Consider the following 111,157-nt stretch of genomic DNA (forward strand, 5'->3'; position numbering starts at 1 on the left):
GTTGGCGCCAATATGCGGCGTCATCACTACATTCTTCAGGCCCGCCAGCGGGTTCTCCGTCGGCGGCTCGACCGGGAAGCAGTCGAGGCCGGCACCGATGAGGGCGCCGCTCGTCAGTGCCTCGGCAAGAGCCTCATGGTCGATCAGGCCGCCGCGGGCCGTGTTGATCAGCATGGCGCCGCGCTTCATCAAAGCGAGGCGGCGGGCGTCGAACAGGTTGCGGTTCTCGGTGGTCAGCGGGATATGCAGGCTGACGATGTCGCTGACGCCCAGCAGGGTGTCGAGATCTTCGACAATTTCGACATTGTCGAGCTTGCCGCGGAAATAGGGGTCGTAGCCGCGGACGGTCATCCGCAGCGGGCGGACGAGATCGATCAGCGCAGAACCGATGCTGCCGAGCCCGACGACGCCGATAGATTTGCCGGAAAGCTCGCTGCCGAAGCTGGATGCCTTGTCCCAATGGCCGCCGCGCATGCGGGCATCAAGCCACGCGCTTTGCCGGGCCACCGCGAACATCAGCCCGAAGGCGTGTTCGGCGACGGACTGCGCATTGGCGCCATGGGTAATCAGGACGGGAATGCGATGGCGCGTCGCGGAGGCAAGGTCGATGGTATCGACGCCGATGCCATGCTTGACGATGACCTTGAGCGAGGGCGCGGCGCCGATCACCTCCTCGGTGACGTGAGCGGCGCGGACGATGATCGCGTCCGCCTGTTCGGAGGCCGCCAACGCGGCAATCTCGGACGGAGGCGTGTAGGGCGCGACGGTCAGGAGGCGGGCGCCCCGGCGCTCTGCGGCTTCCATGGCCGGCCGCGCCAGCGCCGCACCCGTCACAATGATCGTGGCAGACATGTCTCTCCTCCGGCCTCGCATCCGATGGCGGGAGGGTGCAGTGCGCCGGCCGCTGAGCGGCAGGCAAAGCCTCTCTTCCCTCCGGCATCGGGCACTTGCTGCGCCTCTTCGCCGGACGGCCCTTCACCGACCGTCCCATTGGCAACGATCTAACACCGGGGGGCGGGGAAGTAAAGCAAAACGAAACAGCGTTTCAAATTTTTCGTCTTATTCTCCGGCTCCACCCAGCGCATGTGTCAGGACCTCAGCGGACCTCTTCAGCGTCGGAGCGATCTTGGCGGCGCTTTCACTGGTCAGGCGCGACGCAGGCCCCGTGAGCGCGAGAGCGCCAAGCAGTCTGCCGCCTGCGCCGAACACCGGCATGGAGATGGACGCAACATGCGGATCGGTGACACCACTGGAATAGATGGGCGTTTCAACTGCACGGTCTTCCGGGCTGCTCTTGGGATCGAAACGGCGCAGGACCTGTGCGATGGAGGAGGCATCCATCGGCCGCAGATCGCCCGGCCGCACATGCATCCGCAAAGGCGAGGGCGAATCGACACGGAACAGGCACAGACGCTGGTCGCCGCGCCGGATGTAAAAAGAGGCGGTCTCGCCGAAGGTGGCCGCCAGGGCTTCCAGCTCCGGCATCACCTGGGCCTCGAGCGCAAAGGACTGGAGGTAGACGGAGCCCAGCCGCGCGATCTCGGTGCCGAGCCGGTAGCGGCCATCGGGGAGACGCTCCATCAGCCCGAAGCGCTCCAGCGAGATGCAGAGCCGCATGATGGTGCTCTTCACGAGCTGCGTCCGCTGCGCCAGTTCGCTCAGCTCCAGCGCATCATCACCGCGGCGAAAGGCGGTGAGAACCGTCAGCAGCCTGTCTGCCGACGCGACGCCCTCCAGCTTCGGTCGCGCCTTCGCTTTCCTCTCAACCATCGTCTCTCACCTCCGCGACGCCGCATCCCGTCGCGGCCGTCCTTAGTCTTGATGAGAGAACATCGCCATTCCCGCAACATCAAGCTTGGCACGTAGGATTGAGCCCGTCTGCGATTCCGTGATGAAAAGATCGCGTCCCTCCGGCCCACCGAAGGCCAGGTTGGTGGTCGAAATGCCGGCGCAGGATCGAATGCGCAGGAGCGGCTCAGCCGTTCGCGACAGGCGCCAGACCGAGCCGAAGCCCGTATGGGCGATCATCAGCCCGCCCTCCGCATCAAGCGCCAGCCCGTCCGGCCCGCCCAGCCCGCCATGGAGCTGCGCGAACACGCCAACCTTGGTGGTCAGGCCGGTATCGTTGAGCGGCACGCGCCAGATCTGCTGGGCGCGCGTCACCGCGATCAGCAAATGCGTCATGCCGGGGTCGATGACGATGCCGTTGGGGCTCGAGATGGTGTCGAGAAGGCGCGTCAACCGGCCCTCAGGCGTCAGCCGATAGACCCGGCCGGTGGCATCATGCAGCCCGGTCTGGCCCTGATCGGTGAAATAGAGGTCGCCATTGGCCGCGAAAACGAGATCGTTGACGCCCTTGAAACCCTCCGACGCCGCCGTCTCGAGGAAAGGCGTCACGGTGCCGCTCTGCGGATCGAGCAGCAGGATTCCGCGCTTATAGTCGGTAATGAAGATCCGGCCGTCGCGATGAATCTTCAGCCCGTTGGGCCAGCCGTCATATTCGGCCACCAGCTCCCACGCGCCATCGGCGGAGATCCGGAAGATGCGGCCGAACGGGATGTCGGTGACATAGAGCCGGCCTTGCCGGTCAAAGCTCGGTCCTTCGAGAAAGGAATCGATGCTGAGGCCGCCGCGATTGGCGGCGGCCCAGGCCGTGGCGCGCGGCTTGCGGAAGCGCTCCGGCAACCGCGTGAAGACTTCGGTGGCAACATCGCGGGGCGGCGCGAAAAACATCAGGCGATCTCCACCAAGGAGGGGCTCAGCCGATAGGTCTCGATGGCACTGCGGTGGAACAGCCAGGCCCGCTCGTCGGCGCTGAACCCGGCCACGATCCGCTTGAACCCATTCCAGAGAACGTCATAGCCGACCATGCCCTTGTCGACCGGGAAATTGCTCTCGAACAGGCAGCGCTGCGGACCGAACAGGTCGATGCAGCGCAGGACAATCGGCGCCCACGCCGCCGCCAACTCGTGCGAAGACGGCGGCAGGGGCGCCTCGTGGAAGTCAAACCCGCCGACCCGCATGGCCAGCCCGCCGAGCTTGACCCGCACATTGGGCCGCTGCGCGAGTTCCGCCATGCCGGCCGACCAGGCCGCGAAAACCTCGTCGCGACGCGCGCGATAGGGCCCCGCGCCGAGCGGACCACCGCAGTGATCGAGGATGATAAGGGTCTGCGGACAGGCATCGGCCAGCGCCGCGACCTCGTCCAGCTGCGTGTGGTAGGCCCAGACATCCAGCGACAGGCCATGCTGGGCGAGCCGCCTTGCGCCTGCGGCGAAGCCGGCATCGCGCAGAATGCCGGGCTCTGGCGGCACCGGGTTCGACGTGATGGCGGGGTCAGGGTGCCAGGCCGTCTGGTTGCGGATGCCACGCAGGCGGCCGCCGCCCACCGCGACCATGGCGTCAAGGACGGCTTCGAGCCGCGCGCCGCGCCGCAGATCGGCGGAGCCGACAATGGCCGCACAGGCCCGCGCGCGTCCGTAGACGCCGCTCGCCGATTGCGCGGCAACGCCATTTGCGAACTCGACCTCGCCGATCGGCTTCAGCTCGTCCGGGCCATCCGCCCGATACATCGAGCGGCTCTGGACGAACACCGTCGCGCGGACATCGTGACCGCTGGTGATGTCGGCGCGCAATTCGTCGAAGAGATAACGCTGTCCGCCGGGCCGGTCCCACAGGTGATGGTGCGCATCGATGATCGGCAAGCCCGGGTCGAGCGGCTCTTCCCGGCGCAGGGCCAGCCAGTCAGCCCGCACCGGCGCATGGGTCGGTCCGGCCATTTGCGCTACGCCTCGATTTCGCAGCCCAGCTTCGCCAGAGCGGCATCCACCCAGCGGCGATCATTGGTTCCGGCTTCAATCGCGGCCATCTGCTTGGTTTCCGCGGCGTGCTTGGCAAAGGCGCCAGCATAGATCGTCTCGGCGTCGTCGTACGGCACGCACACCAGCCCGTCGTCGTCGCCGATCACGAGATCGCCCGGTGTAATCACCATGCCCTCAATGGCGATCTGGACATTGATCTCGCCGGGACCGTCCTTGTAGGGGCCGCGATGGCTGACGCCGGCTGCGAAGACCGGGAAGTCATGGTCCCGGATCCAGGCGCTGTCGCGCACCGCGCCGTAGATCACGATGCCGGCGATCCCGCGCTTAATGGCATGCGAGAGCATCATTTCACCGATCAGCGCGTTGGTCAGATCGCCGCCGGCATCGACGACCACGACGTCACCGGGGGCGGCAATGTCGAGAGCCTTGTGGACCATGAGGTTGTCGCCGGGACGGGACTTCACCGTGACGGCCGGGCCGGCGAGCGTGCCGCCTTTGTGCAGGGGCCGCAGCCGCGCCCCACCTGCGGTCATGCGCATCATGGAGTCGCTGATGTTGGCCACCGGAAGCGCCCTGAAGCGCTCCACCAGTTCGGCCGCGACCTGCCGCCGCCGCTTGAGAACACGAAATCCGATCATCCTAGGCTCCCTTCCCACACGCCCATCGCCTGCTTCCGAGACGGTTGACAGACCATAATGCTGTGCCATTCTATTTCGCAACACCGTTTCAAAAATAATGATTGGGGAAAACATGCAAGCTCTTTTTTCACGCCGGGCAGTGCTTGCCGGCGCGGCGTCCGCCACCATCACCACCCTTGCGAAGGGCCGCGCCCGCGCGGCGGAGGCCGCGACGGTGACGATGGCGATCCAGTACGGCTACGCCTATTTGCCCGTGACCATCGCCGAAAAGCTCGGCCTCTTCGCCAAGCAGGGCGCAGCCGCGGGACTGCCCAACCTCACCGTCAAGATCCAGAAGATCAGCGGCGCGCCGGCCATCAATGATGCTCTAATCAGCGGCACGATCGATATTGGCGCCTATGGCCTGCCCGGCATGCTGATCGCAGCCGAAAAGACGCGCGGTTCCATCGATATCCGAGGTCTTGCAGCGCTCGTGGCCGGCGACAACGGCCTTTATACCAACAAGCCCGAGATCAAGACGCTCGCTGACTTCACGCCGAACGACAAGATCGCGGTGACCTCGACAACCGGCCAGCAAGGGCTTCTGGTGCGGATGGCTGCGGCCAAAGCCTTCGGCGAGGCGCAGTCCCGCCGGCTCGACACCAACATGGTTCAGCTGCCGCATCCGGATGCAACATCGGCGCTGATCTCTGGCGGGACGATCAGCGCTTATGCCGCGCCACATCCCTACAGCGACATTGTCGAGAAGAGCCCGAACGTCAGAAGACTTTTCTTCTTCTCGGACTATCTGGGCGAGCGGGTGACGAGCGGCTTGCTCGCCTCCAAGCGCTCCTTCGTCGAAGCCAATCCGACGGCCGCCAAGGCCATCGTCGCGGCCATCGCCGAAGCGGGCGTCTACATCAAGGCCAACCCGCGTGCGGCAGCCCAGACGTTCCTCGAGTCCGAGAAATCCTCGCTTGATCTCGACGAGACCGAAGCGATGCTGAAGAGCGTCTCGGAGGAATGGGGCGTCCAGCCCAAGGGGGTGATGAGCTTCGGCACCTTCATGGCCAAGGCCGGGCTGCTGAAGGCGCCGCCGGCGAAATGGCAGGACAGTTTCTTCGCCCCGGTCGCGGCGGGCGCGGGCTCTTAGGCTGAATCGTCTGGGGGCCAAGGCGGGCCGCCCTTCGCTGGACTAACCGTCCCGCCCCGCTATAAGCAGCTCATGGCGATAACTTTGACAAAAAGCGCGTTCCTCGAGGCGGCCATCGACATTCTGGCGCAAGAAGGCGCGTCCGGGCTGAACATTGTTGCGCTTTGCGCCCATCTCAATGTCACGCGGGGCTCTTTTTACCATCACTTCGAGTCGCTGAAGGATTTCCAGACCCAATTCATCGCGTATTGGGAGACTGTGATTGCTGATGCCCGCGTCCGCCGCGCGGGGGAGCCGCAATCCTTTGTCGACCGGAGCGCCGTCGCCATTGAGATCGTGGAAAGCATGGATTTTAGGGTCGAGAAAGCGCTGCGCGTCTGGGCGGCATCCGACCCTGACGTGGCTGCCATGCTGGACAGGACCGACCGGAGCGTCCAACGCATGGTCGAGCGCTCCCTGGTTGCCGCCGGTGCGACCAAGGAGACAGCCAAGCGATACGGCGAAATGGCCAAGCTCCTGTCGATAGGCCTCATCGTCCTGCCCCGTCCTCCAAGCAAAAATACAATCCGTTCCGTCTTTAAGGAATTGGAGTGGGCGGCCCAGAAGCGACTGGAAGAAAGCTAGTCTCGGCCCGCCCACAGGCGTTCGCCCGGGGCGGACCGTCTTCGGCTCAAATGGCCTGGTCAGGGCGCGGCGAAGTCCACCGGCTTGCTTTGATCGTGTGAGTCGTACGTGGCGCGGGGAACGCCATTCTTCACCGCCAGTCGGGTGGTCGCTTTCATCGTTTCGTTGAGGAAGGGATCGCCAGCCATGCCCTTTTGCCGCATGCGCGCGTCCCGGCCGGGCCGCTTATCCTCGCGATTGGCCTTGCGCATGGTGCGGCGTGCAGAGGCGACGAAAGCGCGCTCCAACACATTGAGCAGCAGGCGGTTGCTGCACCGGGACTGGACCGCCCGATAGCCCACGGGATCGCGGCCGATATTGACGAAGAAGCCAAGGGTGAGCGGAAAGCCGATCCAGCGATTGACCCGATCCGTCGCCGCCGAGCCCGTATCGGTCATGGATTCATGGACGAAATCGAGCAGGGCCTCGGCCACTTCATCGCCCCAGCGGCTGGCCTTGCCGTAGGTGGCAAGCGTGTAGTCGAACTGCTGGATGGCCTCCATGCCGTTCCGGGGCAGGATATATTCGCTCACCCCGAAGCGGAACGCGGTATAGGCCCAGTACATGTTCACGTCATCAAGGTCCGCCGCCGAAATCTTGCGGCCGAAACTGGCGTCGATCAGCAGATTGACCACGCCATAGGCCGGCACGCCCAGCGCCATGTCGGTGGCCGAGATGGGGTCGCCATGCTCGGCATAATGGGCCGGTCCCCATTTGCGCCGGAGCGCGGCGCGCACCTGCGCATGCATGATGCGCACGCGGGCCGTGGTGGCGAAGGTCTCTGAAAAGCGGGCGAGGCCGTCGGGCAGCGGCACCTTCTGGAAGAAGGCGAGGGTCTCCAGCTGGCGCCGATAGGGCGTATATTTGAACCGCCCGGAAGCACCCACGGCCGCGCCCACCGCCGCGCCGAACGCGGTCATGATGGTGTTGACCAGAAGTCCCCCGGTCTTGCCGATGGGCGTGCAATCGATCATGCGCAGCCGACCGCGCTCATACATGTCCGCATCGAACCAGTCGGGGATGCGCTCCATCTCCCGGAAGAAATTCACCAGCGCCTGGGGCGGCGCCTCCACCGCCTCGATGCCCTGGGCAATGGCCGTCTCCACCATCTGGCGCAGCTTCGCCGCGCCGATCTCGCGGGTGAGCGCCACCAGGGCATCCACCGTCTCGTCGCCCTGCCACAGATGGTCGTCCAGCTTGCGGGTGAGCAGGGTCTTCCGGGGCACCTCCTGCACGTCGATCCAGTCGGAGAAGAGGCGCTTCCGCATCTCGAACCATTCGCTCGACGGCACGGCGCGCGCAGGTGGCGCACGCAGCGTCATGCCGGGGCGATAATAATAATCATTGGGGTGATTTTCCCCGGCGAAGGTCTCTGCAGCAGGCATATGGTTCATATTCTATTCCTCCCCGCTCATATCTGCCGTGCGCTGGCATAGATGGACTTGATCTCGAAGTAATTCTCGAGCGCCTCGGGGCCGAATTCACGGCCAATTCCGCTTTGCTTCATGCCACCGAAGGGCGCGCCAAGATCCGCATCGTAATAATTGACGCCGATGGTGCCGGTGCGAATGGCGCGGGCGATCTCCAGGCCGCGGTCCTCATCTTCTGTCCAAACGGAACCGGCGAGGCCATAGGGGCTGTCATTGGCGAGGCGGACGGCCTCATCCGCCGTGTCGAAGGGCATGACGGCGATGACCGGCCCGAACACCTCGTCCTGGGCGAGCGGGCTTTTGTTGTCCACGTCGGCAAAGATGGTGGGCTGCACGAACCAGCCGGCGCCCAGCTCGGGCAGCCTGTTGCCGCCGGCCACCAGGCGGGACGTGGTCCGCGCCCCTTCGATGAAGCCCATCACGCGCTCAAGATGCTGCCGGCTGGCCATGGGGCCGCACTGCACATCCTCTTCGAGCGGGTTGCCAACCCGCATGCCGCGGGCATAGGCGGCCAGCGCGTCCACCACCTCGCCATACCGGCTGCGATGGACGAGCACGCGCGACTGGGTGGTGCAGGTCTGGCTGTTGTTCTGGAAGGTGGAGGAAGGCAGCCCGTCCACAAAGCGCTGCACGCTGCCGTCTTCCAGGAAGATGGAGGCCGACTTGCCGCCCAGCTCCAGGCTGCAGCGCTTAACCTGGCGGCCGCATTCGGCGCCGATGGCGCGGCCGGCGGCGGTCGAGCCGGTGAAGGCGATCTTGTCCACCAGGGGGTGCTTCACCAGGGCAAAGCTCGCCTCCCGGTCTGCCAAGACCACATTGAGGACGCCGTCCGGCAGACCTGCTTCGGCGGCGGCGTCCGCCAGCAGGTAGCAGTCGAGGGCCGTGTCGGGGGAAGGCTTCAGCACCACCGTGCACCCCGCCGCGAGCGCGGGCGCAACCTTCGCCATGCCGAGCGCAAGCGGATAGTTCCAGGGCACGATCGCCCCCACCACCCCCACCGGCTCCCGCCGCACGATGGTCGCCCCCCGCGCCGAGGCGCGCGGACGCTCCAGGGCGCAGGCCTCGATCAGGCCGGCATACATGTCCAGGATGGCGGAAGGAGCGACGCCGTTATAGCCCCGCGACAAGGTGATGGGCATGCCGTTCTCGCGGCTCACCAGCACGCTCGCCTCCTCGCACCGGGCGGCGAAGGCGCGGGCCATGCGGCGCATGGCGTCGGCACGCTCGGCGGGCGTGGTGCGGCCCCAGGGACCATCGAGAGCGGCGCGGGCGGCACGCACAGCGCGGTCCATATCCACCTCATCGCCGAGGGCAGCGAGGGCAAATGGCTCGGCGGTGGCCGCCTCCACCACCGCGCAGCGGTCCCCGCCATGGGGTGTCACCCAGGCGCCGCCGATGAAGAATTCGAGCCGGTCCTTGACCGGACGCATATTGGATCTTTGGACGAGCGGGATCGTCATTCCGGCGTCTCCTCTATTTTGATTTTTTCACAGCGGGTCTTTACACGATCCGCCATACAGTTATGTATTTTATGAGATACACGCGTGTATGCTCGTGTCAAGAGACCCCTGCAATCGGTGCCGCCTCGGCCCCCGCCGTTCGCCAACCCGATCATGGGAGGTCAGTTGACAACGTAACGAGCAGGCCCAATCATACTCGCAAGTAAGCTGTATCCAACGAGGTACATACGCTCATTCGCCGCCGTCTCATCGGCGACGAAAAGTACAAAAATGGGTGGGGAAACAAATGAATAGGAACGTTTTGCGCGCGACCGGCCGCGGCCGCGAGCGCCGCTTGCCGCCGCCGCGCCCGCTGGTCGGATGCCGCGATGGGAGGGGAACAGAGGGCCTTGAGCGGCGCGCCGAAAGCACGGCCACGCTCCCGGGATGCGCCCCCCGTGCACACGCCGCGGCGCCCGTCCCGCGCCCGGGGGAGTGCCATCTCAGATACTGATATCTATCAGTATATCTCCATGACCGATCGCTCCTTCGGCCATTCTTGAGCATAACGCTCAAGACGATCTGCCGACCTTTGGCCGCATCCTTCACGCACCGCGCGATCGCGGAGGCGACCGCCTCTGGCGTGCCCGACCGCTCTGTGGGGAGACGGTCGGGTCGCCTGGGGCGCCGCTGACGCGCGGTGCCGCCATGGCCCGCCGCTGTCCAGCGACCAGCTCGCGTGCCCGGGATGGGCCGGAAAGTCCGATACGCCGGCACCATGGCCTGTCGACGCGCATCCCGCGCGCGGACAGGCCGTGCCCCACGCCTCCCCGATCCCTGCCGTCCTTCGCCGCACGCCCGGGCGCGAGCAGGCCAGGACGTCGCGCCAACAGGACGTCGCGCCAACAGGACGTCGCGCGAAGCCGACACCGGCCCGCGCGCACCCCGCACACGCCAAGACTCTTCAAGCTACAACAGGGGGAAACGATGAAAAATGCTGCTCGCGCTCTGATGCTGGCATCGGTGTCCGTTTTTGTGGGCGCCACCCAGGCCCACGCCATCGATTCAGCGCCCGGCGACTATACGTGGCTCGGCGTCGACCGGAACGCCCTCGCCTTCTACACGCAATATTCCAGTGCCGGATCGCTGACATTGGGCACGGTTGGGGCGGTGCCCAATTCCCGCGTGGATGCCCTGCTCGAAGTCATTCGCGGCGCGCGGTCTTTTGAGATTGCCGACCAGAAGTTCGCCGCCCAGTTCTACTTGTCCTTCGGCGGCTTCACCTCAGCCACCATTGGCGGCATCGACCAGCGCAAGACGGATGGCTTGGGCGATCTCACAGGCGGGCTGACCTGGTATGCTTTGGCGTCAAGAGAGCCGACGGGCACGACGCTGGGTTTGAGCGTGTTCGTCACTGCCCCGACGGGCAGTTTCGACATCGCCAATGTGAGCCTCGGCAGCGGCGCGTGGACGGTGACGCCCCAGATCGGCCTCATCCAGGGATTGGGGAATGGCTTCTTCATGGATGTCATCGCCGATGTCAGCGCCTCGCCGGACTTCACCGCGAACGGGGTCAATGTCTCCCGTTCCACCTCCGGCCAGTTCCAGGCCTATCTGCGCTACAAGCCCACCCTCGCCTCGTCCGTGTCGTTCGGATACTCAGGCACATTCGGCGGCAATTACTATATGAACGGCGCTTATACCGGACAAAAATTCCGAGACGACCAGTTGCGCGTGTTCGCGGCCACCTTCGTCTCCGAGCAGATCCAACTCCAGGGCATGCTCGCAACCAGTATCAATACGGATGACGGCTTCCAGAATTCCATCATCGCCCAGTTGCGGGTTCTGGCCCTGTTTTGATCCTGCCCCTGTCTTGATGCTGGCACTGTCTTGATCCTGGCCCCGCACACAATGCCAGAGAGCGGCCGGGTCGCTTCAGAGGCGCATGGAGCCACTGAAGCGATCCAACCTTTTGTTGTGGCGCTTTTCCTTCACGCGAACCGGTTCCCGCTTCGCGCAGAAATGCTCCAGATCAGCCCGGCTGGTCCAGGCCAAAGGCCGGATGGTGGACCAGTTCGCCCGACGGCAGGTCGCCCGCGAACGGCACCGCCTGCACCACGTCGGGCGGACAGCCGGGTACATGCAGGCCGGGGAAGGCCCGGAAGCCGAACCGCCCATAATAGGCCGGGTCGCCCACCAGCGCGGCGCCCCGGCAGGTGGCCCGCAAACGCACGAGGGCCTCGGCCATCAGAGCCGAGCCGATGCCCTGGCGATGCCGCACGGGCACGACCGCCAGCGGGCCGATCAGGCCCCACCCGCCCTGCGATCCGATCCGCGCCGCCGAGGCGGCGAGATGGCCGACCACCGTGCCGTCATCCTCGGCCACCAGCGACAGGGCCAATGCGCCCTCCGCCCGCAACCGCTCCACGATGCCCGCCTCCGTGCCGGTGGATTGGGGAAGCAGCCGCAGCGCTTCCGTCACCAGCCGGCTGATGGCCGGGATGTCCCCGGGCCTCTCGTCGCGGATCAGCATGGGCCGCTCCCTTGGTTGTCCAGCTGCGCCCGGACACAGGCAAGGCCGCGCCTCGAGATGCGATACGGGGAGCCGGAGCGGGATTCGATCAGGCGCTTGCGTCGCAGGCGCTGGAAGATGGCGAGGTCGAACTCCGCCAGCCTCGCCCCCTCGCGCGTGAGGCACACGGCGGACGTGACCTTGGGGCCATCGTCGCGCCTGTGCAGAATATGGCCGCCAAGGGCCAGCACGTGCAGCGCACGTTGCTCGTTTCGGGAAATGTTCATGAAAGTTCCGTGTGACAGACGTGAAACATCGCTCGGGCGGACATGCCCCCGGCGGTTCTGAATTCACGCGGCTCCCTGCGATCAGGGAGCCCTTGTCACACAAGCTCTGACATGCCCGACACATAGGACAAGCGAACGCCGTTGTCACCACGCGGCGTACCTTGCGGCAGCCGCATGGCCGAGGGACACGCCGCTCTCCCTCACTTGGGTTGCGAGCGCCAGGCGCCCAGCAGCATGTCCAGGAATTGCTGGGCGGCGGGGGCGAGGCTCCCGGTGCGGCGGCGAACGATGCCGATGGTACGGGAGACTTCCGGATCGCGGATGGGCTTGGTCACGATGAGGGGATGCTCGCCCTGCGGGGTGGCGAGGCGCGGCAGGACGGAGACACCGAGGCCCGCCTCCACCAGGCCCAGTGACGTGGTGAGGTGCGTCACCTCATAGGACCAGGAGAGCTGCACCTTCGCCTTCACCAGCGCCGCGTCCAGAAGGATGCGGTTGCCGCTGGCGCGGCTCACCGCGATCAGCGCGTGGCCCTCCAGGTCGCTCCAGGCGAGCTGATCGCGCGCCGCCAGGGGATGGTCGCGCCGGCAGGCCAGCACGAAGGGATCTTCCAGCAGGGGCTCGAACGACAAATCGGGGTCTGACGCGCCCATCAAATTGATGCCGAACTCCACCTCCCCCCGCGCCACGCAGGCCAGCCCCTCGCTGGCGGGCACGTCGAGGATGCGAAAGCGGATGTTGGGATACTCGGTGTTGAAACGGGCGATGACCGCCGGCAGGAAGTAGAAGGTGGCGGTGGGGATGCAGGCCAGCGAGATCTGCCCCACCCGCCGCCGGCCCACCTCGCGCATGGCGAAGAGGGAGGTGTCGAACTCCTCCAGCATGCGCCGCACCAGCGGCAGCAATTCCCGCCCCACCGGGGTGAGCGCCACCCGCCGTGTGGTGCGCTCCAGCAGCGCCGCGCCGATGGCCGCTTCCAGGCGCTGGATGCGCCGGCTCAGCGCCGATTGGGAGATGTTGAGGGCCTCCGCCGCCCGGTGAAAGCCCCCCAGGTCCACCACCGCCGCGAAGGCGCGCAGATCGAGGGCTTCGTAATTGATGTTCATAGCGCATCATTCATCGTGATAATTGCATTTCACATGAAAGCGGCGGCAAGACAAGGTGCGCCCACGTCAAGAACGTGGTGTCGCCGTGAACGACCTCTCCCGCAACCCCCTGATGACATTCGAGAAGGTGCCCTGCGTGCTGATGCGCGGCGGCACCTCTCGCGGCCCCTTCTTCCTGGAGCGGGACCTGCCGCGCGAGCGGGCGGCGCTGTCCCACTTCCTGCTGGCGGCCATGGGCTCGCCGCACAATTTGCAGGTGGACGGCATCGGCGGCGGCAATCCGCTGACCAGCAAGGTGGCCATTGTCGGCGCCTCCAGCCAGCCCGGCGCCGACGTGGACTATCTCTTCGCCCAGGTCTCCATCGACCGCGCCTTCGTGGATTTCAGCCCCAATTGCGGCAACATGCTCTCCGCCGTCGGCCCCTTCGCCATCGAGGCGGGGCTGGTGGAGGCGCGGGATGGGGAAACCACCGTCCGCATCTTCAACCGCAACACCGGCGTGCTGGTGGAAGCGGTGGTGCAGACCCCCGGCGGGGTGGTGGATTATGCCGGGCACACCAGCATTGACGGCGTCGCCGGCTCAGCCGCGCCCATCCGCCTGATCTTCCGCGACGCCATGGGCAGCAAGACCGGCGCGCTGCTGCCCACCGGCCGGGTGCGGGAAGAGATCGACGGCATCGCGGCCTCGCTGGTGGATTATGCCGTCCCCATGGTGCTCATCGGCGCGGCCTCGCTCGGCCTTTCCGGCACCGAGACGCCCGACGCGCTCGAGGCCGATGCCGATCTGCTGGCGCGGCTGGAAGCCATCCGCCGGGAGGCGGGGCGGCGCATGGGGCTCGGCGACGTGTCGCAGATCGTGGTGCCGAAGCTGGCACTCGTCTCCGCTCCCCGCGCGGGTGGCACCCTCACCTCGCGCTATTTCGCCAATTCCCGCCGCTGCCATCGCGGGCATGCGGTCACCGGCGCGCTCTGCATCGCCGCCGCGAGCCTCCTGGAGGGCAGCATCGCCGCGGATGTCGCGATGCCCGACGCCGCGCGGCCGGACCGCTTCGCCCTGGAACATCCCGGCGGGCGCACCGAGGTGGGCCTTGAGCGCGACGCCGCCGGACGGCTCTGCGCCGCCAGCCTCGTGCGCACCGCCCGCCGGCTCTTCGAGGGCAACGTGATCGTGCCCTTGCCCGCTTTCGCCGCTTGACCGACAAATGTCTGGAGGAAACGCCAATGAACAATAATCGCCGCCCCCTCGACCTGCCGCTCACCCGGCGCACCTTGTGCCGTGGCCTCCTTGGTGCGGCCGCCGCCGCGCTGGTGACCGCTCCCCGGTTCGCCCAAGCGGCGGATGCCGCCTATCCCACCCGCCCCATCCGCCTGCTGGTGCCCTATGCCGCCGGCGGCGGCACGGACGGCATCGCCCGCATCGTGGCGCAAGGCGTCTCGGAACGCCTCAAGCAGGCGGTGGTGGTGGACAATAATGGCGCGGCGGGGGGCAACGTGGCCACCCAGCAGGTGGCCAATGCGGAGCCGGATGGCTACACCATCCTGATGGCCAACCAGGGCCCCATGGTGGTCAATCCGCACCTGTTCCGAAACGTGAAGATCGACCCGCTGAAGGCGTTCGCGCCAATCACGCTGATCACGGCCGCCCCGCTTCTGGTGGTGGTGCCCAAGTCCTCGCCGTTCAACACCATCCAGGACCTGGTGGATTACGGGCAGAAGTTCCCGGACAAGCTCACCTATGGCTCGGCCGGCAACGGCTCCGCCAGCCATCTGGCCGCCGTGCTGCTGGCGCAGGTGACCAATATGCAGGCCGTGCATGTGCCCTATAAGGGCGCCGGCCCCGCCCTCAACGATCTGCTGGGCGCCCGCCTCGACTTCATGGCCACCACCGTGCCCTCCGTGCTGGGCCTGGCGCAGCGCGGCGACGTGAAGGTGCTGGCGGTGACCTCCCGCGACCGGATCTCCAAGTTCCCGGATGTGCCGTCCGTCGCCGAAAGCGGCTGGCCTGCCTACGAATCCACCGCCTGGTATGGCTTCGTCGCGCCCAAGGGCACCCCGCAGGCCGTCGTCGACACGCTGCGCGCGGCCACCATTGACACCATCATGAGCGGCGTGGTGCGCGAGCGCCTGGAGAATGAAGGCGCCAAGCCCATCGGCGACACGCCAGCGGAGTTCCTGGACATGATGAAGGGCGAATCCAGCCGCTGGGCCGCCGTCATCAAGAAGGCGAACATCGCCATCGACTGAGGGGGGAGCGGGCCTGCGTCTCACACCGGCGCGGGCAGCCCTTCCATCACCGTCTTGAAGGCCGCGATCGCCCGTTCGATGGCGGCATCGTCAATGTGGCGGTGGGTGACACAGCGCAGGCGCTGGCGGCCCCAGGGCCGGGCGAGCAGGCCCGCCGCCTCCAGAAGGTCCACCCAGGCGCCGCTGTCGCGGCCGGTGCGGGAGACATCCACCTGCACGATGTTGGTTTGCGGCAGCGTGGCGGCTAGCGGCAGGCCGAGGCCGTTCACGCCCTCGGCGAAGCGCCGGGCGCGGCGGTGATCCTCGGCGAGGCGCGGCCCCATGGTGCGCACCCCTTCCAGGCCCGCCGCCGCCATGATGCCCACCTGGCGCTGAGCGCCGCCCAGCATGCGCCGCAACGTCCGCCCCTTCTCGATGGTCGCCTTGGGGCCGGCGAGCACGGCGCCCACCGGCGCGCTCAGGCCCTTGGACAGGCAGAGCGAAACCGTGTCGCTTGAGCGCGCCACCTCGGCGGGCGTGACGCCCAGATAGACCGCCGCATTGAACAGCCGCGCGCCATCGATATGCACCCGCGCCCCGCGCCGGTGCGCCATCTCCTGCACCCGCGCCATATGGTCGAGCGGCAGCACGGCGCCGCCCGCATTGTTGTGGGAGGTCTCCATCCCCACGAGCGCGGTCTTCAGCCGATGGCCGGTGGGGTTCAGCACGTCTTCGAGCACGTCGAGATCCATGGCCCCGGCAGTGCCCGGCACGGGCAGATAGAACAGGCCGGTGAAGGTGCCCGAGCCCCGCTCGGAATTGTAGATGTGGGCGTTCGCCTCCAGCACCACCTGCTCGCCGCGCTGGGACTGGGCGAGGATGGCGATGAGGTTGGCCATGGTGCAGCTCGGCACGAACAGGCCGGCTTCCTTGCCCAGCACCTGCGCCGTCTCCGCCTCCAGCTCGCGCGCGGTGGGATCGCCATCGAGCCCGTCATCGCCGATCACCGCGCTCGCCATGCGCTCATACATGGCAGGGGTTGGCCGGGTGACGGTGTCGCTTCGCAGATCAACCGCCGTCAGAGCGTCGGGGGTGGGGGTCGGGGTGGGAGTGGCCGTGGTCGCGGTGGTGCCTTGGACCGGCATCTTTGGCCCCTATTGCTTCAGGATCTTGGAGAGGAACAGGCGGGTGCGCGCGTGGCGGGCCTCCACTTGGTCGAAGAATTCGGCCTTGGGGCAGTCCTCCAGGATGCGGCCCGCATCCATGAAGATCACCCGGTCGGCCACATGCTTGGCGAAGCCCATTTCGTGGGTGACCACCATCATGGTCATGCCCTCGCGGGCGAGATCGGTCATCACGTCCAGCACCTCGGTGACCATTTCCGGGTCGAGGGCGGAGGTGGGCTCGTCGAACAGCATGGCGGAGGGGTCCATGCACAAGGCGCGGGCGATGGCGACGCGCTGCTGCTGCCCCCCTGAGAGGGTGCCGGGAAACGCCTCGGCATGGCCGGCGAGGCCCACCCGCTCCAGCAGGCTGAGGCCGCGCGCCCGCGCCTCCGCCCGGCTGCGCTTCAGGACCTGGGTCTGGGCGAGGCAGAGATTGTCGATGACGCTGAGATGGGGAAACAGCTCGAAATGCTGGAACACCATGCCCGTGGTGGCGCGCAGGCGCGGCAGATTGGTGCGCCGGTCGCCCACCGAGACGCCATTGACGAGGATCTCGCCCTCCTGGAAATCCTCCAGCGCGTTCACCGTCTTGATGAGGGTGGACTTGCCCGAGCCGGACGGCCCGCACACCACCACCACCTCGCCCTTGGCCACATGGGTGGTGCACTGGTTCAGCACCTGCATGGTGCCGTACCATTTGCTCACATTGCGGATGTCGATCATCGGGGCGGTCTGGGAGGGAGCGGTCATCGGGCCAGTTTCCAGCGCGCTTCCAGGCGCTTCACGAGGCGGGAGGCGCCAAAGCAGAGGACGAGGTAGACGAGGGCCACGAACACGTACAATTCCGTGAGCCGGCCATCCCGGGCGCCCACTTTCGACGCCGCGCCGAGAAAGTCCGTCAACGCCACCACATAGACGAGCGAGGTGTCCTGGAAGAGGACGATGAGGCGCGTGAGTAGAGAGGGCGTCATGTTCCGCAGGGCCTGCGGCAACACCACCTTCAGGAAGGTCTGCCGCCGGTTGAGCCCCAGCGCGAGGCCCGCCGCCACCTGCCCCCGCCGAATGGACTGGATGCCGCTGCGGATGATCTCGCAGAAATAGGCCGCCTCGAACAAGGTGAAGCTGACGAGCGCCGAGCGGAAGGCCCCCACCTGGATGGGACGGGGCGAGCCCACGATCCAGGCGCCGATATAGGGCACCAGGAAGTAGAACCAGAAGATGATGAGCACCAGCGGCACGGACCGCATGAGGTTCACATAGACCCCCGCCGGCACCGAGAGCACCCGCCAGGGGGAGAGCCGCAGCACCGCCAGGACGATGCCGAGCGCAAGTCCCATGAGGCCGGCGAGGAAAGTCAGCGCCAGCGTGAGGCCAAGCCCGTCGAAGATGAGATAGGGCAGCGCATTGAGGATGGCGGAAAAATCGAAGGCGCCGGTCATGAGGCCCCTCCCTTGCCGGCGCTTCCCGCCCCGATGAGGCCGGGCACGGCGAGCCGGCGCTCCAGAGCGCGCATGGCCAGCACGAGGGTGCCGTTGATGAGGAGATAGCCGAGCGTCGCCGCGCTGAACGCCTCGAAGATGTGGAAGGAGAATTCCTGCATGGCCCGCGCCTGGCCGGTCAGTTCCAGCAGGCCGATGGTCATGGCCACCGAGGAATATTTCACGATGCCCATGAATTCGGAGGTGAGCGGCGGGATCATGATGCGGAAGGCCTCGGGCAGCACCACCCGCCGATAGGCCTGGGCGGGCGTCAGCCCCAAGGCGAGGGCCGCCTGATACTGGCCCTTGGGCAGCGACTGGATGCCCGAGCGCATCTGCTCGCCGATGCGGGCGGTGGCGTAAAAAATGAGGCACAGGAGCGCGGGCACGAACGCATTCCAGGGCGCCGGCATGCCTTTGATGGCCCGGCCGAGCCCCGACGGCACCACCTCCGGCAGCACGAAATACCAGAGGAACATCTGCACCAGCAGCGGGATGTTGCGGAAGACCTCCACATAGACCGTGCCGATGGCGTTGAGCGCCGGCGACCGGGCGGTGCGCAGGACGCCGATCAGCGCCCCCAGCACCAGGGCGCAGACCGCCGTTGTGCCAGACAGGCCCAGCGTCCAGAGGGCGCCGAGGCCGAGATTATAGAGATAGCTGTGAACGCCGTCCGACGAGGTGTCGAGGAAGACGCTCCAGCTCCAGTCATATTTCATGGGCCGGTTCCGCCGAAGGCCGTGGCCGCGCAGACGCGGCCGGGCTCACTGATAGTCGGCCGGATCGCCGGAATCGGTGGGGTTGGCCAGCGCCTTCTTCAGGGCGGGGCTCATGGGATATTTCAGGTTGATGCCGCGCGGCGGAATGGGCGCGTTGAAATACTTGTCATAGAGCGCGGCCACCGTGCCGTCCTTGATGAGCTTGAGGACGGCGGCGTCCACCAGCGCCTTGAACTGCGGATCGTCCTTGGGCTCCATGATGCCGTAGGGCGCGATTTCCAGGCTCTTGGTGCCGATGATGAAGGCGCTGGGATCCTTGGACGAGGCCACCTGGCCATAGGCGAGGCCATCATCATTGGCGGTGCCGGCGGCGCGTCCCGTCTCCACCATCAGGAAGGCCTCGGCGGTGTCCTTGGCCCCGGCGACCGTAATGCCCAGATTGCCCTTGGCATTGATCTGGGAAATGACCTTGAAGGTCTGCCCGCCCGCCTGGGCGGCGATGGTCTTGCCGCGGAAGGAAGCGGGATCGTTCACATCCACGCCGCCATCCTTGCGGGCCATCAGCACCACCTGCGCCACAAAGGTGGTGGGCGCGAAGGCCACCAGCTTGTGGCGCTCCACATTGTTGGTGGTGTTGCCGCACTCCAGGTCGATGGTGCCGTTGGCGAGCAGCGGAATGCGCGTGGCCGACGTGGTGGGGTTGTAGCGGATGTCGAGCTTGGGCAGGCCGAGCGCCGCCTTGATCTCGCCGGCGATCTTCTCGCAGATCTCCACCGTGTAGCCGACCGGCTTCTGGTTGCCGTCCAGATAGGCGAAGGGCACCGAGGTCTCGGGATGGCCGAGGGTGATGGAGCCGGTCTGGCGGATGGTGTCCACGCGGCTCTGGGCCTGCGCCGCGCCGGCGGCCAGCGTGAACGACAAGGCGACGGCGATCCCGCAAAGAGCTTTCATCATGTTCCCCACTGGGCGAGTTGGCCATGCCGCTCGCTCTTTCAGCAGGAGGACTATGGCAAGCCGGCTTCATGATGCATAATTCTAAATATGGGGGCTCTCATACGGATCTGATATGGCACAGCGGCGCATGGGGTTGCAGCACATCGAGGCCTTCCGGGCGGTGGTGCAGACCGGCTCCATGACGGAAGCGGCGCGCCGCCTCAACACCTCCCAGCCCCAGATCAGCCGCCTCATCGCGCAATTGGAGCAGATCACCAAATTCGCCCTGTTCGACCGCTCCGGCAGCCGCGTCTTTCCCACCAATGAGGGCACGCGCTTCTTCCAGGAGGTGGAGAAGGCGTTTACGGGCTTGAGTTCCCTGGAAGCCGCCGCCCACGGCATCCGCTCCTTCCGGGCCGACCGTCTGCGAGTCACCGCCATGCCGCGCCTCGCCGCCGGGCTTCTGACCCGCATCGCCGCGCGCTTCATGGTGGATTATCCGGAGGTGATGGTCTCCATCCGCTCGGGCACCGCCAATACGGTGCATGAATGGATCAGTTCGGGCCTGTGCGACATGGGGCTCGCCATGCTCTACCAGGAGACCCATGGGGTGGAGGTGGAGCCGCTTTACACCGGCCAGTGCGTGGCCGTGCTGCCCAAGGGCCACCCGCTGACCGCGCGCGAAAGCCTGACCCCGGAGGATTTCGCCGGCCAGGCCTTCATCGCCTCGCCGGGCGGGGGACAATTGGCGGAACGCATCGACCAGGTGTTCACGGCGGCGGGGGTGCGGCGGCGCATCGTGGCGGAGACGGATCTCGGCGCCTCCGTCTGCACCCTGGTGGGGGCGGGGCTGGGGGTGAGCCTCGTCAATCCGCTGGCCGCCCATGAGGAGCGGGCGGCGGCGGGGCTGGAGATCCGCCCCTTCACGCCGGACATCCCGACCACGGTGGCGCTGATCTTCCCGCCTTATGTGGCCCGCACCCGGCTGGTGGCGGAGTTCAGTGCCTATGCCCGCCGTCAGGTGCAGGCGGAGCTGGCGGCCATGGGAAATGAGCCACCAGCTCCCTTGTGACAGTCAGCGCCCCTTCCACACGGGGGCGCGCTTTTCCGCGAAGGCGGCGGGGCCTTCCACTGCGTCTTCCGAGGCCAGCATGGCCTTCATGGCGGGATAGTCCCATTCCTCGGTCAGCGCCTGCGCCAACGGCGTATCGAGGCCGCGCAAAGCCGCCTCCTTTGTGGCGCGCACGGACATGGGGCTGGCGGAAAGGATCTCCGCGGCCCAGCGCCGGGCGGCCTCCAATATGTCGCCTTCCACCACCTGCGTCACGAAGCCCAGTTCATAGCCCTCCTGCGCCGCCACCCGGCGGCCGGTGAGCATCATGCCCATGGCGCGCTTCAACCCGATCTCGCGCGGCAGCCGCTGGATGCCGCCGGCCAGCGCCGCAAGGCCCACCTTGGGCTCCGGGAGGGCGAAGACGGACTTTTGCGTCGCCAGGATGATGTCGCACGCCAGCGCCAGCTCGAAGCCACCACCCATGGTCACCCCGTCCACGGCGGCAATGAGCGGCTTATTGAGGTCGAACCGCGCGGTGAGCCCGCCAAAGCCCGAAGGCGGGGTGACGAGCCCGCCGCCGGACGCCTGCTGCTTCAGGTCATGGCCGGCGCAGAAGGCCTTGCCGCCCGCGCCGGTGAGGATGGCGACCCACTGGCTGTCATCCGCCGCGAAGGCGTCGAAGGCCTCGGCCAGTTCCTCATGGGCCTGCGCATTCAGCGCATTATAGGCCTGCGGCCGGTTGATGGTGACGAGGGTGAGCGCGCCCTCGCGCGCGACAGTGATGTATTGGAATGTCACGCTGCCTGCTCCCGCACGCCGGTCCGCACCAGGCCGGCCAGCCGGCTATGGATGATGGCTTCCGCTTCCGCAACGATGCGGCCCACCAGCTCCGCGCAGGTGGGGATGTCGTGAATGAGCCCCTGCACCTGCCCCGCCCAGACGAGCCCGGCATCCAGGTCGCCCGTCTCCAGCGCCACGCGCCCCTTGGCGCCGGACACCAGCGGGCGGATGTCCTCGAAGGTGGCGTCGGGCTTCAGGGACCGCGCCACCACCTCGTCGGACACGGACGTCTTGGCCACCCGCCCCGTATTGTGGAAGCGGCGGAAGATGAGATTGGTGGCCCGCTCGTCATTGGCAACCAACAGCTCTTTCACCTTGTCATGGATGGGCGCTTCCACGGTGGCGCAGAAGCGCGTGCCCATATTTATGCCCTCCGCGCCCAGTGCCAGGGCAGCGACCAGGCCCCGCCCATCGGCAAAGCCGCCGCTGGCAAGCATGGGGATGGTCACCTTGTCCGCCGCTGCCGGAATGAGGATGAGACCGGGAATGTCATCCTCGCCCGGATGGCCGGCGCATTCGAAGCCGTCGATGGAGACCATGTCCACGCCCATGCGCTCGGCCGAGAGGGCATGGCGGACGGCGGTGCATTTGTGGATGACCAGGATGCCGTGGGACTTGAACTCCTCCACATGCTCCTGCGGCTTGTGGCCAGCGGTCTCCACGATCTTGATGCCGCTCTCGATGATGGCGCGGCGATATTCCGCATAAGGCGGCGGGGAGACGGACGGCAGGATGGTGAGGTTCACGCCGAAGGGCTTGTCGGTCATGGCCCGGCAGCGGTCGATCTCGCGGCGCAGATCGTCCGGGGTGGGCTGGGTTAAGGCGGTGAGGATGCCGAGGCCGCCCGCATTGGAGACGGCGGCGGCCAATTCCGCCCGCCCCACCCACATCATGCCGCCCTGCATGACCGGATGGCGCACGCCGGTCAGCTCCGTGAAGCGTGTCTTCAGAGCCATCACAGCGCCTCCACGATGGTGACATTGGCGATGCCGCCGCCTTCGCACATGGTCTGCAAGCCATAGCGCTTGCCGCGCGCTTTCAGCGCCTGGACGAGGGTGGCCAGCAGCTTGGTGCCGGAGGCGCCCAAGGGGTGGCCGAGCGCGATGGCGCCGCCATTCACGTTGAGCTTGTCCGGATCGGCGCCGAGCGCCTGCATCCAGGCGAGCGGGATGGGCGCGAAGGCCTCGTTCACCTCATAGAGGTCGATGTCATCAAGGGTCATCCCCGCCTTGGCCAGCGCCTTGCGGGTGGCGGCGATGGGCTCCTCCAGCATGATGACGGGATCGCCGGCGGTCACCGCCAGGGTCACGATGCGGGCGAGCGGAGTGAGGTTGTGGGCCTTCAAGGCCCGCTCGCTCACCACCAAGGCGGCGGAGGCGCCGTCGCACATCTGGCTGGCATTGGCGGCGGAGAGGACGCCGTCCTCCTTCAGCAGCTTGACCGAGCCGATGCCCTCCAGCGTCGCATCATAGCGGATGCCTTCGTCGGTGGTGTGGAGGCCGCCCTCTACGGCGAGCGGCACGATCTCGTTCACGAAGGCGCCGGCCTGCGTCGCCTGCGCCGCGCGGCGGTGGCTTTCCAGGGCGAAACGGTCCAGCGTCTCACGGTCGAAGCCATATTTGCGGGCGATCATCTCGGCGCCCTCGAACTGGCTGAAGCTCGACACCCCATAGCGGGCGCGGATCTTTTCCGAGAGCGGTCCGGTGCCCACCCCGGCCTTCTCGAACAGAGAGACGGAGGCGAACATAGGCACGCGGGTCATGCTCTCGGCACCCGCCGCGATCACCACGTCCTGGGTGCCGGACATGACCGCCTGGGCGGCGAACTGCACCGCCTGCTGGGAACTGCCGCACTGGCGGTCAATGGTCACCGCCGGCACACTCTCCGGCAAAGAGGAGGCGAGCACCACGTTGCGGCCGAAGGCGAAGGACTGCTCGCCGCCTTGGGTGACGCAGCCGACGATCACGTCCTCCACCGCATCCGGCGCAATGCCGGTGCGCGCCACCAGCGCGTCGAGCACGGCGCCGCCCATGTCGGCGGGATGCCAGCCGGCGAGCTTGCCGTTGCGCCGCCCCCCGGCGGTGCGGACGGCGTCCACGATATAGGCCTCGGCCATCTCAGCGTTCCTTCCCCGAAAAGTGTGGTTTGCGCCGCTCCAGAAACGCGGCGACGCCTTCCTTGCAATCGGCCGAGCCGCCGGCGGCGGCGATGGCGCGCGCCTCCCGTTCCAGCTGGGCCTCCAGCCCCGTGCCATAGCTGTCCGCCAGGAGCGCCCGGGCGGCGCCCACCGCTCCGGTGGCCGCCCCCGCCAGCGCCTCGGCCTGGGCCTGGACGGCCGCATCCAGCTCGGCATCCTCCACCATGCGGGTGACAAGGCCGATGCGCTCGGCCTCCTCCGCGCCGATGCGGCGGCCGGTGAGGATGATCTCCTGCGCCTTCCTGAGCCCCACGAGGCGCGGCAGCAGAAAGGACATGCCGCCATCGGGCGTCAGCCCCACCGCGCCATAGGCCGCCGAGAAATGGGCCGAGCGGGCGGCCAGCACCACGTCACCGGAGATGGCGAGGCTGAGGCCGGCGCCGGCGGCCGGGCCGTTCACCTTGACCAGCAAGGGCTTTTCCATCCGCATGAGGCGGGAGACCGCCATGTGCAGGGTGCCGGCCAGCAGGCTCAGATAACCGGAAATCCCCTCCCCCGCCGCCGAAAAGCCGGCAAGGTCGCCGCCGCCGCAGAACAGCTTGCCGGTGCCCGTGAGCACCACGCAGCGGATGGCCGGATCCTGGTCACACTGAATGGCCGCGTCCAGCAGAGCCCGCGCGAGCGGCAGGTCGATGGTGTTACCGGCGGCCGGCCGGTTGAGCGTCATGGTGGCCACCGCCCCCTCGAGCGTGACGAGCAGCGGCGGGGTCATCGGCAGGCCTCCAGGGCGTCATGAGCCAGCGCCGCCAGCACTGTGAAGCTCTCCGCCCGCTCCCGCGCATGGGGCGAGGAAGCGGTGCCGCGCAGGGCCCGGCCCTTGATGCCGTGGAAGATGGCGGCCATGCGGAAGAGGTTGAAGGCGAGGTAGAAATCCCAGTTGGGGATGCCGTCCCGCCCGGTGGCCCGGCAATAGGCGGCGACATAGTCCGCCTCGGGTGGAATGTTCAGCGCGGCCAGATCCGCCCCCGCGAGCCCCGCCACGATGTTGGGCGGCATGCGGTACATGAGGGCGTGATAGGCAAAGTCCGCCAGCGGATGGCCCAGCGTCGACAATTCCCAGTCCAGCACCGCCAGAACGCGCGGCTCGGTGGGGTGGAAGATCATGTTGTCGCAGCGGAAATCGCCATGGACGATGGTCGTCTCGTCGCCGGGCGGAATGAGCCCCGGCAAGGCCTCCACCAGCGCGTCCATGCGCGGGTCGCGCCCGGCCAGCTCGTCCGCCAGATATTGCCGCGACCAACGGGTGATCTGGCGGGCGAAATAATTGCCGGGCTTGCCATAATCGGCGAGGCCCACCGCACCCGGATCAAGGCGGTGAAGGGCGGCGATGGTCTCGTTCATGGCCTGGAAATAGAGCGGGCGGTCCGCGTGGGGCACGTCCGGGAAGGTGGCATCCCAGAAGATGCGCCCCTCCACCAGGTCCATCACATAGAAGTCCGAGCCGATCACGTCGGGATCGGTGCACAGGCCATGGATGCGGGCGACGGGAAAGCCCACCGCGCCCAGCGCCGTCTGCACCCGTGCCTCGCGGTCCACCGCATGGGCGCCGGGCAGCACCTCGCCCGGTGGCTTGCGACGGAGCACGTAAGAGTGCTCGGGCGTGTCCAGCCGATAAGTGGGGTTGGACTGGCCGCCCTTGAACTGGGAGACGCGCAGAGGGCCGGCATAGCCCTCCACCGTCTCGGCCATCCAGGCGGCGAGCCGCGCCTCGTCGAAGCGCAAGCCGGCGCGCACTTCGGACGTGCCGGCATTGGCCGCCTCGCCCAGGGCAGCCGAAGCAGCGGCGGGAGCGGACAGGCTCATGAATGGGCCTCTTCGGGCTGGGTCTTCTTCCAGTCGCGGCGGATCTTCTTGGCCAGCGACCATTTGTGCACCTCGGTGGGGCCGTCATAGATGCGGAAGGCCCGCACCTCGCGGAACACCTGCTCCACGATGGTGTCGGAGGTGACCCCCGTGCCACCCATCACCTGCACGCAGCGGTCGGCCACGCGCATGAGCGCCTCGCTCACCGCCACCTTGGCCATGGAGCTTTCATTGATGGCCTGCGAGCCGGTGTCGAGCACGTCGGCGCACCAGTCGATCATCAGTTCGGCCTGCTTCAGGTCGATGAGGTTCTCCGCCAGCATGAAGCCGACGCCCTCATGGTCGATGAGCACCTTGCCGAAGGCCTTGCGGCGATTGGCATAGTCGGTGGCGATCTCATGCGCCCGGGTGCAGGCGCCGAGCCAGCGCATGCAATGGGTGAGGCGGGCGGGGGCGAGGCGCACCTGGGCATAGGTGAAGCCCTCGCCCGACTGGCCGAGCATCTGGTCCGCCGGCACCCGCAGGCCCTCAATGGTCAACACCGCATGGCCCCCGGGCATGGAACTGTCGATGGTGTTGGGGATGCGGTCGATGCGGATGGCGGGGTCCGGCAGGTCCACCAGGAACATGCAGGCGCCATCTTCCGACTTCGCCATGACAATGCCGATGGCCGCCCCCGGCGCGCCGGTGGCGAAGGCCTTGCGGCCGTCGATGATCCAGTGATTGCCGTCCTGGCGGCAGGTGGTGATCATCATGGAGGGGTCGGAGCCCGCCCCCTGCTCGCTGGCCGGCTCGGTCATGAAGAAGGCCGAGCGGGCGGTGCCCGCCACCAGGGGGGCGAGGAAGCGCTCCTTCAGCGCCGGGCTGCCCACCTTGCCGAGCAGATACATGTTGCCCTCGTCGGGCGCCGCCGTGTTGCAGGCGAGCGGGCCCAACGGCGAGAGGCCGGAGCGGCGCAGCACCTGCGCCGTCTGGCGGTGGCTGAGATGCCGGCCGTCGGGCAGGATGTGGGGGGTGAGCACCCCCGCCGCCCGCGCCTTCTCGCGCATCTCGGCGATCAGTTCGTCGGTGGGGCAATCGTGATGATCGCGGCGCGGGTCCTTCTCATAGGGCACCACGATGTCGCGCACGAAGCGCTCCACGCGATCGGCGATGGCATTGGCCTCTTCGGCGGAAATGGTGCTCATTTGGGGGCCATCCGGATGGCGCCGTCCAGGCGAATGACCTCGCCGTTCAGCATGGGAATGGTGACGATGCTCTCTACCAGGCGGGCATATTCGTCGGGGTCGCCGAGGCGGCTGGGGAACGGCACCTGGGCGCCCAGCGAGGCCTGCGCCTCCGGCGGCAGCACGGAGAGCATGGGCGTCATGAAGATGCCCGGCGCGATGGTGGCCACCCGAATGCCGTAGCGGGCAAATTCGCGCGCCAGCGGCAAGGTCATGCCCACGATGCCGTTCTTGGAGGCCGAATAGGCGGCCTGGCCGATCTGGCCATCGAAGGCCGCCACCGAGGCGGTGTTGATGATGACGCCCCGTTCCTCGCCCACCGGCTCTGCCGTGTGCAGGCGGCCGGCGAACTGGGCGAGCACGTTGAAGGTGCCGATGAGATTGATGTCGATGATCTTTTTGAACTCAGCCAGCGGAAGGACCTTGCCGTGGCGGTCGATGACCTTGGCGGGCGGGCCGATGCCGGCGCAATTGACCAGGATCCGCGCCTTGCCAATGAGGCCCTCGGCCTGGTCGAGGGCGGCGGAGACGCCTGCCTCGTCGGTCACGTCCACCACCACGGAATGACCGCCAATGGCCTTGGCATGGGCGGCGGCCAGCTCCTCGTTGCGGTCGAAGATGACCACCTTCGCCCCACCCGCCGCCAGCCGCGCGGCCGTTGCCCCGCCGAGGCCCGATGCGCCACCCGTGACGATGGCCCCCATGTCTTTCACCAGCATGTGCGCTCCCGCTCCCGGCCCGACGGCTTGAGCCGTCCGGACCACCCCAGTTCCGGCCGCGCGCCGGTGGCGCGGCGGCCCTTCATTTCTACCTAATTGGATATTATTTACTGATGGGTATATTGAAGTCGAGCAGGTATGATGTCAACTAGGCATCAGGGCTGAAGAGAGGAACGAAACGTGGGTGACCTGGCGACCCCATTCCGGACATCCGCGCAGCGGCAGCGGGACCGCGAGGAGAAGCGGTTCGCGGTGATGCGGGCGGCGACGCGCCTGTTCAACGAGCGCGGCTTCCATGCCACCTCGCTGGATGACGTGGCCGCTGTTCTGGGTGTGACCAAGCCCACCATCTACCACTATCTCGGCAACAAGGATCAGGTGCTGCTGGAGTGCGTGAAGTTCGGCCTCGACCAGGTGTTGGAGGCCGCCGAGCGCTCGCGGGCCGCATCCGGTAACGGGCTGGCCCGGCTCCAGGCGTTCCTGCGCCGCTATGCCGAGATCAACATGGACGATTTCGGCCGCTGCGTGATCCGCACCGGCGACGAGGTGCTCTCCCCCGAGAGCGCCAAGACCTTCCGGGAACTGAAGGGGCAGATCGACCTTGCCATGCGCGCCTTGGTGGCGGAGGGCATCGCCGACGGCTCCATCGCGCCGGGCGACCCGCGCCTCATCGCCTTCACGCTGGCGGGCGCCCTCAACTGGCCGGCGCGCTGGTTCAACCCCAAGGGGCCGAAGACCAGCGCCGAGGTGGCCGCCGAAATGATGGACATCCTCACCCGCGGCATCGCCGGAAACGGCGCGGCGGCCGCCGCCCCGCAGCCCATGGCACGCCTGGAGGAAAGCCCGATCCCGGCGCCGCCGGAGACGGGCAAGCCGGCGCGGAAGCCCCGGGCTGGCGCCAAGGCGAAGGCCGAAGCACTCGCGGCGGCCCCGCAAGAGCGCGGGGAGAACGCCCCCGCCAAGCCCCCTCGCAGGCGCACCAAGGGGGCCTGAACGGCCCGCCTGCGCTCACCGCCGCGCGAAGGCCGCGGCCTCCTCGCGCAGGCGCGCCTTCAGCACCTTGCCATTGGGATTGCGCGGCAGGCCGTCCTCCATCAGCACGATGCGATCGGGCACCTTGTAGTCGGACAGGCAGCGGGCACAGTGGCGGCGCAGATCCTCCTCGGCGGCCTGTCCGCCCACCACGAAGGCCGCCACCCGCTCGCCCAGCACCGGGTCGGGAAAGCCCACGACGGCGGCTTCCGTGATGCCCGGGAAGTCGATCAGCACGCTCTCCACCTCGGCCGAATAGACCTTGTAGCCGGCGCGGTTGATCATGTCCTTCTTGCGGTCGAAGACCTTCAGATAGCCGTCCGCATCCATGGAGCCCACATCGCCCGAGCGCCAATAGCCCCCGGTGAAGGCGGTGGCATTGGCTTCCGGGTTCTTCCAATAGCCGGGCACCACGGAGGCGCCCGCAATCCACAATTCGCCCGCCATTCCGGGGGGCACTTCGCGCCCGTCCTCGTCCATCACCCGCAAATCGATGCAGGGCATGAGCTTGCCCACGCAATCGAGCCGTTCGATGGGCGCATCGCGCGGCAGGATGGCGACCGGGGAGGAAGTCTCGGTGGCGCCATAGACGTTGAACAGATCGAGGCGCGGGCACTTCTCCTTCAGCCGCCGCGCATTGGGCTCCGGCATGGGCGCGCCGCCGAAGGCGCCGATGCGCCAGGAGGAAAGGTCGAAGCGGTCGAACTCCGGATCAAGCAGGCACAGATTGTACATGGCGGGCACCATGACCACCGCGCTCATGCGCTCGCGCTCCGCCACCTCCAGGAAGGCGCGAGCCTTGAACTGCGCCATCAGGATGAGCCCGGCCCCGAAGGCGAGCGCCGTCTGCATCACGCCGATCAGCCCGGTCATGTGGGAGCAGGGCACCGCCAGCACCATGCGGTCGGTGCCGGCGATGCCCACCGCATGGCGGTAATGCAGGCAGGAATGGACGACGCCCAGATTGGTGAGCACCGCCCCCTTGGGCCGCCCCGTGGTGCCGGAGGTGTAGAGGATGCAGAAGGGGTCTTCCTCCTCCACATCGGGGCCAGCCTCGCGGGGGGGCGCCGCGAACAGCGCGTCATAGGGCACGCTACCCTCATGCGGGCCGCCCACAGCGACGCGAAAGGCAAGCTCGGGCGTCTCGGCGGCATCCGGCAATTCGCCGGCGTGGGCCACATCGAACAGCAGCGCCATGGCCCCGCTCTGGGTCACCGCATAGGCGATTTCGGGACGCCGCTGGCGGATGTCGAGGGGCACATGGACGGCGCCAAGCCGGGCGCAGGCGAGCGAGACCTCCACCACCTCGGCCCGGTTGCCGATCAGCGTCGCCACCCGCTCGCCCTTGCGCACGCCGCGCGCCACCAACCCGTCGGCGAGCCGCTCGGCGCGGGCATCCAGCTCGCCATAGGTGGAGCGGCGATCGCCATCCACCAGCGCCAGAGCGTCCGGCGCTTCGGCCACGCGGGCGCGGAAAAAGGCATGCACATTGCGCGGCCGGTCCACAAAAGCCGGCACCACGCGCCCAAAATGCACTTCGCGGCGGATCATCCGCTCCTCCCCATTTTTCTTGTGGCGCCCGTCACGGCACCAGCACCACCTTGCCCACGGTGCGCCGTTCCCCCAAGGCCTTCAGCGCGGCGGGCGCCTCGGCGAGGGGGAAGGCGTCGCGCACCAGGGGACGGATGGCGCCGGCCCGGCGCAGCTCGAACAGTTCCGCATAGATGTGCGGCACCTTTTCGGGATGGTGCCGCCGATATTCGCCCCAATAGACACCGAGCGCCGCCGCATTCTTCAGGAGCAGGCGGTTGGCGGGAAGCTCCGTGACCGTGCCGCCGGCAAAGCCGACGATGACGAGGCGTCCGCCCCAGGCAAGGCACCGCAGGCTCTCCAGCGCCACGGCGCCGCCCACCGGGTCCACCACCACGTCGACGCCCCGTCCGCCTGTCAGCTCCCGCACGCGCGCGGTGAGCGGCTCGGCGGCATAGTCGATCACCTCATGGGCGCCCAACTCCAGGCAAAGCGCGCCCTTGTCCGGCCCGCCGGCGGTGGCGATGACGCGGGCGCCCGCATGGCGCGCCAATTGGATGGCGGCGGAGCCGACGCCCCCCGCCCCCGCATGGACGAGCACGGTCTCCCCCGCCTTCAGACCGGCCCGGTCATGCAGGGCCACATGCGCGGTGGGATAGACCACCGGCAGCGCCACCGCCTCGGTCAAGGGGAAGTCGGGCGGCACCAATTCCGCACCCACCGGGCCAACCTTGGCATAATCGGCAAAGGCGCCGTGATCCACCAGGGCGCAGATGCGATCGCCCTCCTGGAAGCGGCAGCCTTCGCCCCGCGCCACCACCGTGCCGGCGAGCTCGATGCCGGGCGTGAAAGGCAGCGACGGCTTCACCTGGTAGCGGCCGCGGATCATGAGCGTGTCGAGGAAATTCACCCCCGCCGCCTCCACCCGCACCACGCATTCGCCGGGGCCGGCCTGCGGTAGGGGGAGGTCCTCCAGCGCCATGGTGCCGTCGGCGCTCAAGGCGCGCACCAGCCAGCCGCGCATGGGCGTGTCCTTCGTCTTCGTCATTCCCACGGGTCTTTCACTGGCTCCTGCGGCGCCAGCGCAAGCCCGGCGCCGCAGGAGATCCGTCCGAAAAAATCATCCATGCCCGGCCCGAGGGGTGAGAGGCCGGGCATGGATGAAGGCGCACGTCAGCCGGCGGTCACTTGCCCGCAGCCACAAGGGGGCATTCGCTGCGCGACAGGGGCCGGAAGGCCTCGGCCGCCGGGATCGTGCGGAGGATCTTCATATAGTCCCACGGGCCCTTGGATTCCGCCGGGGACTTCACCTGGGCCAGATACATGTCGTGGATCATGCGGCCATCGGGGCGGATGGAGGCGTTGCGGGCGAACATGTCCTTCACCGGCATTTCGCGCATCTTGGCGGCCACCACCTCGCCCTCGGTGGAATTGGCCGCCTTGACCGCTTTCAGATAATGCAGGGCGGCGGAATAAAGGCCGGCCTGGAGCGAGGTGGGCTTGCGGCCGCCCATGCGCTTCGACCAGCGCTCCGCCCAGGCGCGGGTCTCGTCATCCATGTCCCAATAGAAGGCGGTGGTCATCAGCAGGCCCTTGGCCCGCTCGAGGCCGAGCGCATGGATGTCGGTGATGAAAAACACCATGGCGGCGAGGCGCTGCTTGCCGGTGCCGATGCCGAACTCATTGGCCTGCTTGATGGAATTGATGGTGTCGACGCCGCCATTGGCGAGCGCGATCACCTGCGCGCCCGAGGACTGGGCCTGCAGCAGGAAGGAGGAGAAATCGGGCGTGTTGAGGGGCGCACGGGCGTTGCCCAGCACCTTGCCGCCATTGGCGTCGATCACCTCGGTGGCGTCGGCCTCCAGCGACTTGCCGAAGCCATAGTCGGCGGTGACGAAATACCAGGTCTTGCCGCCTTCCGCGACCACCGAGCGGGCGGTGCCGTTGGCCATGGCGTAGGAATCATAGACCCAGTGGAAGGAGGTGGGCGAGCAGGCCTTGTTGGTGAAGACGGTGGAGCCGGCACCCGTGTTCAGCAGCACTTTCTTGCGGTCGCGGGTGATCTCCTGCACCGCCAGGGCGATGGCGGTGTTGGGCACCTCGGCGATGACGTCCACATTCTCCTCGTCCACCCAGCGGCGGGCGACCGCCGCGCCCACGTCCGCCTTGTTCTGACCGTCGGCGATCACGAGGTTGATGGGCTTGCCATCGATGGTGCCGCCGAAATCCTCAATGGCCATCTTAATGGCTTCCACCGAGCCGGGGCCGGTGAGGTCGGCATAGACGCCGCTCATGTCGGTGAGCAGGCCGAACTTCACGCCCCGCGCCGGGATCTCGGCGGCGGCGGACGTCGCGGCCAGGGCAAGCGCACCGGCGGCCAGCATGTTCCAAGGCTTCAAACGGCTCACATCGTCCTCCCCATTATGCCCACGAGCCCGACGTGCTCCCGTCCGGCGTGTGGCCCGGACGGCGCGGAGCAATGGGCTCCGCATCGTATGCCCGTGAGTAATTTAATTTATTCCTCGAACTAAAATATACTCGCGAGTAAATTCCTGTCAAGGCGATGCCCCGGCCTGGGTACTCGGCGGAACCACGCCGCCGCCTTCGTCCACGCCCGGAAGCCCCCCTCCCCCGCGACGCCAGACGCGCACGCCAGAGCACGCGGCCCCCGCGGTTCGCGCGCTTCGCATTGACGAGGCCAAAAAAATGCAATATCGATATTTTTGAGAGCGAGACGGCCGGGGAGGCACAGGTGCTGGGAGCGGGACGGGACATGCAGCAGGTGATGCGGCCGGGCGAGGAAGCTCCACGCAGCGTGACCTCCGCCGTCTTCCTGCAATTGCGCTCGGAAGTGCTCACCGGCGCGCTAAAGGGGGGGCAGCCCCTGCGCGCGGCGGCCATTGCCAGCCGGCTGCGGGTGAGTCTGACCGCCGTGCGCGAGGCGCTGGTGCGCCTGCTCTCGGACAATTTCGTCACCTCGGTGGATCAGAAGGGCTTTCGCGTCTCGCCCGTCAGCGTCGAGGATCTCGTTGACGTGACGCAGACCCGCATCCTGGTGGAGGGCACCGCGCTCCGCCAGTCCATGGAAAACGGTGGGCCGGACTGGCGCGCGCGGGTGATCGCCTCGCACGCGCGCCTCTCCGCCCTCCCCGTGCGCCGGCCGGACAAGCCCGACGAGACCAACGAGGCCTGGGCGGAGGAGCATGAACGCTTCCATCTTACGCTTCTGGACGCCTGCGGCTCGCCCTGGCTCATGCGCTTCCGCAGCACCCTCTATGCCCATTCCGAACGCTATCGCCGGCTGTCCGTGCAGGCGCAGGGGCTCTCGTCCGTGCGCAGCGTGGCGCAGGAGCATGATGGGATCGTCGAGGCGGTCCTCACCGGCGATGCCGATGCGGCCGTGGAGGCTCTCTCCCAGCATTATCGCCGCACCATGGAGATCGCGCGCGCGGCGCTGTGACCGACCGCCGGGACGCCCGCGTTCCGGCGCCCCGCTTTCAAGACCTCGGACCACGTGAAGGTCCTCGCGCCCGTCCCGCATCCCCTGCGGGCGATCGCCCCCGCTCGCCCGGCCGCTCCGCGGCCGACACCCGATCACGAACCAAGAACAATGGGACAGGAAACGCCATGAAAAACAGAAGCATGACCCTCGACGCGCCGCCGCGCTCCCGGTTCGCCCGCCTGGCCGGCCTGTTGCGGGCCCATGCCGCCAAGGCGGTGCTGGCGAGCCTCGCCGTCGCCAGCCTGGCCAGCGCCCCGCGCGTTGAGGCGCAGGAGGCCTTTCCGTCTCGTCCGCTGAAGATCGTGGTGGGCTTTGCCCCCGGCGGCAGTTCCGACACGGTGGCGCGCCTGGTGGCCGAGCGGCTTTCCGCCCGGCTCGGCAAGCCCGTGGTGGTGGAGAACAAGCCCGGCGCCGGCGGCTATCTGGCCACCAGCCAGGTGCTGCGCCAGCCCGCCGATGGCTACACCTTGCTCCTGCTTGCCAGCGCCCATTCGGTGACCGCCGCCATGCGGGTGAGCATGCCCTTCGACCCGGTGGAGGATCTGGATTGGCTGACCACCGCCGCCACCTACGGCATGGTCTTCGGCGTGCGGCCGGATTCGCCCTATGCGAGCCTGGTGGAGATCATCGCCGCCGCCAAGGCCAAGCCGAAGACGCTGACCTACTACTCGGTGGGCGAAGGCACGGCCCATCATCTGCTCGGCGAATGGCTGAGCGCGGCCACGGGCGCCGAATTCGTCCATGTGCCCTATCGCGGCAGCTCGGCGGCCTTGCCCGACTTCCTCGGCGGGCGCGTGGACATGATGATCGACACCATGACCTTCGCTTTGCCGCAGATGCAGGCCGGCGCCGTGCGCCCCCTCGCGGTCACGTCCAAGAAGGTGCCGCCGGAAATGGCCAAGGTGCCCTATACGGGCGACATCGTCCCCGGGCTTTCCTATGAATCCTGGCTCGGCCTTGCCATGCGCAAGGGCGCCCCGGCAGATGTGGTGACCAAGCTGCGCACCGAGATCACCGCCATCGTGCTCTCCGACAGCTTCGCCCAGGAACTGGCCAAGTTCGGCGCCAACGCCACCGCCAGCACCGGCGAGGAATTCGCCGCCCGCATCCGCCAGGAAATCGCCGACTTCAACAAGGTCATCGATGCCCGCGGCATCCAGCGGCAGCAGCAATAAGGCTGGCCGCTCCCCTTTCACCACCCCTCAGATAGGTTCCCCATGAAGCTCGTTTCCTTCAAGGCCGGCGATGCCGCCGGCTTCGGTGTCGTCAAGGGCGATGCCATCGTCGATCTGACCGCCCATTTCCGCGCCCGCGGCATCACCGGCCTGCGCACGCTGATCGCCGCCGACGCCCTCGACGAGGCCCGCGCCCTGGCGGACACGACCGCGCCCTCGCTGAAGCTGGCCGACGTCACGCTGCTGCCCGTGATCCCCGATCCCGGCAAGATCATCTGCATCGGCCTGAACTATCGCGACCACGTGGCCGAAACGGGCCGCACGGTGACGGAAAACCCGGCCCTCTTCTCGCGCTATCCCGAAAGCCAGGTGGGCCATCTCCAGCCCATCGTGAAGCCGCTGGAGTCCGACCATTTCGACTATGAGGGCGAGCTGGCGCTGGTGATCGGCCGGGGCGGACGGCGCATCAAGGAAGAAGACGCCCTTGCCGCCATCGCCGGCTATTCCTGCTACAATGAAGGCAGCATCCGCGACTTCCAGCGCCACACCTCGCAATTCCTGGCCGGCAAGACCTTCGCGAACACCGGCGCCTTCGGCCCCTGGCTGGTGACCACCGACGAGATCCCCGATCCCAGCCGCCTGACGCTGGAAACCCGGCTCAACGGGCAGGTGGTGCAGCATTCCACCACGGACCTGCTGATTACCGACATCCCCGCCCTGATCCGCTATTGCTCCACCGTCCTGACTTTGGAGCCCGGCGACGTGATCGTCACCGGCACCCCCGGCGGCGTCGGCGCCAAGCGCACCCCGCCGCTCTGGATGAAGCCCGGCGACATGGTGGAAGTGGAGATCTCCGGCATCGGCATCCTGCGCAACCCGGTGATCGACGAAGCGGCGTGACCGTCATGGTTGTCCTCCTCCCCCCGCGCGGGGGGAGGAGGACCACTCTCACGCCGCCGGAGCGAGCTTCTTCTCGGCGATGGCCACCCAGAGGGCGGCGCCCACGGGCAAGGCATCGTCGTTGAAGATATAATTGGGCGAGTGGAGGCCGGCCTTGCCGCCCTGCCCCACCCAGATATAGGCCCCCGGCCGCTCCTGGAGCATGAAGGCGAAGTCCTCGGCGCCCATGCTCGGCTCGATGGTCTCGTCCAGCGTCAGCACGGGCGAGAAATCGCGCACCACATCCTGCACGAAGCGGGCTTCCTGCGGGTCGTTGATGGTGGCGGGATAGCGGCGCTGATAATCGATGGTGGCAGTGCAGCCCATGGCCTGCGCCACGCCCGATACGATGGCCTTCAGCCGCGTCTCGATCAGGTCGCCCACCGCCGGCGCGAACCAGCGCACGGTGCCGGTCATGCGGCAGGAGCCGGGAATGACGTTCCAGGCATCGCCGCCATGGACGGTGGTCACCGACACCACGGCCGAGGCCATGGGCGAGACGTTGCGCGATGCAATGGTCTGGAGCGCCGTGCCGATCTGGAACATGCAGGCAATGGGGTCCGCGCCCTGGTGGGGCATGGCGCCATGGGCGCCGCGCCCGGTCACCGTGATGTCGAAAATGCCGAAGGCGGCCATCATCGGCCCGGTGGTGAGCCCCGCGCGGCCGAGCGGCAGGTCCGGCCAATTGTGCATGCCGAACACGCTGTCGACGGGGAAGCGCTCAAACAGCCCGTCCTCGATCATGCGCCGCGCGCCGCCTTCATTTTCCTCCGCCGGCTGGAAGATGAAGCGCACCGTGCCGTCGATGCGCCCGCTCTTGGTCAGGTGGCGGGCGGCGGCCAGGAGCATGGCCATGTGGCCGTCATGGCCGCAGGCATGCATGCGGCCGGGATGCTGCGACGCATAATCAAGCCCCGTGGCCTCGGTGATGGCGAGGGCATCCATGTCCGCCCGAAGCCCGATGACGCGATCCGACGAGCCGCGCTTCAGGGTGGCCACGACCCCGGTGCCGCCGAGCCCGGTCTCCACCTCCAGCCCGAAGGATCTCAGCTTGTCCGCCACGAAGGCGGAGGTCTGGTGCTCGTCATAGGCAAGCTCCGGGATGCGGTGGAGCGCGCGGCGCCAGGCGACGGCGTCGGCGATCTCTTCATTGGTCAGGCGGGGATTCATGATGTCTTCCGGTGTCTCGTGGCGGGGGTGCGCTCAGCCGGCGGGCTTCATGCGATAACGGAAATCGCAGTGGCTGGCGCCCTTCATCAGGGTCTGGGTGCGGGTCAATTCCATGGCCGGGTTATAGCCGGTGCAGAATTCCCCGTCGCGGTTGCAGGACAGGAGATGGCCGATCTCGCCCAGCCCCATGTCGCGATACATTTCTGAATAGCGGCAGCGGGTGACGTCGAAGTCCAGCCGCTCGGGATCGGCATGGCGCACCGTGATGGACAGGGCGTCATTGGCCGTCCAGTTGGGCAGGATGGCGGCGAAGTCTTCCAGCGTCGGGTCACGCCCCAGCTCGGCGCGGAACCGCGCGCCCTGCTGCACGGCGGAACGGGAGACGGCGGCGTCCAAGGTGGCGCGCGCCACCTCCACGCCTTGGCTTTCCACCAGCACGTCGTAGACATGCTTCAAGATTTCCGCCTCGATCCGCCGCCGCTCGATGATCGGGAGCGGGGCGGGATTGGCGGCAGGCTTTGCGTCTTGCTCGGACATGGTCTCGTCCTTTCAAATGGCGTGGGCGTGGCCGCCCAGATAGGCCTCGACGATGCGCGGGTCATCGGCCAGCGTCGCTGCCTCGCCCTCGATGAGGATGCGGCCGCTGTCGAGCACCGCCGCGCGATCGGCGATGCGCAGGGCCGCCTTGGCATTCTGCTCGACGATGAGGATGGACAGGCCCTCCTGGCGGATCTGCGACACCAGATCGAAGATGCCCTTCACGAATTTGGGGGCAAGGCCGAGGGAGGGCTCGTCCAGCAGCAGGATGGAGGGCTTGGCCATCAGCGCGCGGGCGATGCACAGCATCTGCTGCTCGCCGCCCGAGAGCGAGCCCGCCACCTGGCTCATGCGCTCGCCGAGCTTGGGGAAGAGGGCGAGCACCCGGTCCAGTTCGGCAAGGCCATGCCGGCCGCCGCCGATGACGAGGTTTTCCTTCACGCTCATGGGCGAGAAGATCTGCCGCCCCTCGGGCGCCTGCAACAGGCCGCGGGCGACGATCTCATTGCTCTTGAGGCTGGTGATGTCCTCGCCCTTGAAGCGGATGGTGCCGGATTTCGCCCGATAGATGCCCGAGATGGTGCGCATCAAGGTGGTCTTGCCCACCCCGTTGGAGCCGAGCACGGCGACGATGCCGCGCTCGGGAACGGTGAGGTCCACCCCGTGCAGGATTTCCTGCACGCCCATGGCGACGGTGAGATTGCGGATTTCGAGTAGGCTCATGGCTCCGCTCCCTTTAGTCGTCCACGCCCAGATAGGCTTCCAGCACCACCGGGTCGGCCCGCACCACGGCCGGCTCCGCATCGGCGATCTTGCGGCCGGAGGCCAGCACCACCACCCGCGAACAGATGCCCATGACGAGGTTCATGTCGTGCTCCACCAGCATGATGGCCATGCCGGTGCCGTTCAGCGTCTTGATGAAGCGGGCCAACTCCGCCGTCTCGGAATCGTTGAGGCCGGCGGCGGGCTCGTCCAGGATCAGGAGGTCCGGCTTCATGGCCAGCGCGCGGGCGATCTCCAGATATTTGCGCTTGCCGTAGGAGAGGTTGGCGGCCAGCTCCTGCGCCTGGTCGGTGAGGCCGACGCGCTCCAGCGCCTCCCAGGTGCGCGCCGAGATGGCATCCGCCCGCTTGGCGCCGCCCAGCACCGCGCCGAGCGCCGACTGGCCCATGGCCCCGACCGCCCCCACCGACACATTGTCGAACACCGACATGTTCGGGAACACGCGCAGGTTCTGGAACGTGCGCGACATGCCGCGCGCCGCGATCCTGTAGGGCTTCAGCCCCGAGACGGTCTCGCCCTTGAAGCGCACCGTGCCGGAGGAGAGCGGCGTGAAGCCGGAGATGAGGTTGAAGAGCGTGGTCTTGCCGGCCCCGTTGGGGCCGATGACGCCCACCAGCTCGCCGTCCTCCACGCGGGTGGTCACATCGTCCACCGCCACCAGGCCGCCGAAGCGGCGGGTGACGTGCTCGATCTCGATCAGGCTCATTGCCAGCCCACCTCGCTCTTGGAGGGCGCCCCGCGCCATTTCAGCCCGAAGCCCCGCCGCACCACGGAGAGGGCGGAGACTTCGCCGAACAGGCCCTTGGGCATGAACAGGATGGAGAAGAACATGACGAGGCCCACCATCACGTTGCGCAGGTCGCCGAGGCCCCGCAGCAATTCGGGCAGCAGGATCAGCAGCACCGCCCCGATGATGGCCCCCGGCAGCGAGCCAAGCCCGCCCACCACGATCATGGCCAGGATCAGGATGGAGGTGGAAAAGCCAAAATCATTGGGCGAGACATAGCCCGTCGTATAGGCCCACAGCGCCCCGGCAATGCCGGCGAAGAAGGCCGAGATGGTGAACACCTCGATCTTCAGCTTGACGGTGTTCACTCCCATGGCATCGGCGCACTGGTCGTCCTCGCGCAGCGAGCGCAGGGCGTTGCCGTAATAAGAATGGCTCAGCCGGTGCAGCACGAAGATGGAGATCGACACCAGCACCGCCACCAGGAAATAGACCGCCAGCGGAGCTTTGAGCGGAAAGCCGAACAAATTGATGCCGGAGAACAGCATTACGCCATTGGGGCCCTTGGTCACCGCCACCCAGTTGAGCAGGACGGTGTTAATCATCTGCCCGATGGCCAGCGTCGCCACCGCGAAATAGATGGAGACGAGGCGCATGGTGGGCAGCGCCACCACGAAGGCGAAGGCCGCCGCCACCAGGCCCGCCGCCGGCAGGCCCCAGATGAAGCCGATCTTCCAATCGGTGCCGAGCAGCGCCGCCACATAGGCGCCGATGCCGTAGAAGGCGGCATGGCCCAGGTGCAGGAGGCCGGCGGCGCCCGTCACAAGATGCAGCGAGGCGGCGAGCAGGGCGAAGATGAGGACGAGGTTCGCCACCTGGAAGAAATAGCCCTTGCCCGCAAAGGCGAGGACGGCCGGCACCAGGGCGAAGACGAGGAGAAGGACGAGGATCTTGCCGATCCAGCCTTTGCGCATGAGATCAGACACGTTCCCTCCCGGCTCCGAAGAGGCCCTGCGGAAAGAAGATGAGGGTGATGATCAGGAAGCCATAGGCGACCATGTCGGCCCAGTTGGACGAGATGAAGGTGGTGGCCAGCCCCTCGGACAGGCCGAGCAGCAGCGCGCAAACCACCGCGCCGGGGATCGACGAGAGACCGCCCATCACCATGGCGACGAAGGCCTTGATGCCGGGGATGAAGCCCATGGCCGGGAAGATGGCGCCGTAATAGAGCCCCACCAGGATGCCCGCCCCCGCCCCCATCATGGAGCCGAGCGCGAAGGTGGTGATGATGGTGCGGTCGGTGTCGATGCCCACATATTTGGCCCCCAGCGGATTGGCCGAGACCGCCCGGATGGCAAGCCCCGCCCGGGTGCGGGTGAGCATGAATTGCAGGCCCGCCAGCATGATCGCCGCCACCGCGAAGATGATGACATCGCCAGTGACAATGGTGATGGGGCCGATCTCGATGGGGGTGTTGATGAGATACTCGAACGGCACCGTCTGCATCTGCGAGCCGAAGGCATATTCCAGCCCCTCGCGGGCGACGATGGAGATGGCCAGCGACGACATGAGGGTGGATTCCCGCATGGCGCGGGATTTCAGCGAGGCTTCGTCCGAGAAGCGCCGGAACGGCTTGAAGGCGATGCGCTCCAGCCCCACCCCCATGGCCGCGCCCACCGCCAGCACCACGAACAGCACCACCAGGAAGGGCGGCGCGAAGGCGGTGATGAAGATGAGGCCGACGAAGGCACCGAGCGTATAGACCTCGCCATGGGCGAAGTTCACCACATTGAGCACGCCGAAGATCAGCGTAAAGCCGATGGCCATCAAGGCGTAGATGACGCCCTGTGACAGGCCGATGGCCAGTTGTTGCAGATAATACGGGTCGATCACGGAGGGCCCTTTCCGTCGGGTCGCGGACCGCCGGCGCGCGCGGGGGCAGGCCCCGGTTCACCGGATGAAGGATGGCGGTGGCGCAGCGCGCGGACGGGGGCTCTCCCCGCGTCCCGTCTCATCTGCGAACGGATATGCGAACGTTGGGTCCGCGCACGGGCGCGGGATGCGGGCGGGAGGGCGCGGACGCCCTCCCGCCAAGCACTCACTCGTCGACGGGGGTGAAGACGCCGTTGACCACGCGCACCTTCATAAGCTGCTTCACCGGCTCACGGTCGGGGCCGAAGGTGGTGGTGCCGGTCACGCCCGGGAAGTCCTTGGTGGCGGCCAGCGCGTCGCGCACCTTGGCGCGGGTGACGTTGGGATAGGACTTGGCCACCGCGTCCAGCATGATGTTGACCGCGTCAAAGGCCTGGGCCGGGAACTGGCCGGGCTCGGCGCCGCGCACCTTCACCCATTCGGCCACGAAGTCCTTCACCTCGGGCTTGGGGCTGTTGGGCAGGAAGTTGGTGGTGAGCGACAGGCCTTCCGCATCGGCGCCGGCCAGCTCGATCACCTTCTGGTTATGGGCGGCGGAGGTGGAATAAACGGGGATGTTGATGCCGAGCTGCTTCATCTGCTTGAGGAAATTGGCGGCATCCTCATAGAAGAAGGCGGTGTAGATGGCATCGGGCTTGGCGCGCTGGATCTTGGTCAGCAGCGCGCGGAAATCCGGCAGGCCGCGATTGAAGAATTCGGTGAGCACCACCTTGCCGCCGCCGGCCTCGAAGGCATCGCCGAAATACTTGACCGCCGTCTGGCCCCAGTCGGTCTGTTCGCCCACCAGCGCCACCTTCTTGATGCCCTTCTTGAGCATCCAGGCGGCATTATAGGGGCCTTCACCCGCCTGGGTGGTGATGTTGCGGAACTGCCATTCGGAGATCTTGGCATAATCGGGGTGGGAGGCCGACTGGGAGAGCTGGGGCATGCCCGCCTCCTTATAGACCTGCGCCGAGGCCATGGAGACGCCGGAGGTAAAATCGCCCAGCACGCCCACGATGGCCGGATCGTCCACGAACTTGCGGGCGATGGCGACGCCTTCCTTGGCGTCCGAGCGGCTGTCCTCGAACACGATCTCCACCTTCACCGGGATGCGGCCGGAGGCGTTGAAGCGGGCGAGGGCGATCTCGGCGGCGGTCTTGAAGTCCTGGCCGTACTGGGCGGTGTTGCCGGTCAGGGGCAGCTGGTAACCGATCTTGATGGCATCGGCGGCGAAAGCCGGCACCGACAGGGCGCCGGCGGCGACGGTGGCCAAGGCAAGGCCGACAAAGGCGCGGCGATTGGGGGAACGGGTCATGGCTGTCATGCTCACGTCTCAGGAAGGGTGATGGGTTCTTTTTAGTCTATTGTTTGTGCGCGTCGAAACAGTGGGCAGGCGGATTTCAGGCGGCCTCCCCCGGTTCCACGATCAGGCGGCAGCAGCCGTCCTCGCCCGGATGCCAGGTTTCGCCCTTGAAGACGAAGCCGGCGGCGCTGAACAGCCCGCCATCAATGGCCCCGCCCGCCTTGCACAAAAGCTCCAGGTCCGCGTCGGACCGCCCCATGGCGGCCCAGGCCTCCTTCAGGGGGCAGCGGTGGAACTTGATCTCCAGCCGCTCCGCGTCGCACTGGCGCACCTCGGGCTGGAAGAGAATGTCGCCGGCGGGAATGCCGCCGAGGAAGCGGTCCTTCAGGCCCGGCAGATCAGCGGGGCCGAGATCGGCGAAGCGGGCGCCCATGGTGGCACCCATGCGGCGGGTGGCCTCGCTGGAGAGTTCCACCGCCCGCTCGGTGCCGAACGCCTCGCGCAGCACGTCGAACATGTTGGCATAGGCGGCGGCGCGCATGTTGAACGCGCCCTGGAGCCATTCGATGGGCACCATGCGGCCGCTGGGCGAGCTCTCGGTCATGACCTGTTCCTTCTCTGAATGGTTCGTGCTGTCTCAGGAGGGCTCGACGGCATCCTTGTGCCGATACCAGGCGAGCATGGTGGGGGCGACGAGCTTGGCCACCCCGTGGAAGGGATAGGGCCGCACGGGGGTCAGCGGCACCGGCAGGTCCGCTGCCGCCTTGCCTTCCATGGCATCGGCGAAGACCGGCCCCAGCGCGGTGGAAAGGGCGACGCCCCGCCCGTTGCAGGCGACCCAGGCCCACAGGCCGTCATCCACCCGGTGGAAGCGGGGCATGCGGTCATCGGTCATGCCGATGCGGCCGTTCCAGACGAAATCGAACGTGGGCACGCCCATCTGCGGGAAGATGCCGGCGAGGCGCGCGCCGATCAGCCGCTTCAGGCGCTCCGCCCCGTTGAAGGGCACGATGAGCGCGCCGCCGGAAACGAGGCGGCCGCGGGCATCCCAGCGGAAGAAGCGCAAATCCCCATGGGTGTCGGAGAGCGCCTGCCGGCCGGGCAGGACCTGCTGCCGCACCGTCTCCGGCTGGGGCGCGGTGGCCATCTGCCAGGACAGGACCGGCACCAGCGAATGGGCAAGGCGCGGGGCAAGACCGGGCGCGAACCAGTCCGTATAGCCATTGGCCGCCATCATCACCTGGTCGGCGAAGACCCGGCCCCTGGGCGTCGAGACCAGCCAGCCGGCGGGGGTGCGCTCAACCGAGCGGACCGGGCTGTTCTCATAAAGGGATGCCCCCGCCGCCACCGCCGCGCCGGCCAGCGCCCGGGCATAAGCGAGCGGATTGATGTGGCCGCCGGAGCGGTTGAGCATGCCGCCATACCAAGCGCGAGAGCCGGTGAGCGCCGCGGTCTCATCGGCGCTCAAGAGGCTCACCGGTGCCCCGCGCCGGGCCCAGGCCTCCACCCGCGCGGCGGAGAGCTTCACGCGACCGGGGGAATGGGCGGGCTGGAACCAGCCGGTCTGTTCGGCCTCGCATTTCAGGTCGAGCCGGCGCACCAATTTGAACAGGTTCGCCGCGCTGTCCGACACCAATTGGGCAAAGCGCTCGCCCACCGCGCCGAAACGCTCCGCCATCACGTCCGGCTCGGCGCCGGTCATGGTGGGGATGACCTGGCCGTTGTTGCGCCCCGAGGCGCCCCAGCCGGCCCGCGCCGCCTCCACCACCACCACCTTGTGCCCGCGCTCGGCCAAGGCCAGCGCGGTGGACAGGCCCGTGAACCCCGCCCCCACCACGGCCATGTCGGCCCGGATCTCACCCTCCAGCGCGGGCGCGGCGGGCCGGTCGGAGGTCACCGACGCCCAGAGGGAGGGAGGAAAAGGCACGGGCTTTGTCATGGGGCAAGATCCGGTCTGCAGCGGCGATCAGGCCGCGACGGTTTCCACCTGGAGCGAGCCGTCGAAGAAGTCGACCGCCGCCCGGGCATGGAGCTTGGTGGAATCGAACACCGGCAGCGGGCTGTCCTTGTGGTCGATCAACAGACCGATCTCGGTGCAGCCCAGAATGACGCAGTCCGCGCCCTGCTCGGCCGCCTTGCGGATCACGTCCACATAGAAGGCGCGGGAGCTGTCCTTGATGACGCCCTGGCACAGCTCGTCGAAGATGATGTCGTGCACGCCGGTGCGGTCGTCTGCCTGGGGCACCAGCATGTCGATGCCGAAGCGGGCCTTCATGCGGTCGCGGTAGAAGTCCTGCTCCATGGTGTAGCGAGTGGCCAGCAGCAGCGGCTTCTTCATGCCCGCGTCCACCAAGGCATGTCCCACCACATCCACGATGTGGAGGAGCGGCACCGGCACGGCGCGCGCCACCTGGTCGGCCACCAGGTGCATGGTGTTGGTGCAGATGAGGATGCAGCCGGCGCCGGCGCGCACCAGGCCGTTGGCGGTATCTGCCAGCGCCTGCTCGGCCAGATCCCACCGGCCGGCTTTCTGCATGGCGACGATCTCGTCGAAATTCACCGAGTGGAGGAGGATGTCGGCGGAGGCGAGACCGCCCCGGCGATCCCGCACCAATTCGTTGATTTCCTTATAATAAACGGCCGTGCTTTCCCAGCTCATGCCGCCGATCAGTCCGATTGTCCGGGACACTGGACATCTCCCTCACATCAATGTCACGCAAACGTTATCCCGGTCGGCGCGGAGGAAGTGCGCGTCTTTCGGCCTGAAATCACCCGTATGTGCAATTTGATTGCAGATTTCCTTGCCTGTATCGAAAATTTTTGCGCATCTGCGCGCTGAGGAGCAAATGAGGCGCGCATGCTGGATATTCGGGACAAACGGATTCTGGAGACCCTGCAGGAGGACGCCACGCTTCCGGTGGCCGATCTCGCGGACAAGGTGGGGCTGTCCACCTCCGCCTGCTGGCGGCGCATCAAGGCGCTGGAGGAGGATGGGCTCATCAGCCGGCGGGTGGCGCTGGTGGACCGGCGCAAGACCAATGTGGCGATGACGGTGTTCGTGGGCGTGCGCACGTCCCGCCATTCCATGGCCTGGCTCGATGCGTTCCGAAAGGTCATCCAGGGCATCCCGGAGATCGTGGAGGCCTACCGCCTCACCGGGGACATGGACTATCTGCTGCGCCTGGTGGTGCCCAGCGTCGAGGTCTATGACGCGGTCTATAAGAAGATGATCAGCGAAGTGGACTTCACCGACGTGACGTCCTTCATCTCCATGGAGGAGCTGAAATACACCACCGCCGTCCCGCTGCGCTATGCCTGAGCGGAACGGCGGGGGGATTGGCGTCAAGACCTATGCGGACACCTTGGCATAGGTCTCGATTTCCACCTTCTGCCAGGGCCGCAGCATGGACGTGACCTGCACCAATGTGCTCGCCGGGCGAATGGCGTCGAAGCGCTCCAAATGGGCGCGGGCGACGCCGTCCGCATCCGCCATGTCGCGCACAAAGACCACCGTGCGCACCACGTCCTCAAGGCGTCCGCCCGCTTCGGCGAGCGCCTTCTCGACAATGGTCAGGATGGCCCGGGTCTGGGTCTCGGCGTCACTTTCCTCATGCCCCACGGGGGCGCAGGTGCCGGAGACATGGATGTCGTCGCCCACCCGCACCGCGCGGGAATAGCCGAACACGCCCTCATAGGCCCCGCCGGAGGAAATATTACGCCGGACGGGGGAAATGCTTTGGCTCATCTTCACATCCTCTAGAAATTATAGGTGTCCCGCAGCCGGTACCAGGTCTCAACCACAGGCACCGCGCGCTTGGCGACGGGGTGGACAGGAAAGGCGGGAAAGGCGAGGTCGTCGAAGGCGGTGCGCCCCTCCGGCGCGCCGAGCAACTGCAGGGCCACCTTGTGGCCGAAATAGGTGGCGCGGGAGACGCCGGTGCCGCAATAGCCAAGCGCGTAATGCACCCCCTGCCGCGTGCGGCCGAGGTGAGGCACCTCGTCATAGGTATAGCCGATGCGCCCGTCCCACCCATGGGTTACCGGCACGTCGGAGAGCTCCGGAAAGGTCTCCAGGAGATCACGGGCCAGATGGGCATAGGCGGCCGGGGAGCGGTCGGAGGCAAGGCGCCCCACCCGTCCGCCCCACACGATCCGCCGCTCTCCCGGCGCCGCGCGAAAATAGGAAAAGACGCGGTTGGTGTTGCCATAGACGCGGCCCGTCGGCATCAGCGGGCCGAACAGAGCGGGCGCAATCTCGCCCGTCGCGATCAGCCCCGATTCCACCGGCACGATGCGCCGCTTCAGCTCCGGCAGCATGCCGTCCGTATAGCCGTTGGTGGCCACGATCACCGCCCGGCAGCGCACGGCGCCCCGTGGCGTTGCAAGGCTGAAGCCGTCCGGTTCCGCGCGGAGGCCCGTCACCCCCGCCCCGCCGATCACGGCCCCTCCGGCGGCAAGGATCCGCGCCATCAGCCCCGCATGATAGCGGCCGGGATGGAGGCTGGCATCGGCCGGCAGAACCGAGCCGCCATGGAACAGGTCGGAGCCGATCTCGCGGTGCTGTTCGGCGCGCGGCACCATGAAGCTTTCCACGCCCGCGAACGCGAAGAGATCCTCCATGTCGCGGGCCATGGCCTCGTAATGGGCGGGGCGAATGGCGCCGCGAAAGCGGCCGCAGCGGGCAAAGTCGCAGGCGATCTGCTCCCGCTCCACCAGGTCCGCGATGTAATCGAGCATGGCCACGCCCTCGCGCAGCATGGCCCGGGCCTTCTCGGCCCCGCGCAGGGCGATGAGATGCTGCACGCGGAATTTCTGGTTGCCGCTGCCGATCTGCCCGCCATTGCGGGTGGAAGCGCCAAAGCCCGGCACCTCCCGCTCCAGCACCAAGGGCACGCGCCCGTTCCGCACCAGGGTCAGGGCGGCGGACAGGCCGGTGAAGCCGGAGCCGATGACGACCACGTCGGCCACCTCAGGCAAGGGCGTTGCGTCCAGCTCCGGCCGGGGCGCGGCCTCCCACCAATAGGGCCGGTAGGCAAGGCGCGCCCCCTCCGGCACCTGGCCGCGCGACAGCTCCCCCACGGTCGGATGACGCCCCGTCCCGCTCATGCCCTTCGATCCCCTCGTACACCGGGGCAGAAATCCGCCGGCACAATCTTCATACAAATATGTTGCATCACATGCAAGTTCGTTGTAGCCGATAAGAGCGCGGCATCGGCCGGTGCCGGCGCGCCACGGCTCGCAAGCGGGCCGCAAAAGCACTGCATCTACAAAGACTTAAGACCTTCCAAACAGGGAATGACGGCTCATGACCGAGCAATGGAGCTTTGCGCCCGATGCCCTCGCCACGCCGGCGGGGCTGGACCTTGAGGCGGCGCGCGCCTTCCTCGCCACGCACAAGGTGCGCTACGTGCTCGCCCAGTTCGTGGACATCTATGGCACCGCCAAGAGCAAGGCGGTCCCGGTGGATCATCTGGACGAACTGGTGGCCGAGGGGGTCGGTTTCGCCGGCGGCGGCGTCAACGGCCTGCGCCTCGCCCCGCACGAGGCCGAATATATCGTGCGCGGCGACCTGGAGACGCTGAAGCTCCTGCCCTGGTCGCCCGGCTATGCGCGCATGATGGGCACCGGCCTCGTGGGCGGGCGCGTGCATCCCATCGACACCCGCAATATGCTCAAAGCGCAGGTGGCGCGGCTCGCCGAGCGGGGCTGGACGCTGAACACCGGCATCGAGCCGGAATTCTCCCTGCTGGAGCGCACCCTGGATGGCTCGGTGCGCCCCTTCGACGGCACCGACACCTTGCCCAAGCCCGCCTATGACTATCGCGGCCTCTCCCGCGCCCGGGTGTTCTTGGAGCGGGTGACGGACAGCCTGAAGGCGCTGGGCATCGACGTCTATCAGATCGACCATGAGGACGCGAACGGCCAGTACGAGATCAATTTCCGCTATGCCGACGCCCTGACCTCGGCGGACAACGTCACGCTGTTCAAGATGGCGGCGGCGGAAGTGGCGCACGAATTGGGCGCCCTCTGCTCATTCATGCCCAAGCCGAAAAGCTCGTTCACCGGCAATGGCATGCACATCCATTGCTCGCTGGCGGACGCCTCGGGGCGCAACATCTTCCATGAGGCGGGCGATGCCAATGGGCTGGGGCTCTCGCCCCTCGCCTATGCCTTCACCGCCGGCATCCTGCGCCATGCCAAGGCGCTGACCGCGCTACTGGCGCCCTCGGTGAATTCCTACAAGCGCCTGGTGGTGGGGCGCACAGCCTCCGGCACCACCTGGGCGCCGGTCTTCATTGCCTATGGCGACAACAACCGCACCGCCATGGTGCGCGCGCCCTATGGGCGCATCGAGATCCGGGTGGGGGATTCCGGCATGAACCCCTATCTGGCGCAGGCCGCCCTGATCGCCGCCGGCCTCGACGGGGTGGACCGGGCGCTTGATCCCGGCGCGCCGCATAATGTGAATTTCTACGCCCTCAGCCCCGCCGAGGTGCGCGCCCGCGGCATCGAGACCTTGCCCCGCACGCTGTGCGAAGCGGTGGAGGAGCTGGAGGCCAGCGACCTCTTCCGCACCGCCCTCGGCGCCGACTTCATCGACGAATTCGTGGGCCTGAAGCGCGAGGAATGGGCCGAATACCACCGGCACGTCTCCGACTGGGAGACGCAGCACTACCTCACCTTCTTCTGATCTTTCTTGCTCTCACTCCAGCAACAGGAACCATTCCATGTGTGGAATAGCTGGTCTGTTCATCAAGGACCCCACCCTTGAACCTGACCTTGGGCGCCTCTTGGCGCGGATGACCTCCACCTTGCGCGGGCGCGGGCCGGATTCGGCGGGCTTTGCCATCTATGGCGATGCCACGCCGGGCCTCGTGAAGCTCACCTTCGCCGCCCCCGAGGGCTCGGAGCCGGAAGCCCTCGCCGCCCGCCTCCTGTCCGCCCTCGGGGTGGGCGGCATCGCCGCGATCCGACACAGCCATGCGGTGGTGACGCTGCCCGCCGACGACGTCGCCCGCGCCGAGGCCTGGCTGGCCGAGCATGCGCCGGAGGCCAGCATCATGAGCACCGGCAGCCGGCTGGAAATCTACAAGGATGTGGGCGACCCGGACGATGTGGCCGCCGCCTTCGCCATCGCCGGAATGGCTGGCAGCCACGGCATTTCCCACACCCGCATGGCCACCGAATCCGCCGTGACCACCAACGGCGCCCACCCCTTCTCCACCGGCGCCGACCAGTGCCTCGTCCATAACGGCTCCATCTCCAACCATGCCTCCCTGCGCCGCACCCTGCGCCAGGACGGCATCCGCATCCGCACCGAGAACGACAGCGAAGTGGCGGCTGGCTATCTCACCCGCAAGATGCGCGACGGGGAGAGCCTGGACGAGGCGCTCACCTCCAGCCTGAAGGATCTGGACGGCTTCTTCACCTTCGTGGTGGGCACGGAAAGCGGCTTCTCGGTGCTGCGCGATCCCATCGCCTGCAAGCCGGCGGTGATGGCCGAGACCGAGCGCTATGTGGCCTTCGCCTCCGAGTTCAAGAGCCTCACCGTCCTGCCGGACATCGCCAGCGCCCGGGTGTGGGAGCCCAAGCCCGCGACCGTCTATTTCTGGGAGCATTCCTGACATGCCCGTGGTCGATCTTGCCAAAACCTCCCTCCGGGAGCTGAACATGGCCCTGCAACAGCTCGGCCCCACCACCAATGAGACCGACTGGACGGTGCTCAATCCCTCCGGCGAGCACGCCATCGCGGCGGGGGTGGATGCGCCCGTCACCATCACCATCGCCGGCCCCGTGGGCTATTATTGCGGCGGCATGAACAAGCAGGCCACCCTGGTGGTGGAAGGCAGCGCCGGCCAGGGGGTCGGCGAGAACATGATGAGCGGCCTCATCCATGTGAAGGGCGACGCCAGCCAGTCGGCGGGCGCCACCGGACGCGGCGGCCTGCTGATCGTGGAGGGCAACGCCTCCGCCCGCTGCGGCATCTCCATGAAGGGCATCGACATCGTGGTGAAGGGCGGCATCGGCCACCTCTCCGCCTTCATGGGCCAGAGCGGACGCCTCGTGGTGTTCGGGGAGGCCGGCGAGGCGCTGGGCGACAGCCTTTATGAGGCCCGCCTCTATGTGCGCGGCCCCGTGGCGGGCCTCGGCGCGGACTGCATCGAGAAGGAGATGCGAGACGAGCACCGGCAGGAATTGTTCGAGCTCATCAAGGCATCCGGCGAGGCCGGCACCGTGGATGTGAGCGAGTTCCGCCGCTACGGCTCCGCCCGCAAGCTCTATAATTTCAACATCGACAATGTGGAGGCCTACTGATGACCGATAAAGACTGGCTTCCCACCACACCGCGCAAGTCCGCAACCTTCGACGACTATGCGCTGTCCGAAATCCGCCGTGCGGCGGCCACGGGCATCTATGACATTCGCGGCGGCGGCAGCAAGCGCCGGCTGCCCAATTTCGATGACCTGCTGCTGCTCGGCGCGTCCATGACGCGCTATCCGCTGGAGGGCTATCGGGAGAAATGCGGCACCGAGGTCACGCTCGGCACCCGCTTCGCCAAAAAGCCGCTGCAGCTGGCCATCCCCATCACCATTGCCGGCATGAGCTTCGGTTCGCTCTCGGCGCAGGCCAAGGAAGCGCTGGGGCGCGGGGCGAGCCTTGCCGGCACCTCCACCACCACCGGCGACGGCGGCATGACGCCGGAGGAACGCGGGCAGTCCAAGCATCTGGTCTACCAGTATCTGCCCTCGCGCTATGGCATGAACCCCGACGACCTGCGGCGGGCCGATGCCATCGAGATCGTCATCGGCCAGGGCGCCAAGCCGGGCGGCGGCGGCATGCTGCTGGGGCAGAAGATCTCCGACCGGGTGGCGGAGATGCGCAACCTGCCCAAGGGCATCGACCAGCGCTCCGCCTGCCGGCATCCCGACTGGACCGGCGCCGACGACCTGGAGATCAAGATCCACGAATTGCGGGAGATCACCAATTGGGAAAAGCCCATCTATCTGAAGGTGGGCGCCAGCCGGCCCTATTATGACACGGCGCTGGCGGTGAAGTCGGGCGCCGACGTGGTGGTGCTGGACGGCATGCAGGGCGGCACGGCGGCCACGCAGGAGGTCTTCATCGAGCATGTGGGCATTCCCCTGCTCTCGGCCATCCGCCCCGCCGTGCAGGCGCTGCAGGATCTGGGCATGCATCGCAAGGTGCAGCTCATCGTCTCCGGCGGCATCCGCAATGGCGCCGACGTGGCGAAAGCCCTGGCGCTGGGCGCCGATGCGGTGGCCATCGGCTCGGCGGCGCTGGCGGCGCTGGGCGACAATGATCCCCAGTTTGAAGCCGAATATGAGAAGCTCGGCACCACCGCGGGGGCCTATGACGACTGGCACGAGGGCAAGGACCCCGCCGGCATCACCACCCAGACGCCGGAGCTGGCGGCTCGCCTCGATCCGGTGAAAGCGGGGCGGCGCCTCGCCAATTACCTGAAGGTGATGACATTGGAAGCCCAGACCCTGGCGCGCGCCTGCGGCAAGAGCCACCTGCACAATCTGGAGCCGGAGGACCTGGTCGCCCTCACCATCGAGGCCGCCGCCATGGCCCGCGTGCCGCTCGCCGGCACGGAGTGGATCCCCGGCCAGCGGTTCTGAGACGGGATCGCGCGGCGCGAACCGGGCGCCGCGCGATCACCCTATGGGCTCACTCATTATAGATGATGATGGAGAGGAACTTGGCCCGCTCGTCCAGAAGCCGCTCGGGGCCGTGCACCACATTGCCGGAGAAGGTGAAGGCGTCCCCGGGCTCCAGGATATAGGTGCGCTCGCCGAAGCGATATTCCATCCGGCCCTGCAGCATATAGATGAACTCGGTGCCGGGATGGGAAAAGCGGGGCCAGGACAGGCTCTTCTTGTCCATCTCGATGAAGAAGGGCTCGAAGATCTTGCGCGGCCCCCGGTCGTAGGAGAGCAGCTTGTAGGTGTGGCCGTGCTTGGTGCCCACCCGCACCACTTCCATCTGGTCGGCCCGCTTGATGAGCTGGGCCATGCCGTTCTGCTGGTCGGTCTCCTGGAACAGGTCGGCCATGCCGATGCCCAGCGCCTCGCACACCCGCTCCAGGGAATCCAGGCTCGCGGCCGCCGCGCCATTCTCGATGCGGCTCAACATGGCGCTGGAAATGCCGGCCCCGGCGCTGACTTCCGCCAGCGTCAGATTGGCGGAGGCGCGGCGGTTGCGCAGCACGTTGCCGATGCGCTTTTCCAGCGGCACGCGGGCGGCGGACTGTTCGGAGGGGCCGAGCGCCTGCTCGGCGGATCTGGCGCGGGCGGACGGGGTGCGGGCAGGCGCGTTCGCCTTGGCGGCGGGTTTCGTCGCCTCGGCCGCCGGCGCGGCCGGGACCTTCTCCGTCGATCCGGCCTTCGCGGATGCGCGCGCGGGCGTCTTCGCCTTCATGGCCATCGCCAAACCCCCAGGGCCGTTGCGTCAGGTGAAAAAGCATAGCCGCGCCACGGCCCCTTTGTAAGACCTTCCGTTCAGGAAAGTGCTTGCAGGCGCTGAACTTGCCTGTTGTCAGGCTGCAAAAATTGTGCATCAGATGCATTAAAATTAATTGCACATAATGCAAACGCTCAAGGCTCGCACGAAGCCGAACCTTCAGAACGGGGAACTGACATGACACTGGTGTCCAATGCCGAGCGGAGCGGCCACGCCTCCGCCGCGGACGAAGCGGGCCTGCATCGGGCCATCGATTGGAAAGGGGCGTTCTGGATCGCCAGTGGCGTTCCGGCCCTGGTGCTCATCTCCATCGGCGGCATGGGCGCCACCGCCGGCAAGCTCGCCTTCCTGGTCTGGGCGCTCTCCGTGGTGATGGGCTATTTCCAGGCCTATAGCTATGCCGAGATCGCCGGCCTGTTCGCCAACAAGTCCGGCGGCGCGGCGGTTTACGGGGCGGCGGCGTGGCTGCGCTATTCCAAGCTCACGGCGCCGCTCTCCGTCTGGTGCAACTGGTATGCCTGGTCGCCGGTGCTCTCGCTCGGCTGCGCCGTGGCGGCGGGCTATATCCTCAACGCCATCGCGCCGCTGCCGGTCTTCACGCCCGATTCGCCGGAAGTGGTCGCCTGGCTGAAGGCGGCGACCCATGCGGCGGCCATCGACGGCAAGAGCGCCGAGGAGGCCGCCAAGGTCGCCATCGCCGCCCTCACCGAGGCCGGCACGCCGGCGCTGCGGTCCTTCAAGCTGGTGAGCTTCTCCCTGTTCGGCCTCGCCAATATCGAGATCGGCGCCACCTTCTTCATCGGCGCGGCGCTCATGCTGGTGGCCTTTGCCATCCAGCACCGCGGCATTCTGGGCACGGCGCGGGTGCAGATGTGGATCGGCCTCCTGGTGGTGGTGCCCATGCTGATCGTCGGCGTGGTGCCCTTCCTCAACGGCTCGGTCCACTCAGCCAATTTCTCGCCCCTGCTGCCGCCGGCCGGCAGCTGGAGCAATGGCGGCTGGACGCAATTCTTCGGCGCGCTGTTCATCGCCGGCTGGTCCACCTACGCCTTCGAGACGGCGGTCTGCTACACCCGGGAATTCAAGAATCCCGGCAGCGACACCAAGAAATCCATCCTCTCCGCCGGCCTCTTGTGCGTGGTGCTCTACACATTGGTGGCGGCCACCTTCCAGGGCTATCTCGGCCTTGACGGCATGACCGCGCCCGACATCGTGGACGGCACCGGCGTTGCCGCCGCCATGGGCAATATGGTGGGCTCCGGCTCCCCCATCATCACCCACTTGCTGGAAATGATGATGATCCTGGCGCTGATCCTGGCCATCATGATGGCCATGGCCGGCTCCTCCCGCACCCTCTACCAGGGCGGCGTCGACGGCTGGCTGCCCAAGTTCCTCGCCCACACCAATGAGCACGGCGCTCCCACGCGGGCCATGTGGACCGACCTCGTGTTCAACCTGGGCCTGCTCACCTTCGCGGCCTCGGACGCGACCGCCTATTACCTCATCCTGTCCATCTCCAACGTGGGCTACATGCTGTTCATCTTCCTGAACCTGCAGGCCACCTGGATCCACCGCATCGACAGCCCGGACATTCCCCGCCCCTACCGCGCCCCCAACTGGCTGGTGGCGTTCAATGCCGCGCTCGGCTTCTTCAACCTCCTGCTCATGGGGGCCGGCGCCAAGGTGTGGGGCAACCCCAATGCGCTCTGGTACGGTCTCATCTTCGCCCTGCTCATCATCCCGGTCTTTCTCTACCGGCATTATGTGCAGGACAAGGGCCGCTTCCCCGACCACATGCTGGTGGACCTGGACCTGAAGGGCCAGGATCTGGGCGCCCGGCGGGCGGGCCTGCTGCCCTACCTCACCTTGGCGGCGGGGGCGGTGGTGGTGCTGTTCGGACACTTCTACTTCCAGCTTCCCACCTGAAGCCCCACAGGCCCGAGCGCTCCCGCGCCCATCGCGCGGGGGCGCTTCATCGACTATAAGAAAAATATCCCAGATTATATTCCCAATCACGCGCATCCCTGCTAAGGTATTCCCACCTGACACCAAGGAGGGGCGCGTCCGGAGCGACCTGACGGGTGGTGTTGGGGGCGGGTGTCCGACGGGACGGGGAATAACTGCGCTCCGAACCGTTAGCAGAGGAGGCTGAAGGTCCAGGCGCACCGATCCGGCAATGGTTCGGCCGGTGCTGATGGGAGAACCTGTCGCCCACGCGGCGCGGGACCGAGGCCATAAATCCCCGCGCGGGAGCGGACGGAGCCCGGCTCCGACGTCAACCCAACTTTACCCCTGGCGCGCCGCCGCGCGCCGGCCGCTCCCGCCTCCCTCGACCTCGCCTTTGGCGGGGATGTTGGTGCTGGGGGCGTCAGAGGGGCGCGCAGGGTGTTGGCGTTGTGTCTTCCCCCTCCCCAACCCTCCCCCGCTTTGCGGGAGAGGGGGCCGGTTCTGCCGGGGTAGAGGTCGGGATGACAGACGCAGAGCCAAAGCAGGGCCACCGCCCCGACTGGGCGCACCAAAGTCCCCTCTCCCGCAAGGCGGGGGAGGGAGAGGGAGGGGGCGGCGCGTGGGGTGTGGAAACCTGGGGCCAACCGTTGGCCACCAAATGCGCCATATGATACCGCCGTCCCGCAAACCCTTGGGCGAGAAGCCCGACTTGGTGCGCCGCACCCGCGCAAAACGCCGGAAAATCCGCGCGACCCCTTGCCATTGCGCCATTTGTCCACTACGTAACCGCCGTCCGGGACAGCACCCTTCATGGCGTGGGCCGTACCGGCGGGCAGGAAGCGCGGGATACGTGCTTCCATCGACGGAGGATGCCCGCCCTGGCCGACGTGCGGTTCATGGCCCGACGCCACATCCATATGCATCGTTCCGCACGGCCTCAGCGCCGGCCCATCGGTCCGTCCGGTGGCGGCCCGGGTGTCGACCGGGCCACCCGTGGGGAACGGGCGTCCATTCCAAAGACGCCGGCGCCAAGACAGTTCGGAGACTAGATGTCCTTCGTAGAAACCACGCGTGAAGACTTTGCCAGCCTGCTCGACGAGAGCTTCGGCCGCGCCGATGTGAATGAAGGCGCCGTCGTCAAGGGTATCGTTGTCGCCATCGAGAAAGATCTGGCGATCATCGATATCGGCCTGAAGACCGAGGGCCGCGTTGCCCTGCGCGAATTTGCCGGCCCCGGCCGCGAGAGCGCCATCAAGGTGGGCGATGAGGTCGAGGTCTACCTCGAGCGCGTCGAGAACGCCATGGGCGAAGCCGTCCTCTCGCGCGACAAGGCGCGCCGCGAGGAGAGCTGGGTCAAGCTCGAGAAGGCGTTCAATGCCGGCGAGAAGGTCACCGGCGTGATCTTCAACCAGGTCAAGGGCGGCTTCACCGTCGATCTCGACGGCGCCGTGGCCTTCCTGCCCCGTTCGCAGGTGGACATCCGTCCGATCCGCGACGTCGGCCCGCTGATGCACAATCAGCAGCCCTTCCAGATCCTCAAGATGGATCGTCGCCGCGGCAACATCGTCGTGTCGCGCCGCACCGTTCTCGAGGAAACCCGCGCCGAGCAGCGTCACGAGCTGGTCCAGAACCTCGAAGAGGGTCAGGCCATCGAGGGCGTGGTGAAGAACATCACCGATTACGGCGCGTTCGTGGACCTCGGCGGCATTGACGGCCTGCTGCACGTCACCGACATCGCCTGGCGCCGCGTGAACCACCCCACCGAAGTGCTGAACATCGGCCAGACGGTGAAGGTGAAGATCATCAAGATCAATCACGAGACCCACCGCATCTCGCTCGGCATGAAGCAGCTCCTGGGCGATCCCTGGGAAGGCATCGAGGCCAAGTATCCGGTCAATGCCCGCTTCAAGGGCCGCGTCACCAACATCACCGACTACGGCGCGTTCGTGGAACTGGAGCCGGGCATCGAAGGCCTGATCCACGTTTCCGAAATGTCGTGGACCAAGAAGAACGTCCACCCCGGCAAGATCGTCTCCACCTCGCAGGAAGTGGAAGTCCAGGTGCTCGAGGTGGATCCCGCCAAGCGCCGCATCTCGCTGGGCCTCAAGCAGACCCTGCAGAATCCGTGGGAAGCCTTCGCTGAGAAGTATGCCCCCGGCGCGGTGGTCGAGGGCGAGGTCAAGAACAAGACCGAGTTCGGCCTGTTCCTGGGCCTCGACGGCGACGTGGACGGCATGGTCCACCTGTCCGACCTGGACTGGAACCGTCCCGGCGAGCAGGTGATCGACGAGTTCCGCAAGGGCGACGTCATCAAGGCCGTAGTCCTCGACGTGGATGTCGAGAAGGAGCGCATCTCGCTCGGCATCAAGCAGCTGGCCGGCGATCCCTTCGCCGATGCCGGCGACGTCAAGAAGGGCGCCATCGTCACCTGCGAAGTCACCGACGTGAAGGACGGCGGCATCGAGGTGAAGCTCACCGGCACCGACCTCAGCGCCTTCATCAAGCGTTCCGAGCTCGCCCGCGATCGCAACGACCAGCGCCCCGAGCGCTTCTCGGTCGGCGAGAAGCTGGACGCCCGCGTCACCCTGTTCGACCGCAAGGCGCGCAAGGTGCAGGTGTCCGTCAAGGCGCTCGAGATCGCCGAGGAGAAGGAAGCCGTGGCGCAGTACGGCTCGCAGGATTCCGGCGCTTCGCTGGGCGACATCCTGGGTGCCGCGCTCAAGCAGCGCGCCGAAGGCAAGGAGTGAGATCTTCGCCGGCGGCCTGCCGCCGGCGTTGCTCAACCAACGGAAAGGCCGGCCTCGCGCCGGCCTTTCTCGTTTCCGGCGCCCGGCGCAACCCGACCTTACACCGGACACCATTGCCAAAGCGCGGCGCGTGACGTTTAAGTGCAGCGGCTGCGGGGAAGCGGAAGAGGCAACAGGATGTCGCTGGACATCGACCAGATCGTCGATCGCCGCCGGCTCAGGCAGAAGCTCACCTTCTGGCGTGTGTTCGCCGTGCTGTCGCTGGTGGTGGCGCTGGGGGCGGGCGGCTATTTCGCCTTCGGGCGCGCCTCCCTGGATTCAACGCCCCATGTGGCGCGCATCGTCATCGGCGGCCTCATCCGCAATGACCGCGACCGGGTGGAGATGATCGAGCGCATCGCCCGCTCCAATGCCTCGGCCGTCATCCTGTCCATCGACAGCCCCGGCGGCACGGTCACCGGCTCCGAGCAGCTTTACAACGCCCTGCGGCGCCTGGCCGAGAAGAAGCCGACCGTGGCGGTGGTGGAAGGCATGGCCGCCTCGGGCGCCTATATCGCCGCCATGGGTGCCGACCACATCGTCGCCCGCCGCAATGCCATTGTGGGCTCGGTGGGGGTGATCTTCCAGTTTCCCAATGTCACCGAGCTGCTGAAATCGGTGGGAGTGACGGTGGAGGACATCAAGTCCTCGCCGCTCAAGGCCTCCCCCAACATGTATGAGCCCACCAGCCCCGAGGCGCGCGCCGCCATCAATTCGCTGGTGCTGGACAGCTATGCCTGGTTCAAGGGCCTCGTCTCCGAGCGCCGCAAGCTCACCGACGCCAAGCTCGCAACCGTCACCGACGGACGCGTCTTCACCGGCCACCAGGGCCTGGAGCTTCAACTGGTGGACGAACTGGGCGACGAGCGCACCGCGCGGCAATGGCTGGCGCGGGAGAAGGGCGTTCCCGAGCGCCTGCGCACGCGCACCTGGAGCACCAAGTCGGTGGGCGACGAATTCGGCTGGCTGTCCGCCGGCACCAGCCGCGTTCTGGAGGGGCTGGGCCTCGCCGGGCTCGGCCGCGTGATGTCGCAGGTGGCCGAAGGGGCCCTGGAACGGGCTCAGCTTGACGGGCTCCTGGCCCTCTGGCACCCTCAGTCCGGCTTCTAAACCCCTTGCGGTCGCGGCTGGAAACTCGCATTTTCTTTCACGGATACGGGACGCAACCTGGACCGAAGCCGGACAAGACGTTGACGCCCCAGCTCCTTTGACCTCGAGGGATTTTAGCGCCGCCATGATCAAGTCTGAGCTCGTCCAGAAGATCGCCGAGGCCAATCCGCACCTGTACCAGAGGGACGTGGAGAATATCGTCAACGCCATCCTGGAGCAGATCGTCTCCGCTTTGGCGCGCGGCGACCGGGTGGAATTGCGCGGCTTCGGCGCCTTCTCCGTGAAGCAGCGGGAGGCCCGCACGGGCCGCAACCCGCGCACCGGCAAGCAGGTGGACGTCTCCGAGAAGGCGGTTCCCTATTTCAAGACCGGCAAGGAGATGCGCGAGCGTCTCAATCTGGGCAAGTGAAGCACGGCCCCAGGACGGCCACAGCCGTCTCCTAGGGTTCGGGCAGGCATCCATTCCGGCAAGCGAGTGACCGTGCGGCGCATACTCTCCCTGGTGATCGGCATTCCCCTGTGTGTTCTGGTGGTGGCGCTCGCCGTCGCCAATAGGCGCCTGGTGACGCTTTCGCTCGACCCCTTCAGCGCCGATGCGCCGGCCATGGCCGTCAATCTGCCGCTGTTCGTCATCATTTTCGGCGCCCTCATCGTGGGCGTGATCCTGGGCGGCTGCGTGGCCTGGCTCGGCCAGGGCCAGGCGCGGCGCGATGCCCGCCGCGCCCGCAAGGTGGCGCCCGAGCCGAAGGCCGGCCCGGCCTTGCCCGCCCCCGTGCGCCGCGCCTGATCGGGCCGCCACGGGTCACGGGCGGAAAGAGGTTTGAGCTGGGCCTTTGCTGCGCGCAGACGGCCCGCTCCCGCGCGCCCCCGACGGGCCAGATCGCAACGGCAAGCCCGCAACGGCCAGCCCGCACGCGCCTAACCGCGCTTGCCCGGCTGGACGTGCCGCGCCCCTTCGCCCGTGACCGCGGGAGGCCGGCCGCAATCCCGCCGGCCGGACGCGGGACAGGGGGATGCTTTCGCGCTATGATCTGCGCTCATTTCCGCCCTCCCGGTGCCCTCGGATGATCCGCACCCCCGTCCGTCCCGCCTTCCGCACCCGGCTGTGGCGTGTGCTGCGGGCGATGCTGGACCGGGTGCTGGTTGTGGTGCTTACGCTCTCCTTCGCCGCGGCGCTCTCGGTGCCCACCCGGGCCATGGGACCCGAATGCGCGGACGCGCCCGTCGCGCCCACAGCCTTCCCCATCGCCACGGCGCATGAGGCGACCGGCGCGACGCATGCCCATCATCACGGATCGGGACATCCCGATGGTCCGCCTGGCGACCATGGGGCATCGGGCGATCCGGCCGGGGCGTCATCGCACGGGGCGGAACAGGCCTCCGCCCTCCAAGGGGCCCCCCAACGGGCGACGCCGCCGGCCGACGCCCGTCATCCCTGCTGCCTTGCCTCCTGCCCGGCCTGCCTGCCGGCCGTGACCGCCGCCCCTCGTCTCGCCGCGCCGACCGGGACACGACAGGTGCGGCTGTTCCACACCCCCCTTCTGCCCGATGGCCTGCCGCCGGGCGAAGCCCTCGATCCGCCCCGCAGCGCCACGGCCTGAACGGCGCCCCGCGCCTTTCGCCGGACGCCCGCGCGCGTCCCCTGCCCTCCCGCGCCTGCCCCTCCTGCTGTCCATCCTCCCATTCTGGGAGACGGGAGGGGGCGGGGTGCGACCGATCGAGATTCCCATGAACCGCAGAGACTTTCTCACCCACTGCGCCACCGGCGCCGCCGCGCTCGTCGCATCCGGGCGCGCCGGGGCGCAGGATCAGGCGTCACCGCCGACCCGCCCGCTCGCCATCACATCCCGCACGCTGGAGGTGAACCGGCGCTCCGCCACCGTGTTCGGGCTGGCCCAGCCGAATGGCACGCCCGGCCTCACCCTCACGGCGGGGGACCGGTTCGACGTGGCGCTGGCCAGCCATATCGACGCGCCCACCCTGATTCACTGGCACGGCCTGACCCCGCCCTGGGCGCAGGACGGCGTGCCCGGAAATCCGGCCGCCCCGCTCTCGCCCGGAGAGACGCGCGCCTATGACTTCCCCGCCGGCCCCGGCGGCACCCATTGGATGCACGCCCACACCCTGCAGGAGCAGAACCTGCTGGCCGCCCCGCTCATTGTGCGTAGCCGAGAGGATGCCGGCCGTGACGCGCAGGAGGTGGTGATCCTGCTGCACGACTTCTCCTTCACCCCGGCGGAGGAATTGCTCGCCCGCCTGCGGGGAGGGGTCGGCGGCATGGATCATGGCGCAGGCGGAATGAGTCCAGGCGCCATGGCCGGGGGCATGATGGGACATGCCGGCATGAATCAAGGGGGCATGAATCACGGCGGCATGAACCATGACACCATGGGCCACGGCGCCGGTGGCGCCATGGATCTCAACGACATCGCCTTTGACGCCTATCTCGCCAATGACCGCACCCTGGATGACCCCGAGGTGGTGACCGTGGAAAAGGGCGGGCGGGTGCGCCTGCGCATCATCAATGGCGCCTCCGCCACAGCCTTCCAGCTGTCCACGGGCGAATTGGAGGGCGACCTCATCGCGGTGGACGGCCAGCCGGTGCAGCCGGTGAAAGGCCGGACCTTTCCGCTGAGCATGGGCCAGCGCCTGGACATTCGCCTGGCCGTGCCGGCCGAAGGGGGCGCCTGGCCCATCCTGGCCTTGCGGGAAGGCGAGGTGGAGCGCACCGGCATCATCCTGGCGACGCCGGGCGCCGCCGTCCGCAAGCTGGCGACGACGGGCGCGCAGAAGGCTGATGTGGTCGACCTCGCCCTGGAGCAGACCCTGCGCCCGCTGGCGCCCCTGCCCCGCCGGCGCGTGGACCGGAGCTATCCGGTGACGCTCACCGGCAGCATGGCCGGCTATAGCTGGGCCATCAGCGGCCCGCAGGCGCTCACCGTGCGGCGGGGCGAGCGGGTGGAGATCGCCATGGCGAACATGTCCATGATGTCCCATCCCATGCACCTGCATGGCCACCGCTTCCAGGTGGTGGAGATCAACGGCCGCGCGGTGAATGGCGCAGTGCGGGACACGGTGGTGGTGCCGCCCATGGCGCGGGTAAAGATCGCCTTCGACGCGGACAATCCCGGCCACTGGCCCTTCCACTGCCACCACCTCTACCACATGGAGGCTGGCATGATGGCCTTCGTGGCCTATGAGGGGGTCGGGTAGGCCGTGCAGCGGGTGCGGGCGGGGTCATCCCGCCCGCGTCTCAATGGCCGGCGGGACCGCGCGGCAGCTGGAGGCGGGCCCGCTCCTCATCCATGCGCTCGATGATGAGCTTGGCGACGAGGGTCAGGAGCGCCACCATGGCCAGGACGGTGGCGGCCGCGAAGGCGCCCACCACCTGGCTGTCCTGGTAGAGCAGTTCCACCTGGAGCGGCAAGGTCGAGGTCTTGCCCCGGATGTTGCCGGAGACCACCGAGACGGCGCCGAACTCGCCCATGACGCGGGCATTGCAGAGCGCAGCGCCATAAAGCAGCGCGAAGCGCACATTGGGCAGCGTGACGGTGCGCAGGATGCGCCAGCCGGAGGCGCCCAAGGTCACCGCCGCCTCTTCCTCCTCGCGGCCCTGCGCCATCATCAGCGGCACGATCTCGCGGGCGACGAAGGGGGCGGTGACGAACAGGCTCGCCAGGATGATGCCGGGAATGGCGAACATGATCTTGATGTCATGGGCTTCCAGGAACGGCCCAAGCAGGCCCTGCGCACCATAGACGAAGAGATAGGCGACGCCCGCCACGATGGGCGAGATGGAGAAGGGCAGCTCGATGAGGGCCAGCAGCAGCCCGCGCCCGGGAAAGGAGAACTTGGTCACCGCCCAGGCGGCGGCGATGCCGAAGGCCACGTTCACGGGCACGCAAATGAGCGCGGTGAACAGGGTCAGGCCCATGGCGTGGAGCGTGTCGGGGCGGGCAAGGCTCTCCAGATAGGCCGCCGTGCCGCGCTTGAACGCCTCCGAGAAGATGGAGGCGAGCGGCGCCAGCAGCACCACCACCGTCACCAGCAGCACGAGGCCGATCAGCACCCGCCGCGTGCGCCGGCCATCGCCCACCCGCTGGCGGTTGGAAGAGGAGGAGGCGGCGTTCGACATGCTCAGTCCTCCCGGATGGCCCGGCGCTGATGCCAGGTCTGGATGAGGTTGACGCACACCAGCATCACGAAGGCGAGCCCCAGCATGGTGGCCGCAATGGCCGCCGCGGCGGGATAGTCATATTCCTCGATGCGGATGAAGGTGAGCAGCGCCACGATCTCGGTGCGGAACGGCTGGTTGCCGGCGATGAACACCACCGCCCCGAACTCGCCCAGCGAGCGGGCGAAGGCCAGCGAGCAGCCGGCCAGGAAGGCCGGGAAGATGGCGGGCAGGATCACGGTGCGGAACACGCGCCATTCGGAGGCGCCAAGCGTGGTGGCCGCCTCCTCCACGTCGGGGGCGAGGTCCTCCAGCACCGGCTGCACCGTGCGCACCACGAAGGGAATGGAGGTGAAGGCCATGGCGCAGACAATGCCCGCCGGCGCATAGGCCACCTGGAGGCCGAGATCCATGAGCGGGGCGCCGAACCAGCCGTTCTTCGCAAACAGAGCGGTCAAGGCGAGGCCGGCCACCGCCGTGGGCAAAGCGAAGGGCACGTCCACCAAGGTGTCGAGCAATCGCTTGCCGGGAAACTCGTATCGCACCAGCACCCAGGCCAGCATCAGGCCATAGACCGCATTGAAGGCGGTGGCGGCGAGCGCCGCGCCGATGGTCACCTGGAAGGAGGCGAGCGTGCGGGGGGAGAGGATGATGGCGATGTAGCGCTCGAGCCCCACATCCGCTGCCTTCAGCAGCAGGGCGGAAATGGGCAGCAGCACGATGAGCGCCAGATAGGTGAGCGTGATGCCCAGCGAAAGGCGGAAGCCCGGAATGACGCTGAACATGGACCGACCCCGGGGCTTGCGGCCGAACGCGCGTGCGGCGGACCGCCGGACAGAAGGGCCCTTATGGCGGGCGCGATGGCGCTTGTCGAGCCGGCGCTTATCGCGCGGGCGCGGCGCCGGCCTTGCGCCGGCGCGGCCGATCAGTAGCCGGGCAGGTCGAACCGGCCGGGCAGCGGGTAGCGGCCGGGCACGAACCCACCGTCCACCGCGCCATAGGTGGGATAGAACCAGCCGGACGGAAGGGCATAATCCAGGTAGGACTTGGAGCCCGGCTTCACCACGGTGCCGGCATCCAGCGGCGAGCGCTTGGAGATGTCCACCGACGTGCGGGTGCGCTTCTTGGTGGTGGTGGTGCTGGTGGTTGGCTTGGCCGGCGTCGCGGCAGCGGCCGGCGCGGCGGCGGGAGCGGTGGCCGAGGGTGTCGTGGTCGTCGAGGTGGACTGGGCTTCAGCCATGCCCACCCCCGCGAACATCAACGCGGCGGCGATGGTGAGAAGCGGCGCGACACGCATTGAACCCTCCAGCCCGGACATGGCCGCGCCGAATCCCATCGGTCGCAGCCCAATCTCCAATCTAAGCGAGGAAGTCCGCCCGGTCGAGGTCGGTTCCTGCCCGTGCCGGCCCCGCACCGCGCGCTGGGCGCGGGCCGGCCGGACGGACCTCTCTTATAGGGCATTGAAGCGCAACGCATTAATGATGATGGTCAAATCCGCCCGGCGGGCCGGCTGGGGCGCGAAAGTCCGGCCCACGTGACCGCGGGGCAACACCCGCCTTCACGCCTCGGCGGCACCTTGCCAGCGACCCCTGCGTCAGGAGCGGCGCTGCGGCGCGGGAAATGCGCGTTGCATGGAACGCCCGATGGGCATAGAAACGCGCGTTTCCGGCCAAGGGGCCGGCAAGCCTGAAGGGACGTCATGGGCTACAAGGTCGCAGTAGCCGGCGCCACGGGAAACGTGGGCCGGGAGATCCTCTCGATCCTCGCCGAGCGGGGCTTTCCCGCCGATGAGGTGGTCGCACTCGCGTCGCGCCGTTCGATGGGCGTCGAGGTCTCCTATGGTGACAAAACCCTGAAGGTGAAGGACCTCGCCACCTACGACTTCTCCGACACCGACATCTGCCTGATGTCGGCGGGCGGAGCCGTGTCGAAGGAGTTCTCGCCGAAGATCGGCGCGGCCGGGTGCGTGGTCATCGACAATTCCTCTCAGTGGCGCACGGACCCGGACGTTCCCCTGATCGTCCCGGAAGTGAATGCCGACGCCATCGTGGGCTTCAAGAAGAAGAACATCATCGCCAATCCCAACTGCTCGACGGCGCAGCTGGTGGTGGCGCTGAAGCCGCTGCATGACGCGGCGACCATCACGCGGGTGGTGGTGTCCACCTATCAGTCCGTCTCCGGCGCGGGCAAGGACGCCATGGACGAGCTGTTCACCCAGACCCGCGCGGTGTTCGTCTCCGATCCGGTGGAGCCGAAGAAGTTCCCGAAGCGCATCGCCTTCAACCTGATCCCCCAGATCGACGTGTTCATGGAGGACGGGTACACGAAGGAAGAGTGGAAGATGGTGGTCGAGACCAAGAAGATCCTCGACCCCAAGATCAAGCTCACCGCCACCTGCGTGCGGGTGCCGGTGTTCATCTCCCACTCTGAATCCGTGAACGTGGAGTTCGAGAAGCCCCTGTCGGCGGACGAGGCGCGCAAGATCCTGCGCGAGGCGCCCGGCATCCTGGTCATCGACACCCGCGAAAGCGGCGGCTACGCCACGCCCCACGAGGCGGCCGGCGAGGACGCCACCTATATCTCGCGCCTGCGCGATGACCCGACCGTGGACAACGGCATCGCCTTCTGGTGCGTGTCGGACAATCTGCGCAAGGGCGCGGCGCTGAACGCGGTGCAGATCGCGGAAGTGCTGGTGAACCGCAAGCTCATCACCTCCCGCCGAAAGGCGGCGTGAGAAAGGCTTGATCCAAGCTGGAACGGCGCCCTCGCGGGCGCCGTTTTCGTTTGGGCTTTAGAGCGCGATCCGATCAGATTGAACCAATCTGATCGGTGAATCGCCCTCTAACTTATTGATAGAGAATGCGTGATCCGATCAGCCTGCGGTGCAGGCTGATCGGCGCAGGCTTTAGCGCGCCATCTGCATGGAGCCGGTCTCCCGCGCCCGCACATGCCAGGAAAGTGCCTCCTCCAGCACATGGGGCGTATGGCCACCGCGGGCGAGCGCGCGGGCATAATAGTCTTCCAGCGCATCGCGATAGAGCGGATGCACGCAATTAGCCAGGATCACCCGGGCGCGTTCGCGGGGTGCCAGTTCCCGCAGGTCCGCCAGGCCCACCTCGGTCACCACGATGTCCACGTCATGCTCGGTATGGTCCACATGGGACACCATGGGCACCACGGAGGACAGCGCCCCGCCCTTGGCGATGGACTTGGTGACGAACACGGACAGATAGCCGTTGCGGGCGAAATCGCCCGAGCCGCCAATGCCGTTCATCATGTGGGTGCCGCCCACATGGGTGGAGTTGATGTTGCCGTAAATGTCGAATTCCAGCGCCGTATTGATGCCGATGATGCCCAGGCGCCGGATGATCTCCGGATGGTTGGAAATTTCCTGCGGCCGCAGGATGAGGCGCGGCTTGTAGCGGGTGATCTGCGGCATCACCGCATCATGCTTGGCCTTGGACAAGGTGATGGAGGAGCCGGAGGCGAAATTCAGTTTGCCGGCGTCGAACAGGTCGAAGGTGGAATCCTGGAGCACCTCCGAATACATGGTCAGGTCGTAAAACGGGCTTTCGATGAAGCCGTGCATCACCGCATTGGCGATGGTGCCGATGCCCGCCTGGAGCGGCTGAAGGCGGTGGGTGAGGCGCCCGCGCTTCACCTCATTGTCCAGGAAGTCCATGAGATGGCCGGCAATGGCGGCGGTCTCCGGGTCCGGCGGCAGGACGGTGGAGGCCGAATCCAGCTTGGCCGTGACCACGATGGCCGCGATCTTCTCCGGCGGGATCGGAATGAAGGGCAGGCCCACGCGGCTCTCGGGAGCGACCACCGGGATCGGCTCGCGGAACGGCCGTCGGGTGGGAATATAGATGTCGTGCAGCCCCTCCAGCTCCACCGGCTGGGTGAGGTTGATCTCCACGATCACCTTTTCGGCCAGGATGGCGAAGGTGGCGGAATTGCCCACCGAGGTGGTGGGGATGATGCCGCCCTGGGCGGTGATGGCCACCGCCTCCACCACCGCCACGTCGATGGGGCCGAGCTGGTGGGTGCGCAAATGCTCCACGGTCTCGGACAGATGCTGGTCGATGAACATCACCTCGCCAGCATTGATGGCCTTGCGCAGATAGCTGTCCGACTGGAACGGGATGCGGCGGGCGAGCACGTGGGCCTCGGCCAATTGCTTGTCCAGGTCGTTGCCCAGAGAGGCGCCGGTGACGAGTGTGATCTTGAAGGGCTCGCGTTTCGCCCGCTCCGCCAGGGCCAGCGGCACGGCCTTGGCCTCGCCCGCGCGGGTAAAGCCGCTCATGCCCACGATCATGCCGTCCTTGATGTGGGATGCGGCCTCCTCGGCGCTCACCACCTTGTCCTGGAGCGAGGCGAGGCGGATACGGTCGTGCGGCATGAAGCGGGGTCCTTCGTGGAAGAGCGCGCGGAAGCAAGGCATAAGCGCACGGCGGCGCCCAGCCTGGAATTCTCCTTAGGTCGGACGGGCCAGGGGCCGGCGCCTTCCGGGCACGACCGGTGGTCGCGCGGCAAAAGGCTTGTGCATCAAGCCCTCGCGGGCCTTCGGCCGGACAAACGCTCGTGATGAGGTGGGCAGTTCTGCGCAAAGCCGGGTCGTGCTATGCGAGCGGCGCAACAGGGCGGGAGGGGCGGATTTGCCCAGGACGGCGGGAGTTAACCGGCGGGGGGCGCTCGGGATCATGGCAGGCGCCCTGCTGAGCCCGCTTCCCGGAGCGGGCGCACAGGCCGCCGAGGCCGTCTTTGCCTGCCCGTTGGGAAAGGTGGAGGTCATCGCCCATCGCGGCTTCGCGCAGATGGCGCCGGAGAACACGCTCGCCGCCTTCTCCCAGGCCCTCGACCTTGGCTATCATTCCCTCGAATTCGACCTGCGGCTGACCAAGGACGGCGTGCCCGTGGTGCTGCACGACGCCACGCTGGACCGGACCACCGATGGCACCGGCCCCCTGGCCGATCTGGATCTGGCCGACATCACCGGGCTCAATGCGGCCGCCCGCCATTCGGAATGGCCGCCCCAGCGCGTCCCTTTGTTCGAGCAGGTGGTGGCGCTGGGCAAGTCCCGCGCGGCGCGCCTTTATGCCGAGATCAAGGCGCCGGCGACCCAGGCCGGCATCACCGAGATGGTGCGGGTGGTGCGGGACGCCGGTAGCGAGGATCACACCTGCTTCTGCTCGTTCGAGCTGGATGCTCTGCGCGCCGTGCGGGCGGAAAGCCAGACCGTGGCGCTGGGGCTGATCGGCTCCGACATCTCGCAACTGGCCGCCTTCGCGGAACTCTCCGGCAACCGCACCATGATGCTGCGCCGTCGCCTGCTGCTGGAAAACGAAGGCTGGGTGGAAACCTGTCGCGCCGCGGGGGTGGATGTCTCCGCCTGGCTCGTGGCCTCCCAGAGCCAGATCCGCGCCCTGGCGCGCGCCGACGTCTATCGCGTCACCTGCGACCGCCCCATCGTGGCGCCGGATCACGCCTGCTGAAGCCAAGCGACACTCAGGCGCGGATCGCCACCGGCAGGCCCTTGGCATCGAGCTCCGGCGGATCGGGATAGGACAGCGCGACCCCCGTGCCGATGCGCCAGGCGGTCCAGGCACAGGCGGCAGCGTCCACCAGGTCGTCCCAGCCCATGCGGAGGCGCTTGGCCGTCTCGCGGGTCAGGTCGGCGACAGGAAAGCCCGCCTCGGCCAGGCAGATGAGCCGGAAGGCGAGACCCTCCGCGCTGACCTGCCCCTTCACCTTCTTCGCCACCGGCACAGCCTCCCCCCGCATGGTGCGGAAGCTCACCTCGGGATGGCATTCCCACAAACGGGGCACGAGGTCCGGCCGGCGCTGGAGCAGAAGGTCGACCTCGCGGATCTTGGGGAAGATGTGGAAGCATTGCTTGGAGATGGACCGGGGCGGCTCCGAGGTCGCCCGCGCCACCGTGCAGGCATGGCGATAGCGCTCCGTCTCCGGGATCGTCTCGTCCATGCCGGCCTCCACCGCCGCCCGCGAGGGAACGGAGAAGACGGAGGACTGGCGCTGCCCCAGGAGCGGGCGCACCGCCCGCTCGGCGGCGCGCCCGCCGGGAAAGGCGCGCTCCGGCAGGCCGATGGGCATGTCCACGGCGGCAAAGCCCTCCGGCCCCAGATGCGCCATGGCCGCCTCCACCGTCGGCAGGCGCTGGATCTCAAGGCCCTGCGCCCCGTCCCAGTAAAGACACGCCCAGCCGCCCGGACAGCCATCCATCCCCAGGACCCGCATCATCCCCCTCCCGCCCGACCAACGGCCCGCTTCCCTCTTGCGTCGCATCGCTTTAGCTTTGCACCGCAACAGCCTCTGGGGAGAGCCCACATGACCATCCGCCCGCGCCGCAGCGTCCTTTATATGCCCGGCTCCAATGCCCGCGCGCTGGAAAAGGCCCGCACCTTGCCGGCGGACGGCGTGATCCTGGACCTGGAGGACGCGGTCGCCCCCGACGCCAAGCTGGAGGCGCGCACCCGCGTGGTGGAGACGGTGAAGGCCGGCGGCTTCGGCCCCCGCGAGGTGGTGATCCGCGTCAACGGGCTGGACACGCCGTGGGGCAGTGACGACATCGAGGCCGCCGCCTCCGCCCGTCCCGATGCCATCCTGATCCCCAAGGTGCAGGATCCCGAGCAGCTCGTCACCGTCGGCCGCCGCCTGGAGGCGCTGGGCGTGCCCGCCGAAACGCGGGTGTGGGCGATGATCGAGACCCCGCTCGCCATCTTCGCCGTGAAGGACATCGCCGCCGCCGCGCGCGATCCCATCACCCGCCTCGCGGTCTTCGTGATGGGCACCAATGATCTGGCCAAGGAAACCCGCGCCGCCCTCATTCCCGGCCGCGCGCCCATGTATCCCTGGCTGAGCCTGTCGGTGGCCGCCGCCCATGCCTATGGCATCGACGTGCTGGACGGCGTGTGGAACCAGTTCCAGGACATGGAGGGCTTCAAGGCCGAGTGCCAGCAGGGCGTGGAGCTGGGCATGGACGGCAAGACGCTGATCCACCCCGCCCAGATCGAGCCCTGCAACACCGCCTTCAGCCCGCCCGAGGCGGAGGTCACCCGCGCCCGCACCATCATCGCCGCCTTCGACCAGCCGGAAAATGCCGGCAAGGGCGTGATCCAGCTGGACGGGCGCATGGTGGAGCGCATGCATGCGGACATGGCGCGCCGCACCGTGTCGCTGGCCGACGCCATCGCCGCGCGCACCTGAGCCATGGCCCGCACCATCGTCATGCTGGCCTATCCCGGCATGACGCAGCTCGACCTCACCGGCCCGTTCGAGGTGCTCGCCCGCCTGCCCGACGCCAAGGTGCATCTGGCGTGGAAGTCCACCCGCGCCATCACGGACGCCGCCGGCCTGACCCTGGAGCCCACCACCAAGTTCGGCCATCTCGACCGGTGTGACGTGCTGTTCGTGCCGGGTGGGCCGGGACAGGTGGGCCTTATGGCGGATGAGACGGTGCTGCGGTTCCTGCGCTATCTGGCGCAGGACGCGCGGATCATCGGCTCGGTGAGCACCGGGTCCCTGTTGCTGGGCGCGGCGGGCCTGCTGAAGGGCCACCGCGCCGCCTGCCACTGGCTCTCGGCCGGGCATCTGCCCCTGCTCGGCGCGGAGCCCTGCGCGGAGCGGGTGGTGCGGGACGGCCGGCTGGTGACCGGCGCAGGCTCCAGCGCCGGCATCGACGTGGCGCTGGAGATCGTCGCCGAGCTGGCGGGGGCCGAGGAAGCCGGCCGCATCGCCTTGGCCCTGGAATATGAGCCCTATCTGGCGCCCATGGACGGGGAGACGCGCGCCCGCTTGGTGGACGAGATCCGCGCCCGCACGGACGCCTTCCAGCTCACGCGGGAGGCCGCCGCCCGCCAGGCGGGCGCCAAGCTCCCGGCCTGAGCGGCGGTTGCTGTCTGAGCGGCGTTTGCTGGGGCGCCTCCCGCCGAAACGTGCGCCGCCAGGACGAACGGAGGGCGGCGCCTCGCCGCGCCGCCCGTGCCTGGTTGAGGCGGGACCGGCTCAGGCCAGATCCCAGGTGGCTCAGGCCAGATCCCAGGTGGCTTGGCGCCCTTCGCCGATGCCATAGACCAGATAGTGCGCGAGCGGGTCCACACCGGCGGCCGCCACGTCCGTATAATGGTCCAGGTAGCCCTTGGTATCGAAGGCCGCGGAGGGGTCGCGGCCCTCCTTCCAGCCATAGGTCATATAGTGTTCCAGCGGGTTGGCGCCCGCGGCCGCCACGTCGGGATTGGCCGAAAGGTAGTAGCTCACGTCGAAATAGGCGTTGGGGTCCCGCCCCTCCTTTTGGCCGTAGGTGATCCAATGCTCATAGGCATTGGCGCCGGCCGCCGCCACGTCCTCATTGGCCAGCAGATAGAAGGTGGCATCGAACGTGCCGCCATTCTGCAGATGGGCGCTGTCCACCACCGGGCGCACCTCCCGGCCCTCGTGGATGCCATATTGCAGATAGTGCTGGAGCGGATCGACGCCTGCCGCCGCCACGTCCGGGTTGAGCTTCAGATAGAGCGAGGTGTCGAACCGGGCGGAGGGATCGTCGCCATTCTTCCAGCCGGTCTCGTGGAAATAATCCAGCGGATTGGTGCCCGCCGCCTTCAGAGCGGCATGGTTGGCCAGATAAGCGGAGGTGTCGAACACCCCGTTGGGGTCGAGGCCCGCCTTCCAGCCCACGGCGTCATAATGGCTTTCCGCGGTGGTGCCGGAATTCAGAAGGCTCGCCACCTGGTTGGCATAGAAGAGGTCGTTGACCAGGGGATTGTTGTCCAGCAGCAGCGTGCCGTCGGCAAACTGGAGGGCGGCGATGTCGGTGGCATAATCGACGCTGTCGGCCCCGACGATGACCGTCTGGATGCCATAGGCGGTCTGGCTGTAGGCCTTGAAGTCCCACAGGAATTGCAGGGTATCGTGGCCGCCGCCGCCATCCACGCTATTGGTGCCGCGCCCGGTGAAGAAGACGGTGTCGCCCTCGTCGCCCGTGAGCGTGTCATTGCCATCGCCCGTCACCACGCGGGCAAAGCGCATGTCGGGGGTGAAATAGGTGACGACGCCGGCGATGGTGGCCTCGTCGCAGCACAGATTGACCGTGGTGTCGGTGGTTACCGCCGCAGCATTGAGGGTGTGGGGGCCGGCCTGGGTGCTGGAGAGGATGGTCCGGTCGATGTCATCCGTACCGAGACGGGCGTAATCGTCGGTGTAGATGAAAGTCTCTCCGGCAGTGACGGCGTCTCCGAGCAGCGCAAGCTCCGCATAGATCACAAGATCGGCATCGCCATTATTGGTGATATTGACGGTCCAATTGCCGCTGTTCGACAACTCTCCCCAATTATGGACGGTGTCGAAGGAAAACCGCAGAGGTCCACTGACCCCCACGAACTGATAATAGGACGGGTCCATGAAAAGGTCGGTGGTGACGCCGTCGGGCCCGGTCAGCGAAATGGAGATGTCTTCCAGAGATCCCGTGAGGGACCCGAACCCCGCGTTCACCCCCGCATTGATCGAGAGCGTCGCGTGCTGAACGCGGATGAGGTCCTCGAAGCTCAGATCCAGATGCCGCGCCTGACCTGCGGCGACCACCAGCGCATCGGTCGACCCGGAAACGGACTGGGTCAGAGTGACGAGGTTGTCGTAGGCGCTCTGCTTCTGCCAGGTCTCGGCAAGACGGACCGCCGCGTGGGCGTCGATCAACCCGAAGCCGAGATGGTCGTCATAGAGGAGCCCGCCGCCGTTCCAGTCCGAGCTTCCGTTCGTCTTCCACTCCGCAACACCGTCCGGCGTCTTGGCGCTGTAGGCCAGGATTTCCTGGATGTCGCGGTAGCCAAGGTTCGGATTGGCCTCAAGCATGAGCGCCACAACGCCGGCCGCAATGGGTGTGGCAGCCGAGGTGCCGTTGAACCCATGGCTGTGCGTGGCTTCATCCCACAGATTCGTATAGTCCCCGTCCGGCGTCTTGTTGAGGCCGGCCTCGCCCAGAAGGTCGGTAGTGACGATGCTAGACACCTCCGACACGGTGGGAACGGAGGTGGACTTGGTGCCGCTGCCCGGCGCCGCGACCAGCACATTGGCGCCCGGGATGGTGTAGTCCGTCGCTTTGCCTTCCACGGTCGCGGCGCCCACCACGATCGCTTGGGGTAGGCTCGTCGTCGGATAGAAATTGGTGTTCTGCTTGACCTGCGTGCTCAGCGCCGTGTTATTGCCGGCCGCGAAAAGGACCGAAATGCCGAGCCCGTCGCGGCCCAGGCTCACGAGATCCGTGTACGCCGCGGCATAGATGTCCTGCTTGGCCGCATCCTGAAAAGGCGTTTGGCGAAGCGGCATGCCCCAGCTGTTGCTGCTGACGCTGACGCCGTCCATCAGCATGCGCGCGGTTGCCTTGATGAAGTCCGGCGTGAAATTATCAATCTCAACCAAGCCCGAGCGTTCAATGACGCCGTCAGTGGTGTAGCCGATGGCCTTGGCGCCATAGGCGACACCCACGCCGCCAAGATCATTTTGAGCGGCGGCAATCAGTCCGAGGGTCGCCGTGCCGTGGTCGCCATCAACCTGACCGGGCTGGTTACGGGTCAGATAATAGGACTTATCGGCCAGATAGTTCGGGGCGATGTCGGGATGGCTGGCCTGAAAGCCATTGTCCATCACGGCGACCACCACCCCTTCGCCCGTATAGTCGGGCCATACGCTGGTGACATTGATGTCATTGCGATAGGCCCCGTCTTCCTGGGGCAGGCCCATGATGTCCTGGCCGATGTTCAGCAGGTGCCACTGGGCTCCGAACAAGGGATCCGTCGGAATATAGGTCTTGGCCATGCCCGCTCACTCCCAGCCCACATCAAATAGGGGCACAAGTTAGGAGCCGATTTTTTCAGACCTTCCGCTACCGCATGTCAACGAAAGACTAAGACAGAAAAATCCAAACCTCTTGCGAGGCCGCGCAAAAGTTACGTAATCTTTCTGATCTTGGCAGGCATCGTCTGCGACCTTGCGCTCACCTCGGACCGGAACCGCGCGGACACAGCGCGGCAGTGCAGAAATGCGCCCGGGAGGGTCTCGCCGAGGCGCCGCCGCGCCGAAAAGCCAGGTGCGCCGCATCCTCTGGGCGCTCCCATTGGCGCCCCTGCCGCACGCGGCTATAACCACAAGCTCCCTTCACCGGCCGAGGCCGCCTCATGAAGCTCTATCGCTATCTCACGGGTCCCGACGACAGCGCCTTCTGCAAGCGCGTGAGCGCGGCGCTGAACAAGGGGTGGCAGCTTTATGGCGCGCCCACCCTCACCTTCGACCCGGTGAAGGGCCGTGTCATGTGCGGCCAGGTGATCGTGAAGGATGTGCCCGGCGACTGGTCCGACGACATCAACCTGTCGGACTACTGAGCCGCATCGCCAATGGCATCGTGGAAGGTGCGGGCGGTAGGCGGCAGCAGCACCACCGCCACATCCACGCTGTCGCCCACGTGGCTGAACTCCTCCTTCACCGAGGCGGACAGCTTGGCCACCGCTTCGCGGGCCCGCTCCACCGTCCAGTGGGGGTCGAAGCCCAGGTGCAGCTCCACCAGCATCTTGCCGCCATGCTGGCGGGTGCGGATGTCGCCCAATTCCTCGAACTCGTCGAAATGGGAGGTCAGCGCCTTCAGGATGCGCAGCTGCCCGGCCTCGCCGATCGCCTGGTCGAGCAAGGAGCCGAGCGAATTGGTGAGCATCTCGAAGATGTTATAGACCATCAGCGCGATCACCAGGAACGAGGCGATGGGGTCGAGATAGGCCACCCATTCGATCTGGTGGAAGCTGGAGGTGATGACGGTGACGCAGAACACCGAGCCGGAGGAGGTGGCCGACACCAGATGCACCCGCGCCTGGGCGGCGAGCACCGGCGAGCGCGTCTCGCGGGCAAGGCGGGTGGCCTTGCGATTGAGGAACACATTGCCGCACACGGCCGCGGCGGTGACCGCAAGGCCGAGCCAGGCGCCGCTCACCGCTTCCGGGTGCATCAGGCTGGACACCGCGCGGACGCTGGCGATGATGACCAGGATCACCTGCAGCATGGCGATCATCAGCTCGGCCAGGTTCTCCAGCTTGCCGAGGCCATAGGCATAGCGCTCCCCCGGGCCCTTGTGGGCGATGCGCAGCACCAGCCAGCAGGCGGTCAGGGAGGTCAGGTCGAAGGAGGTGGCCAGAAGATCGGTGAGCACCGCCGCCGAATTGGTCAGCGAGGCCGCCAGAATGTAGAAGGGAAACAGGCAGATCACGAAGACCATCGCCTGGAACGACAGTTGCTGGCTCGCTGAACCCTTCACCCCGGCCCCCTTTTTCCCGCCGCGCCCCGAGGCAGGCACCCCTTAATACCGCCGCCCGTCCCTCGGCGCGCCCATGTGGCCCGCCCCGGCCTCCCCCGTCAAGGCGCCGGTGGCGCTGCCCTGTTGCGTTGCACCTTGGCGCTAGTCCAACATGCCACAAAGCGCGCGAGGGGCTCCATGACGAAAACCAGTTCCGGCAACTTCTTCGAGGATTTCTCCGTCGGCCAGGTGATCCGGCACGCCACGCCGCGCACCATCACGGCCGGCGATGCCAGCCTCTACAGCGCCCTCTACGGGTCGCGGTTCGCGGTGCAGTCCGCCGACAGCTTCGCCCAGGCGCTGGGCTATCCCCGGGCACCGGTGGACGATCTGCTGGTCTTCCATGTGGTGTTCGGCAAGACGGTGCCGGACATCTCGCTGAATGCGGTGGCGAACCTTGGCTATGCCGGCGGGCGCTTCCTGGCGCCGGTCTATCCCGGCGACACCCTCCACGCGGTCTCGGAAGTCATCGGGCTGCGGGAAAATTCCAACGGCCAGAGCGGCGTGGTCTATGTGCGCTCCACCGGCTTCAACCAGGACGGCGTCGAGGTGCTCGATTATGTGCGCTGGGTGATGGTGCGCAAGCGCGATCCCAAGAGCCCGGCGGTGGAGACCGTGGTGCCCAAGCTGCCGGCGGCGCTGGCGCCCGATGCCCTGGGCGATGCCGTGCCGCCGCTGGATATGTCGGAATGGCGCGACGACCTCTCCGGCTCCCCCCATCGGTTCAGCGAATATCAGGTGGGCGAGCGCATCGACCATGTGGACGGCATGACGGTGGAGGAGGCGGAGCACATGATCGCCACCCGCCTCTACCAAAACACCGCCAAGGTGCATTTCAACCAGTTCACCGAGGGCCAGGGCCGCTTCGGCCGCCGGCTCATCTATGGCGGCCACGTGATTTCGCTCGCCCGCGCCTTGTCCTTCAACGGGCTGGCCAACGCCTTCCATGTGGCGGCCATCAATGGCGGGCGCCACGTCTCGCCGCTGTTTGCCGGCCTCACCGTGTTCGCCTGGAGCGAGATCCTCGACAAGGCGGAGATTTCCGGCCGCGACGATGTGGGCGCGCTGCGGGTGCGCACCATCGCCACCAAGGACAAGCCCTGCGCCGACTTCCCGCTGAAGGCGGGGGAGGATTACGACCCAAGCGTCATCCTGGACCTGGATTATTGGGTCTTGCTGCCGCGCTGAGCATCGGCGGACGCGGGCTTGGCCGGCGTCCCGTTGCCCGGCTTGGCCGGTGCCGCCTTGCCGGCGGCATCCTTGGCCGGGCGCTTGCCGCCCGCCACCGGGGCCGGGTCCGGTCCCGGCAGGGCGAAGCGGGCGAAGAAGGCGAGCGAGGTCTCGCCCATGTCCATGTCCCGGCTGCGCAGGCCCAGCACAGAGGAGGCCAGGTCCGGCTTCGTGTGCACCCGCGCCGGCGACTGGTGCCCGCCCCCTTCCACCTTGTAGAGCCGCACCTCGGCCCCGCCCTCGCAGCCGCTCCAGGTCTGGAGGGAGACGGTGGTGCCATCGGTCGGATCGCGGTCGTCCAGATTTTCGGTGCGGCTCTGCCCGCACTGGTCGAGCCCGGCATAGAGCTGGGCGCTGTCCGGGGCGGACAGGGTGGCGCCAAGCGGCGTCCAGAAGCCCAGCCAGCCGATCACCGAATCGGCCGTGCCGTGCACGAACATGATGGGCACGGGCCGGGCGGGGGCGCATTCCTCCCGGTAATTGGCCGGGGCGGTGGCCATGGTAACCGCATAGGCGGCAAACAGACCCGCAAACTCGCAGGCCATGCGCTCCACCATGAAGCCGCCGTTGGAAATGCCCAGCAGATAGATGCGCCGGGGATCGGCGATGCCTTGCTGCACCAGGCGCTGCACCAGCATCACCAGGAAGGGCACGTCATCGCCGGGTGTCAGCAGGGCCTTGAGGCGCATGGCGGCGGGGCGGCCATCATTCCAGACCCGCCCGATGCCCTGGGGATAGACCGTCACCACGCCCTGCGGACCGGCGGAGACATCCAGCCCCAGATAGTCGCGAAAGCTCTCCGAGGTCTGTCCGGCGGCATGCAGGGCGATGATGGTGGGCGCCGGGGCGGTCACGCCGGGCGGGCGGGTGATGAGGTAGGTGCGGTCCTCCCGCCCCACCTGGATGTGCTCCTCGCCCAGATCCGACTGGGCCCAGGCGTGCCCCATGCCCGCGGAGACCCCAAGCAGCGCGGCCAGCAGCGCGGCCAGGAGGGGGAGCACGCGCGGGCGCAGCCGGGCGCCGCAGGTGAGTCGGCTCCGCGCCGCATGCCGTTGCGGAAGTATGGCAGCTTCAGTCTCGGTCACAGCGATCCATTCCCCGGCAAACGGGCACCGACTCAGCCCAGATGGACAGCATGTCGCAGAAATTGTGCTCCCGGCTGTTGCGCGCAAGCCACATTGGAACGGCGGAATGAAGGCAGGGGGTAGCAGATTTGATCTAGCTCAAACTTTTCGACGGCCAAGCCGGACAAGTCTCCCTCAGTCAAGTTTGGCACAAAGGGACTGGGACATGGCTACGAAGGGCTTCTGGGGGCGGATCGGCCTCTTCGCCGCGACGATGATGACGGCGGCTTTTGCAACGGCCGCGGGCGCGGCGGACTTGTCGCCGGTGGTGAAGGCGCCGGTGCAGCCGGTGACCGAGCAGAGCCCGTGGATGATCCGCCTGCGCGCCCTCGGCGTGCTGCCGCAGGATGGCGGCAATGTGCAGGGCGTGGCTGGCTCCAACCTGTCCTACTCCAACTCCATCACGCCGGAACTGGACATCTCCTACTTCCTGACCAAGAACGTGGCCCTGGAACTCATCCTGGGCACCACCAAGAGCAGCATCTACGGTCAGGACTCCATCTCCAGCCTCGGCAAGATCGGCAGCACCTGGATCCTGCCGCCCACGCTGACCCTGCAGTACCACTTCACCGAGATGGGCGCCTTCAAGCCGTATGTGGGCTTCGGCGTGAACTACACCTTCTTCTACAACACCAGCACCACCAACTCGGTCACCTCCCTCAGCCTCAACAACACCTGGGGTTGGGCGCTGCAGGCCGGCTTCGACTACATGTTCGACAAGCATTGGGGCGTGAACTTCGACGTCAAGAAGATCTTCCTGACCCCGAGCTTCGATGTGGGCGTGGGCGCCAACACCCTGCCGGGCCAGGCCGACTTGAACCCCTGGCTGGTCGCCGCCGGTGTGACCTACCGCTTCTGATCCAGTGGTCGAGCGGGGATGGCCATGGGCCGTCCCCGCCTGACCGGGTCTTCGCCCGCGACGGGCATTCGACAGGGCCCGCGCCATCCGATCACGCCAGACGGCGGTCAGATCGGATGACGCGGGCCCTGTTTGCATGAAAGCCGGCTCGACGCTTGCCGGCCGTTACGATACGACGTGAAGGCTTGGCGGGCCTGGGCCGGGCGCATGGGAGCGGGGAGCACTTTTTCGGACGTGGACTGCCCCTTCAACCGCCTCGCCTATTCCGAAGGCCTCGCGCATGTGGGGCGGGCCGTGGCCCATCCGTCCGGCCGCTTCGTCCTGCTGCGGCGAACCATTCCCGGCACCCAGCTTGAGGACGGCATCTCGCCTTGGCCCTATCTTTGGATCAGCGACCCCGGCCAGATCCGGTCGCTCCAGGCGGATTTCCCGGACCTTGTGACCGTGACGGTGCTCTGCCAGCCCGGCTATGTGCCCGCGCGCGCGGAGTGCGACGCGGTGCTCCTGAAGCACCATTTCGTCTATGATCCCCGCCTGCCGCCGCCGCCCCTGAGCCCGCGGGCGCGGGCCCGGCTGGACGCGTGCGCCCGGCACGCGGTGTTTGAGGAGGTGACGGCGGACGAAGACCGCCTTGCCATCTGCGCCCTCTATGGGGCGCTGAAGGCCGCCCGCCACCTCACCGGCCTGTTCGACATGGACGCCCGCCATTTCCGTGCCGTGGCCGGGCTGAAGGAAAGCCGCTTCTTTCGCGTCAGGTCCGGCGATGCCATCGGCGCCATGGCCTGCGGTGTCGTCTTCGGCGACGGGCTGCAAATCCTGCACACGGTTCCCACCGCCGAGGGCCTGCGCTGGAATGCCTCCTATCTCCTGATGCACGGCCTGCAGGATTTTGCCCGCGCCCATGGGGTGCGGCTGCTCATCGGCGGTCTGCCTGCCAGTGCCCGGCCCGGCCTGAAGGTGTTCAAGTCGCGCTGGGTCAATGCCACCGCGCCGGTCCACATGATCCGGGTGGTCAATGATCGGCAGGCCTATGCCCGGCTCAGCGCGGGCGCCGCGGAAAGCTCCTATTTCCCTGCCTATCGGAGGCCCGCGTGACCAGCCCCGGCGCGACCAGCCCCGATGTGACGCGTCCCGCTGTCACCCGTCGGGCCGACATTCTGCGGTACACGCCCAAGACCTTCCTCATCTGGGCCCCGCCTTACACCCACACCAGTTCCGGCATCCGGGCGCTGTACCGCCTGTGCCACCACCTGAACGTGAGCGGCTATCCCAGCGCCCTTGTCGCCGAACCGGGCCACCCTTTGCCGCACTGGAACTGCTTCCTGCACGAGGGGCCGGTGGATGACGCCATCCTGGTCTATCCGGAGATCGTGTCCGGCAATCCCTGCGGCGCCGGCCGGGTGGTGCGCTGGGCGCTCAACACGCCGGGGCTGATCGGCGGCGATACCCATTATCCCGAAACCGAGATGGTGTTCTTCTACGATCCTCAGAAGCGCGCCGACGTCCAGCGGGCGGTCGCCGAGCCGCTTGGGCCGGAGCGGGTCCTCTGGCTGGGGCTGGTGGACCCCGCCCACATCTATCCCGACCCCGCCGTGCCGAAGACCCTGGACTGCTCCTTCGTCTATAAGGGCGCGCCCCTGGCCGAGCGGTTTCCCCTGCCCGCGGGCGGGATCATTGAGCCGCTGGAATCCCTGACCCCGAACATGGCTGCCCTGGGCGAGACGCTGCGTCGCACGCGCACCCTTTATTCCTATGACCATTACAGCAATCTGCTGCGGGAGGCGGCCATCTGCGGGTGCGATGTCCGGGTGGTGGACGAGCACGGCACCTGGCATGACCCCAGAACCTGCGAGTGCCCGCTCAATATCCTCTGGGACGCCGACCTTCTGGCCACCTATGCGGAGAAGTTTCACTCCAGCGCCTTCGTCGCCCCCTTCATCCTTGAGCTGCGCCGACGCTGGGACGTGCCGCCTCCGAACCCCTGGTGGAAGGCGATCCTGCCCTTTCCGGCCCGGTGACGGCCGATCGCATGGTTTTTTTGGCGGCGGCCTCCCGGAGGAGGTGCTTTCGGGCCCAAGCCCCGTGCGATACGCTGGGCTGACCGGGGGGATCTGCGCGGAATTCTCTACCTTTTTTCCGCACCGCGTCATATTGGAGCAGTCCGCGCGATACTGTGCTTTGGAATCGTTGCGAACTGTCGACGATTGAGATACCTGATCGGTCGATTTTTGGAGGAGGCCCATGGCCGACAGCCCCACGCGCGTCACGCGCCCGCTATCGCCCCACCTGCAGATCTACCGTCCGCTGTTCACGATGATGATGTCCATCGTGCACCGCATCACCGGTGGCGCCCTTTATTTCGGCACCGTCATCCTGGTGTGGTGGCTGCTGGCGGCGGCGACCTCGCCGGGCGCTTACGCCACCTTCTCGGGTATTGCCGGCTCCTGGCTCGGCATGCTCATCCTGTTCGGCTTCACCTGGGCCTTGCTGCACCATGCGCTCGGTGGTGTCCGCCACTTCCTGTGGGACTTCCTCGTGGGCTTCGGCGCCAATGAGCGGGTCCTGCTCGCCAAGGCCACCCTGGCCGGCTCGGTGGCGCTGACGCTGCTGATCTGGATCATCGGCCTGGCCGTAAAGGGCTGAGGAGAGAGACATGCACAGCCCCATGCGCACCCCTCTCGGCCGTGTCCGCGGCCTTGGCGCCGCCCGGTCGGGCACCGACCACTTCTTTCTTCAGCGGGTGACTGGCGCCGCCAACTTCCTGCTGATGATCGCCTTCATCTGCATCGTCATCTCGCTGGCGGGCGAAAGCTATGCCACCGCCCGCGCGGCGATCGGCAGCCCCTTCGTGGCCATCGTCCTGCTGCTCACCCTGCTTTCGGTGACCACCCACATGCGCATCGGCATGCAGGTCATCATCGAGGACTATGTCCATGGTGAGGCGATGAAGGTGCTCTGCATCGTCGCCAACACCTTCTTCACGGTCGCGGTCGGCCTTGCCGGCGCGTTTGCCGTGCTCAAGATCAGCCTGGGAGGCTGAGCGCAATGGCCGAAACCAACGCATCCAACGGCTCAGCCGCCCCCGGCGTGAACGGCGCGGCCTATCCGATCCAGGACCATACCTACGACGTGCTCGTGGTCGGCGCCGGTGGCGCGGGCCTGCGCGCGGTGGTCGGCTGCTCGGAGGCGGGCCTTCGCACCGCCTGCATCACCAAGGTGTTCCCCACCCGCTCCCACACGGTGGCCGCCCAGGGCGGCGTCGCCGCCTCGCTCGCCAACATGGGCGAGGACAAGTGGGAATGGCACATGTACGACACCGTCAAGGGGTCGGACTGGCTGGGTGACCAGGACGCCATCGAATATCTGGTGCGCAATGCGCCGGCCGCCGTCTATGAGCTCGAGCACTGGGGCGTGCCCTTCTCGCGCACCGAGGACGGCAAGATCTACCAGCGCCCCTTCGGCGGCATGACCACGCATTTCGGCAAGGGCACCGCCCAGCGCACCTGCGCCGCCGCCGACCGCACCGGCCATGCCATGTTGCACACGCTCTATGGCGCGGCGCTGAAGCACAAGGCCGAGTTCTTCATCGAATATTTCGCCATCGACCTGATTATGGACGAGGACGGCCGCTGCCGCGGCGTCGTCGCCCTGAAGCTCGATGACGGCACCATCCACCGCTTCCGCTCCCACCTGACCATCCTCGCCACCGGCGGATATGGCCGCGCCTACTTCTCGGCGACCTCGGCCCATACCTGCACCGGCGACGGCAATGCCATGGTGCTGCGCGCCGGCCTGCCGCTCCAGGACATGGAGTTCGTGCAGTTCCACCCCACCGGCATCTACGGCTCGGGCTGCCTCATCACCGAGGGCTCGCGCGGCGAAGGTGGCTACCTGACCAATTCCGAGGGCGAGCGCTTCATGGAGCGCTATGCCCCCTCGGCCAAGGACCTTGCCTCCCGCGACGTGGTCTCGCGCTCCATGACCATGGAGATCCGCGAAGGCCGGGGCGTGGGCAAGAACAAGGACCACATCTTCCTGCATCTCGACCATCTGGACCCGAAGATCCTGCACGAGCGCCTGCCCGGCATCTCGGAAAGCGCGCGCATCTTCGCTGGCGTGGACGTGACGCGCGAGCCGATCCCGGTCATCCCGACCGTGCACTACAACATGGGCGGCATCCCCACCAATTATCACGGTGAGGTGCTGAACAAGGTGCATGGCGATCCGGACAAGGTGGTGCCGGGCCTGATGGCCATCGGCGAGGCCGCCTGCGTCTCCGTGCACGGCGCCAACCGCCTGGGCTCCAACTCGCTCATCGACCTCGTGGTGTTCGGCCGCGCCGCGGCGCTGCGCGCCGCCGAGGTGGTGCAGCCGGGCGAGAAGCACCGCGAACTGCCCGCCGACAGCGCCGACAAGGCGCTCTCGCGCCTCGACCACTTCCGCAACGCCAAGGGCGATACCCCCACGGCCGAGCTGCGGGCCCGCATGCAGCGGGTGATGCAGAGCAATTGCGCGGTGTTCCGCACCGGCGAAGTGCTCGAGGAAGGCCGCACGCTCATCCACGACGTGTTCTCGGCCACCACCAATATCGGCGTGTCCGATCGCTCGCTGGTCTGGAATTCGGACCTGATCGAGACCCTGGAATATGACAACCTCATTTCCCAGGCGGTGGTGACCATGGAAAGCGCGGCCAACCGCAAGGAAAGCCGTGGCGCCCATGCCCGTGAGGACTTCCCGGACCGGGATGACCACAACTGGATGAAGCACACGCTGGCCTATCTCGACACCGCCACCGGTCAGGTGCGGCTCGACGACCGGCCGGTCCACACCTACACCCTGTCGAACGACATCCAGTATATCGAGCCCAAGAAGCGCGTGTACTGAGCGCGCTTCAAACGGCTCTCGCGCGGAGGCGAGCGTGGCGAAGAAGAAGGTGGGCAAGCTGATCCTGGAGCGTCTTTCGACGCTCGAGGGCAAGCTCGACCACCTCACCCGTCACCTCGACGCGGTGGTGGAGCGCATGGACGGCCTCGACGACCAGTTGGTGGCCGCCAACGCCCGCCTCGCCGCGGCCAAGACGGAACTGGCGCGACGCGATGCGCGCCAGGAGCGCGAGGAGGAGCGGCGCTTCGGTTCGGATCGCCGCCATATGCTGGATGATTGAGACCCCTTCTTACGCCCGGCGCAGCCGGCGAGCAGGATGCACCAATGGTTGAGCTCGCACTTCCCAAGAATTCGCAGATCTCCGGCGGAAAGGTGTGGCCGAAGCCCAAGGGCGCGACCAAGGTCACGGAATTCCGCATCTATCGCTGGAACCCGGACGACGGCAAGAATCCCAGCATCGACACCTATTATGTGGACCGCGACGATTGCGGCCCGATGGTGCTCGACGGCCTGATCTACATCAAGAACAAGATCGACCCGACCCTGACCTTCCGGCGCTCCTGCCGCGAGGGCGTGTGCGGGTCCTGCGCCATGAACATTGGCGGCACCAACACTTTGGCCTGCACCAAGGGCATGGACGAAGTGCTGGTGAAGGGCGTGGTCAACGTCTATCCCCTGCCCCACATGCCGGTGGTCAAGGACCTCGTCCCCGACCTCACCCGCTTCTACGCCCAGCACGCCTCCATCGAGCCCTGGCTGCAGACGGACACCGCCGCCCCCGAGAAGGAGTGGCGCCAGTCCAAGGAAGACCGCGAACGCCTGGACGGCCTCTATGAGTGCATCCTGTGCGCCTGCTGCTCCACCTCCTGCCCCAGCTATTGGTGGAACGGCGACCGCTATCTGGGACCTGCCGCTCTGCTCCAGGCCAATCGCTGGCTGAAGGACAGCCGCGACGAGCGCACCGGCGCCCGGCTCGACAATCTGGAAGATCCCTTCCGGCTCTATCGCTGCCACACCATCATGAACTGCGCCCAGGCCTGCCCGAAGGGGCTCAATCCGGCGAAGGCCATCGCCGAGATCAAGAAGATGATGGTCGAGCGCCAGATCTGAGCGGAAGGTACAGTCCTCCGCCTCGGCCAAACCCAGTTCAAAGCGCGCGTGACGCCCGTCACGCGCGCTTTTCATTGCGCCACTGCTGCCGCCCCACCCCGGCCATGGCGCTCCCCAGCGGCCCCCTCTAAGGTGCGGCAGCCCTCAAATCCGGTTTGCCTCCCGTGCATTACGCCGCCCGCCTCCAAGCCACCCTCGACATGCTGACCGAAGTCCACGCCGTCGCCCGCCCCGCCGACGCCCTGGTCTCCTCCTGGTTCCGCACCCATCGCCAGCTGACCGAAGCCGACCGGGGTTTCATCTCCGACCTGCTTTACGCCCTGCTGCGCCACCACGCGCGCCTGGGCTGGTGGGTCACCCGGCACGGGCGGGACGCAACGCCCCGCAACCGCCTGTTGGCCTGGCTGGCGCTGGGCGGGCGCCAGACCCCGGACCAGGTGAAAAACATTTTCAGCGGCAAGCACTTGGAGCCGGAGCGCCTGACCGAAAACGAGCGCGCTTTGCTGGTGAAGCTGCAAGGCTCGCCCCTCACCTCCCCCGCGATGCCGGTGGAGGTGCGGGTCGAATGCCCGGACTGGGCCGCCGCCGCCCTGCACCGGCGCTTTCCGGACACCTTCGAGCAAGACCTCGCGGCGCTGCTGGACCCCGCACCGCTGGACCTGCGCGTCAACCCCTTGAAGGCGCAGCGGGACACCCTTCTCCAGCTGATCCGCGACCTCGGCCTGCCCGCCGAGCCCTCGGCCCTTGCGCCCCATGGCATCCGAATCCGCGAGCGCCCCTCCCTCGCCCGCCTGCCCATGCTGAAGACAGGCGAGGTGGAGATCCAGGACGAGGGCTCCCAACTTGTGGCGCTTATGGTCGACGCCCGCCCCGGCGACCGGGTGGTGGACTTCTGCGCCGGCGCCGGCGGCAAGACGCTGGCCATCGCCGCCCAGATGGCAAACAAGGGCCACGTCATCGCCTGCGACGTGCTGGACATCCGCCTGAAGCGGGCCGCCGAGCGCTTCCGCCGCGCCGGCTTGCACAATATCGAGACCCGGCCGCTGGCCAATGAGCGGGACAAATGGGTCAAGCGCCACAAAGGCGGGTTCGACCGGGTTCTGGTGGATGCCCCCTGCAGCGGCACCGGCACCTGGCGGCGCAACCCGGATGCCCGCTGGCGCGTTCTCGGGCCTGGCCTCGAAAATCTCCTGCCGCTTCAGGCCTCTATCCTCGACAGTGCCGCGCGGCTGGTGAAGTCCGGCGGGCGGCTGGTCTATGCCACCTGCTCGCTGCTGCTGGAAGAAAACGAAGAACAGGTGGCGGCTTTCCTGGCCACCCATCCCGATTTCCGCGTGGTACCCCTCAGCGAAGCCGCACCGGACCTCGCCACCTCGACCCACCCGGACTATCTGGCCCTGACACCGGCGCGGAATGACACCGACGGCTTCTTTGCCGCCGTCCTGCAACGCATGCCCACGCCCGCCGCGGCCTGACGGGCGCCCGGTCGCAGCGCCCCTCCTACTTGTGAGGCAAGGGCACGCCCTTGGTGGTGAAGCGCTTGGCCCCTACCGGGGGACGTACGGGGCGCTTCGTGCCGGCGGCCTTGCCGGTTCCCGGGGGCTGGTGGGCGGGCACGAGTTGGTCAGGTCGGGGACCGATCAAGTCCGCCCGGCCCATCTCCTTCAGCGCCTCACGCAGGATCGGCCAATTATCGGGGTCGTGATAGCGCAGGAAGGCCTTATGCAGGCGGCGCTGGCGCAGCCCCTTGATGGTCTCCACCTGGTCGCTCGCGCCCCGCCGCACGCCCCGCAGCGTATTGACGCCGGTGTGATACATGGCGGTGGCGGTCGCCATGGGCGAGGGCAGGAAGGTCTGCACCTGGTCGGCCCGATAGCGGTTCTTCTTGAGCCAGAGCGCGAGGTTCATCATGTCCTCGTCGGTCGTGCCCGGATGGGCGGCGATGAAATAGGGGATGAGATAGTATTTCTTCCCCGCCTGCTTCACCGCGGCGTCGAACATCTCCTTGAAGCGGTCATACGTGCCGATGCCCGGCTTCATCATCTTGTCGAGCGGGCCGCGCTCCGTGTGCTCCGGCGCGATCTTCAGATAACCGCCCACATGGTGGGTCACCAGCTCCTTGATATATTCCGGGCTCTGGACGGCCAGGTCATAGCGCACGCCGGAGGCCACCATCACCTTCTTGACGCCCTTCACCTCCCGCACCTTGCGGTAGAGGCGGATGAGATCGTCGTGGGAGGTGTTCAGGTTCGGGCAGATGTCGGGGAAGACGCACGATGGCAGGCGGCAGGCCGCCTCGATCTTGGGGTCCTTGCAGGCCATGCGGTACATGTTGGCGGTGGGCCCGCCAATGTCCGAGATCACGCCGGTGAAGCCGGGCGTCTTGTCCCGGATGCGCTCGATCTCCTTGAGGATGGAGCCTTCCGACCGGTTCTGGATCACCCGCCCCTCATGCTCGGTGATGGAGCAGAAGGTGCAGCCGCCAAAGCAGCCGCGCATGATGGTCACCGAGAACTTGATCATGTCCCAGGCGGGGATCTTGGCATCTCCATAGGAGGGGTGTGGCGCCCGCGCATAGGGCAGGTCATAGACCGCGTCCATCTCCTCGGTGGTGAGCGGAATGGGCGGCGGGTTCAGCCACAAATCGCGGTCGCCATGGCGCTGGACGAGCGGGCGGGCATTGCCGGGATTGGCCTCCCGGTGCAACACGCGGGAGGCACGGGCATAGGCCTCCCGATCCTGCTCCACCACCTCGAAGGACGGCAGGCGAATAACGGTGTCCCCCGCCACGCGGCTCGCCGCCTCGTCCGCCGACTCGAGATCATCGGCGGGCAGCTCGGTGTAGTGATCGGGCACCTTGCGGAACAAGGCCACGCCGCGGATCGAATCCAGCTCACGTGGGGTCTCACCGGCGGCCAGGCGGTTCGCCACCTCCACCACGGCGCGCTCCGCATTGCCATAGATCAGCAGGTCCGCCTTCGCGTCCGCCAGGATGGAGCGCCGAACCTTGTCCGACCAATAATCATAGTGGGCGATGCGCCGCAGGGAGGCTTCGATACCTCCCAGCACGATCGGAACGTCCTTGTAGGCCTCGCGGCAGCGCTGGGTATAGACGATGGTGCAGCGGTCCGGCCGCTTTCCGCCCTCGCCGCCCGCGGTATAGGCGTCGTCGTGGCGCAGGCGCCGGTCCGATGTGTAGCGGTTGACCATGGAATCCAAGTTGCCGCCGGTGACGCCGAAGAAGACCCGGGGCTTGCCGAGCACCTTGAAGGGATCGGCCGAATGCCAGTCCGGCTGAGCGATGATCCCCACCCGGAAGCCCTGAGCTTCCAGGAGCCGGCCGATGATGGCCATGCCGAAGCTGGGATGGTCCACATAGGCATCGCCCGTCACCAGGACAATGTCGCACGCGTCCCAGCCCAGCGCATCCATCTCCGCCCGGCTCATGGGCAGGAAGGGCGCGGCCTTTCCTGCCGGCCGCCCATGGCGGAACAAGGAAAGCGGGGGCTTTTCGGGGGCGAGCAAAGTGTCCATGGCGCCCACGCATAGGGCGTCAATGTGGCAAATTCAACTCGCCCCATTGCCCGCGGGGCAAGGAACGTCGATTTCAGCGCCCGGATGGGTAAGGCAGCCGCCTCGCGCGTCGACCGACGCAGGTTGCCCCCTTGGCGCCAGCCGTCAGGCGGGCAGAACGACCACCTTCGTCTTGACTGGCGTGCGGTTGTAGAGATCCAGCATGTCCTGGGTCAGGAGCCCGACACAGCCACTGGTCACGCCATTGCCGATGGATTCGGGATCCGACGTCGCATAGATGGTATACAGCGTGTAATTGCCGTTCTGGTAGAGATAGAGCGTGCGTGCGCCGAGCGGGTTTTCCAGTCCGCCGGGCATGCCGTTGGCATATTTTGCCACTTCCGGCTGGCGCTTGATCATTTCCTTAGGCGGGGTCCAGGTGGCCCACTCACCCTTGCGGCCCACATAGGCATCGCCGCTCCAGCGGAACCCGTCGCGGCCCACATTGGCACCGTAGCGGGTGGCCATGCCGTCTTCCTCGATGCGGTAGACGTAGTAATTGCCGGGATCGACGATGATGGTGCCGGGCGCTTCCTTGGTCTCGTAGCGCACGGTGCGGCGATAATATTTGGGATCGAGCTTGCTGATATCCGCCGCCGGGACGGGGAATTTCTCGGAGGGCAGCGGCCCGTAGAGCTTTTCAGCTTCGGCAAGGGTCATGCCATCCGGCGTGGCGCACCCGCCGAGACCGAGGGCACCCAGGCCAAGGGCTGAGCCCACCAGAAAAGTCCGCCGGCTGAGGTGAGGCGACATAGAACGCTTCAGCCCCATCTCGTTCGTGCCGCAGGAATTGCCACCGTCCATGACCATCACTCGCATTTCGCAGGTCCAGGTCCGCCGCTCCAGAATGCGACACGCATAAGGCCCGACCTAGCGTCGGGGCCATGAGCGCGCTCGGAGAGGATCGCCCAGACACACGCAGGTCTTCGCGCACGGCACGCTCCGATCGGTCAGATCGGAATGCAACGCACTCCATCTCTTCGCCTGGAGGCCGACAGGCCGGCCACGTGGGTCAAGCGGACCCTCACGTTCCCGGAGCTTGCTCCAAACTGAGCGGAGATTGCCGCCGTTGAGGACGAGAGGCAAGCGCGGGTTTTCACGAGGGGTGAGGGCTTGCCCCCTGGCTGTCCCCGTCGCAGCGTCAGAGGCCGCCATGCGAAGAAGCAGGGCGGCCCCATTGCCAGAGCAGCGGTCAGGCCGCGCGCAGCTGAGAAACGAAACTCTCAACCTCATGCCTCAGGTCGCCAGCCTGCTTGGACAACCCTTCGGAAAGGCTCAGCAACTGGCTTGAGGCGCTGCCCGTCATCTCGGCCGCTCGGCCGACGCCGGTGATGTTGTCCGTCACCTGCTGTGTGCCCGTGGCCGCTTGCTGGCAACTCTGGGCGATTTCGCCGGTGGCCGCGCCTTGCTCCTCCACCGCCCCCGCAATGGCAGTAGAAATGGACTTGATGTCCCCCACCACACGGATGATTTCCGCCATAGAGGCGACCGTTCCATCCGTGGCCGATTGGATTTCGGAGACCTTGGAGGCGATGTCGTCGGTGGCCTTGGCGGTCTGGCTGGCCAGTTCCTTCACCTCAGCGGCGACCACGGCGAAGCCCTTGCCCGCCTCGCCCGCCCGTGCCGACTCGATGGTGGCATTGAGGGCGAGAAGGTTCGTCTGATCCGCTATGCCCTTGATCAACGAGATGACATCACCGATGGCGCTTGCCGCCTTCGCCAACTCATTGATGCGGGTGTTGGAAGCCTCCGCCTCGCGGAAAGCGACATTTGCCACCTCGGCCGAGTGGAACACACGACCGCTCATCTCACGAACGGAAGCCGCCAGTTCCTCCGAAGAGGCAGCGACGGTTTGGACATTGCCAGCGGCCTGCTCAGCGGCCGCGGCCACCGCCTGCGCTTGACGGGAGGTCTCCTCGGCAGTGGCGGAGAGATTGCGGGCGGAGCCGGCCACATCGTTTGAAGTTGTGGCGAACTGACCAGAGAGCGACTGCATGTTCTTCACAAAGGCCTGGGCGAGATGCTCCCGCCGCGCCAGCTTTTCCCGCTCGGCTTCCTTGCGGCTATCCTCTTCCCGGCGGGCAGCCTCGGCGACCGCCAAGGTGTCTCTAAAGGTTCGCAAGGCCGCGCTCATGGCTCCGACCTCGTCCTGGCGCTCCGAAAAGCCCACCTCGGTCGCATAGTCGCCTGACCGGATGCGGTCCATGCTGGCGACCGTCGCGCGGATGGGCACAGCGATGAGCGCGTTCAGGGCGAAAGCCGCGGCCAAGCCGATCAGCACAATTGCCCCGACAGAAGCGATGGCGGAAATCTGGATCACACGCTGGGCCGAACGCATTGCCTCGTTACGTGCTCCGAGAAGTGAGGTCTCCGCATCCTTCAACTCGGCGACAAGAAGGCGAATCTTGTCGAAATAGACCTTGCCCTTGCCACTGCGCTCCACATCGATGGCCGCATCCTCGGAGCCGGGCTTCCTCATCAGGTCGATGGCATATTGAGAGACGTTACGTTGCCACTCTTCCACCTGCTGGCGCAGGGCCTCGAGCCGCTTCTGCTGGATCGGATTGTCGCTGGTTAGCGACTTCGCCTCCTTCCAATTGTCGACAAAAGCCTTCTCACCGGACACAAGCGGAGCGAGGCTGCCATCCTTCCGAGTGAGAAGAAAGCCGCGAAGGCCTGTCTCCTGGTCCACCATGGCCGACATCATCCCATCGACCCGGTCGAGCACATGGTACGTGTGGAGGGTCCAGTCCACATTCTTCGATACGGTCGCCTCCGCCTGAAGAATGACAGCGCCCGTGACAACACTTGCCAGAAGCACAAATCCAAACATTAAAATTATCTTTGTCCGGATCGCCAAATTCTTCAACATACCACGCACCTCCGATTTTATATGTCACGCTGTACTAACAATCCCGATCTACGGGGTGAGTTTTGGAAGGAGACGAACAAGCCAGATTGCGCGGCACCTTGGGACTTAACTTCAATAGAGAGGGGGAGCGGCCGACAGGAGCTGGCCTTCGTTTCCGGAAAGCCACATGACCCCTCTCGCGCATGCCCGTCCGGGCCGAGATCGTTCGACCTACCGTTCGTCATGCAGACCCTCAGGCGCGCGCAGCCTCCCAACGGCTGGACTGATCAAGTCAACCACCTGAAGCTTGCCTCAGCCTGTTGAGAGGGGGGGGGCGATCTCCAGCCATGAGGCGCGAGAAGAGCCATGGCAGATCGCGCACCGGCCGGGCGACTCCGGGCGAAGGGGAAACAAGGGAAAGAGGCTTAAAGAGAGGGCATGCCGCAGCGAAGGTGCACCAGAAATGCCCGTCTGCGTGATCGCAGAGCCGTGGTGTGAGGGCGAGTCCTGGGGTTCAGCTGATAAGGGCGATGAATACCGCGCTGGCCCAGAAGGACCCACTCCGCGGAACCAAGGCCATCACATTCGCAATGCAGAGTCGGACGGCCCATGCTTCGTCGGACGGGACATGGCGAGGACCATTGGACCACCTGTCTGTACCACCAGACGGTTTCCAACGCCACGAAAGACCAAGAGTTTTGGCAGATCAACGCCTTAAGAAGGCGATGGTGCCCAGGAGAGTAATGGCGTTTTTGGCGAAGTTTCAACGACTTCGCCTTATGTGCGGGCGAAGTCTGCGCCATTGAAGAAAAAGAGGAAATTTCGGGCTCGCCCGCACCTCAATTCCCAGATCAGCCTCGCTGCATACGATGGTCACCGCCACCTCGGCAGCGTCATCGGCAACATGCGAGGAGGGTTCCGCGCGCTCGCGCCGGCCGGCAAATGCGTCGGCACCTTTCCGACCATCAAAGCCGCTGCTGACAGCCTCAGTGCGAGAGTAGCGCCATGAACGCTCCTCTCTCGATCGCGGCGCAGGACCTTCAGGTCAACATCGCGCGGGCGAGCTCGGTTTCTGGCCTGGACGACCTAGCCAGTATGGTTTGGCGAAGCTTCTCCTTGGGCCAGATATCGGAAGCCGAGTCCGAAGCGTTGGACGGAAGTGTCTCAGCGCGTCGGCTGGCCTTGGTTGGATCTCGCCCGACGAACTGCAGCGGAAGGCTCGCTCAACGCACCGTCAGCATGTTCAAGCCGCGTCGGCGCCAGGCTTCACCTGATCGCGCGGCATCGAGAGAGCGGAGGCGCATCTTAGGTGGCTCCGGGGCTCTTCCGGACATCTTCCGGAGCGCCTTCACCGAAGGCGAGCGGGCGGCGCTGACGATCGTGGTCGGCGAAGTGAAGGTGCACGGCAGGTGCACCCTTCCGATCGATCAGATTGCGGCGCTGGCAGGTGTCGGTCGCACCACTGTTCAAAACGCGGTCCACGAAGCCAGGCGTCGCGGCCTGGTCAAGGTCACCGCGCGGCCCCGGGTGGGCGCGAAGAACCTTCCGAACATAATCGAGATCCTTTCGCAAGAGTGGATCGCATGGATCAAGCGTGGCCCCAAGCGCGGCATCCATCCCGACGGCGGGACAGGGTCCAATTCAGCAACCACTGCCAGAAAATTGAACCCCACGAAGAACATACAGAAAAAGAAGAGACCTTCAGGGAGAGGGGATGGAGATCGCCCGCCACTAATCATTATTCCAGCTTTCGGAACGCACCAATGAAGCGCAGCGAACACGACAGGCGGAGGCACATCGCGGCCCTGGCGAGCCTCGCATTGCCGGCGGACCTGGAGGACGCGTTCACTGAGACGCACCTCGCGGTGCTCGGCTTCATCGGCCTCGAGGTCATGTCTACGCGTCACCGTCTGTGCACCAAGTCGGTGAGAAACATCGCAGATGCAACAGGTTGCACTCGCCGCATGGTAGAGGACGCGGTGCGCAACGCAGCTAGGCGAAGGCTTATTGAGGTCACTCCGCAGTTCGGACCAGACAAGGGTAAGGCGGCCAACCTTATTGCCATCGTGTCGCCCTCCTGGCGCGCGTGGCTCGGCCTCTCTGAAGCGGGGCGCCACGCAGCGCGCGGGAAAATGACCGCCCCATTGCCTTCAGATGAGCGGGTTCGAGATACCTGGCGGCGCCGCCCCAATGAAAAAAGGGGGGGGGGTGGTTCTCGACTTGGCTGAATCGCCTAAGGACCGACGGCCCCCAATCCGTGCAATTTATAGGCTGTATGGGCATTTTTACAATTGGATCAATTGGTTAGACGGATATTGGCAGCATTTTTGCTGTGCGGACGTGACCCTAATTGACCTCAATTGACCCTAAGCTTTCGTGGCGAAATGGAGAGGACGGTTGGCATCATGTTCGCATGCGCAACCCGCTCAAATTCTTCTCCCGCCTCTTTGAGGCCAAGTCGCTCGCGGCGCCCGATGCCGAGGCGCTCGCGCTGTTCGGCGCCACGGCCCAGACGGCAGCGGGCGTTGCCGTGGGGCCTGGAAATGCCCTGACCGTCCCTGCCGTGTCCTGTGCCGTGCGGGCGATCAGCGAAGCCGCCGCGTGCCTCGACGTGACCGTGAAGCGGCGCGAGCCGGACGGCACCGAGACCGAGGTGACAGACCATCCGGTGGCCGCGCTCTTGCGGGACGGGCCGAACGACTGGACGGACGGCTTCACCTTCCTGCGAGACCTGGTGGCGCAAGCCCTGATTTACGACATGGGCGGCTTGGCCTGGGTCAACCGCGTGAACGGCCGGCCGGTGGAGATCATCCACTACCAGCCCGCCTTCCTGACCGCACAGGACGACGGCACCGGCACCGGCGCGTGCCGCTATTTCCTGAACGGTGGTGCGATTCCAGCCCCGGATACAATCCACCTGCGCTCGCCTTTCGGCCGCTCGCCGCTGTCTCTGGCGCGCGAAAGCATCGGCCTGGCGCTCACCCTCGACGCGCATGCGGCGCGCCTATTCGGCAACGGCGCCCGCCCCTCTGGCGTGCTCTCGCTGAAAGACAAGGTGACGCCGGAAGCCATCTCCCGCATCCGCGCCTCCTGGCAGCTGGCGCACGGCGCCGGCAAGTCCGGCGGCACGGCGATTGTCGAGGGCGGCGCCGAATATGCGCCGCTCACCATGAGCTCGGTGGATGCCCAGTTTCAGGAGATGCGCAGCTTCGAAATTCTTCAGGTCGCCCGCGCCTTCCGCGTGCCGCCGCAGATGCTCTACGACCTCACGCGCGCCACCTGGAGCAATTCTGAGCAGATGGGGCGCGAGTTCCTGGTGTTCACACTGGAGCCTTGGTTGCGAGCTCTTGAAGGGTGCCTGCGCCGCGCGCTCTTCTCGCCGGAAGAGTTCCCCACGCACCGCGTCCACTTCGAGCGCGATGACCTCACGCGCGCGGACATCGGGGACCGCGCCACGGCCTATAGCTCGCTGATCGCGAGCCGCGTCCTCAACCCCAATGAGGCCCGCGCCTGGGAGGGCCTGCCGCCCTATGAGGGCGGCGAAGAGTTCGCCAACCCCAACACGGGCAGCAACCAGCCGGGCGCCGCAGCCCCGCAGGGGCGCGCGTAATGGACCGGCTCTTCTTCGAGACCAAGATCCTCGCCGACGACACAGGCGCCATCGAGGGCCTCGCTTGGCCCTTCGGCACGCCCGACCGCGTGGGCGATGTGATCGAAAAGGGCGCGTTCGCGGGCGCCAGCCTGCCCCTGCCAATGCTGTTCGGCCACGATCCCAATGACCCCGTGGGCGCCTGGACCGAGGCGACCGAGGCCGCTGATGGCCTGCGCCTGAAGGGCAATCTCCTGGTGGAGGACGTGGCCCGCGCCCGCGAGGTGCATGCCCTGGTGAAGGCCGGCGCCGTGCGCGGCCTGTCCATCGGCTTCGTCACCAAGAAGGCGGTGCCCCGCAAAGGCGGGCGCACCATCACCGCCCTCGACCTGATCGAGTGTTCGCTTGTCACCGTGCCCATGCACCCGGGCGCGCGTGTCACCAGCGCCAAGTCCGCGGTGGAGGCCCTCTCCATCGCCGAAGCCATCAACCGCGCCGCGCGCGCCATGTCCAAGAGGTAAGCATGTTCCACGCGATCCCGGCGCCGGCTGGCGTCATCGAACGGAAGGGCGAGGAAGACGATCCCGCCTCCATCGTGACCAAGGCCCTCGACGGCTTCAAGACCGAGGTGGCGGGCCGCCTCGACAAGCTGGAGGAGAAGACCGGCGCGGCGGAAAAGATCGCCGGCCGCCTCGACAAGATCGAGGCCCGGATGAACCGGCCCGGCGGCACCAAGGACGATGCGCCGGAAGCCTCGGTGGAGCGCAAGGCCTTCGGCGCGTATCTGCGCCTGGGCAATGCCACGCCCGCCGACGAGATCAAGGCTCTCACGGTGTCCAGCGACCCGCAGGGCGGCTACCTCGCCCCGTCCGAGATGAGCACCGAGTTCGTGCGCGACCTGGTGCAGTTCAGCCCCATCCGCGCCGTCGCCAGCGTGCGCACGACCGGCGCGCCGTCCGTGATCTATCCCCGGCGGACCGGCATCACGAACGCGAAATGGAAGGGCGAAGGTCAGACCTCGGAAGCCTCCGAGCCGGCGTTCGGCCAACTGGAAATCCCGATCCGGGAGATGAACACCTATGTGGACATCTCGAACCAGCTTCTCGCCGACAGCGCCGGGCAGGCGGAAGCCGAAGTGCGCCTCGCGCTCGCCGAAGACTTCGGCCAGAAGGAGGCCCTCGCCTTCGTGTCCGGCAATGGCGTGTTGGAACCCACCGGCCTGCTGACTGATGCCAGCATCGCCTATACGGCCAACGGCCACGCCACCAACCTTTCGGCCGATTCCTTGATCGGCCTCATGTATGCGCTGCCCGCCGCCTACCGCAATGCCGGCTCCTGGCTGCTGAACGGCACCACCCTCGCCGTGATCCGCAAGATGAAGGATGGGATGGGCAACTACTTGTGGCAGCCCGCCTTCCAGGCGGGCCAGCCCGAGACCATCCTCGGCCGCCCGGTGGTGGAATCGGTGGACATGCCCGACATCGCCGCGGACGCCTTCCCCATCATGTTCGGCGACCTCGCCACCGGCTACCGGATCGTGGACCGCGTGTCCCTTTCCATTCTGGTGAACCCCTACGTCCTCGCCACCACCGGCATGACGCGCATTCACGCCACCCGCCGCGTGGGCGGTGGCGTCATCCAGAGCAAGGCCTTGCGCAAGCTCAAGATGGCCGTGAGCTGATCGGCGACGGAAGGAGACCACACACATGCGCGACCTTGCATCCAACATCGCCGTCCGCACCGTCATCGCTCCGGTGGTGGTGTCGGACAACACCGCCGCCGTGGGCACGGTGATCGACCGGCTCGGCTTCGACAGCTTGGCCTATGTGATCGCCACCGGCACCCTCGCCGACGCGGACGCCACCTTCACGGTGCTGCTGGAGGAGTCGGACGCATCCGGTTCTGGCTTCACCGCCGTGGCCGATGCGGACCTGATCGGCACCGAGGCGGACGCCAGCTTCACCTTCGCCAATGACGGCGTGGTGCGCAAGCTCGGCTATCGCGGCCACAAGCGTTACACGCGGCTCACCATCACGCCGGCCGGCAACAGCGGCAGCGCGCCGCTCGCGGCGGTCGCGATCCTCGGCCACGCGGCGAGCCGCCCGGTCGGCTGACGCCTTGGGGCGCCGACCTTTGAGGGCACGTAGCGGCCTGCCCAATAGCGAGAATTCCGCCTCCCTGGCGCCCACGGCCTCGGCCGTTGTTTTGGGGGGGACAAGGCGGAAGCGGTCGCGAGCACCAGCCGGCTCCAGGCGGCCAAGGGCTCAATCGTGCGCCCGGGCATGGGTGCGGGGGGAGGTGCGAGGCTTGGCTTCGCCCTCCCCACTCAACCGCGCACAATCCGAGAGGTGAGTAATGGACCCGTTCGATTCCTTTGCGCTCCAGGTATCCGACCAAGCGGTGAAGCTCGCCGCGATCACGCCGGCGGACGCAGACCTGGCGCAGTCCACTCGCGCCCTCTATGTCGGCACCGGTGGCGACATGGTGGTGACCGGCAAGGACGATTCCGCCTCGGTGACGCTCAAGAACGTCGCCTCCGGGACGATCCTCCCCATTCGCGTCAAGCGCGTGGCTGCCGCAACCACTGCTACCAACATCGTCGGGCTCTACTGATGCCCGTCCGCGCGCCCCGCATCTGCGCCTGCGGCTACCGGATCGCGCCGGCCGAAATGTGCCCGTGCGAGCGGAAGCGCTCTGCGGAGCGGAGGGCGCGCGCGGAACTCAATCGCCCAAGCGCCCGAACGCGCGGCTATGACACAAGGTGGGACAAGGCGCGGGCCACCTTCCTCAAGTCGCATCCGGTGTGCGTCAATTGCTCGGCCGCGGCGACAGTGGTTGACCACATCACGCCCCATCGCGGCGACCAAGCGTTGTTCTGGGACAAGGCAAACTGGCAACCGCTCTGCGCCCCCTGCCACAACCGCTTCAAGCAGTCGGCGGAGAAGCGCGCGGCCGGAACGGTCCTCTCCCAACCGTTCCTGCGCCCGTCGCGCATTCCGGTGACCATCGTCTGCGGCCCGCCCGGCTCCGGCAAGAGCACCTATGTGGAGAAACATCGGCGCCCCGAGGATCTCGTGATTGACCTCGATCTCATCAAGGCGCGGATCTACGGCACCGCCAGCCATCAGGCGCCTCGCCATTCTGAGGCCACGCGTGCAGCGCTCACGGAGCGCAATCGCATCCTGACGAGCCTCGAGAGCGACCGCACGCACCGCCATGCATGGTTCATCATCGGCGCGCCGGATCCGCAAGAGCGCGAGCTTTGGCGCCGGAAGCTCGGCGCCTTGAACATCGTGGTCATGGATACGCCCCGGGAAGAGTGCATCCGGCGAATCCGCGCCGATCCGAAGCGGGACGGTCAACGGTCCTGGATGGTGGACGCGGTTTACGCCTGGTTCGAGAAGGCCGGCACACACGCCCCCAAGGGAGGCAAGGCATGACGGAGACCTGGCGCCTGGTCCTGCTCGAGCGTGTGAAGCGGCGGCTGGCTATCGATTTTGACGATGACGATCTGTTTCTCGACGGCGTCATCTATGCGGCTCGCCAAGTGATCGAGGGCTGGGTTGGGCCGTTTGACGATCTGGTGGGCGAAGACGGCGCGCTGCCCGACTGCCTTATCGAGGCGGCCGGCATGCTGGTGGGCCATTGGTATGTGAACCGGGAGGCCTCTGGCCCCCCGGATGTGGTCACGCTCCCCATGGGCTTTCACGACCTGATCGAGCCCTATCGGAAATGGGAGTTTTGAACATGCGGGGACGCAAGGCCGAAATTGTGCCGCTGTGCGAGGACGCGCCGGACGAGATGCCGCAGCCGCCGGAAGACCTGTCCGCCGACGCGCTTGCCGAGTGGAACAGGGTGCTGCCCATCATCTTGACCGAGCGGCGCACCCTGTCCGTGGCAGACCTCACCACCTTCACGGCCTATTGCACGGCGGCGGGAATGGCCACCGAAGCGCGGCGGATCATCAACCGAGAGGGTTTGACCTATATGGGCGCCAGCGGGCCGAAGAAGCACCCGGCCGCTGCGATCCTCTCCGATGCCATGACGCAGGTGCGTCAGTTGGCGGCCGAGCTCGGTTTGACCCCTGCGAGCCGTGCGCGGCCGGCAATCCGCGAGGGCGCGGAATTGAACAGCGGAAGTGGCTATGACAGCGATCTCTTCGGAGGCGCCCTCGGTCCCTCCTTCCGGAACTGAGGGTACCATTCCCGACCCGTTCGGCTATGGCGAAGCCGCTGTGCGGTGCCTGCGGGCCATGCGGCACCCCAAGAGCCGATTGCCCGGTCATGCGTTCCAGCTTGACCCGTGGCAGGAGGGCATCGTTCGCCGCATCTATGGACCGCGCAAGCCGGATGGAACGCGCATCATAAAGACGGTGGTGCTGCTGCTGCCGCGCGGCAACCGGAAAACGTCCCTCGCCGCGGCGCTCATTCTGCTGCACACCTTCGGCCCGGAACGCATCCCCGGGGGCGAGGTGATTTCGGCCGCGTCCGACCGGAAACAGGCCCGCATCGCCTTCCATGAGGCTGAAGGCATCATCTCCTGCACAACAGGGCTGAAGGCCATTTCCGTGTCGCAGGACTACAAAAACCGCATCGTCAATTCCAGGCACCGGACCTTCTATGAGGCCATATCCGCCGACGCCGGGACGCAGCACGGGCGCACGCCCGCCTTTGTGCTCGCCGACGAATTGCACGCCTGGAAGAAGCGCGAGCTATGGGACGTGCTGCGCTCCGGACTGGTGAAGACGCCGGGCGCGCTCCTGGTGGTGGCCACCACCGCCGGCCGGGGGCAAGAGAACATCGCCTTTGAGATCGTGGATTATGCCCGCAAGGTGAAGCGTGGCGAGATCGATGATCCGTCCTGCCTCCCCGTTCTTTTCGAGGCGGATCGCGATTGCGATTGGACGGACGAGGCCGTGTGGCGCGCGGTGAATCCCGGCCTTGCCCACGGCTATCCGGACATCGATGGCCTGCGCCAGCTGGCGCGGGAGGCGAAGGAGCGCCCTGGCGACCGGGAGGCCTTTCGGCAATTGAACCTGAACATCTGGCTCGATCACTCGGCCGATCCGTTCGTTGACATGACCATTTATGATGAGGGTGCCCAGCCGGTGGATATGGACGCCTTGCAGGGCGCCCCGTGCTGGCTTGGGGTGGACCTGTCCAGCAGTGGCGACCTGACCAGCATCGTTGCAGCATGGCGCGACGGTGACAGCTACATCGTCCATCCCTGGTATTTCTGCCCGGAAGAGAATCTGCGGGCGCGGACAGACCTGGACGGAGTGCCCTATGTGACGTGGGCGGAAGAAGGCTTTATCGAGCCGACACCCGGCACCGTCGTCGACATTCGCCGCGTCGAGACCATCATTCGGGACCTGTGCGACCGTTTCGACGTGCGCGAAATCGCGTTCGACCCGCATTACGGGCGCGTGCTGATGAGCAACCTACTGGACGACGGCCTCCCGGTTGTGGAGATGCGACAGACGGTCTCGACCATGGGTCCGGCCGTCACCGAGCTTGAGCGGGCGATCCTCGGACGGCGCTTGATCCATGGCGGGCATCCCATCCTGCGATGGAACTTCGACAACGTCGTCATTCGCAAGACGAGTGACGGTAGCGCTGTGTTCGACAAGGGCAAGAAGCGCGAGCGCATCGACGGCGCCGTCGCCTGCGCGATGGCCGTCGCGCGGGCATCGGTTGGCGAAGGCGGGTCGATCTATGACAGCGAGGAATGGGATCCTGAGCTGATGGTGATGTGAAGTCAAATGAAGCGCTGTCTGGATTTTCGTCCATCCGCAGAGGCACCCCGGATTGGCTGCGTTACCACTCAAACCATTAATAGAGGCCATGAAGGAATGACTGATCATCTTGATAGCGACACCAGTCCGCTCGCATCACCGGAAGACCCGGCGCCTGGCGCGGAAGATCTGGAGAAGCTCGGCATCCTTATCCGGCCCGGACCCGGGTGTGAGATCGACCTAGCCAGGGGCTTCACTCTTATCGTGAGCGATCCGAAATGAGTACACCGCGCCTCATCATCGGAAAGTTCGATGGCATCGGCCGGGTGCGGTTCTCCAAACCCGGCTATGACGTCACGGACCTGGATCTGACCAACGAGCAATTGGTGTTCGATAGCGCGTGGCCCGAGATCCTGGGCGTTCACAAAATGTCCTATGACACGGGCGACCTGAGCGTGACGCTCCGCACATATGAGAGCTATCGTCGCTTTACAGCGGACGTGTCCTTCCCCACGCTCCCATTTGCACCGCTCGCCCTGGCCTGGAAGGTTGACTATAATATAAAGAACTCCTTCCAAGATTTGGTATATCTAAAAAGATATATGCCGGCATGCGTTTGCACATCCTCCAATTACATCAGAATGACAAGCCCGGCCGATAACTATTCGGCCTCTAAATTTGCATATTACGTTTTCAATAAGCCGATCTTCGGCGCTGACTCTCGGGAATTAGACATGGGAGGCGGCAATTCGATGATCATGGGGAACCACCCCTCCAGACCTTCGGGCCTTTACATTTCCCGACGCGGCGCGAACGTGCTCACCTGCGGCGACGACGATCTGACGCTGTCCACGCTTCGCCCCATGCTTCAGGTGGCCGAAAGCGGGGTGGCGTCGGGTTATGTGAGAGTCAGCAATTTCGCCAACCATCTGGTGGGGGAAATCGTCACCGCGCGGAGCTATCCGCATCGGCCGCCGGTGCTAATGCGCGGCGCGACCCAGCCTTGGGGCCTGGGCAATGCAAGCGCCATCGCCACCAGCGAGTACGGATGGCGAAGCGACAACACGATCCACTTCGAGCTGACCGGCGGCGCCACGGCGGATCCGCTGCACTGGACCATTCTCGACTACGACAACACCTATGTCCCTGGCGCCGACCTCGCCCCAACGCCGAGGGTAGAGCTCAATGGCGGGGTACTCAAAATCTCAAAGAAGGACATCGATGTGAGGACGGCGGGCGAGAACGACCTTCTACTTCGCACGGATCGTTCGGTGCTTCACGTAAAAGACCGTATCTACAAAGCCTTTTTGCCCGGCGCCACTGCTGGGAACATCCCGCTGACCACAAACATCAGCGCGCCGCCCATCGTCATCTTTGGGCTGAACTGGAACGGCGAAAACTATTGCCGGCCGGTGGGCGTGAACACCACACCGCTGAACACGGATTGGCGTATCACGGGCCCGAACCTCGCCGACAACGTGAGGGCCAACGCCACCAACGCCAATCAGATCAGCTTCCTCGGCACTGCGGCGGCCGGCGACAACTTCTATGCTGCGGTGATCGAGCATAGCTGAGCCGGGCGAATGATGTTTCACTGACACGCGCGAAAAAACGCAAATCACTGCACCACGCGAGAAAGCGTGAATTAGACCCGCAGGTCGTCGGGCACGACATATGCCATCAACCCCGGCGGACAGAAGCGAACGGAGATGCAACCTGAAGGCGACGATCAAAGTAGTCGATCGTGTAGGTGGACAAGACCTCGGATTGGTCGTTGCCCACATGAATGACGTGTCTCCCGCCATCGGGAGACACAAGCTTGGTAACAGGTTCCATTCCTGTTTCACCGGCAGCGATACCACTACGGCATGTGCCGCCCGCAGAACGCAGCCAATGCATGTACGCCCCCAGCGTCGTCATGTATGGCTACGCAGCTTTCAAAATTTCACGCGTCACCGACGTGTTTTCGAAAAGCGCGTAAAAAGGCGCCGGGGCCGGCCCAAGGTCGAAGAGGGTGCGCCCGTCCGCCTCCATCTCTTCAGCCTCGAACCGAATAGCATTCTTAAGCCTCACGAGGGCCTCTTCCTCGCTCTTGCCCTGAGCGGCGACGTCCACCTCAAGGGCTTGCGCTATAAACATTTCGCCGTCTTTGAAGACGACCACCCTGATCGTCTGCGTCATAACTTTCTCCTCTCCCCCACCGGACCTCATTGAGATCCAGCCCCACATGTCTCACGCCAATATGGTGATTTCAGCGGTCTCATATCACCGAAATCAGCTAAGCGTGATCACGTTCGTGCATAACTCACTTCACTGTACCCCCAGTGAAGCCAGCTTCAATGCGTCTTTTGGGCCACTTTGGCCGAAAATTGACTACCAACGCGGAACGATCCCGCGCAGTTCCGTGAGGCAGGCTCGCCAACGACCAAACACAGTGTTTCACGGGAAACCCGCACTGAAACACGTTGATGTTAAACCGCCGGCCTACCGCAAAAAAAGAGCATGTGTGAGAACAAGCGTGGATTCTTGCCCTCTTCCAGATGCTTAGCAAAAGCACCGTGGAGGTGGGAAAGTGTCATATCAGGGATTTTGTGACACTTTTGATCATGGTTTGTTCCGATGCCCTCTAAGGGACAGGCGGCGCGTGGCGGGCTCGCATCACGCCTCTTGGTTTCGGTCCCCCTCGGGCTTGTTCGCGTCGATCCACGCCAAGTGCCACCGCGCAAACTCATCAAGCGTGGGGGTCCACACCTCGATCTTGCTGCAGGCCCTGGCGACCATGAGGGCGGCGACATGCAGATCGAACTGCATGGTATCCGCCTTCTGCCCGGCGCCGTGCTTCAGCCAATCCCGTTCCAGATTGAGCAGCGCATTCCAGTCCTTCCGGTTCGGCAAGCGCTCGGCTGCGCGCGGAGCGTTCAGAAGGCCATGGAAGAGGGTGCCTTCCTTCCGGTGCTCGAACATGCCTTCCGCAGCACCGGCGAGCGTGATCGCGAGATCAAAATGCCCCTCTTCGAGGGCAGCTATGGCGGCCTCGATTTGGCGGATTGCTGCCTGGTGGCGTGTGAGCGTCAAGGGCGTTTCGGGTGGGTTCATGGTGCCCGCTCCTTCAACCTCTGGCCCGGCCTATTGAACGCCGCGGGGATCAATCCGTCATCAGGTGCCCTGCGCACGGCGCCAGGAACAGCGATCAGGACCAATCGGACTTGGGCCGGCCTGGCACAGGCGTCCACCGAGCGGCACGCTCTTTCTGGCGAAGGTCGAGCACGCGCCAGCCCAGACGCGACAAGCGATAGCCCACTTCCGGATTCAGGGGGTGTCAGTCCCTGTCGCTGGACGCATCAGCCCACATGCACACGGCAATGTACAGGCCATAGGCGGCATCCTTGGCCCGCGCGAGACTTTCCGGGGCGTTGGCTGATCCGGCCGTCACCTTCGCCAGCAGCGCCTTTGTGAGGGCAAGGTCGGGGAAGGGGTGATCCGACTTCAATGCGACCTCGAGCCGAGCAAGCGTGACATTAGCTGCACTCAGCCGGGCTTCTGAAAACGCAGCGGGTGGGCAGTCTAGCGCGTCGAAGAGCGCGCGGGCGTCTGCAACCGTGTCCGCTTTCGTCATGTCGTCTTCCTCAGCCGCACCCCGGCCCCACCACCGTTCTCCGGGATAAACTCGACGCCGGCCGCCTCCAAAGCGGTTCGGATCGCGGACATCGCTTCTAGCGAGACCGGGCGCCTTACTTTCTCGAAATCCACCACGGTTGAAAGCCCCAGACCGGAGGCTTCCGCCAATCGCGGCTGAGTCCATTCAATGAGGGCGCGAGCAGCCCGGCACTGTGCAGGTGTCATTAATCAACATTTTCTGTTGACGACGCATGTCGGTCAACCTATCAACATAAACTGTTGATCACTTCCTATCACAGGTATTCGCAATGCCCAATGCTAGCTTTGGGGCAGACGCCCCCTCTTTGTCTCAAATCGGCCGAAGGGCATTCCTCGGCTCCTTTGCTGCTACCGCCGTCGCCACCACGGCGGCCGCCGACATTCTTGCTGGAGGTTCGCTTGCGCCCGCCGCGACCCCCGACCCCATTTGCGCGGCCATCGCCGCGTATCGCCAGGCGGCGGCGGACTTCCATGCCGCGGACATTCGAGGGCAGGCAGCAGAAGAGCGGCACGGCGCTCTCTCAGCGGAAGAGCGCGCCGCTGAGGTGGAGACCGACCGTGCATACAATCGGCGGCAAGACGCGCTCGAGGCTGTGATCCGCTCGGCGCCAACCACGGTCGAGGGACTGGCCGCATGGAGCGCTCTTCTCTCAACCAACTTGGAACACGTCTCCTTGGCGGGCGAGGTCTCTGAGGGTCTCGTGCGGGATCTCCTGGCGTCCGTCGCCGGCTTTGCAATCGCGGCGAAAGGCGCTCAGAACCATGCTGAGGTGACGCGATGAACGGCCCTTCGGCGCACCCCTCGCGCCGCGCCTTCCTCACCACCGCCGCGGCGGTCGGCACCGCGCTTGCGGCGGCGCCGGCCGGCGCCCAGACCAGCCCCACGCTGCGGCCGGCGGAGGGTCAGCCTTCAGCCACGCTCGAGCAATTCAGGGCGGCGCAGGCGCGGGCCACTTGGGCTTATGACGCCTGGGAGGGTGCGCGTCTCCGTCTTCGGCAAGCGCTTGACGCATTGGACGCGAAGGGCGTTCCGGCGCGGTTCGACGGCAATGTGACCGTCGCGTGCAGCCCCTATGTCACGCTCGAAAGGTACAAGGCGCTGCGTGAGCGCGCACGCAAGGCCGCGCTCGATTTCTACATATCGTCCGGCGCGGCAGAGGCTCGACAGAGGTACGAGGCGGCCCGTGCGGAAATCATTGACAGCCTGAGTGGGGAGGTGGACGCGACCGAAGAGGAGTGGCAAGCCGCGATGGCGGAGGAAGACAGGATCGTTTCGGAGATCGTCGATCCCCCGGCCCGCTCCATGGGCGAGGTGATGGTGAAGGTGTCTCTCTTCGATGTGCTGGACCAAGAGAACGATGTGCATGTGAATCTTGCACTGGCTGTGGTGCGCGACCTTCGCGCTTTGGCATCTGTGGGGCCTTAGCCGGCGCCTAGGGGAGATCCGGCCACCGGTGCGCCATCGTCGCAGCTCACCTAGGTCGCGCCTTTCGAGCTTACAACTTGCCTCTTCGTTTTTGTTTTGGTAAAACCAAATCACAGGAGCGAAGAATGGTCGCAGTTTCCCAGGCGGTGAAGGCTGTATCGGTCGTGACGATGACGGACGAAAAGACCGTCAACGCTTACGCCCGCGCTCTTATTGATGCTGGAGTACTGCCGAAGAGTAGCGGACGAGCTATAGCCCACGTGAATTCGGATCACGTTTGCAAGCTTCTAATCGCCATTGCTGTGAAGCCGACCATCAAAAAATCAGCAGAGATAGTTGAAGAATATTCAAAACTAACAGCTGAGACCAATGAAGGATCCATCACGGCCATAAGCGTTCTTTCCGACCTTCTGGGGGCAGCATCTGCAGGCGGACTAACTGATAGATGCTGGACCGACGTGTGCGCAGAGATTTCGGAAAATCGTTATGGAATTGATATTCACCTTCCTGCCAGTCGCAAATCGAAGCAATCAAATCGCGATATCCTCTTCCGTCTAGGGCTCACTGACGACCTTGGGCCATTTCTATCAACCGCCCACTTCTTTATGAGCCCCAATGACTTCTTTTCGAGGAGCGCCAAGATCACTTTCGACGGCTTACGCTTTATGTGCCAGCTGATGGGGGTGGGTTTCGCGGCCTCTTCGGAGAAGGGAGAGCAATGTGTTCAGCGCTTGCTCACCCTAACGCAAACAGAGCGCCCCGAAGACCACTACCGCCGTCTCAGCATATACAAAGGCGACGCTTCGGAAGGCGATGACGCGTACGACAACCACGGCGGGAGCGATCTCCCATGAGCCAACAACACAGCACCCTGCGAGGCCTCAAACAAATCGCTCACTATCTCAACGTGAGCGAGAGCACCGCGAAACGAATGATCGCCAAGGGCATGCTGCCCGACGCGCGAAAGAGCGGGTGCGGAGGTCGCACCTCGCGACTTGAAATGCCGGCCTCCGGCCGATCTGGAATAAAGCAGGAGGAGTGACAAATGCCTCGCCGCGGCGCCACGCGCACGCAAGCTGACATCGCCCGCTCGCTGCGGGCCGTCCGCGACGCCGGCCTTCAAGATTCCATGCAACTGGAGTGGCGGCCGGATGGAACCATTGTGATCGCGCCGCGCGACGGCGCGCCCTCTTCTGCGCCCCCGCCAACCGCTGGCGAACCGGACGGTAGCGAAATCCACCTGTGAGATAAGCTATGCCCAAGCCCCGCCCGCCATTCCTGCACCGCGAGACGACGCGCCACGGCGCCACAGTCTGGTATGTCCGCCGCGACGGCGGGCCGCGGGTGCGGCTGCGGGCGGAATACGACTCGCCCGAATTCTGGGCGCAGTATCGCGCCGCAATCGAGGGGGCGACGCCCGAGGCCAAGGGGCCGAAACTCGGCTCCCTTCGCTGGGCCATTGACCGCTACCGTGCAAGTTCAGCGTGGTCGAGACTCGCGCAAGCCACCCGCCGCCAGCGCGAAAACATCTACCTCCAAGTGATCAAGACGGCTGGGGATGAGCCCATCTCAGCCATCACGCAGAAGACGATCATCGCCGGCCGGGAGCGCCGGAAAGCGACGCCGCATTCGGCCAACAACTTCCTCAAAGCCATGCGCGGCCTGTTCGAGTGGGCGGCAGGAGACGGCGGGCTGGTGAAGGTAAACCCCTGCACCGGCGTCAAGCTTCTGAGGGGCAGCAATGACGACGTGGGCTTCCACACCTGGACGGAAGATGAAGTGTCCGCCTTCGAGGCCAAATGGCCGGTCGGCACCCGCCAGCGCCTCGCCTTGGACCTGCTGCTCTACACAGGATTGCGCCGCGGCGACGTGGTCCGCCTGGGGCGGCAGCATGTGCGCGATGGCCTGATCACGATACGCACCGAGAAAACAGGGGAGACCATCATTCTCCCACTCCTGCCAGCGCTCGCCGCTTCTATCAGCGCGGCGCCGGTGGGCGACTTGGCCTTCCTTGTCACCGAGCGCGGTCAACCGTTCGTCAAAGAAGGTTTCGGCAACTGGTTCCGCAAGGCCTGTGAAGCCGCTGGCTGCCCTGGCTCGGCTCATGGCCTGCGAAAGGCGGGCGCGGTCCGCGCTGCGGAGAACGGCGCCAGCGACAGGCAGTTGATGGCCTTGTTCGGCTGGAGCAGCGCCAAGATGGCTTCCGTCTACACGCGAGCCGCAGACCAAAAGCGCTTGGCCGCCGATGCCGCGAAGCTGCTCATGAGGGAACCGGAGGGGAACAAATCCACCCGCACCAAGCCCCGAGGTGCGGGCGTCAGCCCGAAAACCTCTAAAAAATCAGGAGCTTAGAAAATGAGTGGTGCCCAGGAGAGGACTCGAACCTCCACGGTGTTACCCACTGGTACCTGAAACCAGCGCGTCTACCAATTCCGCCACCTGGGCTCCGCAGCTCTTTCGAGCGGCGGGAGGCCGTTCTCTTACGGGGGAGCGGGGAGGCTTGTCAACGGCTGTGCGGCGACGGGGGCAGGAAATCGGTGGGAGATCCGCCGGCGGGCCTTGGCACGCTTGGAAAACGGCAAGTTTTCCACAGGGGTCCTGAAAACCGCTCGCACGCGCTGGGCGGGGCGAATCGCACGCTCACGACGTGGCTTTCGTGTTCAACAGGAGGCCCAATGCTCCAGCCGACGGAGCCGCCGGACAAAAAAATAGCCGCGGCGCCAGGCGCCGCGGCCGGATCTGGCTGCGACAGCCTCAGCGATGCGTGAAGCCCGGTGCGCGCTTTTCCACGAAGGCGCTCATGCCTTCGGTCTGGTCGGCCAGGGCGAACTGGGACTGGAACACCCGGCGCTCGAAGCGAATACCCTCCGCCAGCGAGGTCTCATAGGCGCGGTTGACCGCTTCCTTGGTCATCATCGCCACCGGCAGCGACATGTCCGCGATCTGGGCGGCCACCTTCAGCGCCTCGGGCAGCAGATCGGCCACAGGCAGAATGCGCGAGACGAGGCCAGCCCGCTCCGCTTCGGCGGCATCCATCATGCGGCCGGTGAGGCACATTTCCATGGCCTTGGACTTGCCGACGAAGCGCGTCAGGCGCTGGGTGCCGCCCGAGCCGGGCATCACGCCAATCTTGATCTCCGGCTGGCCGAACTTGGCATTATCCGCGGCGAGAATGAAATCGCACATCATGGCGAGTTCGCAGCCGCCGCCGAGGGCGAAGCCGGCCACCGCTGCGATCACCGGCTTGCGGGTCCGCGACAGGCGCTCCCAGGAGGTGATGAAATCGTCCAGGTAGGTGTCCGGATAGGAGAAGTCCTTCATCTCCTTGATGTCGGCCCCGGCGGCGAAGGCGCGCTCCGACCCGGTGAGCACCATGCAGCCGATCTCGCGATCGGCCTCGAAGACATCAAGGGCCGCGTTCAGGTCGCGGATGATCTGAGCGTTCAAAGCGTTCAGGGCCTGCGGCCGGTACAGGCGGATGAGCCCGACGCGGCCATGGGTTTCAACCTGAATCGTCTCGTATGCCATCTCTTGCCTCCCGATGGGGGCCTGAAGCCCGCCTGGGCAAGTTGTGTAGAGGGGCCGCGTGCGGGAGGGAAGCGCTTTGCGCCGCCCCCCGTCCGCTTGTCACCTCTGGCAGGTCGGGCAGAAGAAGGTGGATCGCGCGCTCTGCACGATGCGCTCCACGTGGCCCTTGCAATGGAGGGTGCGGCAGGCCTGCCCTTCCCGGTCATAGACGCGGAAGGCATGCTGGAAATAGCCGAGCTCGCCATCCACGCGGCGATGGTCCCGCAGGGAGGAGCCCCCCGCCAGAATGGCGTCCCGCAGCACGTCGCGAATGGCGGTCACCAGCCGCTCGGCACGGGCGGTGGGCGCCCCCGTCCGGGTGGCCAAGCTCGAGGCCTGGCGGCGGGGCGAGAGGCCGGCCCGGTGCAACGCCTCGCACACATAGATGTTGCCGAGGCCCGCCACCACCTTCTGGTCGAGAAGGGCGGCCTTCAGGCTGGTGCGCTTGCCCGCGCAAACCCGCGCCAGATGCTCCGCATGGAAGGTGTTGCCCAACGGTTCAGGGCCGAGGTCCCGCAGCAGCGGATGACTGTCGAGGCGATCATAGGGGACCAGCAGGATCGCGCCAAAACGCCGCGGGTCATTGAAGGTGATGGTGACACCGCCGGCGAGGCGGAACACCACATGGTCGTGAGGCCCTGGCTCGGCGCGCGGATAATGGAAGGCGCCGGGCCGGCGCGGGCGCGTGGCGCCGTCGATGCGGATGGAGCCGGACATGCCGAGGTGAAGGATCAGCACCTCCCCCCCGTCGAGATCGGCCAGAATGTATTTGGCGCGGCGGCCGATGGCCTCCACGCGGCGGCCGGCGAGGCGTTCGGCAAAGCTCTCCGGGAGGGGCCAACGCAGATCCGGGCGGCGGGCCTCCGCCTCTTCGATGACGGCACCTTGAAGGACGGGGAGGAGGCCGCGGCGGACGGTCTCCACCTCGGGCAATTCGGGCATCTTGTCTTCTACTCCACCGGCGCGCTTCCATGGCGCGTGTCCGGCTCTTGTCACCATCTGGAAGAGGAAGGCTATCCAGGCTGCGCCGCAGCGCAAGCAAGAAACACAGGCGCCTGGCCGATATCCCCCTATTCCGCAGCGTCCCGCTGGTCACCACGCTTGGCTTGCGGAGAGATGTGCGCCGCCAATTGTTCCGCCTTTTCAGGCGACTGCTCAAATTCCAACTGCTCCAGCCGGGCCCCGCGCTTGGCGATCTTGTCCGCCGACACGAGAAGCCCGGAAACGTCTTCACCGACCATGCCGAAATGCTTGGCGAGATCCCCCGCCCTGGTCCGTAGCCGGCTTACATCCGCCACCAGAGCGGCGACCTCGGACCGGATGCGGTCAGCCTGCTCGCGCATGCGGGCATCCTTGGAGATGGCCTGCACCACCTGGATGGCCAGCATCAGCAGGGAAGGCGAGACGATGACCACCCGCGCCCGGAAGGCGCGCTGGATTACGGCGTCGAAATGCTCATGCAGATCGGCATAGACGGATTCAGAGGGCACGAAGATGAGCGCAATGTCCTGCGTCTCGCCCGGCACCAGGTAGCGCTCCGCCACATCGCCCACGTGCTTCATCATGTCGGCCGCAAGCCGCGTCCCGGCGGCCTTTCGCGCCTCGGGCGTGGCCGCCTCGCGGAAGGCCGTGACGGCTTCCAGGGGGAACTTGGCGTCGATCAGCAGGGGGCGGGCGTCGCCGGGCAGAAAGACGGCGCAATCGGGCCGGCGGCCATTGGAGAGGGTATATTGGAAGGCAAAGCTGTCCCGCGGCAGGCCGTCGGCAATGATGGCCTCCATGCGCGCCTGCCCGAAGGCGCCCCGCGCCTGCTTGTTGGACAGGGTCTGGCGCAGGGAAATCACCTGCGAGGACAGATCGGACAGGCTGCGCTCCGCCTTTTCCACCAGGACGAGGCGCTCAGCCAAGCGCGTCAGGCTGTCATGGGTGGCGCGGGCGGCGGTAGAGAAGCTCTCACCCAGACGGTGGGAGGTGGAATCGAGGCGTTCGGAGACGGCGCGGGCCAGTTCGCTCTGCCGCTGGGCCAGGACCTCCGCCATGGTCTGCACGCGTCCGGCGGTTTCGGCCTGGATGCGGGCGAGATCGCGCAGCCGCGCCTCCAGTTCGCTGGCACGCTCGGCGGCCTCCACCGCCTCCTGAGCGCGCAGGGCAGCGGTGCGCCGGGTGGCCACCAGAAGCGCCAGCAGCAGAACCAGGGCGATCCCGCCCATGCCGGCCAGAATCTCGCCGCCGCTGATACCGAGGGACCCCATGGGGAAGAGCTGCTCCATCATCTTCTTCCCAATACATGACTCCTCTTCGTGAACAAAGAGCGAACATGTTGACCGCTGCCGTTGCATCGCCTATCTGGCGGGAATGGCCATCCGACCCATCATCATCCTGCCCGATCCCAAGCTCCGCCTCAGCTCCGCGCCGGTCGAGAAAGTCGACCATGCGGTCAAGAAGCTGGTGGAGGACATGTTCGAGACCATGTACGACGCGCCGGGCATCGGCCTGGCGGCGGTACAGGTGGGCGAGATGCGCCGTGTCGTGACCATCGACGTGTCGCGGGAGGGTGAAGCCAAGCAGCCCATGGCCTTCATCAATCCGCAGGTCATCGCCAGTTCGGACGAGCTATCGGTCTATAATGAGGGCTGCCTCTCCATTCCCGATTATTACGAGGAAGTGGAGCGGCCGGCACGGGTGACCGTGCGCTACCAGGACC

110 protein-coding genes and 1 tRNA gene (2 of these 111 cut by a window edge) are annotated in these 111,157 nt (G+C 66.5%); 55 read left to right on the forward strand and 56 right to left on the reverse strand.

Annotated features, from left to right (window positions below; all coding sequences use genetic code 11):
• The 5 genes from ACT54L_RS00720 to ACT54L_RS00740 all read right to left on the reverse strand — a co-directional run.
• Window positions 1–852, reverse strand: the 5' portion of a protein-coding gene (locus tag ACT54L_RS00720; protein ID WP_476083621.1) for a hydroxyacid dehydrogenase. Its footprint begins 123 nt before the window's first position; 852 of the gene's 975 nt are visible here — the first part of the coding sequence; its start codon is at window positions 850–852; its stop codon lies off the left edge, out of view.
• Window positions 853–1,059: 207 nt separating this feature from the next.
• On the reverse strand, window positions 1,060–1,770 hold the full coding sequence (locus ACT54L_RS00725; protein WP_476083622.1) for an IclR family transcriptional regulator: 711 nt from the start codon (window positions 1,768–1,770) through the stop codon (window positions 1,060–1,062).
• Window positions 1,771–1,812: 42 nt separating this feature from the next.
• Window positions 1,813–2,736, reverse strand: coding sequence for an SMP-30/gluconolactonase/LRE family protein (locus ACT54L_RS00730; RefSeq protein WP_476084392.1), 924 nt, complete (start codon window positions 2,734–2,736; stop codon window positions 1,813–1,815).
• Window positions 2,733–3,779, reverse strand: a complete 1,047-nt coding sequence (locus tag ACT54L_RS00735) for an amidohydrolase family protein (protein ID WP_476083623.1) — start codon at window positions 3,777–3,779, stop codon at window positions 2,733–2,735. Before ACT54L_RS00735 ends, ACT54L_RS00730 begins: the two co-directional genes overlap by 4 nt.
• Window positions 3,780–3,784: 5 nt before the next feature.
• Window positions 3,785–4,459, reverse strand: coding sequence for an RraA family protein (locus tag ACT54L_RS00740; RefSeq protein ID WP_476083624.1), 675 nt, complete (start codon window positions 4,457–4,459; stop codon window positions 3,785–3,787).
• A 112-nt stretch (window positions 4,460–4,571) separates the two neighbouring features.
• On the opposite strand from ACT54L_RS00740, the gene ACT54L_RS00745 reads away from it, so the two are divergent.
• Complete coding sequence (locus ACT54L_RS00745; protein ID WP_476083625.1) at window positions 4,572–5,591, forward strand: ABC transporter substrate-binding protein; 1,020 nt, start codon at window positions 4,572–4,574, stop codon at window positions 5,589–5,591.
• Window positions 5,592–5,663: 72 nt separating this feature from the next.
• Entirely contained in the window at window positions 5,664–6,215 is a 552-nt protein-coding gene (locus tag ACT54L_RS00750) for a TetR family transcriptional regulator (protein WP_476083626.1), read from the forward strand.
• Window positions 6,216–6,274: 59 nt separating this feature from the next.
• Here ACT54L_RS00750 and ACT54L_RS00755 read toward each other — a convergent pair whose 3' ends face one another.
• Both ACT54L_RS00755 and ACT54L_RS00760 read right to left on the reverse strand, forming a co-directional pair.
• Entirely contained in the window at window positions 6,275–7,648 is a 1,374-nt protein-coding gene (locus tag ACT54L_RS00755) for an oxygenase MpaB family protein (protein ID WP_476083627.1), read from the reverse strand.
• Window positions 7,649–7,665: 17 nt separating this feature from the next.
• Window positions 7,666–9,144: an aldehyde dehydrogenase gene (locus ACT54L_RS00760; RefSeq protein WP_476083628.1), complete on the reverse strand. Its 1,479-nt coding sequence runs from the start codon at window positions 9,142–9,144 to the stop codon at window positions 7,666–7,668.
• 966 nt (window positions 9,145–10,110) lie between these two features.
• Here ACT54L_RS00760 and ACT54L_RS00765 point away from each other — a divergent pair.
• Window positions 10,111–10,983, forward strand: coding sequence for a transporter (locus ACT54L_RS00765; RefSeq protein ID WP_476083629.1), 873 nt, complete (start codon window positions 10,111–10,113; stop codon window positions 10,981–10,983).
• A 172-nt stretch (window positions 10,984–11,155) separates the two neighbouring features.
• Here the strand turns inward: ACT54L_RS00765 and ACT54L_RS00770 are convergent, their stop codons facing one another.
• The 3 genes from ACT54L_RS00770 to ACT54L_RS00780 form a co-directional block, all read right to left on the reverse strand.
• Window positions 11,156–11,656 (reverse strand): GNAT family N-acetyltransferase, encoded by a 501-nt coding sequence (locus tag ACT54L_RS00770; protein ID WP_476083630.1) that lies wholly within the window; start codon window positions 11,654–11,656, stop codon window positions 11,156–11,158.
• Entirely contained in the window at window positions 11,650–11,922 is a 273-nt protein-coding gene (locus ACT54L_RS00775; protein WP_476083631.1) for a YjhX family toxin, read from the reverse strand. The genes ACT54L_RS00770 and ACT54L_RS00775 overlap by 7 nt, the downstream gene beginning before the upstream one ends.
• Window positions 11,923–12,122: 200 nt before the next feature.
• Window positions 12,123–13,028, reverse strand: a complete 906-nt coding sequence (locus ACT54L_RS00780; protein WP_476083632.1) for a LysR substrate-binding domain-containing protein — start codon at window positions 13,026–13,028, stop codon at window positions 12,123–12,125.
• 112 nt (window positions 13,029–13,140) lie between these two features.
• On the opposite strand from ACT54L_RS00780, the gene ACT54L_RS00785 reads away from it, so the two are divergent.
• A complete protein-coding gene (locus ACT54L_RS00785) occupies window positions 13,141–14,223 on the forward strand; it encodes a 4-oxalomesaconate tautomerase (protein WP_476084393.1) in 1,083 nt (360 codons plus the stop codon).
• 26 nt (window positions 14,224–14,249) lie between these two features.
• On the forward strand, window positions 14,250–15,272 hold the full coding sequence (locus ACT54L_RS00790; protein ID WP_476083633.1) for a Bug family tripartite tricarboxylate transporter substrate binding protein: 1,023 nt from the start codon (window positions 14,250–14,252) through the stop codon (window positions 15,270–15,272).
• Window positions 15,273–15,292: 20 nt separating this feature from the next.
• On the opposite strand, the gene ACT54L_RS00795 is transcribed toward ACT54L_RS00790, so the two are convergent.
• Genes ACT54L_RS00795 through ACT54L_RS00815 form a run of 5 tightly spaced genes read right to left on the reverse strand, consistent with a single transcriptional unit; the run spans window position 15,293 to window position 19,568 of the window.
• Entirely contained in the window at window positions 15,293–16,396 is a 1,104-nt protein-coding gene (locus ACT54L_RS00795; RefSeq protein WP_476083634.1) for a threonine aldolase family protein, read from the reverse strand.
• A gap of 9 nt (window positions 16,397–16,405) precedes the next feature.
• Window positions 16,406–17,140, reverse strand: coding sequence for an amino acid ABC transporter ATP-binding protein (locus tag ACT54L_RS00800; protein ID WP_476084394.1), 735 nt, complete (start codon window positions 17,138–17,140; stop codon window positions 16,406–16,408).
• 23 nt (window positions 17,141–17,163) lie between these two features.
• Complete coding sequence (locus ACT54L_RS00805; protein ID WP_476083635.1) at window positions 17,164–17,856, reverse strand: amino acid ABC transporter permease; 693 nt, start codon at window positions 17,854–17,856, stop codon at window positions 17,164–17,166.
• Window positions 17,853–18,614 carry an amino acid ABC transporter permease gene (locus ACT54L_RS00810; RefSeq protein WP_476083636.1) on the reverse strand — a complete coding sequence of 254 codons (762 nt, stop codon included), beginning with the start codon at window positions 18,612–18,614 and terminating at the stop codon, window positions 17,853–17,855. Before ACT54L_RS00810 ends, ACT54L_RS00805 begins: the two co-directional genes overlap by 4 nt.
• A 45-nt stretch (window positions 18,615–18,659) precedes the next feature.
• A complete protein-coding gene (locus ACT54L_RS00815) occupies window positions 18,660–19,568 on the reverse strand; it encodes an amino acid ABC transporter substrate-binding protein (RefSeq protein WP_476083637.1) in 909 nt (302 codons plus the stop codon).
• Window positions 19,569–19,680: 112 nt separating this feature from the next.
• Between ACT54L_RS00815 and ACT54L_RS00820 the strand changes: the two genes are divergently transcribed.
• The gene (locus tag ACT54L_RS00820; RefSeq protein ID WP_476083638.1) at window positions 19,681–20,619 is read left to right on the forward strand and encodes a LysR substrate-binding domain-containing protein; all 939 of its coding nucleotides are present in this window, start codon (window positions 19,681–19,683) and stop codon (window positions 20,617–20,619) included.
• Between the two features lie 3 nt (window positions 20,620–20,622).
• Here ACT54L_RS00820 and ACT54L_RS00825 read toward each other — a convergent pair whose 3' ends face one another.
• The 7 genes from ACT54L_RS00825 to ACT54L_RS00855 are packed head-to-tail and all read right to left on the reverse strand — an operon-like array spanning window position 20,623 to window position 27,386.
• The gene (locus ACT54L_RS00825; RefSeq protein ID WP_476083639.1) at window positions 20,623–21,399 is read right to left on the reverse strand and encodes an enoyl-CoA hydratase-related protein; all 777 of its coding nucleotides are present in this window, start codon (window positions 21,397–21,399) and stop codon (window positions 20,623–20,625) included.
• The gene (locus ACT54L_RS00830) at window positions 21,396–22,397 is read right to left on the reverse strand and encodes an NAD(P)H-dependent flavin oxidoreductase (RefSeq protein ID WP_476083640.1); all 1,002 of its coding nucleotides are present in this window, start codon (window positions 22,395–22,397) and stop codon (window positions 21,396–21,398) included. Before ACT54L_RS00830 ends, ACT54L_RS00825 begins: the two co-directional genes overlap by 4 nt.
• Window positions 22,397–23,557: an acetyl-CoA C-acetyltransferase gene (locus ACT54L_RS00835; RefSeq protein ID WP_476083641.1), complete on the reverse strand. Its 1,161-nt coding sequence runs from the start codon at window positions 23,555–23,557 to the stop codon at window positions 22,397–22,399. The genes ACT54L_RS00830 and ACT54L_RS00835 overlap by 1 nt, the downstream gene beginning before the upstream one ends.
• A 1-nt stretch (window position 23,558) precedes the next feature.
• The gene (locus ACT54L_RS00840; RefSeq protein ID WP_476083642.1) at window positions 23,559–24,350 is read right to left on the reverse strand and encodes an enoyl-CoA hydratase/isomerase family protein; all 792 of its coding nucleotides are present in this window, start codon (window positions 24,348–24,350) and stop codon (window positions 23,559–23,561) included.
• The gene (locus ACT54L_RS00845) at window positions 24,347–25,441 is read right to left on the reverse strand and encodes a phosphotransferase (RefSeq protein ID WP_476083643.1); all 1,095 of its coding nucleotides are present in this window, start codon (window positions 25,439–25,441) and stop codon (window positions 24,347–24,349) included. The genes ACT54L_RS00840 and ACT54L_RS00845 overlap by 4 nt, the downstream gene beginning before the upstream one ends.
• Window positions 25,438–26,628 carry an acyl-CoA dehydrogenase family protein gene (locus ACT54L_RS00850; RefSeq protein WP_476083644.1) on the reverse strand — a complete coding sequence of 397 codons (1,191 nt, stop codon included), beginning with the start codon at window positions 26,626–26,628 and terminating at the stop codon, window positions 25,438–25,440. The genes ACT54L_RS00845 and ACT54L_RS00850 overlap by 4 nt, the downstream gene beginning before the upstream one ends.
• Entirely contained in the window at window positions 26,625–27,386 is a 762-nt protein-coding gene (locus tag ACT54L_RS00855; protein WP_476083645.1) for an SDR family NAD(P)-dependent oxidoreductase, read from the reverse strand. Before ACT54L_RS00855 ends, ACT54L_RS00850 begins: the two co-directional genes overlap by 4 nt.
• 180 nt (window positions 27,387–27,566) lie before the next feature.
• Between ACT54L_RS00855 and ACT54L_RS00860 the strand changes: the two genes are divergently transcribed.
• Window positions 27,567–28,379, forward strand: coding sequence for a TetR/AcrR family transcriptional regulator (locus ACT54L_RS00860; protein ID WP_476083646.1), 813 nt, complete (start codon window positions 27,567–27,569; stop codon window positions 28,377–28,379).
• A 15-nt stretch (window positions 28,380–28,394) separates the two neighbouring features.
• Here the strand turns inward: ACT54L_RS00860 and ACT54L_RS00865 are convergent, their stop codons facing one another.
• The 3 genes from ACT54L_RS00865 to ACT54L_RS00875 form a co-directional block, all read right to left on the reverse strand.
• On the reverse strand, window positions 28,395–29,969 hold the full coding sequence (locus ACT54L_RS00865; RefSeq protein ID WP_476083647.1) for a class I adenylate-forming enzyme family protein: 1,575 nt from the start codon (window positions 29,967–29,969) through the stop codon (window positions 28,395–28,397).
• A gap of 31 nt (window positions 29,970–30,000) precedes the next feature.
• The gene (locus ACT54L_RS00870; RefSeq protein ID WP_476083648.1) at window positions 30,001–30,996 is read right to left on the reverse strand and encodes an NADPH:quinone oxidoreductase family protein; all 996 of its coding nucleotides are present in this window, start codon (window positions 30,994–30,996) and stop codon (window positions 30,001–30,003) included.
• 136 nt (window positions 30,997–31,132) lie between these two features.
• A complete protein-coding gene (locus ACT54L_RS00875) occupies window positions 31,133–32,356 on the reverse strand; it encodes an ABC transporter substrate-binding protein (RefSeq protein WP_476083649.1) in 1,224 nt (407 codons plus the stop codon).
• 344 nt (window positions 32,357–32,700) lie between these two features.
• Here ACT54L_RS00875 and ACT54L_RS00880 point away from each other — a divergent pair, with 344 nt between their 5' ends.
• The 3 genes from ACT54L_RS00880 to ACT54L_RS00890 all read left to right on the forward strand — a co-directional run bounded on the left by ACT54L_RS00880 (window position 32,701) and on the right by ACT54L_RS00890 (window position 35,525).
• Window positions 32,701–33,408, forward strand: coding sequence for a GntR family transcriptional regulator (locus ACT54L_RS00880; protein WP_476083650.1), 708 nt, complete (start codon window positions 32,701–32,703; stop codon window positions 33,406–33,408).
• Between the two features lie 167 nt (window positions 33,409–33,575).
• Window positions 33,576–34,625: a Bug family tripartite tricarboxylate transporter substrate binding protein gene (locus ACT54L_RS00885; RefSeq protein WP_476083651.1), complete on the forward strand. Its 1,050-nt coding sequence runs from the start codon at window positions 33,576–33,578 to the stop codon at window positions 34,623–34,625.
• A gap of 42 nt (window positions 34,626–34,667) precedes the next feature.
• A complete protein-coding gene (locus tag ACT54L_RS00890; RefSeq protein ID WP_476083652.1) occupies window positions 34,668–35,525 on the forward strand; it encodes a fumarylacetoacetate hydrolase family protein in 858 nt (285 codons plus the stop codon).
• Between the two features lie 48 nt (window positions 35,526–35,573).
• On the opposite strand, the gene ACT54L_RS00895 is transcribed toward ACT54L_RS00890, so the two are convergent.
• The 10 genes from ACT54L_RS00895 to ACT54L_RS00940 all read right to left on the reverse strand — a co-directional run bounded on the left by ACT54L_RS00895 (window position 35,574) and on the right by ACT54L_RS00940 (window position 44,687).
• Window positions 35,574–36,734 (reverse strand): M20 aminoacylase family protein, encoded by a 1,161-nt coding sequence (locus ACT54L_RS00895; protein ID WP_476083653.1) that lies wholly within the window; start codon window positions 36,732–36,734, stop codon window positions 35,574–35,576.
• A gap of 33 nt (window positions 36,735–36,767) precedes the next feature.
• Window positions 36,768–37,271, reverse strand: a complete 504-nt coding sequence (locus ACT54L_RS00900) for an L-2-amino-thiazoline-4-carboxylic acid hydrolase (RefSeq protein WP_476083654.1) — start codon at window positions 37,269–37,271, stop codon at window positions 36,768–36,770.
• A gap of 12 nt (window positions 37,272–37,283) precedes the next feature.
• Window positions 37,284–37,994, reverse strand: coding sequence for an ABC transporter ATP-binding protein (locus ACT54L_RS00905; protein WP_476083655.1), 711 nt, complete (start codon window positions 37,992–37,994; stop codon window positions 37,284–37,286).
• A 13-nt stretch (window positions 37,995–38,007) separates the two neighbouring features.
• Window positions 38,008–38,760 carry an ABC transporter ATP-binding protein gene (locus tag ACT54L_RS00910; RefSeq protein WP_209103056.1) on the reverse strand — a complete coding sequence of 251 codons (753 nt, stop codon included), beginning with the start codon at window positions 38,758–38,760 and terminating at the stop codon, window positions 38,008–38,010.
• Window positions 38,757–39,767 carry a branched-chain amino acid ABC transporter permease gene (locus ACT54L_RS00915; protein ID WP_476083656.1) on the reverse strand — a complete coding sequence of 337 codons (1,011 nt, stop codon included), beginning with the start codon at window positions 39,765–39,767 and terminating at the stop codon, window positions 38,757–38,759. The genes ACT54L_RS00910 and ACT54L_RS00915 overlap by 4 nt, the downstream gene beginning before the upstream one ends.
• Window positions 39,760–40,674 (reverse strand): branched-chain amino acid ABC transporter permease, encoded by a 915-nt coding sequence (locus ACT54L_RS00920; protein ID WP_476083657.1) that lies wholly within the window; start codon window positions 40,672–40,674, stop codon window positions 39,760–39,762. The genes ACT54L_RS00915 and ACT54L_RS00920 overlap by 8 nt, the downstream gene beginning before the upstream one ends.
• Window positions 40,675–40,879: 205 nt before the next feature.
• Window positions 40,880–42,019, reverse strand: a complete 1,140-nt coding sequence (locus ACT54L_RS00925) for an ABC transporter substrate-binding protein (RefSeq protein ID WP_476083658.1) — start codon at window positions 42,017–42,019, stop codon at window positions 40,880–40,882.
• A gap of 76 nt (window positions 42,020–42,095) precedes the next feature.
• A complete protein-coding gene (locus ACT54L_RS00930) occupies window positions 42,096–42,602 on the reverse strand; it encodes an L-2-amino-thiazoline-4-carboxylic acid hydrolase (protein ID WP_476083659.1) in 507 nt (168 codons plus the stop codon).
• Between the two features lie 33 nt (window positions 42,603–42,635).
• A complete protein-coding gene (locus tag ACT54L_RS00935) occupies window positions 42,636–43,937 on the reverse strand; it encodes an NAD(P)/FAD-dependent oxidoreductase (protein WP_476083660.1) in 1,302 nt (433 codons plus the stop codon).
• 27 nt (window positions 43,938–43,964) lie between these two features.
• Complete coding sequence (locus tag ACT54L_RS00940; RefSeq protein WP_476083661.1) at window positions 43,965–44,687, reverse strand: aspartate/glutamate racemase family protein; 723 nt, start codon at window positions 44,685–44,687, stop codon at window positions 43,965–43,967.
• A 168-nt stretch (window positions 44,688–44,855) separates the two neighbouring features.
• Here ACT54L_RS00940 and ACT54L_RS00945 point away from each other — a divergent pair, with 168 nt between their 5' ends.
• Window positions 44,856–45,317, forward strand: a complete 462-nt coding sequence (locus tag ACT54L_RS00945) for an Lrp/AsnC family transcriptional regulator (RefSeq protein ID WP_476083662.1) — start codon at window positions 44,856–44,858, stop codon at window positions 45,315–45,317.
• Between the two features lie 30 nt (window positions 45,318–45,347).
• Here ACT54L_RS00945 and ACT54L_RS00950 read toward each other — a convergent pair whose 3' ends face one another.
• Together ACT54L_RS00950 and ACT54L_RS00955 are read right to left on the reverse strand one after the other, a co-directional pair.
• Entirely contained in the window at window positions 45,348–45,743 is a 396-nt protein-coding gene (locus tag ACT54L_RS00950) for a Rid family hydrolase (protein WP_476083663.1), read from the reverse strand.
• Between the two features lie 11 nt (window positions 45,744–45,754).
• On the reverse strand, window positions 45,755–47,104 hold the full coding sequence (locus ACT54L_RS00955; protein ID WP_476083664.1) for an NAD(P)/FAD-dependent oxidoreductase: 1,350 nt from the start codon (window positions 47,102–47,104) through the stop codon (window positions 45,755–45,757).
• A gap of 199 nt (window positions 47,105–47,303) precedes the next feature.
• Here ACT54L_RS00955 and glnT point away from each other — a divergent pair, with 199 nt between their 5' ends.
• Genes glnT through ACT54L_RS00975 form a run of 4 tightly spaced genes read left to right on the forward strand, consistent with a single transcriptional unit; the run spans window position 47,304 to window position 51,642 of the window.
• Entirely contained in the window at window positions 47,304–48,689 is a 1,386-nt protein-coding gene (gene glnT / locus ACT54L_RS00960; protein WP_476083665.1) for a type III glutamate--ammonia ligase, read from the forward strand.
• 37 nt (window positions 48,690–48,726) lie between these two features.
• The gene (locus tag ACT54L_RS00965; RefSeq protein WP_476083666.1) at window positions 48,727–49,623 is read left to right on the forward strand and encodes a class II glutamine amidotransferase domain-containing protein; all 897 of its coding nucleotides are present in this window, start codon (window positions 48,727–48,729) and stop codon (window positions 49,621–49,623) included.
• A 1-nt stretch (window position 49,624) separates the two neighbouring features.
• Complete coding sequence (locus tag ACT54L_RS00970) at window positions 49,625–50,314, forward strand: protein glxC (RefSeq protein ID WP_476083667.1); 690 nt, start codon at window positions 49,625–49,627, stop codon at window positions 50,312–50,314.
• Complete coding sequence (locus ACT54L_RS00975) at window positions 50,314–51,642, forward strand: FMN-binding glutamate synthase family protein (RefSeq protein WP_476083668.1); 1,329 nt, start codon at window positions 50,314–50,316, stop codon at window positions 51,640–51,642. The genes ACT54L_RS00970 and ACT54L_RS00975 overlap by 1 nt, the downstream gene beginning before the upstream one ends.
• A 49-nt stretch (window positions 51,643–51,691) precedes the next feature.
• Here the strand turns inward: ACT54L_RS00975 and ACT54L_RS00980 are convergent, their stop codons facing one another.
• The gene (locus tag ACT54L_RS00980; protein ID WP_476083669.1) at window positions 51,692–52,441 is read right to left on the reverse strand and encodes a helix-turn-helix domain-containing protein; all 750 of its coding nucleotides are present in this window, start codon (window positions 52,439–52,441) and stop codon (window positions 51,692–51,694) included.
• A 219-nt stretch (window positions 52,442–52,660) separates the two neighbouring features.
• Between ACT54L_RS00980 and ACT54L_RS00985 the strand changes: the two genes are divergently transcribed.
• The 7 genes from ACT54L_RS00985 to ACT54L_RS01015 all read left to right on the forward strand — a co-directional run bounded on the left by ACT54L_RS00985 (window position 52,661) and on the right by ACT54L_RS01015 (window position 61,539).
• Window positions 52,661–54,409 (forward strand): APC family permease, encoded by a 1,749-nt coding sequence (locus ACT54L_RS00985; protein WP_476083670.1) that lies wholly within the window; start codon window positions 52,661–52,663, stop codon window positions 54,407–54,409.
• Between the two features lie 1,070 nt (window positions 54,410–55,479).
• Window positions 55,480–57,177, forward strand: a complete 1,698-nt coding sequence (gene rpsA / locus ACT54L_RS00990) for a 30S ribosomal protein S1 (RefSeq protein WP_476083671.1) — start codon at window positions 55,480–55,482, stop codon at window positions 57,175–57,177.
• Window positions 57,178–57,354: 177 nt separating this feature from the next.
• Entirely contained in the window at window positions 57,355–58,326 is a 972-nt protein-coding gene (gene sppA / locus ACT54L_RS00995) for a signal peptide peptidase SppA (protein WP_476083672.1), read from the forward strand.
• A gap of 124 nt (window positions 58,327–58,450) precedes the next feature.
• Window positions 58,451–58,735, forward strand: a complete 285-nt coding sequence (gene ihfB / locus ACT54L_RS01000) for an integration host factor subunit beta (RefSeq protein ID WP_476083673.1) — start codon at window positions 58,451–58,453, stop codon at window positions 58,733–58,735.
• Between the two features lie 72 nt (window positions 58,736–58,807).
• The gene (locus ACT54L_RS01005) at window positions 58,808–59,113 is read left to right on the forward strand and encodes a lipopolysaccharide assembly protein LapA domain-containing protein (RefSeq protein ID WP_476083674.1); all 306 of its coding nucleotides are present in this window, start codon (window positions 58,808–58,810) and stop codon (window positions 59,111–59,113) included.
• Between the two features lie 277 nt (window positions 59,114–59,390).
• Complete coding sequence (locus ACT54L_RS01010) at window positions 59,391–59,927, forward strand: hypothetical protein (RefSeq protein ID WP_476083675.1); 537 nt, start codon at window positions 59,391–59,393, stop codon at window positions 59,925–59,927.
• Between the two features lie 127 nt (window positions 59,928–60,054).
• Window positions 60,055–61,539 (forward strand): multicopper oxidase family protein, encoded by a 1,485-nt coding sequence (locus ACT54L_RS01015; protein WP_476083676.1) that lies wholly within the window; start codon window positions 60,055–60,057, stop codon window positions 61,537–61,539.
• 40 nt (window positions 61,540–61,579) lie between these two features.
• On the opposite strand, the gene cysW is transcribed toward ACT54L_RS01015, so the two are convergent.
• The 3 genes from cysW to ACT54L_RS01030 form a co-directional block, all read right to left on the reverse strand.
• On the reverse strand, window positions 61,580–62,461 hold the full coding sequence (cysW, locus tag ACT54L_RS01020) for a sulfate ABC transporter permease subunit CysW (RefSeq protein ID WP_476083677.1): 882 nt from the start codon (window positions 62,459–62,461) through the stop codon (window positions 61,580–61,582).
• Between the two features lie 2 nt (window positions 62,462–62,463).
• Entirely contained in the window at window positions 62,464–63,285 is an 822-nt protein-coding gene (cysT, locus tag ACT54L_RS01025; protein WP_476083678.1) for a sulfate ABC transporter permease subunit CysT, read from the reverse strand.
• 140 nt (window positions 63,286–63,425) lie between these two features.
• Window positions 63,426–63,797: a hypothetical protein gene (locus ACT54L_RS01030; protein WP_476083679.1), complete on the reverse strand. Its 372-nt coding sequence runs from the start codon at window positions 63,795–63,797 to the stop codon at window positions 63,426–63,428.
• A gap of 402 nt (window positions 63,798–64,199) precedes the next feature.
• Here ACT54L_RS01030 and ACT54L_RS01035 point away from each other — a divergent pair, with 402 nt between their 5' ends.
• On the forward strand, window positions 64,200–65,234 hold the full coding sequence (locus ACT54L_RS01035) for an aspartate-semialdehyde dehydrogenase (RefSeq protein WP_476083680.1): 1,035 nt from the start codon (window positions 64,200–64,202) through the stop codon (window positions 65,232–65,234).
• Between the two features lie 171 nt (window positions 65,235–65,405).
• Here the strand turns inward: ACT54L_RS01035 and ACT54L_RS01040 are convergent, their stop codons facing one another.
• Window positions 65,406–66,902 (reverse strand): acetyl-CoA hydrolase/transferase family protein, encoded by a 1,497-nt coding sequence (locus ACT54L_RS01040; protein WP_476083681.1) that lies wholly within the window; start codon window positions 66,900–66,902, stop codon window positions 65,406–65,408.
• 301 nt (window positions 66,903–67,203) lie between these two features.
• Between ACT54L_RS01040 and ACT54L_RS01045 the strand changes: the two genes are divergently transcribed.
• On the forward strand, window positions 67,204–67,995 hold the full coding sequence (locus ACT54L_RS01045; RefSeq protein ID WP_476083682.1) for a glycerophosphodiester phosphodiesterase: 792 nt from the start codon (window positions 67,204–67,206) through the stop codon (window positions 67,993–67,995).
• 13 nt (window positions 67,996–68,008) lie between these two features.
• Here the strand turns inward: ACT54L_RS01045 and ACT54L_RS01050 are convergent, their stop codons facing one another.
• On the reverse strand, window positions 68,009–68,761 hold the full coding sequence (locus ACT54L_RS01050) for a DUF429 domain-containing protein (RefSeq protein ID WP_476083683.1): 753 nt from the start codon (window positions 68,759–68,761) through the stop codon (window positions 68,009–68,011).
• An 87-nt stretch (window positions 68,762–68,848) separates the two neighbouring features.
• Here ACT54L_RS01050 and ACT54L_RS01055 point away from each other — a divergent pair, with 87 nt between their 5' ends.
• Both ACT54L_RS01055 and ACT54L_RS01060 read left to right on the forward strand, forming a co-directional pair.
• On the forward strand, window positions 68,849–69,727 hold the full coding sequence (locus ACT54L_RS01055) for an HpcH/HpaI aldolase/citrate lyase family protein (RefSeq protein ID WP_476083684.1): 879 nt from the start codon (window positions 68,849–68,851) through the stop codon (window positions 69,725–69,727).
• 3 nt (window positions 69,728–69,730) lie between these two features.
• Window positions 69,731–70,405, forward strand: a complete 675-nt coding sequence (locus ACT54L_RS01060) for a DJ-1/PfpI family protein (RefSeq protein ID WP_476083685.1) — start codon at window positions 69,731–69,733, stop codon at window positions 70,403–70,405.
• Between the two features lie 141 nt (window positions 70,406–70,546).
• Here ACT54L_RS01060 and ACT54L_RS01065 read toward each other — a convergent pair whose 3' ends face one another.
• On the reverse strand, window positions 70,547–73,327 hold the full coding sequence (locus ACT54L_RS01065; RefSeq protein WP_476083686.1) for a S8 family serine peptidase: 2,781 nt from the start codon (window positions 73,325–73,327) through the stop codon (window positions 70,547–70,549).
• A gap of 359 nt (window positions 73,328–73,686) precedes the next feature.
• Between ACT54L_RS01065 and ACT54L_RS01070 the strand changes: the two genes are divergently transcribed.
• Window positions 73,687–73,890, forward strand: coding sequence for a DUF1737 domain-containing protein (locus ACT54L_RS01070; protein ID WP_476083687.1), 204 nt, complete (start codon window positions 73,687–73,689; stop codon window positions 73,888–73,890).
• Here the strand turns inward: ACT54L_RS01070 and ACT54L_RS01075 are convergent.
• On the reverse strand, window positions 73,884–74,810 hold the full coding sequence (locus ACT54L_RS01075) for a cation diffusion facilitator family transporter (RefSeq protein ID WP_476083688.1): 927 nt from the start codon (window positions 74,808–74,810) through the stop codon (window positions 73,884–73,886). The two genes, ACT54L_RS01070 and ACT54L_RS01075, sit on opposite strands and share 7 nt — an antisense overlap.
• A 177-nt stretch (window positions 74,811–74,987) precedes the next feature.
• Here ACT54L_RS01075 and ACT54L_RS01080 point away from each other — a divergent pair, with 177 nt between their 5' ends.
• Window positions 74,988–76,037: a MaoC family dehydratase gene (locus ACT54L_RS01080; protein ID WP_476083689.1), complete on the forward strand. Its 1,050-nt coding sequence runs from the start codon at window positions 74,988–74,990 to the stop codon at window positions 76,035–76,037.
• Here the strand turns inward: ACT54L_RS01080 and ACT54L_RS01085 are convergent.
• Window positions 76,013–77,164, reverse strand: a complete 1,152-nt coding sequence (locus tag ACT54L_RS01085) for a CE1 family esterase (protein ID WP_476083690.1) — start codon at window positions 77,162–77,164, stop codon at window positions 76,013–76,015. The two genes, ACT54L_RS01080 and ACT54L_RS01085, sit on opposite strands and share 25 nt — an antisense overlap.
• Before the next feature lie 205 nt (window positions 77,165–77,369).
• On the opposite strand from ACT54L_RS01085, the gene ACT54L_RS01090 reads away from it, so the two are divergent.
• The 9 genes from ACT54L_RS01090 (at window position 77,370) to ACT54L_RS01130 (ending at window position 85,531) form a co-directional block, all read left to right on the forward strand.
• Window positions 77,370–78,062, forward strand: a complete 693-nt coding sequence (locus tag ACT54L_RS01090; RefSeq protein WP_476083691.1) for an OmpW/AlkL family protein — start codon at window positions 77,370–77,372, stop codon at window positions 78,060–78,062.
• A 177-nt stretch (window positions 78,063–78,239) separates the two neighbouring features.
• A complete protein-coding gene (locus tag ACT54L_RS01095) occupies window positions 78,240–79,157 on the forward strand; it encodes a hypothetical protein (protein WP_476083692.1) in 918 nt (305 codons plus the stop codon).
• Complete coding sequence (locus ACT54L_RS01100; RefSeq protein WP_476083693.1) at window positions 79,154–80,080, forward strand: hypothetical protein; 927 nt, start codon at window positions 79,154–79,156, stop codon at window positions 80,078–80,080. Before ACT54L_RS01095 ends, ACT54L_RS01100 begins: the two co-directional genes overlap by 4 nt.
• 223 nt (window positions 80,081–80,303) lie before the next feature.
• Window positions 80,304–80,705: a succinate dehydrogenase, cytochrome b556 subunit gene (sdhC, locus tag ACT54L_RS01105; RefSeq protein WP_476083694.1), complete on the forward strand. Its 402-nt coding sequence runs from the start codon at window positions 80,304–80,306 to the stop codon at window positions 80,703–80,705.
• 10 nt (window positions 80,706–80,715) lie between these two features.
• A complete protein-coding gene (gene sdhD, locus ACT54L_RS01110; protein WP_476083695.1) occupies window positions 80,716–81,102 on the forward strand; it encodes a succinate dehydrogenase, hydrophobic membrane anchor protein in 387 nt (128 codons plus the stop codon).
• 5 nt (window positions 81,103–81,107) lie between these two features.
• Entirely contained in the window at window positions 81,108–82,946 is a 1,839-nt protein-coding gene (sdhA, locus tag ACT54L_RS01115) for a succinate dehydrogenase flavoprotein subunit (protein WP_476083696.1), read from the forward strand.
• A 34-nt stretch (window positions 82,947–82,980) separates the two neighbouring features.
• Window positions 82,981–83,226, forward strand: a complete 246-nt coding sequence (locus ACT54L_RS01120; RefSeq protein WP_476083697.1) for a hypothetical protein — start codon at window positions 82,981–82,983, stop codon at window positions 83,224–83,226.
• Between the two features lie 44 nt (window positions 83,227–83,270).
• Window positions 83,271–84,056: a succinate dehydrogenase iron-sulfur subunit gene (locus ACT54L_RS01125; protein ID WP_274777070.1), complete on the forward strand. Its 786-nt coding sequence runs from the start codon at window positions 83,271–83,273 to the stop codon at window positions 84,054–84,056.
• A 164-nt stretch (window positions 84,057–84,220) separates the two neighbouring features.
• On the forward strand, window positions 84,221–85,531 hold the full coding sequence (locus ACT54L_RS01130) for an RsmB/NOP family class I SAM-dependent RNA methyltransferase (RefSeq protein ID WP_476083698.1): 1,311 nt from the start codon (window positions 84,221–84,223) through the stop codon (window positions 85,529–85,531).
• Window positions 85,532–85,556: 25 nt separating this feature from the next.
• Here ACT54L_RS01130 and ACT54L_RS01135 read toward each other — a convergent pair whose 3' ends face one another.
• The 3 genes from ACT54L_RS01135 to ACT54L_RS01145 form a co-directional block, all read right to left on the reverse strand.
• Window positions 85,557–87,503, reverse strand: coding sequence for a YgiQ family radical SAM protein (locus ACT54L_RS01135; RefSeq protein WP_476084395.1), 1,947 nt, complete (start codon window positions 87,501–87,503; stop codon window positions 85,557–85,559).
• A 231-nt stretch (window positions 87,504–87,734) separates the two neighbouring features.
• Entirely contained in the window at window positions 87,735–88,439 is a 705-nt protein-coding gene (locus ACT54L_RS01140; protein WP_476084396.1) for a L,D-transpeptidase, read from the reverse strand.
• A gap of 382 nt (window positions 88,440–88,821) precedes the next feature.
• Window positions 88,822–90,501, reverse strand: a complete 1,680-nt coding sequence (locus tag ACT54L_RS01145; RefSeq protein ID WP_476083699.1) for a methyl-accepting chemotaxis protein — start codon at window positions 90,499–90,501, stop codon at window positions 88,822–88,824.
• 984 nt (window positions 90,502–91,485) lie between these two features.
• Between ACT54L_RS01145 and ACT54L_RS01150 the strand changes: the two genes are divergently transcribed.
• The 12 genes from ACT54L_RS01150 (at window position 91,486) to ACT54L_RS01205 (ending at window position 101,377) form a co-directional block, all read left to right on the forward strand.
• Entirely contained in the window at window positions 91,486–92,247 is a 762-nt protein-coding gene (locus tag ACT54L_RS01150; protein WP_476083700.1) for a hypothetical protein, read from the forward strand.
• A gap of 646 nt (window positions 92,248–92,893) precedes the next feature.
• Window positions 92,894–94,090 carry a phage portal protein gene (locus ACT54L_RS01155; protein ID WP_476083701.1) on the forward strand — a complete coding sequence of 399 codons (1,197 nt, stop codon included), beginning with the start codon at window positions 92,894–92,896 and terminating at the stop codon, window positions 94,088–94,090.
• On the forward strand, window positions 94,090–94,590 hold the full coding sequence (locus ACT54L_RS01160) for an HK97 family phage prohead protease (protein WP_476083702.1): 501 nt from the start codon (window positions 94,090–94,092) through the stop codon (window positions 94,588–94,590). The genes ACT54L_RS01155 and ACT54L_RS01160 overlap by 1 nt, the downstream gene beginning before the upstream one ends.
• Before the next feature lie 2 nt (window positions 94,591–94,592).
• Window positions 94,593–95,750: a phage major capsid protein gene (locus ACT54L_RS01165; RefSeq protein ID WP_476083703.1), complete on the forward strand. Its 1,158-nt coding sequence runs from the start codon at window positions 94,593–94,595 to the stop codon at window positions 95,748–95,750.
• 25 nt (window positions 95,751–95,775) lie between these two features.
• Entirely contained in the window at window positions 95,776–96,183 is a 408-nt protein-coding gene (locus ACT54L_RS01170; protein ID WP_476083704.1) for a hypothetical protein, read from the forward strand.
• Between the two features lie 241 nt (window positions 96,184–96,424).
• Window positions 96,425–96,682: a spike base protein, RCAP_Rcc01079 family gene (locus tag ACT54L_RS01175; RefSeq protein ID WP_476083705.1), complete on the forward strand. Its 258-nt coding sequence runs from the start codon at window positions 96,425–96,427 to the stop codon at window positions 96,680–96,682.
• A complete protein-coding gene (locus tag ACT54L_RS01180) occupies window positions 96,682–97,509 on the forward strand; it encodes an AAA family ATPase (RefSeq protein ID WP_476083706.1) in 828 nt (275 codons plus the stop codon). The genes ACT54L_RS01175 and ACT54L_RS01180 overlap by 1 nt, the downstream gene beginning before the upstream one ends.
• Window positions 97,506–97,814, forward strand: coding sequence for a head-tail connector protein (locus ACT54L_RS01185; protein WP_476083707.1), 309 nt, complete (start codon window positions 97,506–97,508; stop codon window positions 97,812–97,814). The genes ACT54L_RS01180 and ACT54L_RS01185 overlap by 4 nt, the downstream gene beginning before the upstream one ends.
• Window positions 97,815–97,816: 2 nt before the next feature.
• Window positions 97,817–98,263: a phage terminase small subunit P27 family gene (locus ACT54L_RS01190; protein ID WP_476083708.1), complete on the forward strand. Its 447-nt coding sequence runs from the start codon at window positions 97,817–97,819 to the stop codon at window positions 98,261–98,263.
• A gap of 58 nt (window positions 98,264–98,321) precedes the next feature.
• On the forward strand, window positions 98,322–99,824 hold the full coding sequence (locus tag ACT54L_RS01195; RefSeq protein WP_476083709.1) for a terminase large subunit: 1,503 nt from the start codon (window positions 98,322–98,324) through the stop codon (window positions 99,822–99,824).
• A 96-nt stretch (window positions 99,825–99,920) separates the two neighbouring features.
• Window positions 99,921–100,085 (forward strand): hypothetical protein, encoded by a 165-nt coding sequence (locus ACT54L_RS01200; protein WP_476083710.1) that lies wholly within the window; start codon window positions 99,921–99,923, stop codon window positions 100,083–100,085.
• Window positions 100,082–101,377, forward strand: coding sequence for a hypothetical protein (locus ACT54L_RS01205; protein ID WP_476083711.1), 1,296 nt, complete (start codon window positions 100,082–100,084; stop codon window positions 101,375–101,377). The genes ACT54L_RS01200 and ACT54L_RS01205 overlap by 4 nt, the downstream gene beginning before the upstream one ends.
• Before the next feature lie 352 nt (window positions 101,378–101,729).
• On the opposite strand, the gene ACT54L_RS01210 is transcribed toward ACT54L_RS01205, so the two are convergent.
• The 3 genes from ACT54L_RS01210 to ACT54L_RS01220 form a co-directional block, all read right to left on the reverse strand.
• Window positions 101,730–101,984: a type II toxin-antitoxin system HicB family antitoxin gene (locus ACT54L_RS01210; RefSeq protein WP_476083712.1), complete on the reverse strand. Its 255-nt coding sequence runs from the start codon at window positions 101,982–101,984 to the stop codon at window positions 101,730–101,732.
• 477 nt (window positions 101,985–102,461) lie between these two features.
• On the reverse strand, window positions 102,462–102,899 hold the full coding sequence (locus ACT54L_RS01215) for a hypothetical protein (RefSeq protein WP_476083713.1): 438 nt from the start codon (window positions 102,897–102,899) through the stop codon (window positions 102,462–102,464).
• 223 nt (window positions 102,900–103,122) lie between these two features.
• Window positions 103,123–103,419, reverse strand: coding sequence for a hypothetical protein (locus tag ACT54L_RS01220; protein ID WP_476083714.1), 297 nt, complete (start codon window positions 103,417–103,419; stop codon window positions 103,123–103,125).
• Window positions 103,420–103,729: 310 nt separating this feature from the next.
• On the opposite strand from ACT54L_RS01220, the gene ACT54L_RS01225 reads away from it, so the two are divergent.
• The 5 genes from ACT54L_RS01225 to ACT54L_RS01245 all read left to right on the forward strand — a co-directional run bounded on the left by ACT54L_RS01225 (window position 103,730) and on the right by ACT54L_RS01245 (window position 107,238).
• Window positions 103,730–104,242 carry a hypothetical protein gene (locus tag ACT54L_RS01225; RefSeq protein ID WP_476083715.1) on the forward strand — a complete coding sequence of 171 codons (513 nt, stop codon included), beginning with the start codon at window positions 103,730–103,732 and terminating at the stop codon, window positions 104,240–104,242.
• On the forward strand, window positions 104,239–104,886 hold the full coding sequence (locus tag ACT54L_RS01230; protein ID WP_476083716.1) for a hypothetical protein: 648 nt from the start codon (window positions 104,239–104,241) through the stop codon (window positions 104,884–104,886). The genes ACT54L_RS01225 and ACT54L_RS01230 overlap by 4 nt, the downstream gene beginning before the upstream one ends.
• A gap of 125 nt (window positions 104,887–105,011) precedes the next feature.
• A complete protein-coding gene (locus ACT54L_RS01235; protein WP_476083717.1) occupies window positions 105,012–105,740 on the forward strand; it encodes a hypothetical protein in 729 nt (242 codons plus the stop codon).
• On the forward strand, window positions 105,737–105,928 hold the full coding sequence (locus ACT54L_RS01240) for a helix-turn-helix transcriptional regulator (RefSeq protein ID WP_476083718.1): 192 nt from the start codon (window positions 105,737–105,739) through the stop codon (window positions 105,926–105,928). Before ACT54L_RS01235 ends, ACT54L_RS01240 begins: the two co-directional genes overlap by 4 nt.
• A gap of 212 nt (window positions 105,929–106,140) precedes the next feature.
• Entirely contained in the window at window positions 106,141–107,238 is a 1,098-nt protein-coding gene (locus ACT54L_RS01245; RefSeq protein WP_476083719.1) for a tyrosine-type recombinase/integrase, read from the forward strand.
• An 8-nt stretch (window positions 107,239–107,246) separates the two neighbouring features.
• Here the strand turns inward: ACT54L_RS01245 and ACT54L_RS01250 are convergent.
• From ACT54L_RS01250 to ACT54L_RS01265, 4 genes are all read right to left on the reverse strand, one after another.
• Window positions 107,247–107,331: transfer RNA gene (locus tag ACT54L_RS01250), tRNA-Leu, on the reverse strand.
• Window positions 107,332–107,640: 309 nt separating this feature from the next.
• The gene (locus ACT54L_RS01255) at window positions 107,641–108,414 is read right to left on the reverse strand and encodes an enoyl-CoA hydratase (protein WP_476083720.1); all 774 of its coding nucleotides are present in this window, start codon (window positions 108,412–108,414) and stop codon (window positions 107,641–107,643) included.
• 99 nt (window positions 108,415–108,513) lie between these two features.
• Complete coding sequence (gene mutM / locus ACT54L_RS01260) at window positions 108,514–109,395, reverse strand: bifunctional DNA-formamidopyrimidine glycosylase/DNA-(apurinic or apyrimidinic site) lyase (RefSeq protein WP_476083721.1); 882 nt, start codon at window positions 109,393–109,395, stop codon at window positions 108,514–108,516.
• 128 nt (window positions 109,396–109,523) lie between these two features.
• Window positions 109,524–110,726, reverse strand: a complete 1,203-nt coding sequence (locus ACT54L_RS01265; protein ID WP_476083722.1) for a DNA recombination protein RmuC — start codon at window positions 110,724–110,726, stop codon at window positions 109,524–109,526.
• An 82-nt stretch (window positions 110,727–110,808) separates the two neighbouring features.
• On the opposite strand from ACT54L_RS01265, the gene def reads away from it, so the two are divergent.
• Window positions 110,809–111,157 carry the 5' portion of a peptide deformylase gene (def, locus tag ACT54L_RS01270; protein ID WP_476083723.1) on the forward strand. Its footprint extends 167 nt past the window's final position, so 349 of the gene's 516 nt are visible here — the first part of the coding sequence; the start codon lies at window positions 110,809–110,811; its stop codon lies off the right edge, out of view.

The organism is Aquabacter sp. DMC10 (assembly GCF_056314145.1).

What these genes read in the sequence shown, in the direction of transcription:
- ACT54L_RS01145 (WP_476083699.1), bottom strand. Translation starts at nt 90,501, where the DNA reads ATGTTGAAGAATTTGGCGATCCGGACAAAGATAATTTTAATGTTTGGA.
- sdhA (WP_476083696.1), top strand. Translation starts at nt 81,108, where the DNA reads ATGGCCGAAACCAACGCATCCAACGGCTCAGCCGCCCCCGGCGTGAAC.
- ACT54L_RS01065 (WP_476083686.1), bottom strand. Translation starts at nt 73,327, where the DNA reads ATGGCCAAGACCTATATTCCGACGGATCCCTTGTTCGGAGCCCAGTGG.
- ACT54L_RS01035 (WP_476083680.1), top strand. Translation starts at nt 64,200, where the DNA reads ATGGGCTACAAGGTCGCAGTAGCCGGCGCCACGGGAAACGTGGGCCGG.
- ACT54L_RS00900 (WP_476083654.1), bottom strand. Translation starts at nt 37,271, where the DNA reads ATGTCCGAGCAAGACGCAAAGCCTGCCGCCAATCCCGCCCCGCTCCCG.
- ACT54L_RS01230 (WP_476083716.1), top strand. Translation starts at nt 104,239, where the DNA reads ATGAACGGCCCTTCGGCGCACCCCTCGCGCCGCGCCTTCCTCACCACC.
- ACT54L_RS01150 (WP_476083700.1), top strand. Translation starts at nt 91,486, where the DNA reads ATGAACGCTCCTCTCTCGATCGCGGCGCAGGACCTTCAGGTCAACATC.
- ACT54L_RS00980 (WP_476083669.1), bottom strand. Translation starts at nt 52,441, where the DNA reads ATGAAGGCGAAGACGCCCGCGCGCGCATCCGCGAAGGCCGGATCGACG.
- ACT54L_RS01015 (WP_476083676.1), top strand. Translation starts at nt 60,055, where the DNA reads ATGAACCGCAGAGACTTTCTCACCCACTGCGCCACCGGCGCCGCCGCG.
- ACT54L_RS00735 (WP_476083623.1), bottom strand. Translation starts at nt 3,779, where the DNA reads ATGGCCGGACCGACCCATGCGCCGGTGCGGGCTGACTGGCTGGCCCTG.
- ACT54L_RS00885 (WP_476083651.1), top strand. Translation starts at nt 33,576, where the DNA reads ATGAAAAACAGAAGCATGACCCTCGACGCGCCGCCGCGCTCCCGGTTC.
- ACT54L_RS00775 (WP_476083631.1), bottom strand. Translation starts at nt 11,922, where the DNA reads ATGAACATTTCCCGAAACGAGCAACGTGCGCTGCACGTGCTGGCCCTT.
- ACT54L_RS00835 (WP_476083641.1), bottom strand. Translation starts at nt 23,557, where the DNA reads ATGGCCGAGGCCTATATCGTGGACGCCGTCCGCACCGCCGGGGGGCGG.
- ACT54L_RS00765 (WP_476083629.1), top strand. Translation starts at nt 10,111, where the DNA reads ATGAAAAATGCTGCTCGCGCTCTGATGCTGGCATCGGTGTCCGTTTTT.
- ACT54L_RS00755 (WP_476083627.1), bottom strand. Translation starts at nt 7,648, where the DNA reads ATGAACCATATGCCTGCTGCAGAGACCTTCGCCGGGGAAAATCACCCC.
- ACT54L_RS01240 (WP_476083718.1), top strand. Translation starts at nt 105,737, where the DNA reads ATGAGCCAACAACACAGCACCCTGCGAGGCCTCAAACAAATCGCTCAC.
- ACT54L_RS01220 (WP_476083714.1), bottom strand. Translation starts at nt 103,419, where the DNA reads ATGACGAAAGCGGACACGGTTGCAGACGCCCGCGCGCTCTTCGACGCG.
- ACT54L_RS00780 (WP_476083632.1), bottom strand. Translation starts at nt 13,028, where the DNA reads ATGAACATCAATTACGAAGCCCTCGATCTGCGCGCCTTCGCGGCGGTG.
- ACT54L_RS00905 (WP_476083655.1), bottom strand. Translation starts at nt 37,994, where the DNA reads ATGAGCCTACTCGAAATCCGCAATCTCACCGTCGCCATGGGCGTGCAG.
- ACT54L_RS01030 (WP_476083679.1), bottom strand. Translation starts at nt 63,797, where the DNA reads ATGCGTGTCGCGCCGCTTCTCACCATCGCCGCCGCGTTGATGTTCGCG.
- ACT54L_RS01215 (WP_476083713.1), bottom strand. Translation starts at nt 102,899, where the DNA reads ATGAACCCACCCGAAACGCCCTTGACGCTCACACGCCACCAGGCAGCA.
- sdhD (WP_476083695.1), top strand. Translation starts at nt 80,716, where the DNA reads ATGCACAGCCCCATGCGCACCCCTCTCGGCCGTGTCCGCGGCCTTGGC.
- cysW (WP_476083677.1), bottom strand. Translation starts at nt 62,461, where the DNA reads ATGTCGAACGCCGCCTCCTCCTCTTCCAACCGCCAGCGGGTGGGCGAT.
- ACT54L_RS00800 (WP_476084394.1), bottom strand. Translation starts at nt 17,140, where the DNA reads ATGATCGACATCCGCAATGTGAGCAAATGGTACGGCACCATGCAGGTG.
- ACT54L_RS01050 (WP_476083683.1), bottom strand. Translation starts at nt 68,761, where the DNA reads ATGATGCGGGTCCTGGGGATGGATGGCTGTCCGGGCGGCTGGGCGTGT.
- ACT54L_RS01265 (WP_476083722.1), bottom strand. Translation starts at nt 110,726, where the DNA reads ATGATGGAGCAGCTCTTCCCCATGGGGTCCCTCGGTATCAGCGGCGGC.
- sdhC (WP_476083694.1), top strand. Translation starts at nt 80,304, where the DNA reads ATGGCCGACAGCCCCACGCGCGTCACGCGCCCGCTATCGCCCCACCTG.
- ACT54L_RS00965 (WP_476083666.1), top strand. Translation starts at nt 48,727, where the DNA reads ATGTGTGGAATAGCTGGTCTGTTCATCAAGGACCCCACCCTTGAACCT.
- ACT54L_RS00935 (WP_476083660.1), bottom strand. Translation starts at nt 43,937, where the DNA reads ATGACAAAGCCCGTGCCTTTTCCTCCCTCCCTCTGGGCGTCGGTGACC.
- ACT54L_RS00945 (WP_476083662.1), top strand. Translation starts at nt 44,856, where the DNA reads ATGCTGGATATTCGGGACAAACGGATTCTGGAGACCCTGCAGGAGGAC.
- ACT54L_RS01180 (WP_476083706.1), top strand. Translation starts at nt 96,682, where the DNA reads ATGCCCGTCCGCGCGCCCCGCATCTGCGCCTGCGGCTACCGGATCGCG.
- ACT54L_RS00740 (WP_476083624.1), bottom strand. Translation starts at nt 4,459, where the DNA reads ATGATCGGATTTCGTGTTCTCAAGCGGCGGCGGCAGGTCGCGGCCGAA.
- ACT54L_RS01045 (WP_476083682.1), top strand. Translation starts at nt 67,204, where the DNA reads ATGGCAGGCGCCCTGCTGAGCCCGCTTCCCGGAGCGGGCGCACAGGCC.
- ACT54L_RS00950 (WP_476083663.1), bottom strand. Translation starts at nt 45,743, where the DNA reads ATGAGCCAAAGCATTTCCCCCGTCCGGCGTAATATTTCCTCCGGCGGG.
- ACT54L_RS00890 (WP_476083652.1), top strand. Translation starts at nt 34,668, where the DNA reads ATGAAGCTCGTTTCCTTCAAGGCCGGCGATGCCGCCGGCTTCGGTGTC.
- ACT54L_RS01235 (WP_476083717.1), top strand. Translation starts at nt 105,012, where the DNA reads ATGGTCGCAGTTTCCCAGGCGGTGAAGGCTGTATCGGTCGTGACGATG.
- ACT54L_RS00785 (WP_476084393.1), top strand. Translation starts at nt 13,141, where the DNA reads ATGACATTCGAGAAGGTGCCCTGCGTGCTGATGCGCGGCGGCACCTCT.
- sppA (WP_476083672.1), top strand. Translation starts at nt 57,355, where the DNA reads ATGTCGCTGGACATCGACCAGATCGTCGATCGCCGCCGGCTCAGGCAG.
- ACT54L_RS00925 (WP_476083658.1), bottom strand. Translation starts at nt 42,019, where the DNA reads ATGACAGCCATGACCCGTTCCCCCAATCGCCGCGCCTTTGTCGGCCTT.
- ACT54L_RS01170 (WP_476083704.1), top strand. Translation starts at nt 95,776, where the DNA reads ATGCGCGACCTTGCATCCAACATCGCCGTCCGCACCGTCATCGCTCCG.
- ACT54L_RS00955 (WP_476083664.1), bottom strand. Translation starts at nt 47,104, where the DNA reads ATGAGCGGGACGGGGCGTCATCCGACCGTGGGGGAGCTGTCGCGCGGC.
- cysT (WP_476083678.1), bottom strand. Translation starts at nt 63,285, where the DNA reads ATGTTCAGCGTCATTCCGGGCTTCCGCCTTTCGCTGGGCATCACGCTC.
- ACT54L_RS01245 (WP_476083719.1), top strand. Translation starts at nt 106,141, where the DNA reads ATGCCCAAGCCCCGCCCGCCATTCCTGCACCGCGAGACGACGCGCCAC.
- ACT54L_RS01210 (WP_476083712.1), bottom strand. Translation starts at nt 101,984, where the DNA reads ATGACGCAGACGATCAGGGTGGTCGTCTTCAAAGACGGCGAAATGTTT.
- ACT54L_RS00840 (WP_476083642.1), bottom strand. Translation starts at nt 24,350, where the DNA reads ATGACCCCGCCGCTGCTCGTCACGCTCGAGGGGGCGGTGGCCACCATG.
- ACT54L_RS00845 (WP_476083643.1), bottom strand. Translation starts at nt 25,441, where the DNA reads ATGAGCCTGTCCGCTCCCGCCGCTGCTTCGGCTGCCCTGGGCGAGGCG.
- ACT54L_RS00745 (WP_476083625.1), top strand. Translation starts at nt 4,572, where the DNA reads ATGCAAGCTCTTTTTTCACGCCGGGCAGTGCTTGCCGGCGCGGCGTCC.
- ACT54L_RS01160 (WP_476083702.1), top strand. Translation starts at nt 94,090, where the DNA reads ATGGACCGGCTCTTCTTCGAGACCAAGATCCTCGCCGACGACACAGGC.
- ACT54L_RS00820 (WP_476083638.1), top strand. Translation starts at nt 19,681, where the DNA reads ATGGCACAGCGGCGCATGGGGTTGCAGCACATCGAGGCCTTCCGGGCG.
- ACT54L_RS01175 (WP_476083705.1), top strand. Translation starts at nt 96,425, where the DNA reads ATGGACCCGTTCGATTCCTTTGCGCTCCAGGTATCCGACCAAGCGGTG.
- ACT54L_RS00865 (WP_476083647.1), bottom strand. Translation starts at nt 29,969, where the DNA reads ATGATCCGCCGCGAAGTGCATTTTGGGCGCGTGGTGCCGGCTTTTGTG.
- ACT54L_RS01070 (WP_476083687.1), top strand. Translation starts at nt 73,687, where the DNA reads ATGAAGCTCTATCGCTATCTCACGGGTCCCGACGACAGCGCCTTCTGC.
- ACT54L_RS01040 (WP_476083681.1), bottom strand. Translation starts at nt 66,902, where the DNA reads ATGCCGCACGACCGTATCCGCCTCGCCTCGCTCCAGGACAAGGTGGTG.
- ACT54L_RS00850 (WP_476083644.1), bottom strand. Translation starts at nt 26,628, where the DNA reads ATGAGCACCATTTCCGCCGAAGAGGCCAATGCCATCGCCGATCGCGTG.
- glnT (WP_476083665.1), top strand. Translation starts at nt 47,304, where the DNA reads ATGACCGAGCAATGGAGCTTTGCGCCCGATGCCCTCGCCACGCCGGCG.
- ihfB (WP_476083673.1), top strand. Translation starts at nt 58,451, where the DNA reads ATGATCAAGTCTGAGCTCGTCCAGAAGATCGCCGAGGCCAATCCGCAC.
- ACT54L_RS00855 (WP_476083645.1), bottom strand. Translation starts at nt 27,386, where the DNA reads ATGCTGGTGAAAGACATGGGGGCCATCGTCACGGGTGGCGCATCGGGC.
- ACT54L_RS01060 (WP_476083685.1), top strand. Translation starts at nt 69,731, where the DNA reads ATGGCCCGCACCATCGTCATGCTGGCCTATCCCGGCATGACGCAGCTC.
- ACT54L_RS00750 (WP_476083626.1), top strand. Translation starts at nt 5,664, where the DNA reads ATGGCGATAACTTTGACAAAAAGCGCGTTCCTCGAGGCGGCCATCGAC.
- ACT54L_RS01190 (WP_476083708.1), top strand. Translation starts at nt 97,817, where the DNA reads ATGCGGGGACGCAAGGCCGAAATTGTGCCGCTGTGCGAGGACGCGCCG.
- ACT54L_RS01205 (WP_476083711.1), top strand. Translation starts at nt 100,082, where the DNA reads ATGAGTACACCGCGCCTCATCATCGGAAAGTTCGATGGCATCGGCCGG.
- ACT54L_RS01080 (WP_476083689.1), top strand. Translation starts at nt 74,988, where the DNA reads ATGACGAAAACCAGTTCCGGCAACTTCTTCGAGGATTTCTCCGTCGGC.
- ACT54L_RS01090 (WP_476083691.1), top strand. Translation starts at nt 77,370, where the DNA reads ATGGCTACGAAGGGCTTCTGGGGGCGGATCGGCCTCTTCGCCGCGACG.
- ACT54L_RS00805 (WP_476083635.1), bottom strand. Translation starts at nt 17,856, where the DNA reads ATGACCGGCGCCTTCGATTTTTCCGCCATCCTCAATGCGCTGCCCTAT.
- ACT54L_RS00910 (WP_209103056.1), bottom strand. Translation starts at nt 38,760, where the DNA reads ATGAGCCTGATCGAGATCGAGCACGTCACCCGCCGCTTCGGCGGCCTG.
- ACT54L_RS00975 (WP_476083668.1), top strand. Translation starts at nt 50,314, where the DNA reads ATGACCGATAAAGACTGGCTTCCCACCACACCGCGCAAGTCCGCAACC.
- ACT54L_RS00725 (WP_476083622.1), bottom strand. Translation starts at nt 1,770, where the DNA reads ATGGTTGAGAGGAAAGCGAAGGCGCGACCGAAGCTGGAGGGCGTCGCG.
- ACT54L_RS01125 (WP_274777070.1), top strand. Translation starts at nt 83,271, where the DNA reads ATGGTTGAGCTCGCACTTCCCAAGAATTCGCAGATCTCCGGCGGAAAG.
- ACT54L_RS00830 (WP_476083640.1), bottom strand. Translation starts at nt 22,397, where the DNA reads ATGGCTCTGAAGACACGCTTCACGGAGCTGACCGGCGTGCGCCATCCG.
- ACT54L_RS01055 (WP_476083684.1), top strand. Translation starts at nt 68,849, where the DNA reads ATGACCATCCGCCCGCGCCGCAGCGTCCTTTATATGCCCGGCTCCAAT.
- ACT54L_RS00810 (WP_476083636.1), bottom strand. Translation starts at nt 18,614, where the DNA reads ATGAAATATGACTGGAGCTGGAGCGTCTTCCTCGACACCTCGTCGGAC.
- ACT54L_RS00985 (WP_476083670.1), top strand. Translation starts at nt 52,661, where the DNA reads ATGACACTGGTGTCCAATGCCGAGCGGAGCGGCCACGCCTCCGCCGCG.
- ACT54L_RS00790 (WP_476083633.1), top strand. Translation starts at nt 14,250, where the DNA reads ATGAACAATAATCGCCGCCCCCTCGACCTGCCGCTCACCCGGCGCACC.
- ACT54L_RS00815 (WP_476083637.1), bottom strand. Translation starts at nt 19,568, where the DNA reads ATGATGAAAGCTCTTTGCGGGATCGCCGTCGCCTTGTCGTTCACGCTG.
- ACT54L_RS00930 (WP_476083659.1), bottom strand. Translation starts at nt 42,602, where the DNA reads ATGACCGAGAGCTCGCCCAGCGGCCGCATGGTGCCCATCGAATGGCTC.
- ACT54L_RS01255 (WP_476083720.1), bottom strand. Translation starts at nt 108,414, where the DNA reads ATGGCATACGAGACGATTCAGGTTGAAACCCATGGCCGCGTCGGGCTC.
- ACT54L_RS00895 (WP_476083653.1), bottom strand. Translation starts at nt 36,734, where the DNA reads ATGAATCCCCGCCTGACCAATGAAGAGATCGCCGACGCCGTCGCCTGG.
- ACT54L_RS01165 (WP_476083703.1), top strand. Translation starts at nt 94,593, where the DNA reads ATGTTCCACGCGATCCCGGCGCCGGCTGGCGTCATCGAACGGAAGGGC.
- ACT54L_RS01185 (WP_476083707.1), top strand. Translation starts at nt 97,506, where the DNA reads ATGACGGAGACCTGGCGCCTGGTCCTGCTCGAGCGTGTGAAGCGGCGG.
- ACT54L_RS01010 (WP_476083675.1), top strand. Translation starts at nt 59,391, where the DNA reads ATGATCCGCACCCCCGTCCGTCCCGCCTTCCGCACCCGGCTGTGGCGT.
- ACT54L_RS01225 (WP_476083715.1), top strand. Translation starts at nt 103,730, where the DNA reads ATGCCCAATGCTAGCTTTGGGGCAGACGCCCCCTCTTTGTCTCAAATC.
- ACT54L_RS00870 (WP_476083648.1), bottom strand. Translation starts at nt 30,996, where the DNA reads ATGACGAAGACGAAGGACACGCCCATGCGCGGCTGGCTGGTGCGCGCC.
- ACT54L_RS00970 (WP_476083667.1), top strand. Translation starts at nt 49,625, where the DNA reads ATGCCCGTGGTCGATCTTGCCAAAACCTCCCTCCGGGAGCTGAACATG.
- ACT54L_RS00770 (WP_476083630.1), bottom strand. Translation starts at nt 11,656, where the DNA reads ATGCTGATCCGCGACGAGAGGCCCGGGGACATCCCGGCCATCAGCCGG.
- mutM (WP_476083721.1), bottom strand. Translation starts at nt 109,395, where the DNA reads ATGCCCGAATTGCCCGAGGTGGAGACCGTCCGCCGCGGCCTCCTCCCC.
- ACT54L_RS01195 (WP_476083709.1), top strand. Translation starts at nt 98,322, where the DNA reads ATGCGGCACCCCAAGAGCCGATTGCCCGGTCATGCGTTCCAGCTTGAC.
- ACT54L_RS01135 (WP_476084395.1), bottom strand. Translation starts at nt 87,503, where the DNA reads ATGAGCCGGGCGGAGATGGATGCGCTGGGCTGGGACGCGTGCGACATT.
- ACT54L_RS01155 (WP_476083701.1), top strand. Translation starts at nt 92,894, where the DNA reads ATGCGCAACCCGCTCAAATTCTTCTCCCGCCTCTTTGAGGCCAAGTCG.
- ACT54L_RS00795 (WP_476083634.1), bottom strand. Translation starts at nt 16,396, where the DNA reads ATGCCGGTCCAAGGCACCACCGCGACCACGGCCACTCCCACCCCGACC.
- ACT54L_RS01200 (WP_476083710.1), top strand. Translation starts at nt 99,921, where the DNA reads ATGACTGATCATCTTGATAGCGACACCAGTCCGCTCGCATCACCGGAA.
- rpsA (WP_476083671.1), top strand. Translation starts at nt 55,480, where the DNA reads ATGTCCTTCGTAGAAACCACGCGTGAAGACTTTGCCAGCCTGCTCGAC.
- ACT54L_RS00760 (WP_476083628.1), bottom strand. Translation starts at nt 9,144, where the DNA reads ATGACGATCCCGCTCGTCCAAAGATCCAATATGCGTCCGGTCAAGGAC.
- ACT54L_RS01140 (WP_476084396.1), bottom strand. Translation starts at nt 88,439, where the DNA reads ATGGTCATGGACGGTGGCAATTCCTGCGGCACGAACGAGATGGGGCTG.